This is a genomic window from Brevundimonas sp. TWP1-3 (assembly GCF_049896085.1).
Classification (GTDB): domain Bacteria; phylum Pseudomonadota; class Alphaproteobacteria; order Caulobacterales; family Caulobacteraceae; genus Brevundimonas.
The window spans coordinates 1392088-1504365 of the sequence record NZ_JAFCTP010000001.1 but is presented as its reverse complement, the minus strand read 5'-3'; the positions used below and the strand labels follow the sequence as shown (position 1 = coordinate 1504365).

Sequence of the window (112278 nt, the reverse complement as noted above, 5' to 3'; positions counted from 1 at the left end):
TACGACATCGCCGCCTGGCCCGCGTTGCAGGCCCGGCTCGCCGCCCTGTTCGCGACCCGCGACCGTGACGATTGGAGCGCCCATTTCGCCGGGACCGAAGCCTGCGTCACGCCGGTCCTCAGCCTGGCCGAGGCGCCCGACCATCCGCATAATCAGGCCAGGGCGACATTCCAGGATGGTCTGCCGCGACCGGCGCCCCTGTTCGACGGCAAGGCGGCGGAGCCCGGTCCCAAGTCTGCGCTGACGCTGGACCAGATGGTCACAAAATGGTCCCATCGCGCGGGATGACCAGAGCAGTTTTCCGCGCTATGGGAACGGCTTAGCGCTGGGGGCGTTGCAGGGGATAAGCCCCGGGGACTTTCATGACACGCTCGACTTTCGTTCTGGCCGCCGCCGTATTGAGCGTGTTTGCGCTCTCGGCCTGCGACGACCGTCCGTCGAGAAATGACGACAATTACGTCGAGGCGCCGGTCGAGGCGGCTCCCCCTCCGGTCGAGGAAGAGACGCCGCCGCCGCCGCCCGAGGTGCAGGACCCGACCCCCACGCCCCCGCCGTCCAGCAGCCTTCCGCCTGATGAACGCACGTCGGAACAGACGGTCCAACCCGAGAGCGAGACCCTGTTCTACTAAAGAGCAGGTTTGCCGGGGGGCGTAGTTTTGACGAGAGATCGAGTTTGACGTTCAGGCCTAACCTGCTGGTCGCGACCCTTGCGGCCTTTTCGGCCTGCGCTCATGCGGCGGCGGCGGATCCCCGCGCCCAGATCCGGGGCGACATGGACGCAGAGCTGCGCCGGGCGCTGGAACGCGCCGTGGGCGAGGTCGATGGTGCGCCGGCCAGCCGGTTCGAGGCCCGTCGTCGGGCGGAAAGCGCCGTGACCTCGGCGACCGCCCTGTTGCGGTCCGAGGCCTACTACCAGCCGATCGTGGAAGACATCGTCGAGGGCGAAGAGACGCCGGTCGCCATCGTCTCGGTCCAGCCAGGTCGGCGCTTTTTGCTGACCGATCCGACCATCCAGTGGGTCGATCCCGCGCCCGAGGCCGAGGCGGCGGATAAGGCCAGGACGGCCATCGCCCTGAAGGCCGGCGAGCCCGGTCGGGCGGCGGATGTCATCTCGGGCGAGGGGCGGCTGGTGGCGACCCTGGTGCGTGACGGTTACGCCGACGCCAAGGCCAATCCGCGCCGGGTGGTGGTGGATCACGCCGCCTTCACCGTCGCGCCGGAATACCGGATCGCCTCGGGCGCGCTGGTGCGGCTGGACGGCGTGCAGCTGTCGACGCGCGGCCGGACCAATCCCGAGTGGGTCGCCGGCCTGGCGCCGTGGAAAGAGGGCGACCGCTACGACCCCGACCAGGTCGCCGAACTGGAGCGCCGGCTGCTGGACACCGGCGTCTATGACGGCATCGGCGTGGCCCTGTCGCCGCTGGACCAGGTGACCCCGGAGGGCCTGCGTCCTGTGATCGTCAGCCTTCAGGACCGGCCGCGCCGCGTGCTGGAGGCGGGCGCCACCTGGTCCACGGCCGAAGGCGCCGGGGTGGACGTGATCCAGACCCGCTACAACCGCTTCGGACGGGCCGACACCCTGCGGCTGGAAGCGCGACTGGCGGACATCGACAGCCGGATAGGCGCGGACCTGTCCCTGCCCCACTGGCGCCGGCCCGGCCTGACGCTGAAGCTGGGCGCGGCGGTGGTGAACGAAGACACCGACGCCTATGTGCGCACCGCCCTGGTCCTCTATGCCGACCTGCAGCAGCGGATCGGAAAGACCTCGTATTTCAACTACGGCATCGGACTGGATGCAGGTCAGTACAGCGAGACCCGCTACGACTTCACCACCCTGCCCCCGCAGCGCGTCGACTTCGACCGCAACCTGGCGATCGTCACCGCGCGGACCAGCGCCTATATTGACCAGTCCAACGATCCGCTGAACCCGACCAAGGGCTGGCGCGTCAATCTGGCGGTGCAGCCGACGGCGGTGACCGGCGACAGCAACATCCTGTTCCTGCGCACCGAGACGCAAGGGACGGCCTATTTCCCCGTGGCCGGCGACCGCACCATTCTGGCCGGACGCATGAAGATCGGATCCATCGTCGGGGGCAGCGAGCTGAACGTGCCGTCGGATCGCCTGTTCTATTCCGGCGGCGGCGGGTCGGTGCGGGGCTATTCCTATCAGGGCGTCAATCCGCAACTGCCGGACGGGACGCCGCGCGGGGGGCTGTCGCTGTTCGAGACCTCATTCGAAGTGCGTCAGTCGATCGGCCAGAGCTTCCAGGCCGTCGCCTTCGTGGACGCCGGTTCGGTGGGCTTCCAGGAGACGCCGAACCTGACCAACATGCGTTACGGCGCTGGCGTCGGCGTGCGCTACATGCTGCCGTTCGGGCCGATCCGGGCGGACGTGGCCGTGCCGTTGAACACGAGTGAAGGCGACTCGGCCTTCCAGATCTACATCAGCATCGGGCAGGCGTTTTGACCGACACACCGCCTGAAGCCCCATTGCCCGAAACCACGCCGCAAGAGACGACGCCGACCAAGGCCGCGCGGCCCACTAAGGCGCGGCGCGGATGGCTGAAACGCATCGCGCTGATTACCGGCGCGGTCATCGCGGGTCTGCTGGTGCTGGTCGCCGCCGCCCTGGTGGGCGGGCGTTACTACATCGCCTCGGACGGCGGCCGGGAGATGGTTCTGCAGCGGCTGCAGGACCTGAAAATCAGCCGCTATGGCCGGCTGAAGGTCTATGGGCTGAAGGGCGATCTGCTGAGCGATTTCACCATCGACCGCGTCACCCTGGCCGACAGTCAGGGCGTCTGGCTGGAGGTGAACAACCTCAGCATGGACTGGTCGTATCTGGCGCTGGTAGGCCGAAGCTTCCACGCCAACGACATCAAGGCCGAGACCGTTCGCGTCCTGCGCCGGCCCGTGGTCGAGCCTCCCAGCGGCGAGCCGCCCAGCCCGCAGCCGATCTCGGTTCGGATCGACAAGTTCTCGGCCAATATCGAACTGATGGAGGGCTTCTCCAAGGAGTACGGCCGCTGGAGCCTGTCGGGCGACGCCAGCCTGCCGCGCACCGGGGCCAAGAGCGCCACCGTCAACGCCGACAGCCTGAACCGGCCGGGCGACTATCTGCGCCTGGCCGCGACCTTTGGCGGCAAGCTGGAAGACACGCGCCTGAACCTGCGCGCCAACGAGGTGCAGGGCGGGCCGCTGGCCGGCGCCCTGGGCTATTCGCCTGATCAGCCGTTCTCGGCCGTCGCTGTGCTGAACGCCGATGTCGTCAACGCCCGCGTCCAGACCGGGCAGTTCGTCCCCCTGATCATCCAGGGGCATTTCGGCGACAAGGGATCGCGCGCCTCGGGCTTCGCCGATTTCAGCGGCTCGGACCTGCTTGAGCCGTTCGTCACCCGTGTCGGCCGCACGGCCCGTTTCGGCTTCGCCATGGTCCCGACGCCGGACAAGGCCAGCCAGGGCGTGGCGTGGAAGCTGATCTCCGACAACGTCCAGTCCGAGGCGCGCGGCCTGATCCGAAACTCTGACCGCAGTTCCCCGGACGGGATTACCCTGAACATCCAGACGGCTTCGCTGAGCCGACTGGTCGGGTCCGATGTCGCCGGGCCGGCCGCCTATTCCGGCCTGTTCAAGGGCGACGCCGAGACCTGGAGCCTGAACGGTCAGGCCACGCTGCTGAACGCCAATGTCGCCAGCTATCGCGCGACCCGCATCGCCGGGCCGCTGAACGTCGCGGTCAAGAACGGCCGCATGGACTTCGACGGCGACATCCGCGCGAACGGAGGTTCGGGCGAAGGCATCATCGGCGGCCTGCTGGGTTCGACGCCGCGCGTGCAGATGCAGGCCGCGCGGATGAAGGACGGCGCCATACTGCTGGAGAAGGTCGATCTGCAGGGCCAGGGTCTGAGCCTGAACGGCTCGGGCTCGCGCAACCTGCTGGGCGGGATGAGCTTCCGCGGGAACGCGCAACTGACCGACGCCTCGCGAGTCCTGCCCGAGGCGCGTGGCGCCTTCGGCGGGCCGATCCGCGCGTCGTCGGCGCGGACGGGTGCGCCTTGGGTGCTGAACTTCGACGGGCGGGGGCGAAACCTGACCGTCGGCATGTCCGAGCTGGATCGCCTCCTAGGCAAGACGCCCCGTTTGCAACTGGCCGGCAGGCTGAACGGCGGGCGGATCGAGGTCGAGCGCGGCGAACTGACCGGCGCGGCCGGTCGTGCGGGCGCCAAGGGCATCATCGAGACGGCGGGCAATCTGAGACTGGCGCTGGACTGGAACGCGCGCGGGCCGTTCGCGGCCGGGCCGGTCGAGATCGGCGGCGACATGAACGGACGCGGCGCCCTGACCGGCACCCTGTCCCAGCCACGCGTCGACCTCACCGCCGGCTTTCAGCAGATCACGGCCGGCGCCCTGACGCTGAACAACGCAGACCTGACGCTGAGCTTCCGCAAGGGCGCGGATGCGTCCGACGGCCGGATCATGGTCGTCAGCGGCTCGAACTATGGTCCCGCACGCGCCTCGGGCAACTTCTTCCTGGGCGGCAAGCAGATCCGCCTAACGGATCTGGACGTGGACGCGGGCGGCGTGACGGCCAAAGGCGCCGTCGCCCTGTCGGACAATATCCCGTCCAGCGCGGACCTGACGTTCACGGCGCGCGCCGGGGCCTTCCTGGCCTCAGGCGAGGCCAACGGCCGTGTGCGGCTGACGGACGGCGGCGGATCGGACAGCGCCATCCTGGACGTCAACGGGCGCAACGTCCGCCTAGCGGGCCAGAGCTGGATCATCCGCACCCTGGATCTGGACGGACGCGGCACGCTGAACAACCTGCCCTTCACCCTGGCGCTGGACGTGGGCGGGCCGACGCCGGCCCAGTTCAACGGCGCGGGCGTCTATTCGCGCCAGAACGAGACGCACGGCCTGACGCTGCGTGGCGGCGGTCGGGTGCGCGAGGTGGCTTTCACAACCCGCAGCCCGGCCTCGATCACCCTGAACGGCGCGAACCGCACGGCCCATCTGGACCTGGGCGTCGGCGGCGGCGTCTTGCTGGCCGACCTGCGCCAGGACGCCCGCACCGTCGCGGTCCAGGCCGATTTGACGCAGGTGGACCTGGGGTCGATCTCGCCCGAACTGCGCGGCAGCGTGACGGGCCAGGTGGCCCTGCGCGGCGCTGGAAGCGACCTGTCGGGAACGGCCAACATCGCCCTGCAAAACGTGCGCAGCATCGATGCGCCGCGGGGCCTGGCGGTGGACGGACGGGTGGACGCCACCCTGTCCGGCGACCGGCTGACCATCAAGGCGACGGCGGTCGACGAGGGCGCGGTTCAGGCCTCCGCCGACGTCGTCCTGCCCGTCGAGGCCTCGGCGGCGCCGCTACGCCTGGCCATCGCCCGGACCCGCGAGATGTCGGGCCGGGTGTCGATCAACGGTCAGATCCAGCCGATCTGGGACCTGTTCCTGGGCGGCGAACGCAGCCTGGCGGGTCAGGTCAACGGTCAGGCGACCCTGGCCGGCACCCTGAACGCGCCGCGCCTGAACGGTCGGTTCGACCTGAGCCAGGGTTCCTATCGCGAGAACGCCGTCGGCCTGGTGTTGAGTGACATGACCCTGCGGACCCAGTTCGACGACACCACCGCATTGATCGAGACCTTCACGGCCAACGACGGCTCGGGCGGCACGGTCTCGGGCCAGGGCCGCGTCGGCCTGCGCCAGGGATCGGGATCGAACGCGCAGCTGACGCTGACCCGTTTCCGCGTCATCGACAACGACATCGCCGAGGCGCGCGCCTCGGGTCCGATCACCATCGTTCGGGGTGCGGACGGCAATATCCAGCTGGGCGGCCGGATCGACATCGACGAGGCCAATATCCAGCCGGAACTGCCCGGCGCCACCGGCATCGTCGGGATGGACGTGGTCGAGATCAACCGGCCCGGCGGCGACCCGGAAGAGACCGAGCAGACGGCGCGCGGCCCGCAGATCGGCATGGACATCGCCCTGCGCTCGACCGGCGGCAAGGTGCGGGTCAACGGGCGCGGTCTGAACGTGGTGCTGGACGTCAATGCGCGAGTGCGCGGCACCATCGCCAATCCGCAACTGACGGGTTCGGCCAATGTGGTGCGCGGCGACTATGAGTTCGCGGGCAAGCGGTTCGTGTTCGACGATACCGGCCGGGTCACCCTGTCCACCGATCCGAAACAGATCCGGCTGAACCTGGCGGCGACGCGAGAGGATGCGGCCCTGACCGCCTCGATCAATGTCACCGGCACGGCGGCCGAGCCGAAGATCGCCCTGACCTCGACCCCCTCCCTGCCCCAGGACGAAATCCTGTCGCAGGTGCTGTTCGGGCGGTCGGCGTCGCAGCTGTCGGCCTTCGAGGCGGCGCAGCTGGCGGCAGGCGTTGCGGCCCTGGCGGGCGGCGGCGGGTTCGACGTGATCGGCAACCTGCGCGAACTGGCGGGTCTGGACCGGCTGTCCTTCGGCGGCGACGCCTCGGCGGTCACCGTTGCGGGCGGGCGATACATCACCGACGACGTCTATCTGGAGGTCATCGGCGGCGGCGAGAGCGGCGCGGCGGTCAAGGTCGAGTGGCAGCCCCGGCGCAACATCGCCGTCAGCTCGCAGTTCGGCGGCCAGGGCGACACCAGCCTGTCGATCCGCTGGCGCCATGAAAGCCGCGAGGCCGGAGACCGTCGTCCGAACCGAGGCCGTCGCACCCGTTAGGTTGCTGCGGCGGTCGGGAGGCCCATACCTATTCTCCGCTCATCCCGGCGAAAGCCGGGACCCAGAGCTTTGGGCGAGAGTTGCCTGAGATCAAGGCACGATGGTCATCCGACGCACCTGCGATGCGAAAGAACTGGGTCCCGGCTTTCGCCGGGATGAGCGGGAGAAAGGGTTCAACTGGAGCCGGCTAAAGAACCTCCAGCACCCACTTCGGCGGACGGCCGATGACGGCGACCTTGTCGGTCTCGACGATGAGGCATTCGATCAGAATCGGCTGGGCGATGGCGGCGGCCAGTAGGGTTTCATCGTCGGCTCCAGGCCCTGCTCGCGCAGCAGCGCCAGGGCGTTGCGCGACGTGCCGCATTTCGGATTGTGGAAGATGACGACGGTCGTTTAGGGCTCGTTCCTGAGGCGGTGCAGCAGCATCGCGCCCTGCAGGGACGCCACATAGATGACGGTCGAGACCGCGGCCGCCGGCCAGGTGGTCAACAGGATCCACAACGGCAACTCGGGGGCCGGCATCGACCCCAGCAACCGCATGCCCAGATTGGCCACCAGACTGTAGGCCATCAGGGCCAGCATGATGATCGGGATCGCGCGCGTCATCATCCGCCACTGAACCGCAGCCAAGGCCCCGTATAGGATCACGGAAAAGATCGCACCGAAGCCGATGGCGTAGGGCCAGATCACCTTCATGAACTCGCGTTGCGTCGCAACCTCGTCGGACGACAGACCCATGCGGGCGTATTCGGCGCTCATCGCCGTGTCGAACCAGCCGGACGTGAACATCCACCAGGTGGGAAGCAGACCGACGATCAGGGCGATGCCCAGGCCGATCACCATGGACCGCGCGGACCGTTGAGCCTCGGCCATGCCGCGCGGCAAGATCAGCGGGTTCATGGCCCGAAGCCATAGATCGATCATCGTGCGTGTCATGTCGCCTCCCTGTTCGGGCGGAAACTAGCGGTGATCGGCGACGACTTACAGACCCCCACCTTCACCTTTGCAGTCGGGGCGTCTAGGGTCCGGCCGATGCGGATTCTGACCTCTGACCAGGCCGTCCTCGACCACGTCGCCGCGCGACGCGAGGCCATCATCGGGCGCACCATCGACTGGGCGAACATCAACTCCGGCAGCCGCAACGCAGCCGGACTGAACGCCGTGCTGGAAGCGCTGGAAGCAGCGGCGAAGGCTCTGCCCGTCACAGTCGAACGCATCCCGACGCAAGGTTCGACCAGCGTCGGCGACGACGGTTCGGTGCGCACCGAGGCCCATGCCGACGCCCTGAAGATCACAGCCCGGCCCGATGCGCCGATCCAGGTCGTGCTGACCGGCCATTACGACACGGTCTTTCCCGCCGAGAGCCGGTTCCAGACCGTGACGACGCGGGCGGACGGCGCCCTGAACGGTCCCGGCGTGGCGGACATGAAGGGCGGGATCAGCGTGCTGCTGGCCGCGCTGGAAGCGTTCGAGACCCACCCCGACCGGCACGGCGTCGGCTGGACCGTGCTGCTGAGCCCCGACGAGGAGATCGGTTCGCCCGCCTCGGCTCCCCTGCTGGCCGAACTGGGCGCACGGGGGCATGTCGGCCTGACCTATGAGCCGGCCTTGGCGGACGGGACGCTGGCGGGGGCGCGCAAGGGCAGCGGCAACTATCATCTGATCGTGACGGGTCGCGCGGCCCACGCCGGTCGCGCCTTCGAAGAGGGCCGCAATGCGGTCGCCGGCGCCGCCATCATCGCCGCCGCCCTGCATGAGCTGAACGGCCAGAGGGACGGCGTCACCGTAAACGTGGCCAAGATTTCCGGCGGGGGCGCGCTGAACGTCGTCGCCGACAACGCCGTGGTGCGCTTCAACGTGCGCGTCCCGGACAAGGCCGCCGCCGACTGGATCGACGCCTCGGTCCGCGTCATCGCCGCTGCGCCGCCGTTCGACGGCCTTACGCTGGATCTCCACGGCGGCTTCACCCGCGCGCCCAAGCCAATGGACGCGGCCCAGACCGCCCTGTTCGAGGCGGTGAAGGAAGCCGGCGCCCTGCTGGGGCAACCTATCGCGTGGAAGCCGTCGGGCGGAGTGTGCGAGGGCAACAACCTGCACGCCGCCGGCCTGCCCAATATCGACACCCTGGGTGTCCGGGGCGGCGACATCCATTCGGATCAGGAGTTCGCCTGGCCCGACAGCTTCGTCGAACGCGCCCAGCTGAGCGCGCTGATCCTGTGCAAGATCGCGTCGGGCGAGATCGACGCGGCCAAACTGAAATCCCTGCGGATGGAAACTCTCTAGAATGCTCGTCGTCCGTCCTGCCGGCCCTGCCGATCTCGATCACCTGCTGGAGCTGGCCATCCTGTCCGGCCCCGGCTTCACCAGCCTGCCCGAGGATCCCGACGCCCTGTCCAACCGGCTGGAACTGAGCCAGGCCAGTTTCCGGGGCGAGGTCACGCCGCAGGAGGCCTGGTACACGCTGATGCTGGAAGACGGCGACACCGGCGACATCGACGGGGTCGGATCGGTCAAGGCGACGGTGGGGCTGAAGCGGCCGTTCTTCTCGTTCCGGGTGGTCCACAATACGGCGTCGTCGCCGTCTCTGGGCGTCAAGCTGGATCATCAGACCCTCGTGCTGGTCAACGAATGCACCGGCTGGACCGAGGTCGGTTCGCTATTCCTGAAGGCGGATCGACGCAAGGGCGGCGCGGGCCGTCTGCTGAGCCAGTCGCGCTACATGCTGATCGGCGCCCAGCCCGAGCTGTTCGCCGAGAATGTGCTGGCCGAGTTGCGCGGGGTCTTCACGCCCGACGGCGCCTGTCCGTTCTGGGACCATGTGGCGCACAAATTCTTCCCGATGGAGTTCGATCACGCCGACCGGATGAGCGGATCGACCGACAAACAGTTCATCCTGGACCTGGCGCCGCGCCACCCGATCTATACCGAGCTGCTGCCCGAACCGGCGCGCGCGGTGATCGGCAAGGTGCATCCGCAAGGGGTGCCGGCGATGGCCCTGCTGGAAAGCGAGGGCTTCCGGCCCAATGGTCTGGTAGATATCTTCGATGCCGGTCCCACCGTGTCGTGCGGGCGCGACAACATCCGCACCGTGCGCGATGCGCGCCGTCTGACGGTCGAGATCACCGACCGGGTCGAGGCCGAACTGCCGGCCCTGATCTCGACCGACAGCATCGCCGCCTTCCGCGCCGTGCGGGCCAAGGCGGACATCCACGGCGACACGGTTCGCATCGGCGCCGAGACCGCTGCGGCCTTGAAGGTGGGCGCCGGCGCCGGCGTGCGGGTGAAATCGTGATGAGCGGACTGGAATAGAGCCATGACCATTTTCAACTCCACCGACCCCGCCACCGAAGCCGTGAACTGGGAAGGCGAAGCCGCCAGCCCCGTTCAGGTCCACGCCGCCGTGGACGCCGCCCGCGCCGCCTTCCCCGACTGGGCCGACCGTCCGCGTCAAGACCGGATCGACGCGGTCAAACGCTATCAGGCCGTGCTGAAGGACCGCGCGGCCCAGATCGCCGAGGCCATCGCCCGCGAGACCGGCAAACCGCTTTGGGAGACCAAGACCGAAGCGGCCGCCATGTTCGGCAAGGTCGACATCTCGATCCGCGCCTATGACGAACGCACCGGCGAACGCACCAGCGACACCGCCTTCGGCCGTGCGACCCTGCGTCACCGGCCGCACGGCGTGGCGGCGGTGCTTGGCCCGTTCAACTTCCCCGGCCACCTGCCCAACGGCCATATCGTCCCGGCCCTGCTGGCCGGCGACACCGTCGTGTTCAAGCCGTCCGAGGAGACGCCCCTGGTCGGTCAGGTCATGGCCGAGGCCTTCGCCGCCGCCGACCTGCCGACCGGCGTGGTCAATGTGGTCCAGGGCGGACGCGAGACCGGCGCGGCCCTGCTGGACGCCGGGATCGACGCCCTGATGTTCACCGGCTCGGGGGCAGCCGGCGCGCATTTTCGCAAGAAGTTCGCCGATGACCCGCACGTCATACTGGCGCTGGAGCTGGGCGGTAATAATCCTCTGGTCGTCTGGGATGCCGCGGACGCTGAGGCGGTGGCGGGTATCGCCGTGCAGTCGGCCTTCATCACCACCGGCCAGCGCTGCTCGTGCGCCCGTCGCCTGATCGTGCCGGAGGGAGCGCAGGGCGACGCCATCATCGAGGCCGTCGCCGCCCTGTCCGACCGGCTGGTGTTCGGCCCGTGGGACAGCGATCCCGAACCCTATGCCGGACCGCTGATCTCGGCCCGCGCGGCGGAGGCGGCGCTGAAGGCTTTGCAGGAACGGATTGACAGCGGGGCCAAGGTCATCCGCGCCTCGGGGCCCGTCGCCAACCTGCCGGGCGCCTTCGTCAAGCCGGCCATCATCGACGTGACCGGGATCGACGTGCCGGACGAAGAGATGTTCGCCCCCTTCCTGTCGGTGACCCGCGTCCCGACCTTCGACGCCGCGATCCAGGCCGCAAACGCCACCCGCTACGGCCTGTCCGCCGGTCTGGTCAGCGACGATCCAGCCAACTGGGACCACTTCATCCGCCGCATCCGTGCGGGCGTGGTCAACTTCAACCGCCCCACCACCGGCGCCGCCGGCGACATGCCTTTCGGCGGCCTGGGCGCCAGCGGCAATCACCGGCCCAGCGCCTACTACGCCGCGGACTATTGCGCTTATCCGGTGGCGAGTTTCGAGGCGGATGCGGTCGCGAACATCGAGGGCGAGATCAAAGGGTTGAGGGCGTGAGCGGGCGGCCTAAATCTCCCTCCCCTTTATGGGGAGGGGTGATCGCGCAGCGATCGGGGTGGGGCCCGAAAGGGCGTGAGCGAGATCTTCGTACTGCCCCACCCCGGCTCCGCTGCCGCGTCGCCGCCCCTCCCCATGAAGGGGAGGGAGAATCTTGGTGAGCGCCGTCGAAGCCAACGCCGACGGCCTGATCGGCCCGACGCACTCGTACGCCGGTCTGTCGCCCGGCAACCTGGCCTCCAGCCTGAACAAGGGCGAGGCGTCGAACCCGCGCGCGGCGGTGCTGCAGGGGCTCGACAAGATGAAGACCCTGGCGGACCTGGGTCTGCCCCAGTTCGTCCTGCCGCCGCACGAGCGGCCGAACATCCCCTTCCTGCGGACGCTGGGGTTCACGGGATCGGACTCCCAGGTGCTGGAGCGGGCGTGGAAGGATGCGCCGTCCTTCGCCGCCGCCGCCTGTTCGGCCTCGCCCATGTGGGCCGCCAACGCCGCGACAGTGACGCCCAGCGCGGACGCGGCCGACGGCCGGGTGCATTTCACGCCAGCCAATCTTATCACCAATCTGCACCGGTCGCTGGAGCATCGGCAGACGAAGCGGGCGCTGGACGCCCTGTTCCCAGATCCCGAGCGGTTCGCGGTTCACGACGCCCTGCCCTCGGTCGCGCATTTAGCCGACGAGGGCGCGGCCAACCATGTGCGGCTATGCGCCGAACATGGCGCGGCGGGCGTCAATCTGCTGGTCTGGGGGCGAGAGGCGTTCGAGCCTTGGGACGGTCCCTACCCCGCCCGCCAGACGCGCGAGGCGTCGCAGGCCGTGGGACGTCGCCACGGGGCGAGCGGCGTTGTTCTCGCCCAACAGTCTAAGGCGGCCATCGCCGGCGGGACCTTCCACAACGACGTAGTCTGCGTAGGGGCGCTGGAGACCCTGTTCTTCCACGACCTGGCGTTCGAGGACACGGGTGGAACCCAGGACTCGATCCGCCGCGCGGCCGAAGGCCTGTTCGACCCAATCTTCGTCGAGGTCTCGTCCGCCGACCTGCCCCTGGCCGACGCCATCAGCTCCTATCTGTTCAACTCCATGCTGATGCAGATTCCGGGCGAGGATCGTCTGACCCTGATCTGTCCGACCGAGACCCGCGACAACCCACGCAGCCATGCGGTCGCGCAGGGTCTGGCTGCCTCCAACGGCCCCATCGGCCAGGTGCGTTACGTCGATGTGCGCCAGTCGATGCGCAACGGCGGCGGGCCGGCGTGTCTGCGTCTACGGGTCGTGCTGAACGCGGCGGAGCTGGCGGCGACGAATCCGGCGATGCGGCTAACCGACGCCCTGCACGCCCGGCTCAAGACCTGGGGCGAGCGCTGGTATCGCGACGAACTGCGTCCCGCCGATCTGGCGGACCCAACTCTGCTGGACGAGAGCCGGGGCGCGCTGGATGAACTAACGGCGATCCTGCACCTGGGCGAGGACTTCTATCCTTTCCAGCGCTGACTATGTTCGTCTCGGCCCGGCGAGCCATTTCGTTTCCCGTCGTTCGCGGCGCGAGGAGGTAACGGCCCTCCGCCGGACCAATCAGGCCGCGAAACGCCCGCCGCGCTGTGCGTAGGCCTGGGTGCCGCGCGTAAAGACATGATCGGACGGCAGGACGGTCTCGATCGGCAGATCGGCTTGGCCCTTCAGCGCCGCATAGACAGGGCCGAAGTCCTTCAGCGTCTCGTCCTTCAGGGCTTCCAGACTGTCGATGACGAAATAGACCTGCTGGAAGTCGTCGATCCGGTAGAGGGTGCGCATCACCCGCTCCAGATCGAAGCCCAGACGGTTGGGCGACGGGTCGTCCAGGGCGAACACGCTCTCGGTCGCCGAGGAGACGATGCCGGCGCCATAGATGCGCAGGCCGTCGGTGTCCTGCATCAGGCCGAACTCCACCGTGTACCAATACAGACGCGCCAGGTTGGGCAGCATGCCCAAACCGGCGGCGCGTTGGCCGCCCTTGCCATAGGCCTCCATATAGGCGGCGAAATCGGGGTCGGTCAGCATCGGCACATGGCCGAAGACGTCGTGGAAGATGTCGGGCTCCTGGAGATAGTCCAGTTGGTCCGGCTTACGGATGAACTGGCCCGAGACGAAGCGGCGGTTGGCCAGGTGGTCGAAGAAGACCTCGTCCGGCACAAGGCCCGGCACGCAGACCACGGTCCATCCAGTGAGAGCCTGAAGCTTGGGATTGATCACGTCGAAGTCGGGAATGCCGCCGGCGTTCAGGTCCAGAGCGTCGAGGCCGCGCAGAAAGGCGTCGCAGGCCCGGCCAGGCAGGATCTTCATCTGGCGGGCGTACAGGGTGTCCCAGGTCTGGTGCTCGACCTCGGTATAGGCGGCCCAGTTCTGCGGAATCGTCCAGTCGGGGGCCGCCCCCTCGGGCGGCTGTTCGAAGACGTGTTCGAAGTCGGACATGGAGCGCTCCTCTTTTGCCGACAGTCTAGCCCGGAGCCGCCGCGCCTTCCAACCGCCAGTCCAAAAGTCAGTGCAGTTGTTCGTCCAGAGGCGCATGGTGGCCAAGGCCGTCGGTGGTGAACCAGCGTTCGGCATCGTCGGGCAGCAGGACGGATCGACCGTCTTCCAGCACGGCTTCGGCCGCATAGGCGACGAAACCGCCGTCGTCGCCCAGGGCATAGACGCGGTAGAAGGGCTGATCGGCGGCGACCAGGCCGGTCTCTCCAGCCGGGCCGTCATAGGCGTGATCCACGTCCATCACCACGCCGCGAAAGGCGTCGTCGCGGTGGCGGACGATCTGGCCGATGGCGAAGCGGGCTGTGTGAACCTGGGTCATCGGTCCTGATACGACCCGACGCATGACCCGAACGCCTGCCGGTCTGTTCATCTTCCTGACAGAATGGCTTGGCGCGGACGATCTTCGCGGGTTAGGCTAATCGGGACGGGCGCCGTTTTGGACCGCCCACATCGGAATGACGACCCATGCCGGAGACCCACGGCGCGCCCCGACGGCGCGACGAGCGGTCCCAGCCTTCCCGTTCGCGGGATGCGTCGGGTCGGGATGCGCCGCTGTATGGCGCGCTCGATCTGGGGACCAACAATTGTCGGCTGCTGATCGCGCGGCCGTCGCGCGAAGGCTTTCGCGTCGTCGACAGCTTCAGCCGCATCGTGCGGCTGGGCGAAGGTCTGTCACGGACGGGCCTGCTCGACCCCCGCGCCATGGACCGGGCCTATGACGCCCTGGCCCTGTGCGCCGAGCGGATCGTCAGGAAGGGCGTAGACTCGGCCCGCCTGAGCGCCGTCGCCACCCAGGCCTGTCGTGCGGCCGAGAACGGGGCCGAATTCATCGACCGGGTGCGCAAGGGAACGGGTCTGCGACTACGGATCATCGATCCGTCGGAAGAGGCGCAGTTGGCGGTCGAGGGGTGTCTGAACCTGATCGATCCCAAGGCCGAGGCGGTGCTGGTCATCGATGTCGGCGGCGGCTCGACCGAGATGTCGTGGCTGAGGCGCGAAGGCGTGGAATGGACCACCACAGCCTGGATGTCGGCGCCGGTCGGGGTGGTGACCCTGGCCGAGCGGCACCCGGAACCCCCGAACTCGGGCGAGGCCTGGTACGAGGCCATAGTGGCGGACATGGGCGCGGCCATTGCGGCCGGCGGCATCGTCGATGAACCGATGCTGGAGCTGTTTCGCCAGGACCGGGCCCATCTGGTCGGCACCTCGGGCGCGATCACCAGTCTGGCCGGCATCCACCTGAACCTGCCCCGCTATAACCGCGACCGGGTCGACGGGTTGTGGATGACGCGCGGAGAATGCGAGGCGGCGGCGGATCGGCTGAAGGCCCTAGGGCCAGACGGGCGGGCGCGCGAGGCCTGCATCGGTCCCGACCGGGCGGACCTGGTGCTGGCGGGGGCAGCCATTCTGGAGGCGGTTCAGCGGGCCTGGCCGTCCGAGCGGGTGCGGGTCGCGGATCGTGGCCTGCGCGAAGGCCTGCTGCTGCAGCGGATGCGCGAGGATAAAAAGCCGACGAAGAGCCGCAGGCGTCGGCGCGGTCGGGGTAGAGGGCCGGCGCCCGCCGCCTGATCAGGCCGCAGGCGTGATCCGCACCGGCAGTTCGATGTCGCACACCGAGAAGTCCGCGCCACGCGCCTGACGCGCCTGCTGCACCAGGGTCTGGAAGGTGGCGGAGTTGGTGTTCAGCACCGACGCCGTGGGGCGCTCTGGGGCGGGCAGGTCCGAGGCGACACGGACGCGGGTCATCTGGTCCGGTTCCTGGACCAGGCCGTCGGGCGTGCCGCTGGCCTTCAGAGCGCGCACCACGTCCAGACCGGACACGACGCGGCCCCAGACGGTGTAGCGCTTGTCCAGCGCCGGATAAGCCTGACGCATCAGAAAGAACTGGCTGTTGGCGGTGTCGTTGCCCTCGTCGCGCGCCATGCCGGCGACGCCGGGGCAATACAGGGCCCAGCCGTGGACCTTGTTGTCGCCGGTGCCCGACATCAGGGCGTCGGGCTGGGTCTGGACGGGAATGGAGTCGATGAAGCCGACCAGGGCGCCGACGGGGGCCGCGACAGGTGTGAAGGCCATATCCGCCCCGCGGCGGAAGGTGAACTCGCCTTTCAGATCGGGATACCAGCTCTGCCCTTCGCCGGTGCCCAGCGGGTCGCCGGTCTGGGCCATGAACCAGTCGATCACCCGATGCCAGACCAGATTGTCGTAGAAGCCGCGCGAGGCCAGCAGCCTGATCCGTTCAACATGGGCCGGGGCGATCTGGGGCGCCAGTTCGACCAGGACCTGCCCCTTGTTGGTGTCGATCACCAACAGGTTCTCGGGAGCGACCGTGCGCCACTCGGCTGGAGGCGGCGGCGGCGCAGGCACGGCGGTCGCGTCCTGGGCCAGGGCGGCCCCGGCCGTCGCGGTCAGCACCGCTGCCGCGATCATCAGACTACGCATCGTCATCGTCCCCTCCCCGTCGTCTTGAAAACGTCAGCCGCCGACGACCTCGGCCACCGGTTGAACGTCACAGATGCTGAAGCCGTTACCGCGCGCAGCGCGTGTGGCGGCGATCCGTTCGGCGAAGGCGGCGCTGCTTGCGTTCAGAACGCGCACCGTTGGACGGCTGGCCTCCGGCATGGCCGAGGCCATGCGGACCTGGGTCATGGTGTCGGGGTCGGTGACCTTGCCGTCCTCGGCGTCCGAGCCCTTCTTCAGCTTGCCGACCACATCCAGGCCGGAAACGACGCGACCGAAGGCGGTGTAGACGCCGTCCAGCTGGTCGCGCGCGCCCATCATCAGGAAGAACTGGCTGTTGGCGCTGTCGGGCGCGCCCGAGCGGGCCATGCCCAGCACGCCGGGGCAGAACAGGCCGTGGGCGTCGACCTTGAAGTCGGCGGTGACCATCATCTGGGCGTCGGGCTGGGTCTGGACCGGCAGATCGCTGACCAGGCCGCGCACGCCGGGGCCGACGCTGGGCACGGCGACGAAGCCGGCGTCACGACCGCGCCGAAAGCTGAACTCGGCCTTCAGGTCAGGAAGCTCGCTGCCGCCTTCGCCGGTGCCTTGCGGGTCGCCGGTTTGCGCCATGAATTCAGGAATGACGCGGTGGAACTTCAAGCCATCATAGAAGCCTTGGTTGGCCAGGGTGCGGATGCGTTCGGCATGGTTGGGCGCCGCGACCGGAACCAGCTCGACCAGAACGCGGCCCTTGGACGTGTCGATGACCAGCAGGTTTTCCGGCGCGATGGTGCGCCAGTCGGAGGCCGCTGGCGTGGTCTGAGCCACAGCCGGGGCCGAAACCTGGGCCTGGGCCGCGCCGCTCGCCAGGAGGGCGGCGGCGGCCGCGATGATCGCCTTACGCATAGTCTATCAAATCCCGTTCTTGACCTTGGCCCGCACGCGCTCGGCGATGGCGGGGCTGACGAAACTGTCGATCGCGCCGTCCAGCCGGGCGATCTCCTTGACCAGACGCGAGGCGATCGCCTGATGACGCGGATCGGCCATCAGGAATACCGTCTCGATGTCCTGATTGAGGCGCTGGTTCATCGCCGTCATCTGGAACTCGTATTCGAAGTCGGCGACGGCCCGCAGGCCCCGGATGATGACGTTGGCGTCCAACTCTTCGGCGAAATGCATCAGCAGAGTGGAGAAGGGCTGGACCACGATGTCGCCGCCGAAGCCGGCGACCTCGGCCTTGAGCATCTCGACGCGCTCGGCGGTGGAGAACAGCGGCCCCTTTTCGTCGTTCTGAGCCACGCCGATGACCAGCCGGTCCACCAGCTTCAGCGCGCGCTTGATGATGTCGGTATGCCCGTTCGTCACCGGGTCGAAGGTGCCCGGATAAAGCCCGATGCGCATGCGTGTCTCCCCAGCCTGTCGCGTGCCGTTGCGGTCGTTTAGCAGGTGCGAAATCAGCGGCCTAGCCGGCTGACGCCATCGTCATCGTCGCGGGCGTCATCGCTGCGGATCGCGATGACCTGCGGCGGCTGGGCGGACCAGGCGGCCTCGATCCGGGCCAGCAAAGCCGGATCGTTGGCGAAGGCGACATCATCAATCGCGGTGATGGGGCAGACGGGCGTGGCGCTGTTGCACAGGAAGGCGGCGTCGAAGGAGCCGATTTCAGAAATGGAGACCGGGCGGTTGTCCGAGGCCAAGCCAGCCTCGGCCAGACCGCGCTGGATCACCGCCTGGGTCACGCCGGCCAGCATCGGCGCTTGGGGCCAGACGATGCGGTCGCCCAGGACGAAACCGACGTTCCACAGCGTGCCTTCGGACACCCGCCCCTGCCCGTCCACAAACAGTGCGTCGTCGAAACCGGCGCCCCGCGCGGCGCGGCGCACGCGGATCAGGCCGAAGGTGGCGAGGTGTTTCAGATGCGGGGCTTCGCGTTCGTAGGAGACGGCGGTGACGCGCACGCTGCTCGCCAGCGGCGGCGGAGGCGGTGAGACGACGGTCATCACCTTGAGGCGACCGACGAAGGACGGGTTTCGATGGCCGATCTCGGGCGAGAACAGGCTGACGCGCAGCCAGCAGGCGTCGCGGCCGGCAACGGCGAGGGCCATCAGGCGGCGAAACTCGGTCTCGCCGGGGCTCTCGCAGAACAGTTCGACGGCGGCCTGGTCCAGACGTGCAAGGTGGAGGTCGAGGCCGCGCACGGCGCCGTTCTCTACGCGGAAGGAGGTGTAGGCGCCGTAGTTGACCAAGGCCTGGTGGGCGAGGTCTTCAGGCGATGCGGGGTGGCCGTCGATCAGGATGTCCAACCAAAACCTCCGCAATATTCCTTCCTTCTCAAAGAGGGAGAAGGTGGCCCGGAGGGCCGGATGAGGGGTTACGGTGTCGATCGCGTCGTACAGCGTAACCCCTCACCCTTTCGCGCTTGCCGATCGCTACGCTCTCGGGCGCTCAAGCCCTCTCCCGATGGGAGAGGGTCTTGGTTTTAGACTTCGGTCTCGCCGCCCTCGTCTGCGACATCGACATCATCCGACCCGCCGCTATCCGGCAGGCGTTCGACCGAGACGACCTTTTCGTCCTTGCCGGTGCGGAAGATGGTGACGCCTTGGCTGGAGCGGCCGACGATGCGGACCTGGTCGATGCGGGTACGGATCATCTGACCGCCCGAGGTGACCAGCAGCAGGTCGTCGGTTTCCTCGACCGGGAAGGCCGCCGCCAGGCGCGTGCCTGCGCGACCGCCTAGGCCGTGAGCCGTCAGGCCCTGGCCGCCGCGACCCGTGCGGCGGTACTCGTAGGCCGAGGACCGCTTGCCAAAGCCGGTCTCTGTGACCGTCAGGATGAACTGTTCGGCGGCGCCCAGTTGGGCGATGCGTTCGACGGTCAGAGCCGCATCCGCGACATCGTCTTCAGCCTCGGCCGGAGCCGCGACATCCTCTTCCGCGTCCGCGCCGGCCAGGGCCTTGCGCATGGCGTTGGCGTGTTTGACGTAGGCGGAACGTTCCTCCGGCGTCGCATCGACCCGGCCCAGGATGGCCATGGAGATGACCTCGTCGCCGTCTTGCAGGCGAACGCCCCGGACGCCGGTCGAATCCCGCCCCTTGAACACCCGCACATCGTCGGCCTTGAACCGGATCGCGCGGCCCAGGGCCGTTGTCAGCAAGATGTCGTCGTCGGCGGTGCACAGGCCGACGCCGACCATGCGGTCGTCGCCTTCCAGCTTCATGGCGATCTTGCCGGCGCGGTTGACGGTGGCGAAGTCCGACAGCTTGTTACGGCGCACGTCGCCCGCCTGGGTGGCGAACATGATGTCGTAGTCGCCCCAGGTCGTTTCGTCCTCGGGCAGGGGCAGGACGTTCATGATGCTGTCGCCCGGCTCGATGGGCAGCAGGTTGACGAAGGCCTTGCCGCGCGAGGTTGGATTGCCCAGCGGCAGGCGCCAGGTCTTCAGCTTGTAGGCCTTGCCGTTGGTGGCGAAGAACAGGACCGGGGTGTGCGTCGAGGCGCTGAACACGCCGGTGATGGCGTCCTCGTCCTTCATCGTCATCCCGGACTTGCCCTTGCCGCCGCGATGCTGGGTCCGATAGGCGTTCAGGGCGACGCGCTTGACGTAGCCGCCGTGGGTGACGGTGACGACCATGTCCTCGCGCGGGATCAGGTCCTCGTCCTCCATCTCGCCGTCGCCTTCCCCGATCAGGGTGCGACGCGGCACGGCGAACTGATCCTTCACCGCGATCAGGTCGTCGCGGATGATGGCCAGGACGTTCTTGCGGTCCGACAAGATGGTCAGGTGGCCCTGAATCGTATCGGCCAGGCCGCGCGCCTCGCCGAAGATGTCGTCACGGCCAAGGCCAGTCAGGCGCGACAGGGTCAGGGCCAGGATGGCGCGGGCCTGTTCGTCGGTCAGTTGCAGGCTGTCGCCGTTGATGACGACGCTGCGCGGGTCGGCGATCAGTTCGACCAGGGCCATCATGTCGCCCACGGGCCAGGCCTTGCCCTGCAGCCGCTCGCGCGCCTCGGTCGGATCGGCCGAGGAGCGGATGATGTGGATCACCTCGTCGATATTGGCGACGGCGACGGCGAGACCGACCAGGACGTGGCCGCGATCACGCGCCTTGTTCAGCTCGAACTTGACGCGGCGAACGACGACTTCCTCGCGGAATTCGAGGAAGATTTGCAGCAGGTCGCGCAGGCCCATCTGCTCGGGCCGGCCGTGGTTCAGCGCCAGCATGTTGACGCCGAACGAGCTCTGCATGGCGGTGTAGCGCCACAACTGGTTCAGGATCACGTCACCGGACGCGTCGCGCTTCAGCTCGATGACGATCCGCATGCCCTGGCGGTCGGATTCGTCACGGACGTCGGAGATGCCTTCCAGACGCTTCTCACGCACCATTTCGGCGATGCGTTCGATCAGGGTCTGTTTGTTGACCTGGAACGGCAGTTCCGTGACGATAATGGCCTCGCGATCCTTGCGGATCTCCTCGACCGAGGCGCGGCCGCGCACGACCACCGAGCCGCGACCGTCACGCAGCGCATTGCGCGGGGCGGTGCGGCCCATGATCTCGCCGCCCGTCGGGAAGTCAGGACCGGGGACGATGTCCAGCAGGGCGTCGTCGGAAATGTTGGGGTCGTCCAGCAGGGCCAGGGCCGCATCCACGACCTCGCCCAGATTATGCGGCGGGATATTGGTCGCCATGCCGACGGCGATGCCGCCCGCGCCATTGACCAGCAGGTTCGGGATCCGCGCCGGCAGGACGACAGGCTCCAGCTCCTTCTCGTCGTAGTTCGGCTGGAAATCGACGGTGTCCTTGTCGATATCGGCCATCAGGGCGACGGCGGCCGGGGCCATACGGGCCTCGGTATAACGCATCGAGGCGGGCATATCGCCGTCGACCGAGCCGAAGTTGCCCTGGCCATCGACCAGCATCAGACCCATCGAGAAGGGCTGGGCCATCCGCACCAAGGCCATATAGACCGAGGCGTCGCCGTGGGGGTGGAACCGGCCCAGCACGTCGCCGACGACGCGGGCGCATTTCGAATAGCTGCGCTCGGGCGTCATGTTCAGGTCGTGCATCGAATACAGGATGCGACGGTGAACCGGTTTGAGGCCGTCCCGGGCGTCAGGAAGCGCGCGCGAAACGATCACGCTCATGGCGTAGTCGAGGTACGAACGCTTCAGTTCGTCCTCGATCGTGATCGTGGAAATATCGGAGCCGCCGCCTCCCGGAACTATGGGGGTCGCGGCGTTTTCGTGGCTGTCGTCGGTCAATGAAGCGTGGCTTTATGCGGCCGGAATCGGAACGTGATCCGCTGTGACGATTTCTAGCATTCCAGGGGCTCGGTGGCAAAGCGACGTCGCCGTGAAAGCCCGTCTCTGAAAGGACTTTTCACATGCGCGCCTACACTCTCGCCGCCGCCCTCATGATCGCCTCTCCGCTGGCACTGACCACGGCCTGCGCCGCGACCGGAAACGCCCCGCAAACCCACGTCGAACGTGCGCCCGTCGGGGCGACGGGACAGGCGGTCCTGATCAACGCCTCGGGCGCCAATATCGGCCGCGTCGACCTGCGCCAAGGGCCGACCGGCCTGGTGATCAAGGTCGAGGCCTCGGGCCTGACGCCCGGCTGGCACGGCATCCACATCCATGCGACCGGCGAATGCGCCGCGCCCTTCACCTCGTCCGGCGCCCACATCAACCACGGTGAACCGAAAGCTCCGCACGGTCTGCTGAACGCGGCGGGTCCGGACGACGGCGACCTGCCCAACATCTGGGCCGGCGCCGACGGCAAGGTGAACGCCGAACTGTTCACCCCGCGCGCCCGCATCTCTTCGGAAGGCCCCGGCCAATGGCTGTGGGACGCCGACGGCTCGGCCATTATCATCCACGCCAATCCCGACGACCATTCGACCCAGCCCATCGGCGGCGCGGGCGACCGGGTGGCCTGCGCGGCGCTCAGCGCAAGCTGAGCCTTCCCTAAATATTGAGGATGGCCCGCTGGACCCTGTTCAGCGGGCTTCTTTTTGCGCCAGCAGGCGACGGATCAACTCGGTCTGCTCTTCCTGGCGCGCAGTCAGGTGCTCGACCTTTTCCAGCAGGGCCATGATCTCGATCTCGGCCTTCAGGTTGACCTGATAGTCATTGCCGGCGTCCAGGCGGTCCTTCTGCGCCTGGCGTTTCTGGCTCATCATGATGATCGGCGCCTGGGCGGCGGCGATCATCGACAGCATCAGGTTCAGGAAGATGAAGGGATAGGGGTCGAAGGCGTCGCGCCTGAGAACCAGATTCAGCACCGTCCACACCACCAGGAACAGGCCGAACGCGATCAGGAAGGTCCAGGAGCCGCCGAACGTGGCCACCCTGTCCGCCAGCCGCTCGCCGAAGGTCTGGCGGTCGTCGAAGGTCTCGTTGATGTCCTCGGAGATCGGCCGACGTTCGGCCGTGCTGCGAACGACGCTGGCGGCGTTGGCGGGCAGTTCGTGCGTCGCCTTGCCCAGCCAGCGGCGAGAGACGTGGTCGGCGTCGAGGGGGGCGTGAGGCATGGCGGTCTCCTGAATCGCGCTCAGGAACAGATCAAGCCTTGGCGGCGCCTGCGCGCAAGCCCCGTTCGGCCAGGGCGACCAGCGCCACCCCGCCCATGGCGATGGCCGAACCGGTCAGGATCTGAGGCGTCAGGATGTCGCCCATGAAGCCCCAGCCGATCAGCATCGACACCACCGGCGTCACCAGCAGATAGGGCGTCACCCGCCCGGCCTCGCGCCGCTGCACCAGCCAGAACAGTAGGGTGGTGGCCAGCACCGACGACACGATCCCGGCCCAAAGCAACGTGGCCCAGACCATGGGCGTCGCAGTCTTCACCGCCTCCCACTGCCCATGCTCGAACACGGCCGAGCCGAAAGCCATGACGGGAAAGGCGCCGAGCGCCAGCAGGCCCTGCATCTTCAACGGCGGAATGGAGGTGGTGCGGCGCGCCACGACCGTCGTCACACCCCAGGCCGCGCCCGCCGCGATGGCGACCAGAATGGCCTTCCAGTCCTGCAAGGCATGGGCATCCAGCGTCATCCACGCCACGCCGACGAAGGCGACGCCCATGCCGACCAAGGCCGCCTTGGACAGCCGCTCGCCCAGGATCAGGAAGGCGAACAGGGTGGTGAAGGGGATCCACAGCTGGTTGGCCACGGTCACCGGGCTGACGTCGGTCGCCAGCCAGTAGGCGGTGTAGGCCAGTCCATACTGGATCGGCCCGCCGACGATGACGATCAGCATCAGGCTCTTCCAGTCGGGGAAGGGCGGCCGGACGAAGGCGATCAGACAGGCGCTGGCGATGCCGAACCGGATGGCCCCGACCAGCAGCGGCGACAGGTGTTCGGTCGCCAGCTTGGCCCCGGCGTTGTTCACCCCCCACACGATGATGATCGCCACGATGGCGGCAATCTCCAGCCCGGTCAGGGCGTGGGGCTTGGGTGGCAGTGGCGCGGGTGCGGGCCCAACTTCAGGATTGGCGTCGGTCATAACAGCCCTATGCCACGGCTTTGGACGCGCGTCGGGTCACATTGGATGACCCCAGGTTTCGGGATCATAACTCCGGCTTGGCCACCATCAGCCAGTAGATGGCCAGGACGCCGGCGAAGGCGGGCCAGCCCAAGGCGAACCACCAGCGGAAAAGGCGATGATAGGCGGGCGGCAAGTCAGTCCCCTGCCCTACCGCCTGTTCGGCCAGCTTCATCATCCGGTACTGGATCCACACGACCGGCAGCCAGCAGACGCCGATCAGGACATATAGGCCATAGGCGGCCAACAGCCACGAACTGGTCAGGGACCAACCCTGCAGATGGATCAGGCCCAGGCCGCTGATCGGCTGAATCACGACAGCCGTGGCGGTGAAGACGAAATCGGCCAGAACGACGATGCGACCGACCTCGGCGATGGTCCTGGCATCCTTCGTCGCGTGAGCGCGCAGCATGAAGAAGGCGATGCCCGCGCCGGTCCCGAACAGCACGGCGCCGGACAGGATGTGGATGATCTTCATCAGGATATACAGGCTCATCGGCGCGCGTCCGTGGCGGCCACGAACAGGCACAGGGCCATCATCGGCAGCACCTTGAGCCAGGGCCCAAGCGGGTCGATCCAAAAGTGCGACAGGCTGAGCGTGCCGGCGATCAGATAGCCGACGGTGGCCAGGCACATGAAGATCGCCACCCGCGCCGTCCACGGCCGCACGAACAGCATCAGCCCCAGCATCACGTCCAGCAGCGCGCCCCACCAGGCGATGGGTCCGGCCATGCGGCCATAACCGCCTTCATGAAGGATGGCGACGGCGCGGTCCCAGCCGGGTCCAAAGCTGATCAGGCCGGTGATCAGCCAGAACAGGCCCAGGGTCAGGATGGAGACCGGCCGCACGAACCACAAACGGGCATGCCAGACGTCCTGAACCGAGGCCGGGGTCTCGGCAAGAAACTGCGTAAAGCCGCGCGACGGAACGCCCAGCGCCTGGGCCCAGCCGCTGTCGCGACCGGACACGTCATGGTCCATTTGTTTGATCGCGGTCGCGCGGATCGGCGAGGACCAACCCAATCGACCAAGCAGATCACCGATCGCCAGCGCAGGCGAGGCCAGGGCGCGCGGCAAGCGAATGACAGGCGCGGGCGTCAGTCCCATCCAGCCGCGATACAGACGCAGCGTCTCGACCATGGTCACCGGCTCTGGTCCCGGCATGTCGAACGACTGGCGCGACGGGGCGCCCGGTTTCAGCGCCGCAACGACGGCGGCGGACAGGTCGCCCAGCGGGATCGGGCGGAAAATCTGGTCGCCGCCCACCACCGGACTGAACAGCGGAAAGGCCGCCAGCGCGCGGATCAGGCCCGTGCCGCCGAACGCCGCGCGGTCCACCACCAGCGACGGCCGCAGGATCAGCCAGTCCAGGCCGCTGGCCTCGATCATCCGTTCGGTCTGGGCCTTCGTGCGGGCGTAGTCGGTACCGGCGTCATCGTCCGCCCCGACGGCGGAAATATGAACCAGTCGTCGCATGCCCGCCGCCTCGCAGGCCGCGATCAGGGCGCGCGGGCCATCGACATGGGCGGCGCGTGTGCTGTCGCCCGCGCCGTTCTGGAGCACGCCGACGCAGTTCACCACCGCATCGACGCCGGCCAGGAGCGGCGCCCAAGCCTCGACGGTCGTCAGCTTGGAGAAGTCGGCAACGACCCAATCGAAAGTCGGTGCGCGAAGGGCCGGTTCGGCGATGCGTCGGGCGGCGGCGCGCACGGACCAGCCCGCAGACGACAGAGCCGCCGCGACGTGCGAGCCGATGAAGCCGTTGGCGCCCAGCACCAGAACGCGTTCGCTCATCCCAACACCCGGTCCGTCAGATCGACCCCTTGCGGAGGCGTGGCGCACCAAGTCGCACCGGGAAACCGGCGGCGACGGCGCGCGATGAAATCATAGAGGGTGTCGCGAATGATCCTCGGCACGATCCGCCCGAGGACCGCCAGACGATAAGGCGGCGGCAGCAGGGCCGCGATGCCCAGGACGCCGTCGGACCTCTGTCGCGCCACGCCCTTCTGAATCAACAGCATCGTATAGGGATCGTCGGCATCGACGCCGTAGTGAACCAGCAGCGCCCGCCCCAGCGGCGACTGCGTCGAAGCCAGTCGGATGCGCCCGGCCCGGTCGTGCTTCAGGATCTTGCGCGCCGAGCCCGAGCAGAGCGCGCAGTCGCCGTCGAACAGAACCAGGGGCCGGTCGTCCGGGAAGGCCGGAACGGCGGGATCCTCACGATAGCTGTAAGGCCCCCGCCCCATGGTTGGTTCGGATCGGCCTTAGAACGGAATGTCGTCGTTCAGGTCGTAGCTTTCCTTGGGACCGCTGGGCTTGTTGGCGCCGCCCGTGGAGAAGCCCGAAGAATAGTCGTCGTCGCCGCGACCACTGCCGCCGCCGCCGGCATAACCGCCGCCTTGCGATCCGCCTTCCGAACGACCGCCCAGCATGGTCAGTTCACCCTTGAAGCGGCTGACCACGATCTCGGTCGAATATTTCTCGACGCCCTGCTGGTCGGTCCATTTGCGGGTCTGGAGCGCGCCCTCGATGTAAACGGTCGAGCCCTTCTTCACATAGTTCTCGACCACCTTGACGATGTTGTCGTTGAAGATGACGACCCGGTGCCACTCGGTCTTTTCCTTGCGCTCGCCCGAGGACTTGTCGCGCCAGGTTTCCGAGGTCGCGATCGACAGATTGGCGATGCGGTCGCCGTTCGGCATGGACCGGATTTCGGGATCGCGGCCCAGATTGCCGACCAGAATGACCTTGTTGACGCTGCCCGCCATGAAAACTTCCTTCTCGTGTGAGGCGGCGACTGCATCGCCCGCCCCGTCAATTCAGTCCGATGTCTGACCGGGGCGACGCCTTATCGCCAGCCGCTTTCGACATCGCACCCGCCAAACCGGTGGATTAACGAAATGTTCCACCTTTGTTCACGTCACGCAAGCTCTACTTCGCGGCGGGGTCCGCTGCGATGGCGATCGGGCGGCCCGTCTCGTCGCGCTGGATGGCGCCGGGAATGGCCAGGCGGCCATCGCCGGTGCGGGCCATGGCGAAGAAGCGGCTGCCGTTCAGGCTCTTGCCGATCTTGACCCCCTCACGGTCGATGAAGATGAACCGACCCTGATAGGCGCCCGCGATCTCCTGGTTCGAGCCGCCCATGCGCAGGAAGCGCAGACGCATCTCCTCCAGACGCGCGGCGCACAGTTCGAGCTGAGGCTGGTCGTCGGCGATCTTTTGCAGGCGAGGCGGCGCATTGTCCGGCGTCGCCACGAAATAGCAGGCGCCATCGACGAACTCGTATTTCGGTTCGTTGGAGCAGGCGCCCAGCAGGGCTGTTCCAGCGACGGCGGCGAGAACGACAAGGCGCATCAGTTCATCCCAGGAAATTGGCAGTTGCGGTCCTGCTCGGCCAGGGTCCGGAAACGGGAATTGTCCCCCGACTGTTCCACCCGGCGCGGCACCAGGCGCAGCGTCGTATCGCCCCAGCGGCCATATTGGGCGTCGCCCGGCCCGACGCAGGTTCCGGCGTACAGCGCCTGGACACAGGCGTTCAGGCTCATGTTCGAAGACAGGGTGCGCCAGTCGGAACCGCTGTGACGCAGGCAGGGGCTGCCATTGGCGACGGGCGTAGGTCGCGGCGCGGGGCTCTGCTCGACATAGGCGGGCGGCGCCGTCTCGGCCATCTCGACGGCCGGCAGCTCGGGCGGCGGAGCGAAGGCGGCGGTGGGGGCGGCGGCCAGGGCGCCGGTCGCGTCCAGACCCACGTCCAGAGCGTCGGTCGCCAAACCATTACGCTGAGCACAAACGGCCAGGGTCGCCATGCCCACGAACTGACCATCGACGAAGCAGCGCAGCTCGCGCGTCGGCTCCAGCGAAGGCGCGTCGGCCAGGTTGACTACCAGCCCGCCCTTGGACGCGGGCGAGGCCTCCGGCGTCCTGTCGCCGCCGCCGGTGAAGATCAGGGCCAGCACGACGGCGGCGATGATCACCAGACCAGCGCCGACCACGATGATGACGCGGTTGTCTTTCGGGAGGGCCATGAAGGGGCTTTCGCGGATGAGGAGGTCAATAACTCCGACCGGGCGCCGGGCGTCAACCGGCAAGCGCCGCGCAACGCCCATGCAGATGATATTCCAAAGGGGCAAAACCCGAAGGATGGTGCAACCCTGCGAGACGATTGACGCCGCTGAAGGCGATAGCCAAGCTTCACCTCGTGACCCCGACCGCCCCGCCCTTTTCGTCGCCAAGCTTTCTGTCCGCCGTGACGCCGGAGAAACGCACCTGGCGCGCCTTCGCCACAGCCGGCGCGTTCATCGCGGCCATGATCTTGGTCGCCGTGGCGCTAGGATTGGCGAACCTGGCAATGCCGGGTTTCCGCGACGCATTCGAACTCTCCGAAGTCGCGCAAACGTCAAACCGACTTATCGAAGAGATGCGTGTGATGGGCGCGTTGGCGGTGATTCTCGGCATCACCGCCGCCTTGGCTCTGTGGTTCGCCAGCCTGATCCATCATCGGCCAGCCGTCAGCTTCCTATGGCCGGATCGCAAGCCTTCGATCCGACTGCTTCTGCTTGGCGCGGCGGTGTCGGCCCCGATCACGGCGATCATCCTGTTCGGCTATGGCTGGCTACAGGGGGAACCGCTGCTGTTCCCGGTTCTGGATGATCGGTATCCACTGATGCATCGCGTCTCTTACGCCTTGGCGGCAGTCGCCGCGCTGTTCGTGGCGGCGCTGGCGGAAGAGGTGCTGTTTCGAAGCCTGGTGCTACAGGCGACGGCCGCCTTCACGCGCCGAACCCTCGTGATCTGCGCGATCAACGGCGTGCTGTTCGCTGCCTTTCATCTTTATGCCGACCCGGTGGTGTTCGCCAGTCTGGCCATCGCGGGCGCGCTCTGGGCCTGGGTTACGCTGGAGCTGGGCGGCATCGAGTTCGCGACCGGAGCTCATGTGGCCCACAATCTCTGCGTCGTTCTTCTGGCGGAACCGTTCACTCTGGGCTGGGATACCGCGCCGACGGCAGCGCCGATGATCTTGGCGTTCGACCTGTTCATGGTGCTGGCCGTGGCAGTGGCGGTGAAGACGATGAAAGCCAGCAGAACGACAGCCCTGGCCTAGATCAGGCCAGCAGACGGCTCAGCGCAGCCTGATAATTGGCCAGTTGAGTCTGCTGATAGGCGGTCGAGGAGCCGTTGCCGGTCTGGATGTTGGTGATGCCGCCGGTCGATGGCGCCAGCGAGCGATAGGACGATCGCACCGCCGTCATCGCCTGGGCCAGCGATTCGATCGCCGCCTTGATGGAGGCCGGGTCGTTGAGGCTCAGCTTGTTCGACAGGTTCAACCCATAGGTCTTCGTCGCGTCCTTGTCCGGCGTGACCGGGCCGACGAAGCCGGTCGCAAGGCCCAGCGCGCCAAGCGCATCCTTGCCGACGGCCCCCGAAGAGATGATGGCGCCGTCCTTGTTCGCGGCCGTCTTGATTTCCAGACGCTGGACGATGGGTTTGGCCTTGAGGTCGGTGATGACCTTGGCTTCCAGCTGGCGGCCCGAGGCGGCGTTGATCTTCTTGGCCAGGCTCTCCAGCGTGTCCTTGGCGTCGATGGTCACGGTGACCGCGCGGCCGCCGGCGGCGGGAGTGATCGAGAACTGATCCCCGACCCGGGCCGAGGTGGCGACGGTCAGCAGCTTGGAATCCGCCTGCATGATCTGCCCTTGCGGCAGGCCCAGCCGGTCCAGCACGCTGGCGCCGCCGGAGGCGATGCTGAGGCTGGTCGGCATGGCCTGGTCGCCGTCGGCGCGCCAGGTCCGGTTGGATTGGACCGCCCCGGTGGCCAGATCGATCTGGGCCAAGTAGCCCGAAGTGGGGTCGTCCTTGCCCGCCCCCTCGGCCCGGTTCGTGCCGGTGATCCAGACCTTGCCGTCCTTGATGGCGACATCGGCGGCGGTGTCCGCGCCTGCCCCGCCGAAATAGGTCAGGCGGTCGTCGCCCGAGGCCTGAAGATCATCGGACAGGGTGGCGATGAAGACGTCGCTGCCGCCCGCATGGGCGTTCGTCACTGCGGCGATGTCCAGGGCCGCGTTTTCGGTATGGCCGGTGACCACGACCTTGCCGTTCTCGACCGAAATACCCGCGATGGCGCCGCTGGCGTAGCCGAGGTCGCGGCTGGAGGCCAGCGTCGGCACGCCGGCTGCGTCCAGAGTGAAGCGGCGCACGACCGCCTTCCCGTTCTCGACACCCGCCGTATAGAGGTCGTTGCCCGACACCGTCATGGCCTGGACGGAATCGTCGCCGGCGCTGCCGAACTGAATCGTAGAGACATTCACGCCGACGTCCGGACCGTTGATCTTGATCGGCTTTTCCTGGAAGGCCTGAAGATAGGAATCCCAGCCGCCCAGAGCCGCATTGCCCGGCATGGCCGATTTCGAGCGCCCGGCGACATAGACCATGCCGTCTGCGCCGAAGCGCACCTCGGTCGCCTCATCGGCCGCCTTGGCGCCGCGACGCTGGGTCCACAGCTCCTTGCCCGAACTGTCGAACACGGAAACGAAACTGTCTGCGACGGCGGCGTTATCGCCGCTCTTGCCTGGCTCCAGCGCGCCGGTCACGGATCCGGCCAGAGCCACGCGGCCGTCGTCGTCGATGGCGATGGAGAAGCCGTTGGCGCTGGACGCGGCGCCCAGCAGCTTGGTCTGCATCAGATTGCCGCCGGATTCGTATTTCATCAGGGCGACGTCACGAACGCCCTTGATCGGCTGGTCGCCCTCGCCGGCCGTCAGCTCGGCGACGACCCAGACCGAGCCGTCGGGCGCGACGGCGCTGGCCTTAACGGCGGCGACGCCCTCAGGCAGGTCGGTGTGCCCCACCCTGCCCTCGACCCAGAACGGATCGTCCACGCCCTGCTGCGCGGCCGGCGCGGCGCCGCCGTCGGCCTGGAATTTCAGCAACTGACCGGCCGTGCCGGTCTTGCCGACGCCCTGGGTCACATAGACGGCGTCGGAGGTGTCAACGGCCTGGAAGCTGATTGCCTCGCCCGTTCCGCCGTTGACCTTCAGCGCCCACTGATCCGGCCCGGCCGGCAGGGTGATGGTCTTGGTTCCGCTCTTGATCGTCTTGGGTTCGGCAGGGATCATCTGGACGCCCATCCGCGTCGCGACGCCTGCGGCTTCCAGCTTGCCGTTCATATAGGCGACGACATTGCCCATCGATCGATCGGTCGCGCCCATCTCGGACAGGTCCATCTCGACCGCCTGGGTTCCCGCCGCGGTCTTGACCGTCATTGAGAACTTCACGTCGCCCTCGAACGCCTTGACCGTCGAGGTCGCGGCGCCGTCATGCAGGGGTGCGGTGAGGAAGCTGGTCGGCGCGCGTTCCAGCGCATAGGTGCTCTTGACCGAGGTCTGGGCCACGCCCTGAACCAGCCGCATATCCTCAAAGCTGGCGGTGCTCAGATAGGTGGACATCTCGGCCATGCCCTCGCCGAACCGCTTGGACAGCAGGGCCGCTTCGGACGCGGCGAGACCCTTGACGCCGGCCCGGTCGGCCAGCGCGCTGAGACTGTTGAGGCCCTGATACAGGGCGAACATCTTGCGATAATCGCTGGAGGCGCCGGCCATATCCAGGCTGACGTTGCCCTCGTCAATCAGCCGACGGCCGGCCAGGGCCGCACGGACCATGTCGCTGGCTTTTGGCGGGGTCGCGGTGGAAGACCAGGGCGCGGTGGGTTGGGTCTTCTTGGTCTTCGCAGCCGTGCTCGTGCCGATCAGCGACGACGACGTGTCCGCCGTCACCCCGTAAAGACCCAGCAGATAGCTGTTGTTGATCATTCAGACGGCTCCGATCCTATCGTGCGCCTGCGCCCGATAACGAACCGTTAAGCTGTCGAATCAGCCCTTGAACAGCGACAGGATGACCTGCGGCGCTTGGTTGGCGATCGACAGGGCCTGGACGCCCAGTTGCTGCTGGACCTGCAAAGCCTGAAGGCGCGCGCTTTCCTTGGCCAAATCGGCGTCCACCAGATTGCCGATGCCGGCCTCCAGCGCGTCGGACAGCTTGCCGACATAGGTGGTGTGGCGTTCGATCTGCTTGGACTGGGCGCCCAGTTCGGCCAGGCGCGCCGTACTGGTAGAAATGGCCGCATTGATCCGCGTCAGGGCATTGTCGGCGTTCGCCTTGGTCAGCAGGTCCGGCGCCGCCGCGACTGGGGCGGTGGTCGCTGCGAGGCCCAGGCCCGTCAGCGTCATGTCCTGGCGGTCCAGGGTGATGGTCTCGGCGCCGTCGGCGCTGGCCAGGAAGTTGATGCCGACGGTCGCCGTGCCGTCCAGAATGTTCGAGCCGTCGAAGATCGCATTGTCCGCGAACGACTGGATCGACTTCAGCAGCGACTGGAACTCGTCATTGTAGGAGGTCCGCATCGCCAGGGTGGCGCTTTCGTCCGACGCGGCGGTCGCCTTGCCCTTCAGCTCGATCAGCAGGTCCGAGATCTGTTCGCCTGCGGCCAGCGTCACGTCGGCGATAGAGGTGGCGCGGTTCAGGCTGGTGGTCACCGCTTCCAGCGAGCCGCGATCCGCGCGCTGCCCCTGTGCGACGGCCCAGACGGCGGCGTTGTCTCGGGCGCCCTGAACCTTCAGTCCCGTATTCACCCGACTCTGCGTCGACGCCAACTGGTCGTTGGTGCGGTTCAGATTCTGCAGGGCGATCATCGCCGAGGTGTTGGTGTGGATGCTGGTGGTCATGGCTTCAAGCCCCCGGACGTTCTGTTGGGTACAGGATTAACCATGAGTCGTAATCACATGGTTAACGGCATAGAAACCATGATTGCACCGCACGGCAAGCCGGCGGCGCTGGGCATTCGTGAACGACGACGGCCGATCAGACGGCGGTGTCGACCAATCTTCCTCCGCGATAGGTCGGGTCGCTGCTCAGCGTTTCGACATCCTCGCGCGGCAACTGCCGAACCACCTCGCCCGTCACGCGGTCAAGAACCTTGTATACAAAGCGGTTATCACCCAGCGACTCGATGGTCAGCCGGTAACGGCTGGCGTCATTGTTGTCGTTTCGAGGTGTCGGCGGCGGAGGCGACGGCTTGGCGGTGATTGCGGCGTCGGGGATCGGCGGAGGTACGCTTACTGATCTCGCAACATTGTCTGTCATGGCTCCATGCGCGGGTCGGCCCGCGCCCTCTAGAGAAGCAAACGATCAGCCGGAGCGGTCGTGAGACCGCTCCGGCTGATCGTCTTAGCGGAACAGGCCCAGCAGGATCGAGCTGCCCTGGTTGGCGATCGACAGCGCCTGCACACCCAGCTGTTGCTTGGTTTGCAGAGCCGTCAACTTGGCGCTTTCCTTGGCCAGATCGGCGTCCACCAGATTGCCCACGCCGGCTTCAAGAGCGTCCTGAAGCTTGTTGACGAAGGTGATCTGGCGACCCAGCGACTTGGACTGGGTGCCCAGCGTGGCCAGGGCGCCGGTGACGGTGCCGATGGCCGTATCAACCGCCGCCGTGGTGGCGGCGCCGGCGGCGAGGTTGCCGGCTGTCAGAGTGGACAAGCTGGCCAGCGGCGTCGTCAGGCTGTTGACGCTGTCGAACGAGGCGCCGGTGATCGCCGAGGCGATTTCCGTGCCCAGGGCGTTGAAGTCGGCAAGATAGGCCGTCTGCGCCGAACCGGTCGACGAGGCGATGCTGACGGACAGCGACTTCATCTCTTCCAGGGCGGAGGTGATGGTGTCGCCGGCGGCCAGGGCCACGTCGGTGATCGACTGGGTGCGTTGCAGGCCGGCGCGAACGGCGTCCTGCGAGGCGGCGGTGGCGCGTTGCGACGTTGCGATCGCGAAGATCGCTCCGTTGTCCTTCGCCGACGACACCTTCATCCCGGTGCTGATCCGGTTTTGGGTCGTTTCCAGCTGTTGGCTGGTCTTGTTCAGGCTCTGCAGAGCGACTGCGGCGCCGTAGTTCGTGTTGATGCTGGTAGCCATTTTGGCGTTCCTTTTTCACTTCGTGAGATCCGCCGCCATTTTGGCGACGGGAGCATTTTGCTCGGGGTTCAAGGCCATGACCCCGCCGCCGAGGCGGCGAGGTCGCCGGGCCTTAGCGGAACAGGCTCAGCAGGATCGAGCTGCCCTGATTGGCGATCGACAGCGCCTGCACACCCAGCTGTTGCTTGGTTTGCAGTGCGGTCAGTTTGGCGCTTTCCTTGGCTAGGTCTGCATCGACCAGGTTGCCGACGCCGGCCTCCATGGCGTCCTGCAGCTTGTTGACGAAGGTGATCTGGCGACCCAGCGACTTGGACTGGGTGCCCAGCGTGGCCAGGGTGCTGGTCGTCGCCGCGATGGCGGCGTCGACGTTCGCCGTCGTGGCGTTGGCAGCGGTGATGCTGCCGGTGTTCACGGCAGTGATCGCCGCATTCGCGCCCAAGGCCGTCAGGCTATTGGCGCTGTCGAACGTGGCGCCGGTGATCGCGGTGCCGATTTCCGTGCCCAGAGCATTGTAGTCGGCCAGATAGGCCGTCTGCGCCGCGCCGGTCGACGAGGCGATGTTGACTGCAAGCGACTTCATCTCTTCCAGAGCGGAGGTGATGGTGTCGCCGGCGGCCAGGGCCACGTCGGTGATCGACTGGGTACGTTGCAGGCCGGCGCGAACGGCGTCCTGCGAGGCGGCGGTGGCGCGTTGCGACGTTGCGATCGCGAAGATCGCTCCGTTGTCCTTCGCCGACGACACCTTCATCCCGGTGCTGATCCGGTTTTGAGTCGTGTCCAGCTGTTGGCTGGTCTTGTTCAGGCTCTGCAGAGCGACTGCGGCGCCGTAGTTCGTGTTGATGCTGGGCATTTCTAGCCCTCCTTTTTTCACTTCGTGAGATCCGTTGGCGTTTTGCCGACGGGAGCGTTTTGCTCGGGTTCAAGGCCACGACCCCGCCGCCTAGGCGGCGAGGTCTCCGGGCCTTAGCGGAAGAGGCTCAGCAGGATCGAGCTGCCTTGGTTGGCGATCGACAGCGCCTGCACGCCCAGCTGTTGCTTGGTTTGCAGGGCGGTCAGCTTGGCGCTTTCCTTGGCCAGATCGGCGTCCACCAGATTGCCCACGCCGGCTTCCATCGAATCCTGAAGCTTGTTGACGAAGGTGATCTGACGACCGACCGACTTGGACTGGGTGCCCAGGGTGGCCAGAGCGGTGGTCACGCCCGCGATCGCCAGATCCACGTTCGCGGTGGTGTAGTCGGCGACGTCGGGCGTCGCCGCCGTGAACATCGCCAACTGCGTGTTGGCGCTGACGGCCGTAGCCGTGCCCAGGCGATAGGTGCCCGAACCCGTCTGAAGGTCGGTCGTCGCGCCCGCCGCCGTGTTCAACAGGTTGATCCCGTCGAAGGTGGCGCCGGCCAGCGCACTGCTGATTTCCTTGCCCAGGGCAGTGAAGTCGGCCTCATAAGCCGTTTTCGCCGAACCCGTGGATGAGGCGATGTTCACCGAAAGCGACTTCATCTCTTCCAGAGCGGAAGTGATGGTGTCGCCGGCGGCCAGGGCCACATCGACGATGGACTGACCGCGTTGCAGCGAGCTGCGAACCGCATCTTGCGAGGCGGCGTTGGCGCGCTGTTGCGTGGCGATGGCGAAGATCGCGCCATTGTCCTTGGCCGAGGAGACCTTCATGCCGGTGCTGATGCGGTTTTGGGTCGTCTCCAGCTGTTGGCTGGTCTTGTTCAGGCTCTGCAGGGCGACTGCAGCGCCGTAGTTCGTGTTGATGCTGGGCATTTCTAGCCCTCCTTTTCACTTCGTGAGATCCCAGGCGTTTTGCCGGGGTGAGCATTTTGCTCAGGTCCGGCCGCCGGAAACCGACGACCGATGGATGCGGCTTTGGCCCGACCGCCGGAGCGGTCGGGCCGTCGGCCTTAGCGGAACAGGCTCAGCAGGATGGAGCTGCCCTGATTGGCGATCGACAGCGCCTGCACACCCAGCTGTTGCTTGGTTTGCAGTGCGGTCAGTTTGGCGCTTTCCTTGGCTAGGTCTGCATCGACCAGGTTGCCGACGCCGGCCTCCATGGCGTCCTGCAGCTTGTTGACGAAGGTGATCTGGCGACCCAGCGACTTGGACTGGGTGCCCAGCGTGGCCAGCGAAGAGGTCACCGTGCTGATGGCCGTATCGACGGCAGCCGTGGTGGCTGCGGCGCGAGCGACCGAGCCGCCGGTCAGACCGGTGACGGCCGCAACGCCGAGGGGGGTCGTCAGGCTGTTGGCGCCGTCGAACGTGGCGCCGGAGACCGCCGAGGCGATTTCCGTACCAAGGGCGTTGAAGTCTTTCAGATAGGCGATTTCCGCGTCCGAACCGGCGACCGAGGATTGGATGCTGACGGCAAGAGACTTCATCTCCTCAAGCGCCGTCGTAATGGTGTCGCCGGCGGCCAGGGCCACGTCGGTGATCGATTGGTTGCGTTGCAGTGTGTTGCGCGTGGCGTCTTGCGAGGCGGCATTCGCACGCTGCTGGGTGGCGATGGCGAAGATCGCGCCATTGTCCTTGGCCGACGACACCTTCATCCCGGTGCTGATGCGGTTTTGGGTCGTTTCCAGCTGTTGGCTGGTCTTGTTCAGGCTCTGCAGGGCTACTGCGGCACCGTAGTTCGTATTGATGCTAGCCATTTTGGCTGTTCCTTTTTCACTTCAGTGATTTCCAACGGCATTTTGCCGCGGGGAGCTTTTTGCTCAGTAGGTAAGAAGCAATTGCCGGGCCATTTTTGCCGTTCGCAATTTGTCATAAGTAACTGTTTTTATTTGTTTACCTTTGATTTACCCTCCTTCCGACCAGGCAACTGCTGCCGGGTCAGCCCGCGCACCAGGCAAGTTTTGCCGAGTGTGCGACGAGTTCAGTCTGCGCCGGCGGTGCGTCACCGCGCGGCAAAAGGCGAAATGTTCAGCCCTGAGAGCTTAGCTGCGGAACAGGCTCAGCAGGATCGAGCTGCCTTGGTTGGCGATCGACAGCGCCTGCACGCCCAGCTGCTGCTTGGTTTGCAGAGCCGTCAGCTTGGCGCTTTCCTTGGCCAGGTCGGCATCGACCAGGTTGCCGATGCCGGCCTCAGTCGAGTCTTGCAGCTTGTTGAGGAAGGTCATCTGACGCCCGACCGACTTGGACTGGGTGCCGATGGTCGCCAGGTCGGCGGTGATCGTGGCAATGGCGGTGTCGACGATGGCGGTCGTGGCGCCGGCGCGGACAGCGGTGCCGGCCGAGACAGCCACTACGGAGGCGGCGGCAGCCTTATCGACCGTGCCGAAGCCGATCTGATAGGTCCCGCCGCTGACATTGGTGGTGATGGTCGTCGCGGTGGTGGTGTTCCACAGGTTGACGCCGTCGAAGCTCGCGCCCTTCAAGGCCGCATCGATTTCCTTACCCAAGGCATTGAAATCGGTCAGATAAGAGGTTTCAGCGGCGGAGCCGGCGACCGAGGACTGAATGCTGACAGCCAGCGATTTCATTTCTTCCAGGGCGGCGGTGATGGTGTCGCCGGCGGCCAGGGCCACATCGACGATCGACTGTCCGCGCTGAAGGGAGTTCCGGACCGCATCCATGGCGCTCATGTTGGCGCGCTGGGTTGTCGCAATGGCGTAGATCGCGCCGTTGTCCTTGGCCGAGCCCACTTTCAGGCCCGTGCTGACACGGTTTTGCGTGCGCTCCAACATGGCGTTGGTCGCATTCAGGTTTTGCAGGGCGACAGCTGCGCCGTAGTTCGTATTGATGCTCGTAGCCATTTTGGCTTCCTGTTCACTTCGTGTGATGTCCGGCGCCATTTTAGCGCCAGGAGCGTTTTGCTCGGTCTCTAGGAGAGCAAGGGCGGGGCCAGTTCGAAACGGCGCGCCCGTTCGACGCCTTCATTGATTTCATTGAAGTTATCTCGCTGTTCAGCGAGGCGACCCGGCAAGCTTTCACCTCGCGCGGCAGAAGTTGCCGAGTCGTTTTTGCTGGGTGTCAGTCTACGGACCGTTTGGTCCCGGCTTGAACGTCCTGCATCGCTCGCTCAGCCAGCAGGGTCTCGACCGCCAGCAGCCGCGCGCCGTCGCAAGCGACGATCTGGGCGCCGCGCAGCACATAGGCGGCATCCAGATCGCCCGCCGTTGGCTCAGCCGGCAAGGTCGCCAGGGCGCACGGCCGTCGCGCCGCCTCTGGCAACGTCAACCGCGCCGGCGCAACCGTCGAGATCGGGGGCGAGCCGGCACAGCTCGCGGTCATGGCTGCGCAGGCGATCAGCGCGGCGGTGTTCCAAGGGATGGTCGGCGTCATCGGCGCTCCTGGCCTGTGCGACGGCGGTCGCGGTCGCCCGTTCCACCGCCGTCGTCCTGAGTTGATAGTGATCGACGCGCACGGCCTGAGCCGCCGTGCCTGCGGTCTCGATGCGCCTGGCGTCGGCTTGCGCCTGGGCGGCTGCGGCGGCGTCTCGCGCCTGAGACTGAGCGGCCGCCAAACGTTTCTGTTGCAGGTCCAGCGGGTCCCAGCGAAATCCGAGGCCGCCCAGCAGAACGGCCCCTGCCCCTAACACCGCCACGCCTGCCGCCAGCCAGCCCCACGGCGTCAGCGCGCGCAGAAGCCCACTCATGGAAAGGCCTTTCGATCCAGTTCGAAATGCGGACCGTCGCGTAGCGTCTTCCAGTCCCCGCCCCAGATCAGGGGCGTCTTCAGATCGGCGGCGGCCGCCTTGAACGCCTGGGCGATCCGGCCATACAGCGGCCAGTCCCAGCGCAACCGACCCTCGACCAGGGCGGCGACATCGACCGCGTGACCCGTCAAATGGCGCGAGCGCAGCGTGCGGCTGGCCCCGGCCTTGACGAGCGCCGCCTGACGCGTCGCCGTACGCAGGCCCTCCGTGATCATGAAATCGACCGGAGATCGCAGGATCGCCGCCTCGACCACCGCCGTCAGCGCCGGATGGACGCCGACAAGCCGCGTCCGCGACCGGCTGGAAAGCCGAAAGCTCATGGCCGGCCTCCCATCATCTTCAGCCGGGCGTTTGCAAGAAGGGCGACCAGTTGTTGGGCGGTGGGCGCCACCAGATAGAGGACCAGGATCAGGGCCAGCAGTCCCATCAGCCCATCCGTCATCTTGGGCAGCATCTCTGGCGGCATCCGCCCGACCGTCCGCATCAGCAGCACCCACAGCCCCGCGCTGACGGCGAAGGCGTAGAGCCGGCGAAACAGCCAGCGCCCTTCCGCCAGCGGCTCTATCGTCGGTCGGGTCATTGTTCGTCCTCCTTGTCATAGGTTTCCACGACGCAGCGCCCGTCCCAGCCGGACTGGGCGCGCCATTCGCCGTCGCTGAGGCTGTCGGGCGCTTCCCACGCCTCGGCCTCCAGCACTTCGACCGGCTCGGCCGGGTGTCGCCGCCGGCTCATCCGACGGCCGTGATGCGAACCGCGCCAGCCGCGCCTGCGCCGCCCGAGCCGGCGACGGTCAGACCCGCGCCGCCGCCCCCTCCGCCTGCGCCGAAAATCGCCCCCGCACCGCCGGGACTTCCGGCGCCGCTCGCCGATGCGGTCCCGCCGCCGCCGCCTCCACCGGCCAACGACAGATGGGGCATGGCGGCGATCGAACCCGCCGCACCTGCCGCCCCGCCAGCGGCCAGACGTCCGCACCAGCCGCCGGCCCCGCCCGGTCCTCCATCGTGCGCGACATCGGAAGCACTCAGCCCGCCGCCAGCGCCGCCGCCGCCGGATCCATCGGGACAGACGGTCTCGCCGCCGTTCGCTGCTGTGGTCGTGATCGATGAGCCGCCGCCGGGGTTGGCGACGCGCAGACCCAGGCCGCCGGCGCCGCCCAAGCCCGCGCTGGCGCTACCTGTCGCTCCGCCGACGCCGCCCGAGGCGCGCAACAGAACGTCGCCGCCCGTCGCGATGCGGCTCTCGCCTCCCGCAGCATCCCCAACGCCGCCCGCGCCGACGGTGATCGTCAATGCATCTTCGAGATCGTCAGTGGACCAGCAGCCTTGCGTCAGGCCGCCCGCGCCGCCGCCCCCGCCGCCGAAACGCGCAATCCCGGCCGGACCGGCCAGCCCAGCGCCACCCCCTCCCCCGCCGCCGACGCAGGCGACTTCGAGCCAGCGCGCCCAGGGCGGCGCGACATAGTCGCCGTCGCTGGTGAACAGGGTCGTCTCGCGCCTGACGGCGCCTTGATCAAAGGCGATGCGGCCGGTGGCGCGGTCCACGCGAAACACGATGCGCCAAGCCCCGTCGTCATCGCAGACCTTGAGGCCCAGATCGTCCTCGCCGATCAGGCCCAGTTCGGCGCGGGCGGCATATCCGCTCTGGAACAGCAGCGACAGCACATCGCCTGCCGCTTCCTTGTTCAGCGTCAGACGCAGGTCGCCGTCACCGCCCTGCTCCACGCCGCGCGCGGTGAACAGGGCGGCGTTGATCTTGGCGGACAGGGGATTGGCGTCATCGGCGGTCGTGCCCAGGCCCAGCCGCGCCAGGCCTTGGGCCTCGCCCAACCGTTCGCCGAGCGCGACCCAGCCCGCGTCGGTCCGCACCAGAACGGCTAGCTCGTCCAGCACCACGGCGATCAGGCCATTGGGGGTCGGCACGACGGTCCAGCCGCCCGCCTCGAACCGCACCAGGTTTCCGCTTGCTCGCCCGGCCCAGGCGGCCCCCTCCGCATCGTCCGGCAGGATATAGAGGTCGCCATCGGTCGGCGCGGGCGGCTGAACCGCCGTGGTTCGGCTGACTACTGCCGTTTGCAGCAGGGCGTCGAGCCGGGTCAGGGCCGTGTTCAGGGTCACGTGCTTCTGCATCTGTCCCGCCGCCAGATAAGGCAGGGCCAGACGCGCACTGAAGTCGTCGCTCATTCTTCTCTCCGTTGTCGTTGGAGATCAGTCTGGGCGCGGCCCTACCTCAGGCCGGAAGATGGTCGATGCCGCCGATCAGACCCTTGATTTCATGCAATTTCGTTTCGGCGAATGCGATGGCTAGGGCCGCTCAGCCCGCGCATCTCAATCGTGAAGATAGACGATCCGCTTCAGCGTCTGGTCGTTTTGCACCCGCGCCTCGTGCATCTCGTGGTCGCCGCTGGCGCGCGCATTGGCCTCGGTATCCTCGACCCAGTGGGTGCTTTCGATGTGCTTCTGCAGCGCCCGCGCCGCCATCAGCTGGCCGGGGAAAAAGGTGTCCACGATGTCGCCCGCGAGGGGCACCGTGCCGGTCGCCGTGTCGATGGCCATATAGGCCCCCATCCGCGCCAGTGTCGCCGGCGTCGCCTTGGCCCGCACAGCCTGAAGCATCAGCCAGCCCCCGGTTCCGACCGTATAGACCGTGCCGACCACCGGCACCCAGGTCAGCATGGCGTCCAGCCCCAGGCCGAACGGGCCGATGCCGATCACCCGGTCGGACAGCTTCTTTACGCCCTCGACATTGGACCAGATGTTCTCGATATCCCGGATCGACCGTCTGGCCATGTCGCCCTCCAAAGCGTCGCCTTAACGCGGCGCGACGCTTCCCGTTCAATCCGAGAGATACGTCTTCGATGACCCTGATCAAGCTGGCGGCGAATGTGACGGCAAGCGCCCTGTTGCTGGGGCTGGCGGCGTTCGGCGTGGCGGCCCTCAGCGGCATAGGACATCGCTGGGTCGACATCCTGGCCCAGTTCACGTCGCCGGTGCTGCTGGCCGCCGTCGGCGTGACCCTGATCTGTTTGATCCTGCGACTGTGGCCGGCCTCGATCGTCGGCGGGGTGGCGTGCCTGGTGCTGGCCGTTGCGGTCTGGCCCCAGTGGACGCCGAAGAAGGGCGTCCCTGTTCCGGACCAACCTATCGTGCGCGTCTATTCCGCCAATCTGTGGGTGTTCAACACCGACGTCGCGGCGATGCGCCGTTCGATCGAGGCGGCCGACGCCGACATCCTGGTGCTGGTCGAGATGGGTCAGGCGCCGGCATCGCGGCTAGATGCGCTGCTGCCGGACTATCCTCACCGCGTCCTGATCGGCCAGGCCCGCCCCGGCGACCATGCGCGGTCGATCATCGCCTCGCGCTATCCGATCCTGCAACGCCTGCCCGACCGGGCCGACGGCCTCAGCGCCGTGGGCGCGACCGTCCAGACGCCCATCGGCCCGATCAACGTCTTCGGCGTCCACCTGACCCGGCCCTGGCCCTACCAGTATCAGTGGGGCCAGATCAGCCAGGTCATGGCCCTGACCGAGCGTCGCAAGGCCGCGCCGGATCATCCGGTCATCGCCGCCGGCGATTTCAACAGCGTCTCGACCGCCCGTATCGGTCGCCAGATCCAGGCGGACATGGGGCTGATCCCCGCGCCCGGTTGGCCCGCGACCTGGCCCAGCCAGGCCCCGGCCTTCGCCGGCATCACCATCGATCAGGTCTATCGCTCCCCCGACCTGGCCCTGATCACGCGACACCTGGGCCAGCCGACGGGGTCCGACCATCGTCCGGTCGTCACCGAGTTCACCCGCGCGCAGTCGCCGCGATAAGCGCCTTCAACCGCGCCTCGTGCTCGTCGGTCGGAAAGTCGTCGGCGACCCAGCCGTCCTCGAACGCCTTGATCAGCCGACCCGTCTCAGGCCCTGCGGCGAGGCCCAAGCGCGCCAGATCGCGCCCGCCGACCGGCATCTTCGGCGGCGTCCAATCGGCGGCCAGCGAACGCAGCCGCGCGCCGTCGCCCTCGCCTGCCGCCTCGGCGCGCATCAGCCGATCCTCGAACGCCCTGCGTCCCAGCCGATAGATGGCCGCCCGCGCCTCGGCGTCGCTCATGCGCGGCGACACAGCTGGGCCGTCCCCCACGGCTGTCGCCAGTCGGTCCCGCACCGCGTTCGACAGGCGTAGAGCGCTCGCGATCCCGACCACGGCCGCCACATCTGCGGGCAGCAAAGCCGACAGCCTCATGACCGGATCGTCGGTCAGAGCGCACATCGCCTCGAACAGCGGCAAGGGCTGCACCTGCGGCAGCACCTGGGCCAGCACGCCCGTCTCGGCCATCGCCCGCACCGCGGCACGCGGATCGCGCGCCGCCAGCAGTTTCAGCAGTTCCTTGGACACCCGTTCGGCCGACAGCTGCGCCATGCCCGCCTTCAACGCCGCACAGGCCGCCAGCCCGACTGCGTCCGGCGCGCCCCGCCCGTACCAGGCGTAGAACCGGAAGAAGCGCAGGATGCGCAGATAGTCCTCGCGGATGCGCGTCTCCGCCTCGCCGACGAAGACGACCCGCCCCGCCGCAGCGTCGTCCAGCCCGCCGCCTGTCGGGTCGAACACCGTCCCGGCCGCATCGGCATAGAGGGCGTTCAGGCGGAAATCCCGCCGCGCCGCATCCTCGGCCCAGTCCTCGGTGAAGGCCACGACAGCGCGGCGTCCGTCCGTCTCGACATCCCGGCGCAGGGTCGTGATCTCATAGGGTCGCCGTTCCGACACCCCCGTCACCGTACCGTGCTCCACCCCGGTCGGCACGGCCTTCAGCCCGGCCGCCTTCAGCGCGGCAATAGTCTCTTGCGGTCTCAGCCTTGTGGCGATGTCAATGTCGTCGACCGACTGGCCCAGCAGGCTGTTGCGCACGCAGCCGCCGACGAACCGCGCGCAGCCTGGACTGCCCGCCGCCTCCAGCGCCGCCATCACCGCCCGCGTCGCCTGGCTTTCCAGCCACGGCTGTCCCGCCATCGAGACGCTCATGCGGCGTCCTCGTCCGCCGCTGCGTCGGGCGCGGCCTCATCGCCGTAAAGCCGGACGTGCAAAGCCTTCAGGATTCCCGCCGTTACGCCCCAGATGTAGCGTTCGCCCCAGGGCATGGCCCAGAACCAGCGCCGCAGCCCCTCGTCCATGTCGTAGAAGTCGCGCCTGTGGTTGGCGGCGTCCATCAGGAAGTCCCAAGGCGTCTCGAACACCTCAGCCACCTCGTCCGGCGAGGGCGTCGTGACCGGCGCCTCGCGCAACCAGCCTATCACCGGCGTCACCAGGAACCCCGTTCCCGTCTCATAGGCGTCGGACAGGCCCAGCACCTCGACCGCAGCCGGGTTCAGCGCCACCTCCTCGTCCGCCTCGCGCAGGGCCGCCTGGACGGCGTTCTCGCCGGGATCCAGCCGTCCGCCCGGAAAGGCGATCTGGCCCGTGTGCCGCGCCAAGGTGTCCGCCCGCCGCGTCAGCAGAACCGTCGCCCCCTCGGGCCGCGCCACGATCGGGATCAGCACCGCCGCCGGCCGAAGCTCCTTGGCCGTTCGCGCCGCCTGGGGGTTCAGATCGAAGTCCGACCGCGCCGCAACCAGTTCCGGCCGCCAGGTCTCGACCGGCGCCAGCCGTTCGACCAGCCGGTTTCTCAGCGTCTCCAGGCTCACGTCACAGCGCCCAGCGAAAACGCCTGGCCGCCTGACCGCACCACCAGCCGCCCATCGACCTCCTCGGCCATCTCGACCAGTTCGTAGAAGACCGGGCGTGCGATCCGCGCCCACAGGTCTCGCCGCACATGGATGCGCGGCGCCGGTTCGCCCGTCGTCGGATCGGTCTCGACCACGATGGGATCGCCCTCGCTCGCCCTCACCTCGTCCCCGACATCGGTCGTGAACACTAGGTCGTCGCCAAGACGCGTTATCGCAACGGCCCGGAACGGCAGATCCTCGACCTGGATCTTCAGCTTCTCGACCGGCGTGACCAAATGATAGCCGTCCGGGTCTTTGCGCAACACGGTCGAGAACAGCCGCACCAGTTCCTTGCGGCCGATGGGCGAGCCTTCATGCATCCAGACGCCGTCGGCGCGGATGACGATGTCGATCTCGCCGCAATGTTCGGGATGCCACAGGTGAACCGGCGGCAGCCCTTTGCCGGGCGCCTGTTTCGCCGCCTCGGCGACGGCGTTCAGTCCTGACTTGGGATCATTCATCCCTCTGACTTAAGCCCCGCAAAGCGTGCGGGAAAGGTCAGCCGATACGAACCGGTCCCAAAACCTGATCGACGCCCGTCGCCAGCCACAGGACGCGGCGGCGATCCACCGGACCCGGCAGGTTCGCCTCGGGCGCGCCGACGAAACCGAACTTCTTGAAATAGGCGGCGTCGCCGACCAGAAGCACCCCACCGACATCCAGCGTCCGCGCCTGGTCCAGACAGGCCTGCACCAGCTCAGCGCCCAGGCCGTCGCTGCGTCGCCCGGCATCCACCGCGATCGGCCCCAGGAACATGGCGGGAGTGTCTCCGATTGTCACCGGCCACAGCCGCACCGAACCGATCACCCGTCCATCCAGCCGCACGACAAAGCCCATGGCGGCCTGGGAGCCTTCGCGCAGCCGCTCGGCCGTCTTGGCGAACCGCCCCGGCCCGAAGGCGGCCATGACCAGGGCCTCCACGCCTTCGGCATCGGCCGGGGTCTCGGCTTCGATCCGGCTCAGGGCCGCAGGTATGGCGAGGGCGTGCGACATCGGCGCTCCAACAAGCGCGGGCACCTAGAAGCAAAGCTGCGCCAAATCAAGGCGCGCTGCGATGACCGTCATCCGGCCTTGGAAAAGTCCGGCGCGCGTTTTTGCGTGAAGGCCATGAAGGCCTCCATGGCTTCGGGGCTCTTCATCTGCGAGCCGAAGGCCTCGCCCTCGCGCTGCATCAGGGCCCACAGACCTTCCGCGTCACGCATCAGCCGCTTGGTCTTGCGAATGGAGTTGGGCGCGCGGGCCGCCACCCTGGCGGCCAGGTCCGCCGCCGTCGCCTCGACCTGATCGGCCGGGACCGCGCGGTTGGCGATGCCCCACGCCAGGGCCGAGCGACCGTCCAGCGGCTCGCCCAGGGCGAACAGTTCGAAGGCCCGCTGATGACCGATCACGGCCGGCAGCAGAAGGCTGGACGCCGCCTCGGGCGCCAGGGCCAGGTTGACGAAGGGCACGGACAACAGCGCGTCCTCGGCCACCACCACCAGGTCGCAGTGCAGCAGCATGGTCAGGCCGATCCCGACCGCCCGTCCCTTCACCGCCGCCACGGCCGGCTTGTCCAGGTCCGCCAACGCCTTCAGGAAGCGGAACACCGGCATCTCGCCCGGTCCCGCGCCCTGCGATCCCAGGGCGATGAAGTCCTGAATATCGTTGCCGGCCGAAAAGCTGTCGCCCTCGGCGCGCAGCAGCAGCACTCGCACCGCATCGTCGGTCCGCGCCCGCTCGGTCGCCTCGGCCAGGGCCGAATACATGGCCTGAGTGATGGCGTTCTTCTTGTCGGCCCGGTCCAGCGTGACGCTCAGGACGCCGTCGATCAGTTCGCTGCGGATATGTTGGCTCACGTCGTTTCCTCGTCCTGTTCGACGGCGGTCCACCAATCGACGCCGTTCTCGTCTCGCGTCCGCGTCGCGCGGCCGCGTCTCTCCAGATAGTTCAGATGCGCCTGGGCCTCGCCCGTGGCCATGCCCAGCACCCCGTCCCCGACCGCCCGACCGAACACGGCCGGGAAGCCGTCGATGACCCTAGACGGTTGACGCAACGTCCGCTCAAGCCGTTTCAGCGCCACTTCATGCCCGCGCTTCAAGGCGTCGAGCCGCGCATGAACGCCATAGAAGGGCTCGCCATGCGCCGGCAGGACGAAAAGCCCCTCCGGCAGCAGATCGCGCAGCCTGGCCAGCGAGTCCATCCAGTCGCCCAGCGGATCGGCGTCCGGCTCCGTCGACCAGACCGAGACGTTCGACGATATGCGCGGCAGGATCTGATCGCCGGCAATGAAGACGTCGTCCGAGCGTCGCCACAGGCAGACATGTTCGGGGCTGTGGCCCGATCCGACCACCACGGTCCAGTCGTCGCCGTCGATGCTCAGGGCGTCGCCGTCCGACAGCCGGCGGTAGCTGCGCGGCATCGGACTCACTCCCTTCGCGAACCCGCCATAGTCCGCGCGCCAGCGTTCGATCTGGACCTCGTCCCACCCCGCCGCACGATAGAAGACCTCGCCGTCGGCCGGCGCATCGCCCGCCTGCTCGGCCATCAGCATCCGACCGGTGATGTATTCGATCTGCGACATCAGCAGGGGAGCGCCCATCCGTTCGCACAGCCAGCCGGCCAGGCCGATATGGTCGGGGTGCATATGGGTGCAGATCAGCCGCGTCACCGGCCGCCCCTCCAAGGGCCCCGCCAGCGCCGTTTCCCAGGCGGCGATGGAGCCGCGCGTGTTCAATCCGGTGTCGATCACGACCCAGCCCTCGGCGTCGCGGATCGCATAGACGTTCACATGATCCAACTGGAACGGCAGGGCGAACCGTAGCCACAACACCCCGCGCGCAACCTCGATCGCCTCGCCAGGCTCCGGCACGGTTTCGAAAGGATAGGTCAGGCCCCTTGCGTCCTTCGCCGCCGTCGTTCGCGTGCTGCCGTCGGCCAAGTCAGTCTCCAATCGAAACGCGCAGACACTAGCCTCAGTCCGGCCTCAGCGTCCACACTCGCCTTGACCGCGCTCGAATACAGCGCCACGAAGTGATCATGCATTCAGAACGCCAAGGTGTTTCCATGAAGTCCCGTCTCGTCGCCGCTGCTGCGGCGCTCCTGTTCAGCGCCTTTGCAGTCGCTCCTGCTACCGCACAAGATCCGAACAACATGGGGACCGGCAATGGCCCCGCAGGTTCGCGAAACGGCATCGATGCGCCCAGTGAACGAGTGATGCCATCGCGCACTCAGCGCCCCAGCAACAACCAGCCGCGTCGGGAACGCCAGCCCGCACCCCCGACGCCCGAGCAAATTCTGGCGTCTGCGCAGGAACAGGCCACCCTGGCCAACACGAACTGTCAGGTCAGCGAAGCCAAGCTGCTGGGACAGACTGCAGAGAAAACCTCCGTTTATGAGGTCGCCTGCGCCACCGGTCCGGGATTCATCCTTGAATCAAAGACGCCGCCGACCGTGACCAGCTGTATTTCTCTCGCCTATTCTGCGCGCGTCGCGCGCGAACGTGATCCTGCCGCAGATGTCGGTCTGCAGTGCACGATCACCGCAAATACGGACACGGACAAGTTTCTGCGCGAGTACGCCCAGCAAGCGGGCGTCCCCTGCGCAGTTGATCAAACCAAGGTTCTCGGCCAGTCGAACGGCGGCGTTGTCGTTTACGAAATCGGTTGCTCCGACGGTCCGGGATTCTGGATCAAGCAAGAAGCAGGCGCTTGGAACAAGACTCCGTGCATTCAGGTGCTGGCGGAGAACGGCACCTGCGAATTCACCACCCCGGCGGAGAACGCAGCCTATGTGAAGACTCTTTTGGCTGGTTCGGAAGCGGCATCCTGCAATGTCACCGAAGCCCGCCTGATGGGCCAGAACGCCAACGGCACATTTTATGAAGCCAAGTGCGACGGCGCAGACGGGGTGATCGCCCGCTTGAACGCCGAAAACGCCGTCCAGCAAATCTATCCCTGCGCCACGGCCCAGCGAATCGGCGGCGGCTGCAAGCTGACGACGGCTCCGGCCGCTGCGGCTGCGCCGGCCGGCGGTCGCCCGTAAGCGAAGCCACAGACTGAGCGAAGGGCCGTCGGAGCGATCCGGCGGCCCTTTTGTTTTGCGCGGCCTCTTTTCCGAAACCGTGACGCGCCCTACCGTCGCCGTCATGCGCATCGCCACCTGGAACGTGAACTCCGTCAACGCCCGCCTGCCCACCGTGCTGGCGTGGCTGGAGCAGGCCGCCCCCGACGTCGCCTGTTTTCAGGAGATCAAATGCGTGGACGAGAAGTTCCCGCGCGAGGCCTTCGAGAGCCTGGGCTACAATGTCGAGACCCACGGTCAGAAGAGCTACAACGGCGTCGCCCTGCTGTCGAAATACCCGCTGTCCGACATCCGGCGCGGTCTGCCCGGCGACGACGCGGACGAACAGGCCCGCTATATCGAGGCTCTGGTCGAGGCGCCCCGGCCCATCCGCGTCGGGGCCATCTATTTGCCCAACGGCAATCCGATCGGGACCGAAAAGTTCGCCTATAAACTGGCCTGGTTCGAGCGTCTGAACCGCCACGCCCGCGACCTGCTGGCGTTCGAAGAGCCGCTGGCCCTGTGCGGCGACTATAACGTCATCCCGGAAGCCGAGGACGCCAAGAACCCCGCTGCCTGGACCGACGACGCCCTGTTCCAGCCCCAGAGCCGCCAGGCCTTCCGCGCGCTGAAGAACCTGGGCCTGGCGGACGCGCATGAGATCGGCGGCGAACCGTCGGGAACCTACACCTTCTGGGACTATCAGGCCGGCGCCTGGCAGCGCGATCACGGCATCCGCATCGACTTCGCCCTGCTGTCGCCCCAGGCGGCCGACCGGTTCCGGGGCATTGAAACGCATCGCGACGCCCGCGACATGGACAAGCCCAGCGACCACGTCCCCGTCGTGGTCGATCTCGATCTCGCCAGAGACGGGGAGGCCTGACGCCCATGGCCGACGCCTTGCGGGTGGTTCTGTTGATCGCCCTGGCGGCGGCCCTGCTGACGACGCTGGCCCTGGCCCTGTCGTGGTGGATGGAGCCGCCGCGTCGCCTGCACCGCGCCATGCTCAAGACCCTGGGCGCCGCGCCCGAGGTCGAGGCCCTGTCGCCGGGCGAGGGCCGCGCCTGCGCGCTCAACTTCGACATCGAACAGGTGGTCGTGCTGTGGGCCAACGGCGCCCACGGCCTGGTCTATGCTTTCGACGAGGTCGATGGCGGCGAGATCATCGTCGACGGCCATGTCGTCGCCCGCGTCCGTCGGGGCGAGGCGCGCAAGTCGCTGGACGTCCTGGTCCCCGACGCCGAACAGGTGGTGCTGCGCCTGATGTTCGCCGACGCCCGTCATCCCGAGTTCGAACTGGCCCTGTGGGACGCCGCCCTGCCCGCCCAGACCGGCTCGCCCGGCGAGGCTCTGCGTCTCGGGCGGCGCTGGCTGTCGCACCTTGAAGCCCTGCTGAAGGGCTGAGTTGCGACAGGGCCTTTCGGTCGCCGCGATGGGGCGCTAGAAGCCCCGCTCATTCCTGAAGACACGCCTTTATCAAGGAGGCCGCCTTGGCCCGCCTTTTCGACGCCTATATCGTCGCCGACTGGACCGCAGCCGAAACCAAGAAGCTCGGCGACACCTCGCTTTGGATCGGCGTGGCCAAGCGCGACGTGCGGTTCCGCCTCTATACCGAGACGCACAATGTCGCGACCCGCGCCGAGGGCGAGGCCCTGCTGGCGTCCATCCTGGCGGACCACAGGAAGCGCGGAGACCGGGTGCTGGTCGGGCTGGACTTCAACTTCGGCTATCCCGTCGGCACGGCCGCGCGGCTGAAGCTTGACGGAACCCCGTGGCAGGCGATGTGGAAGTTCATCGCCTCGAACGTCGTGGACAAGGCCGACAACACCAACAACCGCTATCAGGTCGCGGCCAAGATGAACCGACTGATGACGGATGAGGCCTGGCCGCTGTGGGGCGCCCCGGCCAAACAGGCCCAACGCTGGCTGACCACGACCAAGCCTCCGGTTGGATCGTGCGCCGACATCCCCGAGTTCCGCGCCACCGAGAACGCCGCCCGCAAGGGCCGGCTTCAGCCCAAGAGCGTGTGGCAGATGCACGGCGCCGGCGCCGTGGGCGGCCAGACCCTGGTCGGGATCCCGGCCGTGCGGCGGCTGCTGGAAAGCCTCGGCCCGTCCGGCGCCGTATGGCCCTTCGGCACCGGCTGGCGCGAACTGACGCCCGACGACGTCGAGCCCCTGTCCGCACTGGTCGTCGAGGTCTGGCCCTCGATGCATGAGACCAAGCCGAACGAGGGTGAGTTCAAGGACCAGGCCCAGGTCCGCTCGACCGCCGAGGCCCTGGCTCACATGGACGAGGCCGGTGATCTGGCCAAGGCCTTCGGCCCGCCCAAGGACGCGACGCCCGAGCTGATCGCACAGGTCGAGCAGGAAGAAGGCTGGATCCTGGGCGTCTGAATCAGGCGGCGGCCTGCACACCCTGCATCGCGTCGGAGACGGCGCGAATCAGGGCCTCCGCCGCCACCGGCTTGGACACCGCGCCGCAGAAGCCCTGGGCCAGCAGCTCCGCCTCCATCCCCTCGCCGGCGTCCGCCGTATAGGCCAGGATCGGGGTCAGGCGGTTGGGGCCAGAACCTCCGCGAATCCGGTTCAGGGCCTCGCCCCCGCCCATCTTCGGCATCCGCAGATCCATCAGGATCACGTCAAAGACCGCGCATTCGGCGCGCTCGACCGCGTCGGCGCCGTCCACCGCATGCTCGACCGTCGCGCCCATGCCGCTCAGGAAGGCGCGGGCCAGTTCACGATTGGCGGGATGGTCGTCGGCGACCAGCACGCGCAGACCCCCGACATCTGCGCCGCTCATCGGCCGGGCGCCGACCGCGACCTCTTCTTCTGCAGCGGGCGCCGGGATTTCGAACCAGAAGACGCTGCCCTTCCCCTCGACGCTGTCGGCGCCGATGGCGCCGTTCATGGCTTCCACCAAGCCCTTGCAGATGGCCAGGCCCAGGCCGGTGCCGCCGTGCGAGCGCGTCTGCGATCCGTCCACCTGGGAGAAGCGGCGGAACAGTTGGTCCAGCTTGTCGGCGGCGATGCCGTCGCCCGTGTCATGCACCGCGACGTGCAGCCGTTCGTCGGCGGCGCTCCAGCGCACGGCCAAGCGCACGCCGCCCCGGCTGGTGAACTTCACCGCATTGCCAATGAGGTTCAGCAGGATCTGGCGCAAACGGTCGGGGTCGGCGACGATCGAAGATCGATCCGTGGTCAGTTCAAGCTCCAGATCCAGATCCTTGGCGCCGGCCTGGGGCGTGAACAGTTCCAGGGTCGAACGCGCCAGGGTCTCGATATCGGTCGCCTCGGGTCGAATGGCGACCTGCCCGGCCTCTAGCTTTGAAAAGTCCAGGATGTCGTTGACCGTGCACAACAGGGCGCGGCCTGCATTGTCGACCCGGCCGACATAGTTGCGCACCAGGTCCGGCAACGGCTGTTCCAGCGTCAGGCCGGTGAAGCCGATGATGCTGGTCAGGGGCGTGCGCAGCTCGTGGCTCATATTGGCCAGGAACTCGGCCTTCACGGCGGCGGAGGCTTCGGCCTCGGCGCGGGCCTGTTCCAGTTGCACCTCCAGCGCCTTGCGGCGCGAGATGTCGCGGATGACGACCACGGTCTCGACCGGTCGGCCGGTCTTGTCGCGCACCAACTGCATCCGGGTCTCGCACCATACCGGGTGGCCGTCACGGTACAGAAGACGGTTCTCCAGGGTCGCCGAACCTCGACCGCGCGCCATCTGGGCGAAGGTCTCGGCCAGACGAATACGGTCGTCGGGATGAACGAAGGATTCGGCCGTCCGTCCCGCCATCTCGTGCGGCTTCCAACCCAGCAATCGCTCGACGGCCGGGGAGATATAGTTGGAATGCCCATCCAGTTGAATGCGAGCGATGACGTCGGCGGCGTTGTCGGCCAACAGCTTGAACTGATTGTGGCTGCGCGCCAGCGCGTCCATGGCCGCGCGCTGGTCGGTCACATCCTGAAACACGCCGAACATGGCCAAAGGCTTGCCGTCCGGCGAGAACTCTGCGGCGCCCTTGCTGACAACTTGGCGAACGGCGCCGTCATTGCGGCGGATGCACATATCCAGCTCGAACGGGCCCTCCCCCTGCAGCGTTTGCTGCCATTTTTCTTCCAGCAATGCGCGTTCGGCTTCGGGATAGAAGGCTGTCGCCGTCTCGAAATCGGGCGAGAAAGTCTCGGGTGAGACATCGTGAATCTTGTAGACCTGGTCCGACCAGAAGATAGCCGGATCGGCCACGTCCACGCGCCAGTGTCCGACGCCGGACAAGGCCTCGATCATGCTCAGCATATGCTGCTGCTCGCCGCGCTGACGTTCGGCGCGCGCGCGTTCCAGTTCCGCCACCACCAACCGCGCCAGGCCGCGTAACCGATCAAGCGTCGCATCATCCGGTCGCGGTCGGACCCGAGTATCGATAACGCACAGCGTGCCGTAGTTTGCCCCATCCGATCCCGTCAGCAGGGCGCCGACGTAGAAGCGGACGTGTGGCTCGCCCGTCACGAACGGGTTGTGCGCGAAGCGAACATCCTGCGTCGCATCCTCGACCACCATCACTTCGTTGGCAGGCAGATCGAGCGCGTAGGTGCAGAAGGATACATCGCGAGGTGTCGAGCAGCCGTCCATGCCGATGTTGGCCTTGAACCACTGAATATCCTCGTCCAGCAGCGTCACCAAGGCGATGGGACAGTCCAGAAGATGCGCCGCCAGATTCGCGGCCGCTTCAGTCGCCGCATCGCCCTCTGCACCCACAGCATGCAACGAGCGAACACTGGAGAGACGCTGGCTTTCGTTCATCGACGCGGCACCCGGATACTGACTAGGCCCGAAAATGCGCGAACTTGCCTACTTTAACGTTACCTAACGGTAGGTAAGTTTCCTGATTTCAGCCTATCAAGGCCCGCGCCGCCGCGCGCGCCTCGTCGGTGATCTCGGCGCCGGACAGCATGCGCGCGATCTCTTCCTGACGGCGCTGGTCGTCCAGGGTGACGACCGTGGTGGTCGTCAGGCCGTCGCGGTCGGCCTTCATCACCTTCCAGTGGGCGTGACCGCGCGACGCCACCTGGGGGCTGTGGGTCACCACCAGCACCTGGGCGCCGTTCGACAGGCGTTTCAGGCGCGAGCCGACGGCCTCGGCCACGGCCCCGCCCACGCCCTGGTCCACTTCGTCGAAGATCATCACCGGCTGGCGCATGTCTTCGCGGCTGGCCAGGGCGGCCTTCATCGCCAAGGCGAAGCGGGCCAGTTCGCCGCCTGAAGCGATGGCGTCCAGCGGGCCGAAGTCGGTTCCGGCGTTGGTGGCGATCTGGAAGCGGACGGTCTCGACCCCGTCGGGGCCGCGCCGGCCCTCGATCGGCTCCAGCGCCACGCGGAAACGCGCCCGCTCCAGCTTCAGCGGACCCAGTTCGCCCATGACGGCGGCGGTCAGACGGTCGGCGGCGGCCTCGCGCGCCGAGGTCAGGAAGGTGGCGGCCAGATCGTAGGATTCGGCGGCCTCGGAGGCCTCACGCCCCGCATTGGTCAGGGCTTCTTCGCCGTCCTCGATCAAGCGAAGCTGCTCGCGTAGACGGATGCGAAGGCTCGGCAAGGCATCGACCGTGGTGTTCAGCTTGCGGGCGGCGGCGCGCAGGGCGAACAGCCGCTCCTCGGCCTTGTCCAGTCGCCCCGGCTCGTAATCGAAGGCCCCAGCGGCGGCGTCCACGGCGGCGACGGCCTCCGCCGCCTCGACCATGGTGCGGTCGATGGCGTCGACGGCGGCAGACAGTTTCAGGATGACGGGGTGATCCCCCTCGGCCCCCGCCTGCCCCGCTCGCTGCCGCGCATGCTCGACGGCGCGCAAGGCCGCGCCCAGCTTCTGGCTCAGCTTGTCGCCGCCCAGTTGGGTGCGGGCGTCGGCCAGGTCGGCGATGGCTTTTTCGGCGGCGCCCAGCAGGGCCCGCTCGCCCGCCAGCTCCGTCTCCTCGTCGGCGCGCGGATCCAGCGCGTCCAGTTCGGACAGGTTGAGCGTGATCTCCTCGACGCGCGCGGCGGCGTCGGCCGCCTGCGCCTTGAGCTCCGCCAGCTTCGCCTCGGCGGCCTTCAGCTTGGTCGAGGCCGCCGCGACCGCCAGCAGTTGCGGCTGCAAGCCGCCATAGGCGTCCAGCGAGCCGCGATGGGTGCGCCAATCCAGCAGGCCGACCGTCTCGTGCTGTCCATGCACCTCGACCAGGGCCGCGCCGATCTCGCGCAGGGCCGTGACTCCGGCGGGCTGGTCGTTGACATAGGCCCGGCTGCGACCGTCGGCGCCCAGCACCCGTCGCAGGATCAACTCCTCGCCCGCCTGAACCTCAAAGCCCCGGTCGGCAATCAGGGCCAGAAGATCGGGATCGTCGGGTGCGGAGAAGACGGCGGTGGCGACGGCCTGTTTCGCGCCATGCCTGACCAGGCCGGCATCGCCCCGCCCGCCCAGCGCCAGGCCCAGCGCGTCCAGAATGATCGACTTGCCGGCCCCGGTCTCGCCGGTCAGCACGGTCAAGCCGCTCTCGACTTCGAGATCGAGCGCATCCACCAGGACGACATCGCGAATTGAAAGGGCGGTCAGCATCGGTTCAGGCGCCGGAACGAATCATGACCGACAGAATCCCGATACCGGCCGCATTGCACAAGCCGTTGCGTGATCAGCCCGGAATGATCCGTTGCAGCCAGCTCTCGCGCTTGCCTTCCGGGGCCTTCTCCGGCGTCTGGCCATTCTCGGTCAGAAGGGCGTAGGCCTCGGCGTACCAGGGGCTGCCGGGGAAGTTGTAGCCCAGAACGGCGCCGTTGCGGGTCGCCTCTTCCTTCAGGCCCAGCTGCAGGTTCACCTCGACCAGGCGATACAGGGCCTCAGGCGTGTGCGAGGTGCGCTGGAAATCAGGGTTGGCGATGACTGACTTGTAGCGGTTCACCGCCGCCAGCGGCTGGTTGGCGCGCTGATAGTAGCGGCCGATGTTCATTTCCTTGCCAGCCAGCTGGTCGTTGACCATGTCGATCTTGACCGCGGCGTCCGAGGCATAGGGCGTGCCCGGATAGCGGCGCGATACGTCTTTCAGACCCGCCAGGGCGGCGGTGGCGTAACCCTGATCGCGTCCCACGTCCGTGATCTGCTCGAAGTTGCAGACCGCCTTCATGTAGAAGGCATAGGACGCCGACGGATTGCCGGGGAACAGGGCGATGAAACGATCGGCCGCCGCGATGGCGTCGGCATAGGCGTTGTTCTGATAGTAGGCGTAGACCTGCATCAGGATCGCGCGGCGCGCCCAGTCCGAATAGGGGTGCTGGCGTTCGACTTCCTGGAAATAGTCGACGGCGTCGGACCAGCGGCGCTGCTGCAAGCGCTCATAGCCGGTGTTGTACAGAGCCTCGACCGGACGTTCTTCATAGGCAAGGCGCGGGCGATCTCTGCCGGCGCAGCCTGAAATCGTCACTGCGGCGATCGCCGCGGCCATCAGCACCATGCCGGAACGGAACTTAGAAGCGGACAAGGACGACCCCATGACGTGTGAAGAAAGGCCTGAAAGCCGTTCCCCCGGAAACCAACGCGGCGACCTCTAGCACCCGCAACCGAGCCGCGCCATGCCGAGTAAATCTCAGCGTATGACTTGCCCTGCCCGGCTCCACTGGTAAAGAGCGCGCCAACCGACCGCCGTTCATGGGGGGCGGATGACGGCGAAAGGATGACCGGCCGATGAAGCTGCTCTCAGGCAACTCCAACCGCGCACTGTCCCAGGCGATCGCCGACCACCTGGATGCGCCGCTCACCAAGGCCCAGGTCAAGCGGTTCGCCGACAACGAAGTCTTCGCCATCATCGAGGAAAACGTGCGCGGCGAGGATGTCTTCATCCTGCAGTCGACCTCCTATCCGGCCAACGACAACCTGATGGAGCTGCTGATCATCACCGACGCCCTGGTGCGAGCGTCGGCGCGGCGGATCACGGCCGTCATCCCCTATTTCGGCTATGCGCGTCAGGATCGTAAGACCGGCGGCCGCACGCCGATCTCGGCCAAACTGGTCGCCAATCTGATCACCCGCGCCGGCGCCGACCGCGTCCTGACGATGGATCTGCACGCCGGCCAGATCCAGGGCTTCTTCGACATTCCGACCGACAACCTGGTGGCCACGCCCGTATTGGCGCAGGACATCAGGGATAAGTACGCCCGCGGCGACGACCTGATGATCGTCTCGCCCGACGTCGGCGGCGTGGTGCGCGCCCGCTCGCTGGCCAGCCGCCTGGACGCCGACCTGGCCATCGTCGACAAGCGCCGACCAAAGGCGGGCGAGAGCGAGGTCATGAACATCATCGGCGACGTTCAGGGCCGCCGCTGCATTCTGTTCGACGACATCGTCGATTCGGGCGGCACCCTGGTCAACGCCGCCAAGGCCCTGATCGACCAGGGCGCGACCGAGGTCTCGGCCTACATCAGCCACGGCGTCCTGTCCGGCCCGGCCGTCCAGCGGATCACCGACGGCCCGCTGAAGGAGCTGGTGATCACCAACTCCATCGAGCAACCCCACGAAGTTTTGAACTGCCCGAAAATCCGAACGGTTTCCGTGGCTCCGCTAGTTGGTGAAGCTATCCGACGGATCGCGAACGAGGAATCGGTTTCGAAGCTGTTCGATTAACCTTCGGATAACCATAGGGACCGCCTTATAAGCGCCAACAGTGTTGGCGCTTTGTGCGCGCGTGATCGCCTGAGGAAGTCTTCATGAAATCGGCCCCCCTGAGCCGCGGCCTCTCCGCCGCCGCCCTCGCCGTCGCCGTCCTGCTCGCCAGTTGCGAGAGCGGACCGTCGAAGGCTGAGCTGGAAGCCCAGCGCCTTGCAGCCGAACTGGCCGCCCGCAAACCGGCGCCCGTGTCGCTGAACCAGGGCGTGGCGGACGCCGCATCCATCTACGTCGCCTTCCTGCGCGAAGCGCAAACGATTCAGCCTGGCGGGTTCCCCGACCCGGAATCGATCCAGGTCGCCCTGCGCAAGGGTTCAGCCTATGACGCCGACCAGCTGTCGCGCGGCCTGATCGCCTATGGCGCCATCATCGCCCTGCAGTCGCCCGAGTTCGTCGCCGGCGTGCAGCAGTTCTCAGTCGATCCGGCCCAGCGTCAGCAGATGGTCGCCCAAATCGTCGCCGACCCGGCCTACGCCGCCTCACTGCCGGGCGCCGACGCCGCCGCAGGCCTGATCTCCGCGACCATCGGCAAGGATGCGATCGCCATGCGCGCCATCGCCGAGGCCATCGAGCAGGACGCCTACACCATTCAGGGCCGCAGCGATCCGCGCCGCCGCTGGGCCGTTGTGCCGATCCCGAACCGCGAAATCCGGCTGGAAAGCGCCAAGACCCTGTCCGCCGTGACGATGCTGCCGTCCGCCCAGGAAGCCAGCCAGTTGTTCGCCGCCGCCAACAGCGGCACGGGCCTGGGCCTGGCGGCGTCGCGCAAGGGCCCGCCCTATACGCCCGCCGTCGTTCGCTCGCTGGCCATCGCGGCCCTCGGTGCCCTCGGCGCAGGCGGCGACGAGGCGCGCGTCAACACCGAGGCCCTGACGCGCGAACCGAACAGTGAGTTCTGCATGGACATGTCCAAGCTGATGCTGTTCCAATGCCTGGCCGCCTCGCGCCCCAGCTATGAGGACATCTTCTGCCTGGGCCGTCACGTCACCCGCGACCTGGCCACCTGCACGACCGAGGCGACCCAGATCACCACCATCGTCGTCGGCGATCCGCAGGAAACCGGAGCCGCCCCGGCGCGCACCCCCATCTCCGTCACCGTGCCGCAAGCGACGCCTGTCCCGACATCGGCGGCAGCGGCAACCACCCAGTCGCTGAACACGACGCCGACCGGCCCGCGCTAAACAGCGTCCACAACGACACAAGGCCCGCTCCGATCGCTCGGGGCGGGCCTTTTTCTTTGGGCGAACGGCCTATTCGTAACCGTGCGCCGCCTCATTGATTACCTGAGACGGCATGGACGAGAAGTCCACGGCGACCGGCGTCGCAGTCTTGGCCTGATAGGTCCGCAGCACGTGCGTCATGCGACGGCGTACCTCTCGCTCGGCCTCGGTGCCGGTGTCGAGCGCCAGGGGCGCCAGGCAGAAGTCGATGATGGCTTCGGTTCGGGTCAGCGGTTCCATTTGGGCGGTTCCTTTTCGGGTTAAGCCGCGTGAGTGAACTGGGCGGTCTCGGTCGAGTCCTTCAGCGCAGTCGTCGAAGACGTGCCGTTGGAGATGACCGTGGCGACCTGATCGAAATAGCCGGTGCCGACTTCGCGCTGGTGGCGCGTGGCGGTGTAGCCGATGGCCTCGTTGGCGAACTCGCGCTGCTGCAGCTCCGAATAGGCCGCCATGCCGCGATCGCGATAACCGTCCGCCAGCTCGAACATCGAATTGTTCAGGCTGTGGAAGCCCGCCAGGGTCACGAACTGGAACTTGTAGCCCATGGCCCCCAGCTCGCGCTGGAACTTGGCGATGGTGGCGTCATCCAGCTTGGCCTTCCAGTTGAAGGACGGCGAACAGTTGTAGGCCATCAGCTTGCCTGGATGCTTTTTCTGCACGGCTTCCGCGAACTTCTTCGCGTCGTCCAGATCCGGATGCGAGGTCTCCCACCACAACAGGTCGGCGATGTTGGCGTAGGACAGGCCGCGCGCGATGCAGTGGTCCAGCCCCGTGCCTTCCTTCAGACGGAAGAAGCCCTCAGGCGTGCGGTTGTCGCGGTCGATGAAGGGTTGGTCCCGCTCGTCGATGTCCGAAGTGATCAGCTGGGCGCTTTCGGCGTCGGTGCGGGCGACCGTGATGGTCGGCGTGCCCATGACGTCGGCGGCCAGACGCGCGGCGACCAGATTGCGCTCATGCGCCTGAGTCGGGATCAGGACCTTGCCGCCCAGGTGGCCGCACTTCTTCTCCGACGCCAGCTGGTCCTCGAAGTGGACGCCGGCGGCGCCCGCCTCGATGAATGCCTTCATGATCTCGAAGCTGTTCAGCGGACCGCCGAAGCCGGCTTCGGCGTCGGCGACGATGGGCACGAACCAGTCGCGCTTGGCGCCGCCCTCGGCGTGCTCGATCTGGTCGGCGCGTTGGAGGGTGCGGTTGATACGGCGGCACAGCTCCGGCGCGGCGTTGGCCGGGTACAGCGACTGATCCGGATACATGGCACCGGCCGTATTGGCGTCGGCGGCGACCTGCCAGCCCGACAGATAGATGGCCTTCAGCCCCGCGCGGACCATCTGCATGGCCTGGTTGCCGGTGACGGCGCCCAGGGCGTTGATGAAGGGCTCGTCGTTCAGCAGCTGCCACAGGCGGTTGGCGCCGCGTTCGGCCAGGGTATGGGTGACCGGCACCGAGCCGCGCAGGCGCAGGACGTCCTCCGGCGTATAGGGGCGCTCGATGCCGTCGAAACGGCCGGCGGGCGAAGGAACCAGATCGGCGAAGGTGGTCATGGTCGAACTCGGTCTCTGAAGGGCGCGGCCGTAGCCGCCGTCTCGGAGACAAGAACACGTTGAAGTCACGAATGACACAGAATCCCCCGACTCATTGATGTCACTTTGTCAGATCATTACTTTGCATCGTCGGTCATCTTGTGACATTCTGCGGCTATGAACGCCTCCGCTGATCGCAAGCTGTTCCTCGGCGCCCGGCTGAAGCGGCTAAGGCGCGACCTGGCTCTGACCCAGACGGCCATGGCGGCCGACCTGGGGGTTTCCCCCAGCTATCTCAACCACATAGAGCGCAACCAACGGCCTGTTTCGGCCCAGCTGCTGCTGCGTCTGGCCGACACCTATGACGTCGATCTGCGCAGCCTGAACCAGGGCGGCGCGGCCGATGAGGCGCGGCTGACCGAGATACTGGCCGACCCTCTGTTCAAGGGCCTGTCCGCCCCACGCCACGAACTGGTGCAGTTGCTGGAGGAGGCGCCGGGCGTCGCCGACGCCATGCTGCGCCTGTATCAGGCCTTTGACGACGGCCGCACCCGGGCCCGCGCCGCCGCCGAGAACGGCGAGGGCCTGGTCGAGACCAGTCCCGCCGAATGGGTGCGCGAATATATCCAGTCGCGCGGCAACCACTTCCCCGAACTTGACCAGATGGGCGAGGCCCTGGCCGACGCCCTGGCGGCCGAAGCGCCGGCCCACGCCGACGGCTTTGAACCCGCCGCGCGTCACCGGCTGGCGGCCAAACACGACCTAGGGGTCCGCACCCTGCCGGCCGAGGTCATGGTGGAATGGACCCGCCGCTACGACCTTCACCGTCGCCGTCTGCTGCTGTCCGAGACACTGGGACCGTCCTCGCGCGCCTTCGCCATCGCCTATCAGTTGGCCCTGGTCGAGCACGGCATGGCCCTGCACGATATGGTTCAGGCCGCGAACGCCCCCGACGACGCGACGCGATCCTTGCTGAAGGTCGCCCTGACCAACACCCTCGCCGCCGCGACCCTGATGCCCTACGCCGCCTTTCAGCGCACGGCCGAGGAGACGGGCTACGACCTAGCCCGGCTCCAGGCCCGGTTCGGCGTCAGCTACGAACAGGCCGCCCACCGCCTGACCACCCTGTCACGCCCCACGGCGCGCGGCGTGCCCTTCTTCCTGATGCGGGTCGATCAGGCGGGCAACATCTCCAAACGCTATGCGGCCGGCGCCTTTCCGTTTTCGCGGTTCGGCGGCGCCTGCCCGCGCTGGCGGCTGCACTCGGCCTTCCGCACCCCCGGCCGGATCATTACCCAGATCATCGAGACACCAGACGGCGGCCGCTGGTTCACCTTCGCCCGCACGGTCGAACGCCAGGGCCACGACGGCTATGGCGAGACCCACGACCTGGCCGTCGGCCTGGGCTGCGAACTGCGCCACGCCCACCGCCTGGCCTATGCCCACGGCCTGGACTTGGAACGGCCCGACGTCACCCCCATCGGCCCGGCCTGCCGCCTGTGCCACCGCCACCCTTGTGCCGAGCGCGCCGCCGCCCCCATCGACCGCCCGCTGGCCGTCGACGACTGGTCGAAGTCGGTCAGCCCCTATCCGTTCGCGGCGACCTGAGACCTACCGCCGCTGATCGGCCGTGCGGTCGCGGATGGCGTTGAACTCGGCGGTCGGCTTCCAAGCCGGCCAGCCTTCGCTGTCGGCCACCGTCAGGCCCAAGCGATACAGCAGATCCAGGTTCTGCAGCACGGCCGTGAAGTCGTAGTCGGCGCGCCATTCGTCGGTCAGCTTGTGATAGTACCGCTCCATCTGCCCCTCGTAATAGGGCTTGCCCGCGTCGATCCCGCCCTCGACGAAATCGCGTCCCGTCCAAGGCATCAGGGCCGGCACCCCACCGGCCGCGAAGTTGAAGTGGTCCGAGCGGTAGTAGAATCCTTCCTCAGGATAGCCGTCGCCCGTAACCACTCTTCCCTGCACGGCCGCGAACCGGCCCAGGATGTCCTCCAGCTCCGACTTGCCGACCCCAAACACCGCCACGTCCCGCGTCGCAGGCGTGAAAGGCAGCATGTCGATATTGATGTCCGCCGCCGTCTTCGCCAGCGGATAGACCGGGTCGGCGGCATAGGCTTCGGACCCCAACAGCCCCTGCTCCTCGGCCGTGACGTGCAGGAAGACCACGGTGCGTTTCGGCGCCGGCCCCGCCTTGAACGCCCGCGCCATTTCGATCAGGCCCGCCGTGCCCGACGCATTGTCCCAGGCGCCGTTGAAGATGTCGTCCCCCTCGGCGTTCGGCGTCTTCGCCTTTCCGACGTGGTCCCAGTGGGCGGAGTAGAAGACATATTCGTCCGGCCGTTCCGTGCCGGGGATCTTGGCCAGCAGATTGTTGGAGTGGATGACCTCGGTCGTCTCGGCGATGTCCACGCTGAGCCGCGCGCCCATATCGACTGCACCGCCCAGCGCCGCCGTCTTGCCGCGCTCAGCCATGCCCATGAAGGCCTCGCCGCCAATAGCGGTTGCGGTGGCCATGTTGATCGCGCCGGTAAAGCGGGCGTCCTCCGCGCCCTTGACCGTCATCTGCGGCCGGGTCGCCCCGCCCACGGCGCGCCGCCAGCGACCGTCCTGATCCTGAAGCGTGATGACCCCGACGGCGCCGCGCCTCAGCGCCTCCTGCGTCTTGTGCGTGGTGGAGCCGTAGAAGTTCGGGTCCGCCCCCATGACGCTCGGCTGGCCGCGCAGGACGACCACGACCTTGCCGGTCAGGTCCGCGTCGCCATAGTCGTCCCAGGTCGGGGCCGAAATACCATAACCGGCGAACACCAGCGGCGCGCCCTCGATCTTCACCATCGGGTCAGCCGGCCCGGCGCGCAGGGTGATGTCGGTTCCCGAGACCAGCGGGTGCGTCGCGCCGTCCGCCCCGGTCCAGGACGCCATAGGCGCCCGCCCAGGGGTAAATCGCACCAGGTCCACCGGCTGCAGCCACGATCCGTCGCGGCCGCCGGGCTCCAGCCCCATCGCCTCATACTGGGCTTGCAGATAAGCCAGGGTCAGACGCTCGCCGACCAGACCGGGGAACCGGCCCTCCATCTCGTCCGACGCCAGATATTTGATGTGGTCCGACAGGCGCTGGGCGCTGAACTGGGGCGTCGCGGCCGATGCGACGGCGAAGGCGTCCAGCCGAGCCGACGGTGCAGAAACCGGTGCGTTCGCACAGGCGGCAAGGGCAAGCGCCGCAAAGGCGACGATGGATGAGCGGCGAAGGATCATGAAGCGTACTCGACAGGGACAACGACGAAGGGGCGGAGACACATCCCCGCCCCTTCTTTTGATTTCTAAGACTTAGCGACGTTCCGACGCGGTGGTCGCACGCGCCGGCGCGAACTCCGACCCCGGCTTCCATTCCGGCCAGTCGCGGCCGTTCGCCAGGGCGCGGCCGACATCATAGAAGACCGTCAGATCCTCGATCATGCCGCTGTAGTCCCAGTCCGGCGACCATTCGTCCGCCGCCTGGTGATAGCGTTTGGCGCCATACTCCGCACGCGCCGCCTCGCGCTCGGTGATCGGCGCATCGCGGAACTCGCCCCGGCTGCCGGCATAGGCCATCGGCACGCCGCGCTTGGCCAGGGGGAAGTGGTCCGAGCGATAATAGGTGCCGGCCGCGTTCTCATAGTCGGGGACCAGGCTGCGGCCCTGCGGCTGGATCGCCGCCGCCAGGCGCTCGTCGAAGTCCGACTGGCCATAGCCGGTGACGCCCAGGCCGGTGACGCGGCCATAGACGTTCATCGAATCCATGTTGAACCCGCCCACGGTCTTGGCCAGCGGATAGACCGGATTGACGGCGTAGTATTCCGAACCCAGCAGGCCGCTTTCCTCGGCGGTGAAGCTGATGATCACGATGGACCGTTCGGTGCGTGGCGCACCGCCGAACATCCGAGCCAGCTCCAACAGGCCCGCCGTGCCCGAGGCGTTATCGACGGCGCCGTTGAAGATGCGATCGCCCGTCGCGTCCGGCTCGCCCATGCCGATGTGGTCCCAGTGGGCGGTATACAGCACCGTCTCGTCGGGATGAGTCGTGCCCGGCCGGCGGGCGATGATATTGTGGCTGGTGACCTGATTGGTCGCCACGTCGAACTCGGTCGAGAAGCCGGCTCCGGGCAAGGCCACGGGCTGGAAGTCGCGGCTGCGCGCCTGGACCTTCAGCGCCTCGAAATCGAGGCCGGCGCGGCGGAACAGGTCGACCGCCACGTCGCGCTGAATCCAGCCTTCCATCGACACTCGCTCGGCCGCCGCATTCTGGCGCAGGATGTCGAACTGCGGCACGCCCCAAGAGTTGGCCACCGTCTGCCAGCCATAGGAGGCCGGGGCCGTCTCGTGCACGATCAGCACACCCGCCGCACCGTGCTTGGCCGCCTCTTCGTATTTGTAGGTCCAGCGGCCGTAATAGGTCATGGCCTTGCCGCCGAAGGTGTTCAGCGCCGGCTCTTCGAAATCGGCGTCATTGACCAGCACGACCAGGATCTTGCCGCGCAGATCCTGGTCCTTAAAGTCGTTCCAGTTCCGCTCGGGCGCATTGATGCCGTAGCCGACGAAGACCAGCGGCGCGTCCTTCAGGCTGACATGCTCGGCCGGGCGGCGGGTCGAGATGGCGACCTCGCGCCCCTGGGTCATCGGCAAGGACCAGTCGCCCAGCTTCAACGAGGCCTGGACGTTGGACTGGACGAAGCGGTTCAGCACGACGTCCTGCGTCCACTGACCGTTCGGCCCGCCTGGCTCGAACCCGGCGGCGGCATAGCCCTCGCTCAGATAGCGCACGACCTTCTCTTCGGCCGGGGTGGCGATGCCGCGTCCCTCATAGCTGTCGTCCGACAGGGTCTTGATGTCCTGCGAAATCCGCGCGGCGTCGAAGACGGGAACGGTATGGACGGCGCCGGGATTGGGCGCGGTCGCGCAGGCGGACAGGGCGACGCCGGCCAAAAGCACAGCCGCGAACGAAGAGACAAGACGCATGAACAGTGGCCCCACAGCCGTAGATGATGACCGACCCTAGGCGGCGAAACCCACCGTGTCGATTCCGTGTCCTGGACCATTCGTCGCAAACGAAAAAGCCCGCCGAAGCGAACTTCGACGGGCTCAAGATTTCGGGCTGGCGACGTTCCCTTAGTGGGCGACGCCCTTCCAGATCCGGCGATAGCTGGCGTAGGTCAGGCCCGCGAAGATCAGCAGGAAGATCATCACGCCGAACCCGGCCTGCTTGCGCTCGACCATCTTGGGCTCCGACGTCCAGGCGATGAAGGCCGCCACGTCTTTGGAATACTGGTCCACCGTCTGGGGCGAGCCGTCGTCATAGGTGACTTGGCCGTTTTGCAGCGGCGCGGGCATGGCGATGAAGCCGCCAGGCGGGACGTCCTTATGGTCGCCCGTCCAGAACGGGGTCAGGTCGCCAGCCATATAGGGGTTGTAGTGCTGGCCATCGCGGATTTGCAGCCCCGCCGGTGCGGCCCGGTAGCCCGACAGCAGCGAGTAGATATAGTTGGCGCCGTCGTGACGGGCCTTAGCCATGACCGACAGGTCGGGCGGCGCGGCGCCGCCGTTGCCCGCCGCCGCCGCCGTGGCGTTCGGATAGGGAACGCGGAACTTGTCGGCCGGGGTGGCGTCCCGCAGAATCGGCTCGCCGGTTTCGCTGTCGATATCCGGCACCTGATTCTCGGCGGCCAGAGCCTTGACCACCGGGTTGTCGTTCGGGTTCGGATATTTCGGATTCCAGAACGGACCATGACGGTCGCCCAGGTTCCGATAGTGCATCAGGTTCATGCCGTGGCAGGCGGCGCAGACCTCGTGATAGACCTTGTAGCCGCGTTGCAGCTGGCCCTGGTCATAGGTGCCGAACGGCCCCTCGAAGCTGAAACCGCCCGAGCGCGGGTGAGCGGCGGCGCCGGCCGCCATGGCGGGGGCGGCGGCGCTGATCAGCCCCAGCGCAACGGCCGCCGAGGCGAGGATCGTCTTGATCGACACGGTCTTCATTCCAATCGTCATGCCCCTCAGCCCTTCTGCTCGACGGCGTCCGCGCCGGTCAGGACCGGTTCGGAGATCGTCGCCGGGATCGGCAGCGGCTGCTCCTTCAATCCGACCAGCGGCATGATGATCAGGAAGAAGGCGAAGTAGTAGAGGGTGAACACCCGCGTCAGCCACAGATAGGAGTTCAGGTCGCCGTCGATCAGGGTGAAGGTCTTGAACGACCCGATCACCGGCGCGTCGGGCAACTGACCGCCGCACCAGCCCAGACCCACGCCCACCACCAGGAAGATGATGAAGAAGGTCCGCATCGTCGGGCGGTAGCGCATCGAGCGCACCTTGGACGTATCCAGCCAGGGCAGGACGAACAGCACGCCGATGGCGCCGAACATCGCCACCACGCCGCCGAACTTGTCCGGGACGGCGCGCAGGATCGCGTAGAAGGGCAGCATGTACCACTCGGGCACGATGTGCGCCGGCGTCTGCAGCGGGTTGGCCGGGATGTAGTTGTCGGCGTGGCCCAGGGCGTTCGGCTGATAGAAGACGAAGATGGCGAACAGGATCAGGAACAGGATGATCGCAAAGCCGTCCTTGACCGTGAAATACGGGTGGAAGGGCAGCATGTCCTTCTTTGCGCGATCCTTGGGGATCAGGATGCCGACCGGGTTGTTCTGACCGGCCGCGTGCAGCGCCCAAAGGTGCAGCACGACGCAGCCCAGAATGGCGAACGGCAGCAGATAGTGCAGCGAGAAGAAGCGGTTCAGCGTCGCATTGTCGATCGCCGGTCCGCCACGCAGCCAGATCAGGATCGGCTCGCCCAGCACGGGGATGGCGCCGATCAGATTGGTGATGACCTCCGCGCCCCAGAACGACATCTGGCCCCACGGCAGCACGTAACCCAGGAAGGCGGTGGCGATCATCAGGAAGAAGATCACGCAGCCGATGATCCAGATCATCTCGCGCGGCGCCTTGTAGGAGCCGTAGTACAGCCCCCGCAGCATGTGCAGATAGACGGCGATGAAGAACATCGACGCGCCGTTGGCGTGGACATAGCGGATCAGCCAGCCGCCGTTGACGTCGCGCATGATGCGCTCGACCGAGGCGAAGGCCAGGTCCACGTTCGGCGTGTAGTGCATGGCCAGAACGATGCCGGTGACGATCTGCGTCATCAGGCACAGGGCCAGGATGCCGCCGAAGGTCCACCAGTAGTTCAGGTTCCGCGGCGTCGGCAGGGACATGTAGTCCGCGCCGAAACGGATGATCGGTAGCCGGGTGTCCAGCCACTTCTCGACGCCCGTTTTCGGGACGTAGGTGCTCTCGTGATCGCTCATGATCCCCCCTTGGTCCTCAACCGATCTTGACGCGGGTGTCGGACGTATATTCGTAATCCGGCACAACCAGGTTCAGGGGCGCAGGCCCCTTTCGAATGCGACCGGACGCATCGTAGTGCGAGCCGTGGCAGGGGCAGAACCAGCCGCCGTAGTCGCCTGCGTTGAACGTGGGCACGCAGCCCAGGTGCGTGCACGAACCGACGACAACCAGATAGGGCTCGTGACCGGCCTTGGTGCGTTCCGCGTCGGTCTGCGGGGGACTGCCGACGGCGCCCTCCGACTGGACCTTCTGAATTTCGGCCGGCGTGCGATAGCGCACGAACACCGGCTTGCCCTGCCATTTGATCACGACCTGCTGGCCCTGCTGAACCTTGGTCAGGTCGAACTCGATCGAGGCCAGGGCCAGGGTGTCGGCCGCCGGGTTCATCTGATTGATCAGCGGCCAGGCGATCATCGCGCCTGCGCCGACCGCCGCAGCGCCCGCCGCGATGTGAATGAAGTCCCGACGATTGGGATCACCGCCCTCTGGGCTGTGAGTGTCTTCCGTATGCACGACCGATTCGGCCACGTTTCCACCTCTCGAACGCCGCGGAAGAAGCCCAAAAGCTTCTCCCAGCCACGGCACGAACCAACAAAAGACGCCGGAAATCCCCGACGGCCCGAGACTTGCGCCGTTTGGGCGCAAGCTGCTGACGTTTCTTGCGAAACGCTCGCAAACAGACCGCGACAAACCCCCTCGCCGCGCGTATGTCAGGCCTTAGAATGCGTCTCGCCCTTTTTCAACCTGACATTCCTCAGAACGTCGGAGCCTGCATCCGATTGTCGGCCTGTTTCGGCGTCGATCTGCACGTGATCGAGCCGACCGGCTTTCGTTTCGACGACCGCGCCATGAAGCGCGCGGCCCTTGATTACGGCCCCCTGTCGCACATGACCCGCCACGCCGACTGGGAGGCTTTCCAGGCGGATCGCCCCGCCGGGCGGCTGGTGCTGTTCACCACGCGCGGCGCCACGCCCCTGCCCGACTTCGTCTTCCAGCCTGACGACGTGCTTCTGTTCGGCAAGGAGAGCGCGGGCGCCCCCGACTATGTCCACGCCACCGCCGACGCCCGCGTCGTCGTGCCGCTGCGCCCCCAGGCCCGCTCGCTGAACCTGTCCGTCACTGCCGGCATCGCCCTGTGGGAAGGCCTACGCCAGACGGGCGGGATCGGTCAGTCTTGAACCGCTGGCTCCAGCCGCGCCATCGACGGGCGTTCGCCGGCCTTTGACGCCGCCACGGCCTCGACCGATCGCATGACCCGCAGCAGGTTCTCGCCGGCGATCTTGCGGATGTCCGCCTCGGTCCAGCCGGCCTGCATCAGGGCCGCCAGGATGCGCGGATAGGCGTCCACCCCGCCCATGTCTTCGGGCAGGCTGCCGATGCCGTCGAAGTCGGCGCCCAGCCCCACATGGTCGATGCCCGCCACCTCGCGCACATGCTGAATATGCGCCACGACGTCGGCCAGGGTCGCCTGAGGCGTCGGATTGGCGGTGGTCCAGGCCGTCAGCCCGGCCTCCATCGCGCCGGGATCGCCGGGGTTCAGGGTCTTGAGCCGCGCCTCCTCGCCGGCCCTGGCGCCGTTCCAGGCCCGCACCGCCTCGGACACGAAGCCCGGCGCCAGGTTGATCATCACGATCCCGCCGTCCTGCGGCATCATCTGCAGCACCCGATCCGGCACATTGCGCGGATGGTCCGTCACCGCCCGCGCCGACGAGTGGGAAAAGATCACCGGCGCATCCGAGACCCGCATGGAGTCCAACATCGTCTCCTCGGACACGTGGCTCAGGTCCACCATCATGCCCAGCCGGTTCATCTCCTTGACCACCTCTTCGCCGAACGGGCTCAAGCCGCCCCACTTCGGCGCGTCCGTCGCGCTGTCGGCCCAGGTCGTGGTCTTTGAGTGGGTCAGGGTCATGTAGCGGGCGCCGGCCCGATAGAATTCGCGCAACAGGGCCAGCGAATCGTTGATCGAATAACCGCCCTCCATCCCGATCAGGCTGGCGATCCGGCCAGACGCGAACACGGCGTCCACCTCGTCGGCGGTCTCGGCCAGGCCGAAGGTCTCGGGATGGGCGGCGATGATCCGCCTGGCCGTGTCGATCTGTTCGAAGGTCTCTTCGACCGCCTCGCGCGGTGTGAGGCTGGCGGGCACATAGACCGACCAGAACTGACCGCCGACGCCCCCGGCCCGCAGTCTTGCGATGTCGGTATGCAGCTTGGTGGACGCCGCCAGATTCTTGGTCAGATCAACGGCGTAGACGTCGTTTCCAAATTGCTGTCGCAGGGCCCACGGCAGGTCGTTGTGCCCGTCGATCAGCGGTGTCGTCTTCAGTATGCCCAGCACCCGCGCCTCGTCCGCATCCTGAGCGTGGGCCGCTCCCGCCAAGGCAAGGGCGGCGACAGTGACGAAGAGAAGACGACGGATCATGGGCGGGCTTCCTGAAAACGGCAGGCGATCATTAGCGCCTGCGATTCCCTCTATGACAACCTGTCCGGATGACGCCGCCGCCGCGACGTGGTTCAAGCGCGCCATGAGCGACGCCGTCTTCTCCGATCCGCTCGACCTGAAGAAGGTCGAGACCCGCGCCTGGTTCGAACATCTGCGCGACCGAATCCACGCTGCCTTCGAGGCGTTGGAAGACTCAGCGCCTGCCGACCTGCTTCCCGGCGAACCCGGCCGGTTCGTCCGCACGGCCTGGGACCGCGCGGAAGGCGGCGGTGGCGTCATGGGGATGATGCACGGCCGTCTGTTTGAAAAGGTCGGCGTCCACGTCTCGACCGTGCACGGCTCTTTCCCCGCCGACTACGCCAAAAACGTGCCCGGCGCTGACGTCGATCCGCGCTTCTTCGCCACGGGGATCAGCCTGATCTGCCACCCGGTCAGTCCGCGCGTGCCGGCGGTGCATATGAACACCCGCTTCATCGCCACGACCAAGAGTTGGTTCGGCGGCGGCGGCGACCTGACGCCGGTGCTGATGGCGGATCGTCGCCAGGACCACCCCGACACCATCGCCTTCCACGCCGCCATGCAGGCCGCCTGCGACGCCTACGACCCGACCTGGCACGCCAAATACAAGGCCTGGTGCGACGAGTATTTCTACCTGCCTCATCGCAAGGAGCCGCGCGGCACCGGCGGCGTCTTCTACGATCACCATGACACCGGCGACTACGACCGCGACTTCGCCTTCACCCGCGACATCGGCCTGGCCTTCCTGGATGTCTATCCCCGCATCGTCGCCGCCCGCATGGCCGAGCCCTGGACGGCGCAAGAGCGCGAGGAACAGCTGATCCGCCGCGGCCGCTACGTCGAGTTCAACCTGCTCTACGACCGCGGCACCATGTTCGGCCTGAAAACCGGCGGCAACGTCGACTCGATCCTGTCGTCCATGCCGCCGACGGTGAAGTGGCCCTAACTCATCGCCTCCACGAACACGTCTCCTGCCCGGCTGCGATACCGCTCCCTGTGCCTCAATAACCGGAACGGCCGCTCGGGCAGGGTGAAGGGCGCGGTCACCAGTCGCCCGGCCGCCACGGACGCGTAGGCCACGCTTTCCGACAGAGCCGTGGCCCCCGCCCCTGCCTCGGCCGCCGCCAGTACGGCCTCGTTCGACGGCAAGGTCATCGATACCGACAGGGTCGCGGGATCGCCCCCCATATCCCGCACCGCCGCCTCCAGCGTCGAACGCGTGCCCGAACCGACCTCGCGCAGCACCCACGGCTGGCCCGCCAGATCCTTCGCATCCAGCCGCCGCCGATTCGCCCAGGGATGGTCGGGCGTCACCAGCACCGCCAGCCGGTCCGAACCCACCTGGACCTGCGACAGGGCCGGCTCGTCCACCGCCCCCTCGACCAGGCCGATCTCGGCGGCGCCGCTCAGCACGGCTTGGGCCGCCTCGCGCGTATTGCCGATCTCGACCGCCAGTTCGACGCCAGGATAGGCCTTGTGGAAATCCACCAGCCGGCGCGGCAGCCAATAGCTGGCGATGGTCTGGCTGGCGAACACCGCCAGCCGCCCGCGCCGCAGGGCGCTCATGTCCGCCAGAGCGGCCTCCGCCGCCGCCGCACGCGCCAGCACGGCCTTCGCTTCGGGCAGGAAGGCCCGGCCCGTTTCGTTCAAGACAACGCCGCGCCCGACCCGGTCGAACAGCCGCACGTCATGCTCGGCCTCCAGCGCCGCCAGGGCGTTCGACACCGCCGACTGAGTCAGGTTCAGCGCCCGCGCCGCCGCCGTCACATGATCGCGCTCGGCCACGGCGACGAAGATGCGCAGGCGTTCCAGGGTCACGATTGATCTCCAAATCGGATTGAAATGACCATAACTATCCGTTGGACCGCCGTCGAGAGCGGGCGCATTGCCCGCACATGAAGTCCGCCACCTTGCCCGCGCCCGCCAATACGCCCAGCCTGGCGTCGGCGACGGCGTTCGGGCGCGCGATCCGGCCCGGCGTCATGCTGTGTCTGCTGGTGACCCTGGCCGCCATCGGCCTGACCAGCATAGAGCGCGACGTCATCGGCAATGTCTGGCTGGAGCCTCTGGTTCTGGCCATTCTGCTGGGCGCCGCCGTCCGCACCGCCTGGACGCCGGATATGCGGTTCAAGGCCGGCATCGACTTCTCGGCCAAGACCCTGCTGGAGGTGGCGGTGGTCCTGCTGGGCGCCTCCGTCAGCGCCGCAACCCTGTCGTCGCTGGGCGTATCTTTCGTCGTCGGAATCCTACTTTTGGTCGTCGTCGGAATCGTCTTCGGTTTCGGCGTCGGCCGGGCCCTGGGATTGAACCCGCGCATGGCCCTGCTGATCGCCTGCGGCAACGCCATTTGCGGCAACTCCGCCATCGCCGCTGTGGCGCCCGTTATTGATGCCGATGGCGAGGAGGTCGCCGCCTCCATCGCCTTCACCGCCGTGCTGGGCGTGGTCGTGGTTTTGGCGCTGCCCTTGCTGGGCGGCCTCATCCATCTGAACGGCCTCCAGTACGGCGCCCTGGCCGGTCTGACCGTCTACGCTGTGCCGCAAGTCCTGGCCGCCGCCGCCCCGTTCGGCGCCGTCGCGACGCAGACCGGCACGGTGGTCAAGCTGGTGCGCGTGCTGATGCTGGGTCCGGTGATTCTGGCCCTGTCGCTGATCTTCCGCGACCGCGCACCCACAGCGTCCAAACCCGGCCTGCATCGCCTGCTGCCGTGGTTCATCATCGGCTTCCTGGTCATGATCGCCCTGCGCTCGTTTGATCTGATACCGCAGAACGCCCTCCCGCCGATGGCCGCCGCCTCAGGCCTGCTGACCATCGTCGCCATGGCCGCCCTGGGGCTGCAGACCGACATCCGCGCGGTCGCCCGCGCCGGCGGCCGAGTCGTCGCCGCCGTCATCCTGTCGCTGGGCGCCCTGGTGTTGCTGGCGCTGGTGCTGATCCGGTTGCTGGGCCTTTAGATCCCGCTGCCGTAATCCTCGACCGGCGGCGGCGTCAGAAGCAGGAAGGCGCGAATCCAGGCCGTCAGCACGGCCCGATCATTGGGTCGCTTCAGACTGTCGATCGCCTCGTCCGCCACGGGGTGCGGAATGCGCGTCCCCCGCCGTCCCTCGATCAGGGCCGCCGCATAGTCCGGCTGGAACTCGGGGTGGCACTGGAAGGAGATCGCGTCCTCTCCCCAGGCCAGACCGGCATAGGGTGTAAACCCGCTGGAGGCGATCACCCGCGCGTCGTCCGAAATCGCCGTCACCTGATCCTGATGCGACACGGGAATGGCGATCGTGCGCGCACGCGGATGCATCCAGGGCTCGTCGACCCGCACGTCGTAGCGATGCAGCCCCACGCCCCAGCCCTTGTCGGACTTCTCGACCGCCCCGCCGAAGGCATGGGCCAGCGCCTGATGCCCGAAACAGATGCCGACCAGACGCGTCCGCCCCCGCGCCGCCCTCAGCCAACTCACCAACTGAGGAATCCACGGCAGGTCGTCATAGACCCCCGCCGCAGACCCCGTGACGATAGCCCCCTGGAACGCCGACGGATCGTCCGGCAAATGCCCCGACTGCACGTCGAACCGCGTGGTCGCCACGCCCTCGCCCAGCAGCGCCCGGAACCGCGCGGGATAGTCGTCGTAGTCGTCCTTCAGATGCTCTGGCGGGTGGCCGGTTTCCAGAATGGCGATGCGCGTCATGCGACCAACCTAATGGCTGCGGTCAGAAGGTCCAGACCTCGGCCCGCCCGCCGGCCTCGCCCAAGGCGCCCGCGACCCAGCCGCAGACTTCGCTCGCCGCGACCTCGGCGCCCTTTGGCGGATTGACCACCACCAGGGCGCAGCCGTTCATCTTCATCGGATTGGTCAGGGGCCTCAGCCGCGCCTCGGCGACCAGGGTCGGTACAGCCTTGCCTTGCAGGCGCCGGATGAAGCCGTCGAAGGTCTCCAGATCCTTCAGCGGGGTCCAGATCGCCACCGTCGCCGTCGGGTCGCGCTTCACCACCGCGATCGCGGTCTCGGCCGAGCGGACGTAGTCGTCGGGCTTTTCGAACGGAGGGTCGATCAGCATCAGCGGCCCGCGCACCTTCGCTGCCTCCGCGACCACCTCTGCATAGCCGTCGCCCTCGCGCGCCTGAGCGTTCGTGCGTCCAGCCAACGCCTCTGCCAGCATGTCCCGAACCGGCGGGTTGAGCTCGAACCCGACATAGCGCCCGCCGTCCTTCAGGGCGTCAGCGATCAACAGGGGCGAGCCCGGATAGTACCGCACACCGCCGTCAGGATTGATCGCCGCCACCTCGGCCGCCAGAGCATCCATCAGCGGCGTCCGCCCCTCGGCGCTCATCAGCCGCGCCACTCCCGCCTCAGCCTCCCTGGACCGCGTCCCGTCCCCCGAAAGGTCGTACAGCCCCGCCCCCGCATGGGTGTCGAACACCGTCAGCGGACCCGTTTCCTGACGCGCCTTCACCAGCCACAGCACCAAGGCGTGTTTGAGCAAGTCGGCGAAGTTTCCGGCATGAAAGCTGTGGCGATAGTTCATGCCGCCTCGTCTCCCGCCTGGCCCGCGCGGTCAAGCGGAACTCGTGCACCAGACGCGGCGTTCGGCCTAAGTCCTTGTACGGAAAGATGCGATGGCCGCCAAACCCACCCTCACCGACGCCCAACGTATGCCGCCCAAGGGCGTCGCGACCCAGGCCAGGCGCGGCCTTGATCTGCGTGAAAAGCATGGCCGGGGCGGGACGGAGGTTGGCGTTCGTCGCGCCCATCAGCTGGCGGATCAGGAGCCGGTGTCGGACAAGGATATCAAGGACATCTATAGCTATTTCGCCCGCCACACGGTGGACAAGCAGGCTGAGAGATGGGGTAGCCGCAAGGAGCCTTCGGCGGGCTACATTGCGTGGCTGCTGTGGGGCGGAGACCCGGCCGAGCGCTGGATCAAACGGCTGCATGACCGCCTCGAAAAGGCGAACGGGTGATGGCCGACGGATCGCACGCTTTCGACATCGCCGCCGAAGTCCCAAAGGGCCTCAGCTATTGCAGCGACGAGTTCGCGGGCCTGACCCGCCGCCGCGCCGGCAAGGGTTGGTCCTACAAAGACGCCAAGGGCAAGACGATCACCGACGCCAAGGTCGTGGCCCGCATCCGCGCCCTGGCCATTCCGCCCGCCTGGACCGACGTCTGGATTTGCCCCAAGGCGCACGGCCATATCCAGGCCACCGGCCGCGATGTGAAGGGCCGCAAACAGTACCGCTATCACAACGACTGGAGCACGGCCCGGTCCGAAAACAAGTTCGACAAACTGCCCGCCTTCTCCCGCGCCCTGCCGAAACTGCGCGACAAGGTCGAGCACGATCTGAGCCTACGCGGCGTCTGTCGCGACAAGGTGCTGGCCACCGCCGTGCGCCTGTTGGAGATCACCCTGATCCGCGTCGGCAACTCCATCTACGCCAAGCAGAACCGCAGCTATGGCCTGACCACCCTGCACAAGCGCCATCTGGACGTGGACGGTTCGGCCCTGACGTTCGAGTTTCGCGGCAAGAGCGGCAAGGACCACAGCGTCAGCGTCAAGGACCGTCGTCTGGCCCGCGTCGTGCGCGAGCTGGAGGGATTGCCCGGCCAGCAACTGTTCAAATACCGCACGGCGGACGGCGAACTGTGCCCTGTCGATTCCGACGACGTGAACGCCTACATCCGCGAGGCGATGGGCGAGCAGTTCTCGGCCAAGGACTTCCGCACCTGGGCCGGCACTGTCTCCGCGGCGCGCGCCTTGCGAGACACCGAAGCCCCGACCTCGCCCACAGACGCCAAGCGAAAGATCACCGTCTGCGTCAAAGCGGTCGCCGGCCTGCTGGGCAACACCCCAACCGTCTGCCGCGCCTCCTATGTCCACCCCAAGGTCTTCGCCCTGTTCGAAAGCGGCGAAATCGCCAAAGCCTTGCCCGGCTCGGACACCAAGGGTTTCGAAAAGGCGTTGATCAAACAATTGCTGGCCGTGTGATCAACGCCTTCGTTCTCAGGCCGCCTTGTCCCAATCCAGCACCACCTTGCCCGACTGCCCCGACTTCATGGCCTCGAAGCCTTCGCGGTAGTCGGCATAGCCCAGGCGGTGGGTGATCAGCGGGCTGAGGTCCAGACCGGCTTTCAGCAGGCCCAGCATCTTGCGCCAGGTGGTGAACATCTCGCGGCCATAGACGCCCTTGATCGTCAGGGCCTTCAGGATGATGGCGCCCCAGTCGGTCTCCATCGGCTTTGAGGGAATGCCCAGCATGGCCATGCCGCCGCCCATGATCAGGGTGTCGACGCACTGTTTGAAGGCGATCGGCGAGCCCGACATCTCCAGCGCCACGTCGAAGCCGACCTTCAGGCCCAGCTCCTTCATGACGTCGTGGATGTCTTCCTTGGTCGTGTTCACGGTGCGGACGCCCGGCGCCACCTTCTGCGCCAGCTCCAGCCGGAAGTCGTTGATGTCGGTCAGGACGACGGTGCGTGCGCCCGCGTGGCGGGCCACGGCGGCGGCCATCATGCCGATGGGGCCGGCGCCGGTGACGAGGACGTCTTCGCCCAGCAGGTCGAACTGCTGCGCCGTGTGCACCGCATTGCCGAACGGGTCCAGGATCGAGCCGATCTCATAGGGGACGTCGTCGGGTAGTTCGATCACGTTGAAGGCCGGGGCCACCACAAACTCGGCGAAAGCGCCCTGGCGGTTGACGCCGATGCCGCGCGTCTTGGGGTCCAGGTGGAAATGACCGGCGCGCGCCGCTTCGGAGTTCAGGTCGATGACATGGCCCTCGGCCGAGACGCGCTGGCCGATCTTCAGCGGGCGATCCACGTCCTTGCCGATGGCGACGATCTCGCCGGCGAACTCGTGGCCGGTGATCATCGGGGTCGGGACGTTCTTCTGGGACCACTCGTCCCAGTTCCAGATGTGGATGTCGGTCCCGCAGACAGCGGTGCGATGCACCCGGATCAGTACATCCTCCGGTCCCGCCTCGGGGATCGGGGCGTCGATCAGTTCCAGGCCGATGCCGGGTGCGGTCTTGGCCAGGGCTTTCATCGTGTCGGTCATAGTCTCAATTCCCTGAAATCGTCACCGTCGGGCTTGTCCCGAGGGCCTACGGCTGAGGCCCCACGCCTCCTCGCCGACTGTTCTTGTGTCACTGAGCCGAGCCATCGCGTGACTGAACGATGGGCCCTCGGGACAAGGCCCGAGGGTGACGGAAGAAAGGGGCTAGATGACGCCCAACTCCCGGCCCGCCTGCGTGAACGCCGCCACCGTCCGGTCGATCTGCTCGAACGAATGCGCCGCCGACATCTGGGTGCGGATACGGGCCTGACCGCGCGGCACGACCGGGAAACTAAACCCGATCACATAAACGCCCAGCTTTAGCGCCCTCGCGGCGAAATCCTGCGCCAGCTTGGCGTCGCCCAGCATGACCGGAATGATCGGATGTTCGCCGTCCAGCAGGGTGAAGCCCGCATCGGCCATAGCGTTGCGATAGCGGTGGGCGTTGGCCGACAGGCGGGTGCGCAGCGCGTCGCCTTCGGACCCTTGGGCGATGCGGATGGCCTCAAGGCTGGAGCCGCACACCGCCGGCGCCAGGGCGTTGGAGAACAGATAGGGCCGCGCCCGCTGTTTCAGCAGTTCGACCACCGACTTCCTGGCGCAGATGAAGCCGCCCATGGCGCCGCCCAAGGCCTTGCCGAAGGTGCCGGTGACGAAGTCCACCTCGACCCCGTGGTGGGCGAAGGAGCCCTTGCCTTGCGGACCCAAGAAGCCGGTGGCGTGGCAGTCGTCGACCATGATCAGGGCGTCGTATTTGTCGGCCAGCGCCCGGATCTCATCCAGCTTGGCGATATAGCCGTCCATCGAGAAGGCGCCGTCGGTGGCGATGATGATGTCGCGGGCGCCGGCCGCGCGGGCCTCCTTCAGCCGCATCTCCAGCTCGTCCATGTCGGAGTTGGCGAAGCGATAGCGTTTGGCCTTGCACAGCCGCACCCCGTCGATGATCGAGGCGTGGTTCAGGCTGTCCGACACGATGGCGTCGTTCTCGCCCAGCAGGGGTTCAAACAGGCCGCCGTTGGCGTCGAAGGCGGCGGCGAACAGGATAGCGTCCTCGAAGCCGAGATAGGCGGCGATGGCCGCTTCCAGTTCCTTGTGGATCTCCAGCGTGCCGCAGATGAAGCGCACGGACGCAGTGCCGGCACCCCACTTCTCTTGCGCCGCCATCCCGGCCTGGGTGACGCGCTCGTCGCCCGCCAGGCCCAGATAGTTGTTGGCGCAGAAGTTCATCACGTCGCGGCCCGCGACCTGGATCAGCGGTCCCTGGCGTGAGGCGATGATGCGTTCGGGCTTGGTCAGGCCCTGGGCGTCGATCTCGGTCAGTTCGCCGGCGACGCGGTCATAGAATGTCTGAGTCATGGCCGCGACCTACGCCGATTTCCGATCCGTTTCCACCCGCATCAGGTCGCAGGTTCGGGGTCCGCTTCGGTCCGGATCGGGCTGACGCGGATCTTGCCGCCGCAAGGCTGGAACTCGAACGGCAGGCTGATCGCGGCGGTATCGCCCGGCGCGGTCACACGAAGGGTCGCCACGCTGGGGCAAGACTTCTGCATCGTCTCGTCCGGGACCACATTCCAGGCCGTTTCGAAATAGGCCTTGGCCTGAGGCGCGACTTCGACCGGCGTCGGCGCTTGGCCTTGACGGAAATAGCTGCCGGGGCTCTGGTCGGCGCGGATCGAGGTCACGGGGCGGCTGCGCGCATCCAGCAAGGTCACGCCCGGATAGCCGGTCAGGCTGCAGGCCTGTGTCCCGACGTTCTGAAGACTGAAGTTGCGAACCCGATTGCCCGCGCCTGCGTCGCCGCCCTCCGCCGCCAGCTTCAGTTGCGGCCCCTTGCAGGGCATTGAGGCGGGCAGAACTCCGCCCGGCGCAGGCGTCGGGGTCTGACCGGGGGTGGGGAGCGGTCCGGGCGTCGCCTCAGCGCCGGGGATCGGACGCGAGCAGCGCTCCAGCACCGCCACGCCGGTCGTGCCGTCCGGACCGAGGCGGCTGAGCGTGCCGCTTTCCTGACCGTCGCGGGTCGCGGTCCACCATTCCACGCCGGTGCCAAGATATCGGGCGCCGCTGGCGGCCTGGACCGAGCGCAGGGCGTAGGTCTGCTGCTTGTAGGCCAGTTGCGCGGTGTCGCTGTCGACATACTGGACCTGAAGCGTCGCGCCGCTTTCGCAGGCGTAACCGACCGACGGCGCATTGGACGCCGGCGCCGCCTGCGGTTCGACCGGGGCGGTCGGTTGCTCCGGCTGCGGCTGCTGACAGGCGGAGACGCCGGTCAGGGCGGCGATGGCGACGAAAGCGGTCAGGCGGCGCATCATGGTCAAGTCTTTCCCGTTCGATCAACCCAACGGTCAAGCTGGCGAAAGGCTCCGCCGGCCGCCCTCAGTGGTCGCCTTTCGGCGTCTCCATCAGCTCGATCAGCACCCCGCCCATGTCGCGCGGATGCAGGAAGACGACCGGCGTCCCATGCGCCCCGATGCGCGGTTCGCCCGTGCCCAGGATGGTCACCCCCTTGGCCCGCATCTCGGCGATGGCGGCGTGGATGTCGGCGACCTCGAAACAGACGTGATGCTGGCCGCCCTTGGGGTTCTTGGCCAGGAAACCGACGATGGGGCTGGTCTCGTCATAGGGTTCGATCAGCTCGATCTGGGCCGTGGGCGTGTCGATGAAACAGACCTTCACCCCTTGCGCGGGCAGGTCGAACGGCTCGCCGATCTTCGTCGCGCCCAGAATGTCCCGATACAGTTTGATCGAGTCCGCGATGGAGGGCGTGGCGACCCCCACATGGTTCAGGGTGCCGATCATGACTTGTCCTTTGCAGGCGCAGGCTGAGCGTAGCCCAGCCGCTGGTTCAGCTTTTCGATCAGGTCCACCGCCGTGTCGGCGATGGCCGAGCCGGGCAGATAGACGGCGGCCGCGCCCATATCGAGCAGGGGCTGGACGTCCGACGGCGGGATCACGCCCCCGACCACGATCATGATGTCGGGCCGGCCCAGCTTCTCCAGCTCGGCTTTCAGTTCCGGCACCAGCGTCAGATGCCCCGCAGCCAAAGACGAAGCGCCCACCGCATGGACCCCCTTGTCCACCGCATCCTTGGCCGCCTCGGCCGGAGTCTGGAACAGGGCGCCGGCGGTGACGTCGAAGCCCAGGTCGCCGTATCCGGTGGCCACCACCTTCTGGCCCCGGTCGTGCCCGTCCTGCCCAAGTTTGGCGATCAGGATGCGCGGCGGCCCGCCGTCGTTCTCGACGAAGGTCGCCACCATCTCGCGGGCGCGGGCGAAGCGGGGATCGGCGCCCGCCTCCTTGGCATAGACGCCCGATACGGTCTGAACCGTCGCCACATGCCGCCCGAAGGCGGCCTCCAGCGCGTCCGAAATCTCCCCCACCGTCGCCTTGGCCCGCGCGGCCTGCACCGCCAGCTCCAACAGATTGGCGCTCCCGCGCGCGCCGTTCGTCAGCGCCTCCAGCGCCGCATCGGTCGCCGCCTGATCTCGCTCGGCCCGCAGCCGTTTCAGCTTGTCGATCTGGGCCGCCAGCACCGCCGCATTATCGACCTTCAGCATCGGAATATCGTCGACGACGGGGTTCAGATATTTGTTCACCCCGACCACCGTCTGCTGGCCGGTGTCGATCCGGGCCTGGGTCTTGGCGGCGGATTCCTCGATCCTCAGCTTGGGAATCCCGGCCTCGATGGCCTTGGCCATGCCGCCCAGGGCCTCGACCTCGGCCATATGGGCGCGGGCCCGTTCGGCCAGTTCGTGGGTCAGCCGCTCGACATAGAAACTGCCGCCCCAGGGGTCGATGACGCGGGTCAGCCCCGTCTCCGACTGCAACAGGATCTGCGTATTCCGCGCGATCCGGGCCGAGAAGTCGGTAGGCAGGGCCAGGGCCTCGTCCAGCGCATTGGTGTGCAGGCTCTGCGTCTGGCCGCCCGCCGCCGCCATGGCCTCGACCATGGTGCGGGGCACATTGTTGAACACGTCCTGCGCCGCCAGGCTCCAGCCCGAGGTCTGGCAGTGAGCGCGCAGGCTCAGCGATTTCGGATCGACCCCGCCCTCTTTCCGCACCGCCTCGGCCCACAGCAGGCGGCCCGCCCGCATCTTGGCCATCTCCATGAAATAGTTCATGCCGATGGCCCAGAAGAAGCTCAGCCGCGGCGCGAACCGGTCGATCGGCATCCCCGCCGCGACGCCCGCGCGCAGATATTCGATCCCGTCCGCCAAGGTGTAGGCCAGCTCGATATCCGCCGAGGCCCCCGCCTCCTGCATGTGATAGCCGCTGATCGAGATCGAGTTGAACTTCGGCGTCTCCTGCGCCGTCCAGGCGAAGATGTCGGCGATGATCCGCATCGAGGGCTCGGGCGGATAGATGTAGGTGTTCCGAACCATGAACTCCTTCAGAATATCGTTCTGAATGGTCCCGGTCAGGGCCGCGTGGGGCACCCCCTGTTCTTCCGCCGCCACGACATACAGGGCCAGGATCGGCAGCACCGCCCCGTTCATCGTCATCGACACCGACATCTGGTCCAGCGGGATTCCGTCGAACAGGGTGCGCATGTCATAGATGCTGTCGATCGCCACGCCCGCCATGCCGACGTCGCCCTTCACCCGCGGGTGGTCGCTGTCATAGCCCCGGTGCGTCGCCAGATCGAAGGCGATGGACAGGCCCTTCTGACCCGCCGCCAGATTCCGGCGATAGAAGGCGTTCGATTCCTCGGCGGTCGAGAAACCGGCGTACTGGCGGATCGTCCAGGGATTGCCCGCATACATGGTCGGATAGGGCCCGCGCACGAAGGGCGCGAACCCCGGCAGGCCGTGCGGGTGATCCAGCGCGTCCGTGCTGTCGGGACCATAGGCGGTCTCGACCGTCAGCCCCTCGGGCGTCAGCCACGGATCCCGCGTCGGCCCCTGTCCGGTCGGGTCGAGGGTCAAGGCGATCTTGCTGAAGTCAGGGAAGCTCCCAAAAGCGCTCATTGAGCCGCCTCCTCGAAGGCCGCGGCGAAGCGGATCGGCGTCAGGGGTTCGCACACCCGGTCGACCGGCGACGCCCCCGCCTCACCGCCCGCCTCGACGGGGGCCGGCCGCACGTCCGCGTCCACATATTTCGTCACGCCGATGATCTGGGCCGCGCCGTTTGTCAGAGCCGCCTCACGCAGGGCGCGGGCGCGGGCGATGCGGGGCTGGATCACCGACCCCTTCAGGGCCTCGACCAGACCACCCTCGGCCTCGATCATCTGGAACTCGGCCCAGCCGGCCTCGGCCAGATCCCGCGTGCGGGCGTCCAGATACCAGCTCCCCGCCGCCGGATCGTCGACCCGGCCCAGATTGGCCTCCTCCATCAGCACCAGCTGGGTGTTCCTCGCCTGCCGCCTGGCGAAGGCGTCGGACCGACCTGTCGCGTGGGTGAAGCCGTCCAGCACCACCACGTCCGCGCCCCCCACGGCGCCCGCAAACCCCGCCGCCGTCAGCCGCAGCAGATTGGGCCAGGGATCGCGCGCCGCCAACATCCGCCGCGACGACCGCGCCTCGATCACCGCAGGCGTCTCCACCCCAAAGGCCCTCGTCAGCCCGGCCCAGATCAGCCGCATGGCCCGCACCTTGGCCAGGGCGTCGAAATATTCCGCATCGACCGACAGGCCGACGACCGTCCCGCGCAAGGCCGCCTCGACCGACATCCCCGCGTCCACGGCCGCCTTCGCATGGGCCACCACGCTGGCGGCCGCAAAGGCCAGCTCCTGCGCCGCCGATCCGCCGGCCTCGTGCGCCACGCGCCCGCTGGCCATGAAGAAGCTCGCGTCCGGATAGGCGCCCGCATGACGCGCCGCCGTATTGGCCGCCAGGCTCAGATGCTCTTCCACCGAACGCGGCGCCCCGCCCGCCTCGGCGAAGGCCGAGACCGGGTCCATATGAAACCGCAGCTGGGCGCGCGGCGAGCCCTTGGCCACGACCGCCAGGGCGTTGGCCGCATCCGGCCCGTCGATCCCGGCGTCCAGCGCGACCGGCGCCAGCTCCAGCGCCACCCCTTCCAGCGCCCGCCCCAGAGGCCCAGAGTCCTCCAGCACCCCGCCCCTCAGCACCACCGACGCAGCGCCGTTCTCCAGATCGGTCAGGACAGCCTCATTGACCGCCTCGGCGTCGTCCCCCTCGACCAGGGTCCGCAGATCCCAGGCCCGGCCTTCGGAGTCGGACGGACGCGGGGCGAAGATGGGTTGAACGCCGGTCGCCCCGGCGTACAGGGGCCGCGTCACCAGCTGGTCCGCGTCGAGCGACATCAACGACTCGATCGGCCGGTCCTTCAGCGCCTTCTGGGCGGCGTCACGCCATTCGAGGGGCGTGGGGATGGGGAAGCTCATGCGGCGCCCCCCGCCCCCACTCCCGTCATCCTCGGGCTTGACCCGAGGACCGGGCGTAGGGCGAGACCTGCGTTCGACGGCTTCGCCTGTGTGGCGGACCATCCGATCCTCGGGTCAAGCCCGAGGATGACGGAGGGGGGAGCGAAAACGAGAGGGGGCGACGAAAACATCACCCGAACTCCACCAGCACGTCATCCGCCGCCACCGGATCCCCGTCCTTGGCCCCCACCGCCTTCACCACCCCGTCCCGCTCCGCCTTCAGGATGTTCTGCATCTTCATGGCCTCGATGATCGCCACCGTCTCGCCGGTCTTGACCTCCTGGCCCACCACGACGGGGATGGACACCACCAGCCCCGGCATCGGCGACAGCACCAGTTTCGACGTATCCGCCACCGCCTTCTCCGGCAGGCGCGCATACAGTTCGGCGACATGCGGCCGCAGCACCCGCACCCGCGCCCGGACCGCGCGGTGGCGGATGTCGAAGCCGTCCGCGACGCGTTTGACCTCGGCGGTGAAGGGCTCGCCGTCCAGCTCGGCCTTGAACTGGGCCAGGCCGGGCCGCCAGTCGATGTCCGACAGGCGGATGTCGCCCCCGCCCGTCAGGGTCAGGATCATCTCCTCGTCCTCGTCATAGGACAGGCCGACGCCGTGCGGCGTCTTGTCGATCATCACGATCCAGTCGGTGCGGTCCGACGGGTCGCCGTCTTGTTCGGCGATGACCTCGTGCATGGCCAGGGCGGCGGCGATCAGGATCCGCTCCTGCTCGACCGTCGGGCGCAGGCCGTTAAAGCCGTCCGGGAATTCGTCCTTGATATAGCTGGTCGACAGTTCGCCCGACTTGAACCGGTCCTGGTCCATCACCGCCGCCAGGAAGGGCACATTATGCCCCAGGCCCGACAGGTGGGTGTCCTCAAGCGCCCGGGCCATGCCCGTCACCGCGGCCTCGCGCGTTTCGCCCCAAGCGCACAGTTTGGCGATCATGGGGTCGTAAAACATGCTGATCTCGTCGCCCTCGCGGACGCCGGAATCGTTCCTGACCGTATAATCCCCCTGATCGCCCTCTTCCGGCTGCTCATAGCGAACCAGCCGCCCGATGGACGGCAGGAAGCCGCGATACGGATCCTCGGCGTAGATGCGGCTCTCGATGGCCCAGCCGTTGATCGACAGGTCCTTCTGTTCGAACGCCAGCGCCTCGCCCCAGGCCGAACGGATCATCTGTTCGACCAGATCGACGCCGGTGATCAGCTCCGTCACCGGATGCTCGACCTGCAACCGGGTGTTCATCTCCAGGAAGTAGAAGCTCTTGTCCTGACCGGCCACGAACTCGACCGTGCCGGCGCTGTCATAGTTGACGGCCTGGGCCAGGGCGACGGCCTGGGCCCCCATGGCGGCGCGGGTGGCCTCGTCCAGCAGGGGCGACGGCGCCTCCTCGATGACCTTCTGGTTGCGGCGCTGGATCGAGCATTCGCGCTCGAACAGGTGGACCACATGGCCGTGCTTGTCGCCCAGAACCTGGATCTCGATGTGGCGCGGATCGATGATGAACTTTTCCAGGAAGACCCGGTCGTCGCCGAAGGCGTTCAGCGCCTCGGCCTTCACCGCCGCAAACCCCTCGGCCATGTCAGCGTCCGAATGGGCCACGCGGATGCCCTTGCCGCCGCCGCCGGCGCTCGCCTTGATCATGATCGGATAGCCGATCTCGTTAGCGATCTTGACCGCCTCCTCCGGCGTCTCGATCAGCCCCATATGGCCCGGCACGGTCGAGACCCCCGCCTCGGCCGCCAGCTTCTTGGAGCTGATCTTGTCGCCCATGGCCTCGATGGCCTCGGGGTTCGGCCCGATGAAGGCGATCCCCTCGTCCCTCAGCCTCCGCGCGAACCCGGCGTTCTCGCTCAGGAACCCAAAGCCCGGATGCACGGCCTGCGCCCCCGTCTGGCGCACCGCCTCGACGATCTTGTCCGCCAGCAGATACGACTGCGCCGCCGGCGCCGGCCCGATCAGCACCGCCTCATCGGCCATCTCGACCGCCAGCGACCCGGCGTCGGCCTCCGAATAGACCTGCACGGTCTTGATGCCCATGCGGCGGCAGGTCTTGATGATCCGAACCGCGATCTCGCCCCGGTTGGCGATGAGGATTTTGGAGAACATTCAGGCGCCCTTTACGTCGGCGGTGGCGTGCATATCTCGGATTTTTGACAGACCCTTGGAGCATCGATCACGAATATCGACCAAGGCATCCTGCAGTTCAGAAACTGCTTGTGGTTCACCAAAAAAGAGAAGGGTGTTGGTGGCAGCGTCGTATCCAAGCGGCACAGCAGACATGTATTCGGCCATACCCTCGTCATGTTGGACAAGTTCGACCGCTATGAAGGGCGTTCCGTCTTCTTGAATGCGAGCGTCGATGCGTTCGTCGAGATGTTCGACGTGATCGCGCCACGCACGCTGCCCCAGCGTATGGGAAGCCGTATCCGCCTCAAAACCGGTAAGCTCCCTTAGTTCTTCAGCGCGGGAATTTGCGACAACCTTTGCCTCTTTGGATCGAGCCGAAGGCCAGAATACGCGTGAAACACCCGCTGCGCTCTGAAGGCCCAGTTTAAGAGCATCAAGAACAGTTTGATTCTCTAACCTTTCAACGCCTTCTGCGACAACTTCGACCCGGCCTGCTAACTCGCCTGCACGATTAAAGTGCCCCAAAGCTTTTGCCGCTTCAGTGAGCGCATAGATCAAAAAAAGCTCGCTTCGACCCACGCGTGTCATAGCGGAATATTATCGTGCTTCTTCCAGGGGTTCTCCTGGACCTTGTTCTTCAGCGTCCGCAGCGCCTTCACCAGCCGCCGCCGCGTCCCGTGCGGCATGATGACGTCGTCGATATAGCCCAGGCCCGCCGCCACGAACGGATTGGCGAACCGGTCCTTGTACTCCGCCTCGCGCGCCGCCAGGGCCGCCGGATCGCCGGCCTCCTTGCGGAAGATGATTTCGACCGCCCCCTTGGCGCCCATGACCGCGATCTCGGCGGTGGGCCAGGCGTAGTTGACGTCGCCGCGCAGGTGTTTCGAACTCATCACATCATAGGCGCCGCCATAGGCCTTGCGGGTAATGAGCGTCAGTTTGGGCACCGTCGCCTCGGCGTATGCGAACAGCAGCTTGGCCCCGTGTTTGATCAGGGCGCCATACTCCTGCTTGGTCCCCGGCATGAAGCCCGGCACGTCCACCAGGGTCACCAGCGCAATGTCGAAGGCGTCGCAGAAGCGCACGAACCGCGCGGCCTTGCGGCTTGAATCGATGTCCAGCACCCCCGCCAGCACCTGGGGCTGGTTGGCGACGATCCCGACCGTCTGGCCGTCCAGCCGGCCGAAGCCGCAGATGATGTTCTTGGCGAAGTCGGCCCCGATCTCGAAGAAGTCGGCCTCGTCGACAACCTTCAGGATCAGCTCCTTCATGTCATAGGGCTGGTTCGGATTGGCCGGGATCAGGGTGTCCAGGCTCGGCTCGTCCCGTTCGGGCTCGTCATAGCTTTCGCGCACCGGCGGCTTTTCGCGGTTCGACAGGGGCAGGAAGCCGATCAGCCGGCGCACCTCCGACAGGGCCTCCAGATCATTCTCGAACGCGCCGTCCGCCACGCCCGACTTGCCGGCGTGGACCCGCGCCCCGCCCAGGTCCTCGTGGCTGACGACCTCGTTGGTGACGGTCTTCACCACGTCGGGGCCGGTCACGTACATGTAGCTCGTGTCCTTCACCATGAAGATGAAGTCGGTGATGGCCGGCGAATAGACGTCGCCCCCCGCGCATGGCCCCATGATCACGCTGATCTGGGGAATGACGCCGCTGGCCAGGGTGTTCTGCAGGAAGATGTCGGCATAACCGGCCAGGCTCTCGACCCCCTCCTGGATCCGCGCCCCGCCGGCGTCGAACAGGCCGATGATCGGCGCGCCGGTGGTCAGGGCCATCTTCTGCAGCTTGACGATCTTGGCCGCATGGGCGCCCGACAGGCTCCCGCCGAACACCGTGAAATCCTTGGAGAAGACATAGACCAGCCGCCCGCCGATGGTCCCGCGCCCCGTCACCACGCCGTCGCCGGGGATGCGCTGGTCCTGCATGCCAAAGTCGTGGCTGCGGTGCTCGACGAACATGTCCGTCTCCTCGAAGGAGCCCTCGTCCAGCAGAACGTCGATGCGTTCGCGCGCCGTCAGCTTGCCCTTGGCGTGCTGGGCGGCGATACGCTTTTCCCCGCCGCCCAGTTTGGCGGCGGCGCGACGGCGCTCCAGTTCTTCAAGGATGGCTTGAGTCATGATCGGTTTCGGCCTTGTGTTCGAACGGCAAGGCGTGGCGCCTTCATCGCAAAATGGCAAACGCAACTTTGCAAAAGGTGCGGAACTGCGCGGACTTGCAAAGGCGGCGACGATGAACTGCAAACTTGCGAATGGCTGAGAAGCTTTTCCTGGGCGCCAAGCTGCGCAAGCTGCGCGAGGCGCGCGGCTGGACGCTGGAGGCCTGCGCCGAACGTCTGGGCCTGTCGCCCTCCTATCTGTCGCAGATCGAGACCAATCAGCGCCCGGCCACCGCCCGGGTCCTGATCGCCCTGACCCGCGCCTTCCATATCGACGCCAGCCTGTTCGATCTGGAGGGCGACGCCCGCCTGATCGCCGACCTGCGCGAGGCCACCACCGACATCGCCGGCCCGGTCAGCGGCGGGGCCGAGCCCCCGACGGCGGCCGAGCTGAAACAGGCCGTCGCCAACACCCCACGCCTGGCCCACCAGTTCCTGGCCCTGCACCAGGCCTTCCGCCAACTGGACGAGCGGGTGAAGGCGCTGGACGACACCCTGGGCCGGGACGAACTGGGCGCCCGCGTCGCCCTGCTGCCCTATGAGGAGGTCCGCGACTTCTTCCACTACCGCGACAACTACGTCGACAGCCTGGACACGGCGGCCGAGGCCCTGGCCGCGGCGGTCCCCCAAGACGGCCCGATCGAACGGGCGCTGGAGACCCTGCTGGCCGACCGGCACGGCGTCCGCACCGTCTATGTGGCGGGCCAGGAGGCCCTGCGCCGCTACGACCCCGCCAGCCGGATCCTGAGCCTGGACGCCTGGCAGCCGGGGGCGACCCGGTCCTTCCAGCTGGCCCACCAGCTGGCCCTGCTGTCCTTCCGCGACCTCATCGAGGCCGAGCTGGACCAGGCCGCCTTCCGCACCCAGGCCGCGCGCGACGTGGCCCGTGTCGGCCTGGCCAACTACGCCGCCGGCGCGCTTCTGCTGCCCTACCGCGCCTTCCTGGAGGCGGCGCGGGCGGAAAAGCACGACATCGACCGCCTGCGCACCCGCTTCCAGGTCAGTTTCGAACAGGTCTGCCACCGACTGTCGACCCTGCAACGGCCCGGCTGGCGCGGCGTGCCCTTCTATTTCGCCCGCGTGGACATGGCCGGAAACATCACCAAACGGCACAGCGCGACCCGCTTCCAGTTCGCCCGCTTCGGCGGCGCCTGCCCTCTGTGGAACGTCCACGAAGCCTTCGCCACGCCCGACCGAATCGGTGTGCAGTTGGCCGAGATGCCCGACGGCTCGCGCTACATCTCCATCGCCCGCAGCGTGTCCAAGCCCAGCGGCTCCTACCTGGCCAACGACCGCCGCTACGCCCTGTCGCTCGGGTGCGAGGTCGAGCACGCCGGATCCCTGGTCTACGCCGCCGGCCTGGACCTGAACGGCCCCGCCGCCCGGATCGGCGTCAGCTGTCGCATCTGCGAGCGCACCGACTGCACCCAGCGCGCCTTCCCGCCCCTGGACCGCGCCCTGCACGTGCCCGAGAACGAGCGCGGCGTGGTGCCCTATGTGCTGGATGGCCCGCGCTTCGACCGCCCCTAAAGCCGTCAGGCCTCGCGCCGCGACAAGCCGTCGCCACGGACGCGCAGGACTTGACACCGGTTACCAGCCTCCTCTTCCTGATCGCACAAGCGCGCAAGGCGCGGGAGGAACGACCGATGAAGCACGCCCTTTTCGCCATCGCCGCAGCCGCCGTGCTGGGCGCCTGTTCACCCCCGCAGGAAGACAAGGCCGACGCCGCGCCGACGGCCCTGCCGCCCGGCCCCGAAACCCAGATCTCCGACGTGTCGCCTGCCGATCTGCCGCCTGCGCTTGGGGCGCTGATCCAGCAGACCGTGCCGGGCATGACCGTCGCCGAGGTCGAACGAAAGGAACGCGAGGGCCGCGTCTATTATGACGTCGAGGGCGTCCGGCCGGACGGGTCCGAGGTCGAACTGGACATCCAGCAGACCGGCGACCGGTTCGAGGTGGTGGAAATCCAGCGCGACGTCGCCTTCGCCCACATGCCCCAGGCCGTCCAGACCACCGCCCGCGCCGCGACCGGCGCCTTCGCCCCCGAACGCATCATCGAAAGCCGTCAGATGGACGGCAGCGTGATCTACGAACTGTTCGCCGTCGGCCAGCCTGCCGAACCCGCCATGGAAGTCCGCGTCAGAGATGGTAAGGCGGAGGTCCTCACGGAACGCTGGCCGCACTGACATGACCTCACATCCTCCCATCGGCGTCGCCGTCGTCGGCTACGGCCTGGCGGGCCAAACCTTTCACGCGCCGTTGATCCAGGCCACGCTGGGCCTGCGCTTGGCGGCTGTGGTCTCATCGCGCCCTGACGCGGTTCACGCCGACCTGCCCGATGTCGAGGTCCTACCCAATCTGGACGCGGCGCTCGCCCGCGACGACATCCGCCTGATCGTCGTCGCCACCCCCGACGCCCTGCACGCCGAACAGTCGATCGCCGCGCTGAAGGCCGGCAAGTCGGTGGTGGTGGACAAGCCCTTTGCGGTGACGCTCGCCGATGCCGAGGCGGTCGCCGCCGTCGCGGCCGCGTCGCCCGGCGTGTTCAGCGTCTTCCAGAACCGCCGCTGGGACGCCGACTTCCTGACCCTGCGCCGCCTGATCGCAGAGGGCGAGCTGGGCGAAATCGCCGTGTTCGAAAGCCACTACGACCGCTTCCGCCCGATCTTCACCGACCGCTGGAAGGACCAGCGCGACGGCGGCGTCTGGGCCGACCTGGGCCCGCACCTGATCGACCAGGCGGTGCAGCTGTTCGGCCCGCCGTTGGGCGTCTATGCCGACCTGCAGGCCCAGCGTCAGGGCGCGACCGCCATCGACTACGCCCACGTCCTGCTGCGGTACGACCGGCTGCGGGTCATCCTGAACATGAGCCACCTCGCCCCCGAGGCCAGCCTCCGCTACGTCGTCCACGGCACGGGAGGCAGCTTCATCAAGCACGGCCTCGACGCCCAGGAGGGGCAGTCCAAGGCGGGCCTGAGTCCAGGCGACACCGACTGGGGTCTCGATCCCTCGCCCGGCGTCCTGACGAAACAGATCGATGGCGAGATCGTCGCCACCACCCCGACGCCCGAACGCGGCGACTATCCCGCCTTCTACGCCGCCATGCGCGACGCGATCCTGGGCAAGGGCCCGCCGCCGGTGACGGCGGATCAAGCCCTGACGGTCATGCGGATCATCGACGCCGGCCGACGCAGCGCGGCCGAGCGTCGCGAGATCGCCCTCTAGCTCTTTTTGCGGCCCTTCGACGCCGCCGCCGGCGCATGGGCCAGCCGCAGCAGATTGGCCGCACCCGGCGCCCCGAACGGCGTGCCGGCCAGGATCAGGATACGCTGGCCCGGCTCGGCCAGGCCGTATTTGACCGCGCTGTTGACGGCATCGTCGGTGACGGCCTCCAGCGAATCCGGCTGTTCGCCCAGGCGCGGTTCCAGTCCCCACACCAGGGCCAGGCGACGCGCCGTATTGGGATTGGGCGTCAAGACCAGGATCGGCTTCAACGGCCGTTCCCGCGCCATCCGCCTCGCCGTGCCGCCCAGGGTCGTGAACACCACCAGACAGCCGGTCGAGGGCGCGCTGGTCGCCATGCCCGCCGCTCCGACCAGGGCGTCCACGTCATGTTCGTCCATGCCGGCGTGCTCGGCGCCCATCAGGCTGGGCCACATCGGATCGCGTTCGACGCGCTCGATGATCCGGCTCATCATGCCGACGGATTCCAGGGGATAGTCGCCCGAGGCCGTCTCGGCCGACAGCATCAGGGCGTCCGCGCCTTCGTACACAGCGTTGGCCACATCGGTCGCCTCGGCGCGCGTGGGAGCTGGCGCGCTGGTCATGGATTCCAGCATCTGGGTGGCCACGATCACCGGCACGCCGCGATTGCGGGCGGCGCGCACGATCTGCTTTTGCGCCACCGGCACATCTTCTGGATCCAGTTCGACGCCCAGGTCGCCGCGCGCCACCATGACCCCGTCGCAATAATCGAGAATGGCCTCTAGATCGGCCAGGGCCGCCGGCTTCTCGATCTTGGCCAGGCAAGCGGCCTGACCGTTCACGATCCGCTTCAGCTCGGCCATGTCCTCGGGCTTCTGGACAAAGCTCAGGGCCACCCAGTCCACGCCCATTCGCAGGGCGAAGGCCAGGTCCTCGCGGTCCTTGGGCGTCAGGGCCGACACCGGGATCACGGCCTCGGGCACGGCGACGCCCTTGCGGTCCGAGAGTTTCGAGCCGCTCTCCACTGTCACATCCGCCCAGTCGTCGGCGCGCTCGCCAACCCGCAGCCGCACCCGACCGTCATCCAGCAGCAGCAGCATGCCGGTACGCAGGGCCTTGAAGATTTCCGGGTGCGGCATCTGCACCCGCGTCTCGTCGCCCGGCGTGGGGTCCAGGTCGAAGCGCATGGTGTGGCCCGGCTTGACCGAAATCTCGACGTTCTTGAACCGGCCCAGCCGCAGCTTGGGCCCCTGCAGATCGGCCAGCACACCCAACGGGCGCTGCAAGGCCGCCTCGGCGCCGCGCACGGCCTTCAGGGCGGCGGCGTGATCCTCATGCGACCCGTGGCTGAAGTTCAGGCGGAACACGTCCACCCCGGCCTGGGCCAGGGCCTTGACCATGCCGGGCGCACGGCTTGCGGGCCCCAGGGTCGCGACGATGCGGGCGCGGCGGGCTCTGTTCATGGACGTTTCCTGTTGGCTCTGATCGCCATCCGTTTGGACGGCTTGGGCGCTTTAGCCCCTTCTGCCAACGAAACCTTTTCCACGTAAGGCCGCAGCCCCGCCGGGAAACACGAGTTTACGACCCCGAAACAGGAGTTTATCGCGCCGTCCGCATATCAGGCCGCCTGAGGTTCGCCGATCAGCGCCTGAACCGGAATACGCCATTCGCGAGACAACTTACGGATCTGCGTCACGGACAGGGCGCGTCGGCGGTTCAGCACTTCGGACGCGCGCGACCGTGACCCCAGCACTTCCGACAGATCAGACTGGCTCAGCCCCTGCCGTTCCATCGCAAAACGGATCGCCTCGACCGGATCGTCGGCAGGCATGGGGAAGTGGTCTTCCTCGTATTTCGCCAACAGCAGTCCTAGAAGTTCGAACCGATCACCGGCCTCGCTGCCCGGTTCGGGCTCGTCGTCGAAATAGGCTTCATAGGCCGCCTTAGCCGCCTGATAGTCGGCCTCGTCGCGAAGAATATGGATGTGCATGGTCATCTGCTCCTCGGCCTAGACGGTTTCCACGTCGATGCGATCATACTCGGCGTGCGTGCCGACGAACTTCACCGGCACCTGTTTGAAGGTGTAGGAAATTCGCACCACCACCCGATACTTGTTCCCGCCGACATCGAAGATCACCCGATTGTCGCCGACGAAATCAGCGGAACGAAAATCGTCCCTCACATCCTGCGGAGACCGCCAGTCTGCGGCCCTCACATGGTTGTACCAGTTCGTCAGCGGCCCCTTGGCCGGCGGATGACGGGTCCAGAAGGCCTGGAGTGTCTTCCGGGCGACGACGTTCATAATGCCTTATATAGCGCGATCCCGTTTTGGGAACAAGCCATCACTTGGTCGGGCAGGAAGCCACCGCGAACCCGTTCAGGTCTATGCAACGTCCTTCGACCACTGGCGTCGGAACACCGATGACATGGGCCAGGGTCGGGGCGATATCGACTGTGCGGATGGGCAGGAACCGCTCTTCGCCCTGCGCGCCGGGCCACCAGAAGATGATCGGAACGCGACGGTCGTATTCCCACGGCGTGCCGTGACCGGCCAGGGTCGAGCCGACACGGCCGCCGGCCGTTGTGTTCTGGGCCCAGGCGAACTGGATGTCGGGCGAGCGCTCGGCCACAGTGGACAGGCGCATCCGTTCGCGCACCGTCATCATCTCGGGCTGGCGGCTGTCGGGCAGAGGTTCGGCCAGCAGCCGGTCTCGCGTCTCGGCGAAGGCCACGTCCGGCAGGGCGCGCAACATTTCGACCGCCGCCTCGGCGACCTGGGTGCGCAACGGATCGGGCAGCGACCTGTGCTCGGCGTCGGCGACCATCCAGCCGCTGCCGCCGGATTGCAGCGGATCGGCGTCCAGGTTGAAGCGCGCCTTCAGGGCCGCATTCACGCCCTTGATCGCATCCATGTCGGCCCGATGCGCCTGAGGATAGCCGTGGTCATGCAGGCGCTCGACGAAGTCCGACCCACCATGATCGGCCGTCAGCACCACCAGGGCGCCGCCCGGAACCTGGGCCAGCTTGTCCAGGAATGCGCCCATCGCCGCGTCCAGCCGGTGCATCTGCTCGCACATCTCCGGCCCCTGTGTGCCGTACATATGGCCGATCCGGTCCGTCGCCGACAGGCTGACGCCCAGCATGTCGGTGGTCGCGCCCTGCCCCAGCTTCTGGCTGTCCAGCAGATATTCCGCCGCCTTCAGCGTCTGCTCGTCCAGCAGCGGCGAGGTGTCGAACTTCAGCCCCGCCGGCGGCAGCACGGAATGGAAGGTCTGGCCGCGAATGGTCCAGTCGCCCGCCAGCGCCCGGCACTGTTCGTTCTGATAGTCCCAGGCCACAGGCGTCGCCGCCGCCCAGGCGGTGAACTGGGTGTTGAAGGCCGCGACGGGGGCCAGCCTGTCCTGCGCCGTCTGCCCCGGCTCGACATAGGTCGTCAGGCCGAAGCCCTCGGTGAACCAGAAGGCCTGGCCCTGATGACCGGCTAAGTTGATCGCGCCGCGGTCCTTGCCCGACACCGCCATGACCTTGCTGTCGGGACTGACGGCCTTCAGCCAGTCGCCCAAAGTCGTGACCCCCAGCTGATCCGGCCCCACCGGCCCGTTGTCGGTGTCGTCGCGACCGTGCGCCAGATGGTTCTGGGGCGCGGACAGGCAATAGACCTCCTTGCCGGTCTTGCCGTCGATCCAGTCGTTGGCCGGAATGCCCGTCTCGACCGGATGCATGCCCGTCAGAATGGTCGAGTGGCCGGGACAGGTCTCGGTCAAGCCGTGGGTCTGATAGCCGTTGATCGACACCAGTCCCTGGTCCGCCAGACGACGAAGACCGCCGGTGTAGCGGCTGCGATACTGGTTGAAGAGGTTGGCGCTGAACTGGTCCACCACGATGGTGACGATCAGCTTCGGCGGCGTCAGCGCGGAGACTGCGGCCTGCGGGGCGACCTGCCGGACCGGCGCCTCGGCGACGGAGGCGCAGGCGCCGCCCGCCATGGACAGGGCGACCAGAAACGCGGCGGCGGCGTGACGCGACAGGGACATGAACAACTCCAACAACAGGCGACCGGCCTCTAGCCGCCGCCGATGGCGCCCGCGTGACAGGGCGCCGTCGCTCCTAGTGCGATTCCCTGGACCGCAGCCTTGCGACCTGATGCAGGACCAACACCACCAACCCGCCGACGATCAGTCCGATCACGGCCGAGGCCACGGCGGTCGTCAGCCAGGTCATCACCCCCGCCAGCGGCCCAAATATTTCGCCGACGGCATGCGACAGATGCTCGACCGGCACGGCCGGCCAGTGCAGACCCAGCGTATGAGTCCCGTGGACCAGAATGCCCCCGCCGACCCACAGCATGGCGGCGGTGCCGATGACCGACAGGGCGCTCATCACCACCGGCATGCCCTTGACCAGGCCGCGACCCAGGGCGCGCACGCCGCCGTTTGGCCGCTGGGCCAGATGCAGGCCGATGTCGTCCATCTTCACGATCAGACCGACCGCGCCATAGACGACGACCGTCATGGCGATCCCGACCACGGCCAGCACGGCCGCCTGGGTCAGGATCGGCTGGGCCGCCACATCGGCGAGGGCGATGGCCATGATCTCGCCCGACAGGATCAGGTCGGTCCGCACCGCCCCCGCCACCGTGGTCTTCTCCAGGGCCGCCGCATCGCCTACGACCGGCGCCGCGTCCTCGTGCCCGCCGTGGCCCAGGGCCTCCAGCAGCTTCTCCGCCCCCTCGAAACACAAATAAGTCCCGCCGCACATCAGGATCGGCGTGATGGCCCAGGGCGCGAAGGCGCTCAGCAACAGGGCCGCCGGCAGGATGAAGATCAGCTTGTTGCGGAACGACCCCAGGGCGATCTTGCCGATGATCGGCAGCTCGCGGCTGGGCGACAGACCCATGACATAGCGCGGCGTCACCGCCGCATCGTCCACCACCACCCCGGCCGCCTTGGTCGAGGCCTTGCCCGCCGCCGCGCCGACGTCATCCAGCGACGCCGCCGCCAGCTTGGCGATGCCCGCGACATCGTCGAGCAGCGCGATCAATCCGGACGGCATGGCTCAGTCTTCCCGGCTGGGCGGCACATTGACGCCCTGCGATTTCAGATAGGCCTTGATGTTGCGGGCGGCCTGGCGGATGCGCTGCTCGTTCTCGACCATGGCGATGCGGACGAAGCCCTCGCCGTTCTCGCCATAACCGACGCCCGCTGCGACCGCGACCTTGGCGTGGGTCAGCAGTTGCTTCGAGAACTCCAGACTGCCCAGGTGCGCCAGCGCCGGCGGCAGCGGCGCCCAGGCGAACATGGACGCGGCGGGTTTGGGGATGTCCCAGCCCGCACGGCCGAAGCTCTCGACCAGCACGTCTCGGCGGCGGTGATAGAGCTGGCGGTTCTTCTCGACAATGTCCTGCGGTCCGTTCAGCGCCGCGCAGGCCGCCGCCTGGATGGGGGTGAAGGCGCCGTAGTCGAGATAGGACTTCACCCGCGTCATGGCCGCGATCAGCTTCTTGTTGCCGACCGCGAACCCCATGCGCCAGCCGGCCATGCTGTAGGTCTTCGACAGCGAGGTGAACTCGATCGCCACGTCCTTGGCGCCCGGCACCTGAAGGATCGAGACCGTCGGCTTGCCGTCGTAATAGAGCTCGGAATAGGCCAGGTCGCTGATGATCCACAGGTCGTTGGCCTTGGCGAAGGCCACGACACGTTCGTAGAAGGCCAGGTCCACCGTCTCGGCCGTCGGGTTCGACGGATAGTTCATCACCAGGATCTTGGGCCGGGGCACTGTGAAGGCCATGGCCCGCTCCAGCGCCTCGAAATATTTCTCGTCGGGCGTGGTCGGCACGCTGCGGATCGCGGCGCCGGCGATGATGAAGCCGAAGGTGTGGATCGGATAGGACGGATTGGGCGCCAGGATCACGTCGCCCGGCTCGGTGATGGCGGTGGCCAGGCTGGCCAGCCCCTCCTTGGAGCCCATGGTGACGATCACCTCGGTCTCGGGGTCCAGATCGACGCCGAAGCGGCGGCCATAGTAGTTGGCCTGGGCGCGACGCAGGCCGGGAATGCCTCGCGAGGCCGAATAGCCGTGCGCGTCGGGCTTGCGCGCCACCTCGATCAGCTTGTCGATCACATGCTGGGGCGGCGGCAGGTCGGGGTTGCCCATCCCCAGGTCGATCACGTCCTCGCCCGCCGCACGGGCCGCCGCGCGCATCGCATTGGTCTCGGCGATGACATAGGGCGGCAACCGCTTCATGCGGTAGAATTCTTCGGACATGACAGGCTCGTCGTTGTGGTCTTCGGCCGGGGGTCGGCCGTCTCTAGCGATTAGCGCGCCTGCGGCTCCACGCAACAGCGTTGAAGGTCATTTTCACCCGCTGGACGGACGAAATCTGCGCCCCGCGCAAAAACGCGGTCGGAAAAGGCGTGCCCGGCGCGATCAATAGCTCACGCGCAAACCAACGCTGACCGTGCGCGGCGGGCCGTAACCGGCGACGCCCGTCCCCGTTTCGGACACCCCGACATCGGTGTCGAACAGATTGTCCGCCGCCACCCACAGGGTCGTGCGCGGGTTCAGCGCCCACTCTCCCCGGGCGTCCAACGTGACGGCGGCGTCCAGAACGCGGCTGTTCAGGTCGTCGTCGAACCGGCTGGACTCGTAGCGCGCCGCCAGGGCCAAGGTCAGACGATCCATCGCCTGCCAGTCCAGCCCGGCGGTCGCGCTCCACTCCGGCGCCTGGGCGGGACGCAGGCCGGTCAGTTGCGCGGCGGCCGATCCGCCGTCGATCTCGGCGTCGGTCCAGGACATGGCCGCGTTCAGCGACACCGCCGATGACAGGTCCACGGCGCCGTTCAGCTCCACGCCCCAGGCGTCGATGGTCCCCGCGTTCTGGCGCTGGCGCAGAACCCCGCCCGCCGGCACGAAGCCGGCGCGGGGGAAGGTGGCGGGTCCGGTCCCGATCGTCACATTGACGATGGCGTCCTCGATCTGGTTCCAGAACACCGTGCCGCCCCAGCGCACGCCGTCGCGGTCGAACGCCAGCCCGGTCTCGACGCCCTTCAGCGTCTCGGGCGCCAGGGCGGCGTTGGCCTCGGTGATGTCGTTGCCGACGCGGAACGGCCGGTGCAGTTCGTTCAGCGTCGCCGGTCTGAAGCCGGAATAGGCCGCCGCCCGCGCCGCATAGCCGCCGCCCAGATCACGCCGCACGGCCAGGCGCGCGCTGACCACCTCGCCCGACCCATCCGGGTCGTTTTCATTCAGCAGAACAGCCCCGGTCACCAGCGTGTATTCATTGCGGAACCCGCCCTTATTCTCCCACTGATCCACCCGCAGGCCGCCCGCGACCAGCCAGTCGGCCGCCGTCCACGACGCATCGACATAGGCGCCGGCCACCGCCGTCTCGCCACCCGCGCGACGGCCTCTGGCGAAGCCCGCGCCCGTGGGATTGCTGAACAGCTCGTTGGTCTCGCCGTCGTTGAAGCGCGCATCCGCGCCCACTTCCCACTCAAGGCGACCGCCTACGAACTCCGCCATGCGACGGCGCAGGGCGGCGTTCAGCCCCCATCCCGTTGCGGGCGTCTTGTACTGGTCGTTGGCCGGCGTGGTCGTCGCCCGGTCGGCCGACACCGAGGCCGAACTGTTGGCCAGGTTGCTGTCGATCCGCCACGCCTGCAGCCGCCAGCCATAGCCGTCGGCCGTCGGCGCCTGAGCAGCCGTGGCGCTGAGGCTGTGGCCGCTGGCGTTGGCGCGGGTTCCGGCCAGGCCTGATCCGCGATCCTCTTCCCAGGTCGCCGCCCGCACCGACAGGTTCGCGTGCCCCAAGGTCGTATCGACCCGCAGAGCCGCGCTGCGACTGTCGAGGTCTAGGGGCGTATCAGCGGCCCCCGCCGCCGATCCTCGCACGGGCACATAGCCGTCGCTAACCTCACGCAGACCGCTCAGCGTCACCGCCAGAGGCCCCAGGCGCGTGGAGGCCGACCCCGCCGCACGCAGGCCTCCACGTTCGGCGGCGGACACGTCCAACACGCCACCCAGACCCTCGTTGTCTGGCCCACGTTCGCGCAGCGTGATCGTGCCGGTCAGTGCGCCCGCCCCATACGGCCCCGACCCCGCCCCTCGAATCACGTCCAGGCTCTCCAGCGATTCCGGCGTGGCCTGGGACCAGATGACCCAGCCGCCGAACGGGTCGTTCAGCGGCACGCCGTCCAGCAGCACCAGCGTCCGCCCCGCCCCCGACGGCGCGATGGCCCTCAGCGATATGCCCTGTGTCGTCGGATTGGCCGCCGCACTGGTCGTGCGTCGAAACAGCGAAACCGCCGGCACGGACCGCAGCGCCTCGTCCAGGCGCATGGATCGCGACAGCACCGCCTGATCGATGCGCACGACCGAAAACGCCGCATCGGCCGCCGCAGGCGGCAGGCGGGCGGCGGTCACCACAATCTCGGGCAAGGCGACGGGCGCGATGACGGGGGGAGGAACGTCCTGGATCATGCGCCGTCACTAGGGGCTGGCGCGGCGCCGTCAAAGCTTGGCCTTGCAATAAAGCCAGGCAAAATCGCCGAGCTGGCGATTGGCAGATCACCCGCCGCTCGATAACACCCGTATGGGGCAATCGAAGGGGAAGCGCGTGGGTCTGGGAACGGTCGTAAGGGCGCTGATCTTCGGCAAGGACGCCGATCGCAAGCGACGATCCGCCAAGGCCGCCCGCATCCGCAGCCTGCCGGACCGGCGCGTGATGGCCGACAGCTATGTGCCCGCCCTGGCGGCCGACGGCGGCCGCATCCTGTGGGTCGGTTGCCGCGAATATACGCTGGACGACTATGCCGCTCTGGAAGCCCACGGCGGCGAGGTCTGGACGACCGACATCGACGCGGCGGCCGAACGCTGGGGCCGCGAGGGCCGCCACCGCACCGGCGATGTCTGCGAGGCGGATCGGTTCTTCTCCGACATGACCTTCGACGCCATCGTCTGCAACGGCGTGCTGGGCTACGGCGTCGACAGTCCCGAGCAGCAGCGAAAGGCGCTAGAGGCTCTGGCGGCCATCCTGCGTCCCGGCGGGCGGCTTCTGCTGGGCTGGAATACTGACAAGATTGACGATCCGGTCGCCGCCGGCCTGACCGAGGCGGACTTCGAGCCGACGCCTCTGGGCGATCAGCCGACGCGCGTTCGGTTCGACGCGGTGACCCACGTCTACGACAGCCTCGTCCGTAAGGCTTAGGCGCCTATCCCTGCAGTCTGGGCTGCGACCCCTGTCGCGGCAGGAACCACGACCAGCGGGCCTTCGCCGCCGAACGGTTCGACAGAGACCGGTCGGACAAGGCCTCGCGTAGCGCATCCAGTTCGGCGGCGCGGGCGACGGGGGAATGCACCCGCTCCACGAAATCCTGACCACTGCGCGCCAGAGCCAGGCGTTCCGCCGGATTTTCGACCAGCCGGTTCATCGCCGCCGTCAGGGGCGCGGCGTCCTCGACCTCGACATAGACCGCGTGCTCACCGCTCGCTTCCCGCAGCCCCCCTCGCCCCGACGAGATCAAGGCCGCGCCCGCCGCATGGGCCTCCAGCGCCGCCAGCCCCAGGGCCTCGCGAACACGCGACGGCGTCACGGCGATGGCTGCTCGACGCGTCACGGCCCTGACCTCGGTCAGGGACGCCGACTTGTGGATCTCGACGCGGTCGCCGAACCGGTCCAGCGCACGAACCAGCGGCTCCGCCCAGTCCTGATGTTTCTCCCAATCGCCCAGCATCAACGCGCCGCGCCAGTCGGGATGACGATCCAGCGTCTCGCCCAAGGCCGTGCAGAACAGGTCCAGCCCCTTGTCCCGCATGGCGCGACCGGAGAAGAGGATCAGGTTTTCGCGGATCTCCGGCGACGCACGCCAGGCCTCGACCGCGATGGGGTTGCACACCGACGAGACCCGCCCGGCCAGACGCGGATAGTCCGCCGCGAACTCCTGGCCCGCCGCCTGGCTGACGAACACCAGCCGGTCGAATCGCACCAGTCTGCGGCTGTAGCGGAAGGCCTCAATGGGATTTTTCGCCGGCTTGATGCGGGTGTGGCGATACAGGACGTGGGTCGCGCCCGGGAACTGGCGCGCCAGTTCAGACGCGGCCTTCAGCTGCTGATGATATTCGACGATGTCCGGCGACAGCGCCTTGAGGATGGCCGCCACCGCTTCGTTGCGCGCCTTGCGGCCCAGCCCGGCCGGCACCGTCAGCATGTTCAGGTCCGCGCACGGCGCCGCGCCCGCATCGCAGATCAGGGTGACCGAACGATTCAACCGGCTGTGCGCCGACAGGGTGCGAACCACCGTCTCCATCGAGTTGGCCTTGTCCGGGCAATAGGTGCAGCCTCGCGGCAGAACGACGGCGATACGCATGGTCTAGCCTTCCTTGCGAACGCAAGCGGTCGCGAAAATCTGGGGGTGAACGACAGCGCCTGTCGCCCGCCGGCCGCGCGGGCCGTTGAGGCCCAACAGGCGGCGCGCCTTGAACCCGGCCTTCAGCCAAGGCTCCGCCGGCGACTGTCGAATGCCCTTCACGTCGATGAAGGTGACGTCGCCATGCCCCGACAAGGTGTGGAAACCATCGGCGAACCCTTCGATCAGGTCGCCCGCCTCGAACCGCTTCACGACCGAGGCCGAAAAGGTTTCCGGCGTCAGGGCGTCGATCCGCAACAGATTGATCGCCGCGCCATAGGTCTCTGCGCAGTCCTGAACCGGCAGATGCAGGGCGCCGCCGTAGACGAAGGCCGAACCGCCCGGCCGCGAGGTCTGAAAGCCGCTGATCACCGGATTTCCGGAATGCGCCGTCCAGGGTCCGCTCAGGCTGTCGGCCCAGGCGACATGCAGTTCGCGCATGGCCCGATCGTCGGGTCCCGGCAAGGCGTGGAACATCCACCACCGGCCGTCGTGCTTCACCACCGTCGCGTCGATCGCCGCCGCATCGCCGACGCGCGCGACCGCTTCCCACTGATCCGGGAAACGCACGCAACGATAAAGGATCAGCCCGCCGCTCTTGTAGCCCTCGGGCAGCATGTAGAGTTCGCCGCCGTCTTCGATCAAAGTCGGATAGGACAGGTGCCAGGGCTCGGTCAGCGCGACGCCCAGGCCCACAAGTCGGTCGTCGGCGTCGTACTGGCGATAATGAATCTCGCCGCGACGCACGTGATAGTCGAACGCCTCGACGAAGACGGTCAGCACCCCATCGCGCGTGATCCCGAACGGGTCCGCCACATAGGCTTGCGGCCCGCAGTCCGGCAGCCACGTCACCTCGTCCGCATACGGGGCATGGTCAACGAAACTGCTTAAGGGACGGCGGATGAAGCCCGAGCGCCAGATATCGAACATGACGAAGCCCTAGCCGACCGAAAAGGCCGGGGCCGTCGTGCCGTCGTATCCTGCAAACGCGCGCATCTGGATCCTGCCCGTCGCCGTGACACGGCGCCTTCATGACAGGGACGCCGCCGACCGGCCCTTGCCTCAGAAAAATCGTCACGGCATGGAGGGTCATGGCCTGCCTTGGCCGAACGAGAGGATTTCGCCCGTTTGACCGCGCCCGTCGCGCATCCCTTGGTCGCCGCCTATCTGGAGCAGCGCGAAGACCTGGCCAGGTTTTGCCGGGCGCGGCTGGGCGGTGCGTCGGGCGATGTCGACGACGTGCTGCAGGACGTCTACCTCAAGGTCTCGGCGCTGGATCCCGACCCGCCGCCCGACAACCCGCGCGCCTTCCTTTTCCGCCTGACCTCCAATCTGCTGATGGACCGCTGGCGTTCCAGCCAGCGGGCGGCCAACCGCGACACACAGTGGCGACAGATCAATCACGAGGTGGGCGCGGCGGAAGATCTGGACGCCAGCCCCTCCGCCGAGGCGGTCGTGGCGGGCCGCGAGCGGCTGGCCCGGCTGGTCGCCGCGCTCGACACCCTGCCGCCTAAGACCCAGACTGTCTTTCGCCTGCACAAGTTCGACGGCGTCAGCTACGCCGACATCGCCGCCCAACTGGGCGTTTCGCGCAGTTCCGTCGAGAAACACATGATGGACGCCCTGCGCGTTCTGGCTCGAAAGGTTCAGCCATGACCGCCGGCGATCCGCGACCTTGCCAGGCTTATTGTGGAGGCGCCCCCCTGTCGGCGGCGTCAGTCTATCAGGAGGTCCGTCACGCGACGGGCGTCCGGGCTGGGATGGCATGAGCGCAGAGACCGACATCGAGGAGAAGGCGCTGCACTGGTTCGTCACCCTGCGTGACGAGAAGGCGCCCGAATCCGCCTGGCTCGATTTCCAGTCCTGGCTGGAGGCCTCGCCCGACCATGCGCGCGCCTATGACGCTGCCGAACGGCTCTGGATCGATCTGGATGCAGCGGATACGGCGGCGATCAGCGCACCGCCCGTCATAGACCTGTCGGCCGCCCGCGAACGCCGCGCCCGCCGTCGCTCGCCATGGCTGGGCGCAGGCCTCGGCATCGCCGCCAGCGTGACGCTCGCGGTCGGCCTGTGGCTGTGGATGACGCCGGACGGCCAGACCTACGCCACCACAGACGCCCCGCTTTCAGTCGCCCTGGAGGACGGCTCGCACGTCTATCTGAACCGCCACTCCCGGCTAGACGTCCGCTTCGACGACGACAGGCGATCGGTGTCGCTTGCCGAGGGCGAGGCGGCCTTCGACATCGCCCACGACCCGGCCCATCCCTTCGTGGTCGCGGCCGGCGATCGTCAGGTCCAGGTGCTGGGCACCGCCTTCAACGTGTTGAACCACGGCGACAATTTCGCCGTGGCGGTTCAGCGTGGCGTCGTCGCCGTGACGCCGGCCAACGCGCTGCAGCCCGTGCGCCTGACCGCCGGCCAGACCCTGGAACAAAGGGGTCGTGCGACGCCGCGCATGAGCAGCGTCTCGCCGGATCGCGCCTCCGCCTGGCGCAGCGGCGTGCTGGTCTATCGCGACCGCCCGCTGAGCGATGTGGCCGACGATCTTTCGCGTTATCTAGACAAGCCCGTCGTGCTATCGACGCCCACACAGGCGCTGCGTTTCACCGGCGCCCTGCGTGTAGGCGACGAGGCCGTGATGTTGCAGCAGCTCCAGGATTTCGCACCCGTTCGCGTCGAGGCCTCGACGTCCGAAGTCCGCATAAGCGCGCGTGGCGCCCGCTGAGGCCAGGCGGCCTCCAAACTCCGGCCATTACCGGTCACGCGCCGCCGCCCTGATACCCAGCCTTGGGCTGCTTTTGACGACGGCCCTGTCGGCGCCGGCGCAGGCGGCTGAACCGCGAACGCTGGATTTCTACGTCCCCCGCCAATCCGTCGATGGCGCCCTGCTCGACCTTGCGCTTCAGGCGCGCGTGTCGCTCGGCGGCAGTCTGAGCGCCTGCGCTGGAACCAGCCCGGCGATCCAGGGGCGTATGTCGCTGGATGCGGCCTTGATCCGCATCCTGGCGGCATCGGGATGTCGCCATGTCATCCGGGCCGACGGCGCGGTGATCATCAGCCGTGCGCCGTCCCGCGCCTCGTCGCCCCCGGCTTTGCCGCCAATGCGAAGCCAAGCGCCTCGCGTCGCGCCGACCGAAGACGTGGCCCAGGTCAGCGAAGTCATCGTCACCGCCCCCCGCCGGCCGGAGTTGATCCAGGACTCGTCGTCAGCCATGACCGCCGTCGCCTCCGAACGGATCGGCAGATCGGGCGTCACGGGCATGCAGGGGCTGGACAGCCTGGTGTCCGGCATGACGGTGACCAACCTCGGTCCCGGCCGAAACAAGATTCTGCTGCGCGGCATCTCCGACGGCGTCTTCACCGGCCTGACCCAATCGACCGTCGGCCTGTACCTGGACTTGACCCCGGTCACCTACAGCGCGCCCGACCCGGACCTGAAACTGATCGACATCGACCGGGTCGAGGTGCTGCGCGGCCCGCAGGGAACGCTGTATGGGACCGGCCCCATCGGCGGTGTCGTCCGCATCGTCACGCGCGCGCCCGAGTTCGGTCAGGAAGAGCTGTCCGTCGCCCTCACCCGCTCCCACACCAGGGGCGGGGGCGCGAACTCCGACTATTCGCTGATCGCCAACCTGCCACTGGCGGGGGATCGCGCGGCGATCCGCGCGGCCATCTATGGCGAGACCTACAGCGGCTATATCAACGACGTCGAACTGAATCTGCGTCGGGTCAACGACGGCACACGGCGCGGCGGACGGGTGTCGGCGGCGCTGGAGATCGCCCCCGGCTGGACCGCGAGGGCGGGCGTCGTCCACCAGTCGATCGCGACCGAGGACACCCACTACGTATATCGCGGCCTGGGTCCGCTGCGGCGTGCGAACCTGGTGCGCGAACCTCATCAGAACCGCTTCGATCAGGCTTCGTTGACGCTGGAAGGCCGGGGCGCCTGGGGCCGACTGAACGCCTCGGTGGCGGTAGTCGAACATGGCTTCAACAGCCGATACGACGCCTCCAGCGCCCTGCGTCGCTTCGGCTCGCTCTGGCGGGTCGGTGCCCTGGACGAGAACAAGGACATCCAACTGCTCGTCGCCGAGGCCAACTTCGCTTCGCCCGACGTCGGCCGGTGGCGCTGGCTGGCCGGCGGCCTGGTGTCGTCCAGCACCACCCGCACCAATCCCGTCCTGTCCGCCCTGCGTCCCGAGCCGCTGGCGATCTATTCCGAGACGCGCCGTGACGGCCTGGACGAAGCCGCCGTCTATGGCGAGGCGTCGGTGGACCTGTCGCAAAAACTGACCTTGACCGCCGGCGCACGCTATTACGCCCTAGACTACGAGACGACCTCCGACGTGCGCCAAGGTTCGCGGACACGCCCCTTCGACGGACGAGGTATGTCCTCCGGCCTGACACCAAAGATCGCTCTGGCTTGGCAGCCCAGCGAACGTCTGAACCTTTCGGCCCAGATCAGCCAGGGTCACCGTGCCGGGGGCTTCAACACCGCAGGCGTCATCGGACAGGACTTCAGCGGACTGGCGGATTCGCCGGCCCGCGAATACCAGCCGGACTCGCTGTGGAACCTGGAGTTCGGCGCCAAATACCGTTCGCCCGATGGACGCGCCCGGGTGCGTGCCGCGGTCTATGCGGCGCGCTGGCGCGATGTGCAGAGCGATCAGTTTTTGCCGAGCGGACTGGCCTATGTCGTCAACGTCGGCGACGGCGCCGATCTGGGGTTCGAGATCGAGGCGAACTGGAAACCGACGGAGACGCTGGAACTGTTCGCCAACGGCCTGGTCGCCGACCCCCGCATCACCGACCCCAGCGATCAGTTCGATTCCCGGCGCGGCGCCGGTCTGCCCGGCGTGCCCAAGACTTCGGCCAACCTGGGCTTCACCTGGCGTCGGCCGCTGGGGGATCGCCTGCACCTGCTCGCCGACGGCGGCCTGTCCTACGTCGGCTCATCGCGCCTGACCTTCGACGGGCGCCAACAGCACCGCATGGGCGACTATGGCACGGGCCGTTTCGCCCTGGGCGTGGAGGCCTCGCCTTGGATCGCAACCCTGTTCATCGACAATCTGTTCGATACCGAGGCCAATACCTTCGCCTACAGCGACCCCTTCCGCCTGCCCGACGCCCAGGCGGTCACCCCCCTGCGGCCCCGCACCATTGGCCTGACGTTGAGGTGGGCGCCGCATTAGTCGCTCGTCAGGGCCGCACCATGCGCGCGGTGCGACCGACGCCTCGGTGATCTGTTGATTGTTGACAAGCGCAAGGGTCACGAGCCTGATTGCGCATGGTGTTTCACAAAGGTCTCATGGCGGTTGTCGGACTTGTCACGTTCGGCCTGCCCTTCAATGCGTTCGGCCAGTCGCCGTCACGCGACAGCCAAAGCCTCGATCAGGCCTATGCCATCGTCGATTTCCAGACCCCGCGCTCGGGTCGCGAGATCGGGCAATCCCTGCAACGACATCTGCAAGGCCAAGGTCTCCGTGTCGTCTTCCGCGAATACCCCATCAGACCTATTCCCCGCACACCCGGTCGGTTCACCCTCGTCGATCCAACAGCGCGCAGCGATTTCGGGCTGGAGGGGCCGACGACCCGAGCGCCCGCCGGCTGGCTGAGCCCGGTGCGAACGATCGTCTGCAACGGCGCAAGCTGGCGCGCGGACGTCATCCAGCGCCTTCGCCCCTCGATCGAGCAGCGTTACACGCTTTGCCTTTTCCCCTATCGCGACGGTCGGGTCCAAGGGCATCACCTGGACATCTACGCCACAACCATCCTTCAAGCCGATCCGAATGCGGCCGTCGAACCTCTAGTCGGGGTCGAAACACCCGAAGGCTTCATGCAAGGCGCCGTTCAGGCGGTCGAGCGGCTGACGCGGAAACAGGGCGTTTGGGTCGAACATCGCAAATCAAACCGCGACCGCCCCTTCACACAGGGTGACGACGCCCTTTCCGCCGAGACACACTGACGCAAACGCAATCGCGCCCCCGATCGCAAGATCGGGGGCGCGAAGGGATGGCTCAGGTTCGGATCAGAACTTGACGCTGAACCGCCCAAAGATGCGGTTGTCGCGATACTCGTCCTTGTAAAGGCCGGTGTAGCCCATCTCGAAGGCGGTGCGCTCGGTCGCCTGGATGTTGAAGGCCAGACCGCCCGAGATCACGTCGTCACCGGGATTGGCTCCGTCGATCAGGAAGCGCGGACCGTCTGCGAAGGCGGCGTCGAACACCGGCCCGTCACCGTTCAGGTCGTGGGTATAGGCCAGGTGCGTCACAGCGGACAGGCGCGGCCGCCCCTCGCCGCCCGCGAGGGCGGTGCGGGTGCGGAAGCCGGCGGTCAGAAGATCGGCCTTCTGCGTCACCTTGCCCGACAGGGCGGCGTCGCCGCCCGTTTCTACGACGTTGGCGTCGTATTCGACGTGGCTGTAGGCGCCGTAGGGTTCGAAGACCGTGCCGCCGACCGCGCGGCTCCACGCCACCTCGCCATAGGCCTGCCAGACGTTGCCGTCATAGTCGCCGACCAGAGCGTTGCTGAAGGCGTTCAACTGAGCCGTGCGATCCGTGCGAACGTCGGCGTTCGCCCACGACCCGCCGACGCGGATCTGGAAGTCGCCGACGCCCGCGCCGCCATAGACGCCGATCTGCTCGCTGTTGACCCGACCCGTCGAACGCAGACGCAGCGAGCGCAGCTCCGAGCGGGTCTCGCCCAGCGCCACGCCGATGTGCATCTCGTTCGACAGCGCCTTTTCAGCCCCGACCAGATAGCCCGATCCCTCGCTACGGAACCCGGCGAGACCATCGTGGGCCGAGCCGCGACCATTGCCATAGACGCCGCTGCCCCAGACCGAGACACCGTTGCCCGCGTAAGTCGCGGCGCCGCCCTGGCCACGACCGCGATCGGACATGGCCTCGCGAATAGAACGGGTGTCCGACACGGCCAGACCGCCCAGCGAGGCATGAACTTCGCCGGTCAGGCTGCCTAGGGCGCCCTGCACAGCCGGCACGCTGGCGTCCAGAAGGGCGTTCTCCAGCGAAAGGTCGCGGGTTCCGGTCGAGGTGTTGTTGATCATGACGTCCAGCGCGCCGCCGACAGAGGCCCGGTTCGGATTGCCGCCCAGCGACGTCACGGTCACGTCGTTGCGCCGCACCGTCAGCACCACTCCATTCGTCGAATAGGTCAGCACCGGCGCCAGGAAGGCCAGATCGCTCTGCGCCCCGCTGAACGTGCCCGTCACCGCCCCGGTCGAGTTGATGATGTTCATCCGCGTGCGCAGGTTCCACTCGCCGTTGTCGGCCTTCAGTATGACCTGCCCGCCGTCGATGCGGGTCGTGCCGCCCACGTTCAGCCGCGAATAGGCCGCGCCGTTCACGCTGGACCGGATCCACAGGAAGGAGCCGGGCTTGAAGTTCAGATTGCCGGCGACCGTCAGGGTCCCGAACGGATTGACGCCGTCGCCGGGCGAAACCACCCCGCCGCTTTCCGCCGTCAGGTTCGCCAACCGGCCGGTGCCGCCGATCATGCCGACGCCGCCGACCGTGGCGTTGGAGCGCAGCAGACTGCCGTTTACGGTCAGCAGGCCGCCCTCGACCCGCGTCGGGCCGCTATAGTCATTGGCGCCGGACAGGATCAGTTGGCCGCCGCCCTTCTTCACCAGACCGCCGATATCGTTGCCGAAGTTCGCTCGGACTTCAGCCGAGTAACGATCACGCGCATCGCCGATATTGTTGCTCCAGATATCCACCGTGCCCACCGCAACGGTGACGTCGCGCGTGTCGCGCAGGGCGGTCGGTCCGCGCAGCGCCACATCCATCTGCGGCGCGCCCCAACCGGAGCGCAGATCGACGCCGGGCGTATCCAGATCCCTTGAACTCGACACCAGAATGTCAGAGACCAGGGCCGTGGAATATTCCGGGAAGTTCTCCATCAGCAGGGCCGCAAAGCCCGAGATGTTCGGCGCCGCCATCGAGGTGCCGGTATAGGCCGCGTAACCTGCGCCGGTATAGTTGATGTACTGGTTCAGTATGCGCTGAAGCTCGTCGTTGGCGTACTGCAGCACCGCGCCCGAGAAGGCCGGCGTCAGGAGCGCCATATTGTTGGTCGAGGTCAGAAGCCCCGCCAAGACGGATGTGAAGCTGTCCGGATCACCGAGTCGCGCACCCGAAACCAGAGTGATGGCGGCCGCCTGACGTCCGACTTCGCGGCGCCACGCGTCCTCATTATAGGTGGGTCCACCGGCGGCGCGGGCGTTCAGATAAGCGTTCAGAACGCCGATGAACTGGTTCACCGACGCGGTCTGCAGGGCCGATACCGTGGTCGCCGAATACAGGCCCGCATAGTTGGCGCGGGGATACAGGGCCAGGATGCCAGCCCGGTCCATCGTATAGGCAGGAACGGACGACACGACCGCAGACCCCGGTCCGGCGACACACCACGTCGCCGTTTGTCCGCAGAAGCTGGTCGAGGGATCGGCGGCGGTGAAGCTGGAATAGTTGGCGACCGACAGCCAGTTGGAGCGCAGGCGCGGGTCGGACAGCGGCGCCGCCGCGTCAATGCTGGCGTGGACCCCAAAGCCGTTGCCGGCCGAGAAGACGACCAGCACGTCCTTGTCCAGCACCGGCTTGTAGTAGTCGCCGTAGTTGCGATTGAACGACGCCAACACCGTAGGCAGCGAAGCGTTGAACGGCAGGGTCGTCGAACTGCCCCAGCTGTTGTTGATGATCCGCACCTGGCCGGTATTGGCCAGATCGACGATGTTCTGGTTCTGGGTGGCGACGATCTTGCCGTCGATGATCGCGTCCTTGTACCAAAGGAAGTCCCCCGCCGCGAAGTTGGCGGTTGCGGCATAGAGCTTGGCGCCAAAGGCGTTGCCGAACATCGGTTGACCCGCGACGCGGTCGCCGGCGATGGTGCCTGCGACGTGGGTGCCGTGGCCCTCCCACCGTCGACGCGGATTGATCATCCCGTCGTTGCCATATCCGGCGACGGCCTCCGTGCGCAGCCCCGTCACCTTGCCGGCCGATCCAAACAGCGGGTGAGCCATGTAGACGCCCGCGTCATTGACGCCGACGGTCTGTCCCCGCCCGGTCAGACCCATGGCGTAGGCGTGCTCCAGGCCCAGGAAGGCTTTGGAATAGTCCACTGCGAATTGCGTGTTCGTGCGCCAGGACGTTATCGCAGTCTGATAGTTGGTCGTCCGCGTTCCATTGGCCATGTAGAAGCCGCCGGCCGGAGGCGTAGGCGCGGGTGCGGTTTGCGCCGTCGCAGCCGACGCCGTCCCCAGCATGATCGCAACGCCCGCCGTTGCGGCCAAGAGACCGCTTTTGAAATTGAAAGCCACGATATTCCCCCTGCGGCTTTTCGCCGACATTTGGTTGCGACCCTACGGCGCAACTTAGACTTACAATTCGGACGTGTTCTGCACTCTCGTCAACCACATTCCCGCCACAAAACACTCCGGAGGGCCGTTTTTTTGGGGGTGATGCATCAATCCCCACAGCCTCGATCAGCAGAGCGATCTCCGCCCGCATCCGGCGCTAGGCCCTTCCACTTCATTGTCGAGTTCGCGCCGGGGCGTTAAGGGGCGCATGCCGCCAGCGACCTTTACCCGCCATCAGCTGACCTTGAGGTTCGACGACTGCTGCCTCGACTTCGGTAGGGACGGGCCGGACGACTTTCGCCTGTCGGACCTGACGACCGTCAGCATCCGGATCAGCACGACGATCCGGCCCTCCAGCGCGGCGCGCGAGACGGCCGGCCGTCAGTGAAGCGAAGGTCCTCGCTTGGAAGTCGAAGTCGAGAACCTGTTCGACGCCGACCCGAAGCTCCCCTCGGCGACGGCCGTCCGGCGCCCGGCTACGATCGAAACGCGCAAGCCCTCTTGGGCCGAATAGTGCGTGTCAGCGGCAGCCTCCGCTTTTGAGGAACCCCGCCTTAGCGTTCTCGATCAGCATCCATCATTGATCCCCGGAGTGGATGGCCACCGGGCCGCAAGCACGGGCAAGACGATCAGGGTCAGCAGCGTGGCCGCAGTCAGCCCGCCGATGACCACGGTGGCCAGCGGCTTTTGCACCTCGGCCCCCGCGCCTGCGGCAAACGCCATGGGCACGAAGCCCAGCACTGCGACCAGGGCGGTCGTCAGCACGGCGCGCAGGCGGCTGACGGCGCCTTGAAGCGCGGCCTCGACCGGCGGATCGCCCTCGGTCAGTCGCTGTCGGATGGCCTGCATCAGAACCAGGCCGTTCAGGGTGGCCACGCCCGACACGGCGATGAAGCCGACCGCCGCGCTGATAGACAGCGGCATGCCGCGCAGCGCCAGCGCGAGGGCGCCGCCGACCAGGGCCAGCGGGACGCCGGCGAACACCAGGGCCGCGTCCTTCCATGATTGCAGCGCCAGCACGAGCAGCAGGCCGATGGTCAGGAAGACGATGGGCACAATCAGGGCCAAGCGGGCCGAGGCCCGCTGAAGGTTCTCGAACTGGCCGCCCCAGTCGATCCAGCCGGACGGCGGCGGCTGGACCTGTTCGGCGACCTTGCCTTGAGCCTCGGCGACGAAGCCGCCCAGGTCGCGGCCGCGGACGTTGGCCTGGACGATCATGCGGCGCTTGCCGTCAGCGCGGCTGATCTGGTTCGGCCCCTCGGCCACGTCGAAGCGGGCGACCGAGGACAGGGGCACGGTCGGGGCGCCGGCCTGGGCGTTCTCGGGCATGACCGGCAGCTGCTCCATGACGGTGGGATCGGCGCGCAGGGCGTCGTCCAGCCGCACCACCACATCGAACCGCCGGTCGCCTTCGCTGATCTGACCGGCGGCGCGACCGGCGAAGGCGATGGCCAGGGCGTCGGCCGCGTCGGACGCATGGACGCCCTGGGCCGCCGCCACAGTGCGATCGACGCTGGCGGTGATGGTCGGCTGGCCTGAGACCTGTTCGACCCGCACGTCCGCGGCGCCTTCTATCCCGTTCAGGACGACGGCGACCTGCTGCGCCGTGCGGTCCATGGCGGCGAAATCGTCACCATAGATCATGACCGCCACGTCCGACCGGACCCCGGCGATCAGCTCGTTGAACCGCATCTCGATGGGCTGGGTGAACTCGTAGTTGTTGCCCAACAGGGTCGATAGTCGCACCTCCATGTCCGCCACCAGATCGGCCTTTGCCAAGCCCGGCTCGGGCCATTCGCTGCGGTCCTTCAGGATGACGAAGGTGTCCGAGATCGACGGCGGCATGGGGTCCGACGCAACCTCGGCCGTGCCGGTGCGGGTGAAGACCCGCTCGACCTGCGGCATGGCCTTCAGCGTCCGCTCGACCTGGAACTGCATCGCCTGGCTCTGTTCCAATGAGGTCGAGGGCACGCGCAGGGCCTGGACCAGCACGTCGCCCTCGTCCAGTTGCGGCACGA

106 protein-coding genes (2 of these 106 cut by a window edge) are annotated in these 112278 nt (G+C 67.4%); 34 read left to right on the top strand and 72 right to left on the bottom strand.

What is annotated here, in order from left to right; translation table 11 throughout:
* From ACP693_RS07515 to ACP693_RS07500, 4 genes are all read left to right on the top strand, one after another.
* Positions 1-288, top strand: partial view of a CaiB/BaiF CoA transferase family protein gene (locus ACP693_RS07515; RefSeq protein ID WP_426017744.1) — the final stretch only. 795 nt of this gene lie to the left of the window's left edge; 288 of the gene's 1083 nt are visible here — the last part of the coding sequence; its start codon lies beyond the left edge, outside the window; it ends in the stop codon at positions 286-288.
* Positions 289-362: 74 nt separating this feature from the next.
* A complete protein-coding gene (locus ACP693_RS07510; protein WP_426017746.1) occupies positions 363-629 on the top strand; it encodes a hypothetical protein in 267 nt (88 codons plus the stop codon).
* 44 nt (positions 630-673) lie between these two features.
* Entirely contained in the window at positions 674-2467 is a 1794-nt protein-coding gene (locus tag ACP693_RS07505; RefSeq protein ID WP_426017747.1) for an autotransporter assembly complex protein TamA, read from the top strand.
* 23 nt (positions 2468-2490) lie between these two features.
* Entirely contained in the window at positions 2491-6714 is a 4224-nt protein-coding gene (locus tag ACP693_RS07500) for a translocation/assembly module TamB domain-containing protein (RefSeq protein WP_426029310.1), read from the top strand.
* Between the two features lie 187 nt (positions 6715-6901).
* Here ACP693_RS07500 and ACP693_RS07495 read toward each other — a convergent pair whose 3' ends face one another.
* On the bottom strand, positions 6902-7078 hold the full coding sequence (locus tag ACP693_RS07495) for a hypothetical protein (RefSeq protein ID WP_426017752.1): 177 nt from the start codon (positions 7076-7078) through the stop codon (positions 6902-6904).
* Between the two features lie 29 nt (positions 7079-7107).
* A complete protein-coding gene (locus tag ACP693_RS07490) occupies positions 7108-7650 on the bottom strand; it encodes a hypothetical protein (protein WP_426017753.1) in 543 nt (180 codons plus the stop codon).
* A 96-nt stretch (positions 7651-7746) separates the two neighbouring features.
* Here ACP693_RS07490 and ACP693_RS07485 point away from each other — a divergent pair, with 96 nt between their 5' ends.
* The 4 genes from ACP693_RS07485 (at position 7747) to astB (ending at position 12935) form a co-directional block, all read left to right on the top strand.
* Entirely contained in the window at positions 7747-8997 is a 1251-nt protein-coding gene (locus ACP693_RS07485) for a hydrolase (protein WP_426017755.1), read from the top strand.
* Position 8998: 1 nt separating this feature from the next.
* Entirely contained in the window at positions 8999-10006 is a 1008-nt protein-coding gene (locus tag ACP693_RS07480) for an arginine N-succinyltransferase (RefSeq protein WP_426017757.1), read from the top strand.
* Positions 10007-10027: 21 nt separating this feature from the next.
* Positions 10028-11446, top strand: coding sequence for a succinylglutamate-semialdehyde dehydrogenase (astD, locus tag ACP693_RS07475; RefSeq protein WP_426017759.1), 1419 nt, complete (start codon positions 10028-10030; stop codon positions 11444-11446).
* A 154-nt stretch (positions 11447-11600) separates the two neighbouring features.
* Positions 11601-12935, top strand: coding sequence for an N-succinylarginine dihydrolase (astB, locus tag ACP693_RS07470; RefSeq protein ID WP_426017760.1), 1335 nt, complete (start codon positions 11601-11603; stop codon positions 12933-12935).
* Positions 12936-13016: 81 nt separating this feature from the next.
* Here astB and phhA read toward each other — a convergent pair whose 3' ends face one another.
* Complete coding sequence (gene phhA, locus ACP693_RS07465; RefSeq protein ID WP_426017762.1) at positions 13017-13892, bottom strand: phenylalanine 4-monooxygenase; 876 nt, start codon at positions 13890-13892, stop codon at positions 13017-13019.
* A gap of 67 nt (positions 13893-13959) precedes the next feature.
* On the bottom strand, positions 13960-14268 hold the full coding sequence (hspQ, locus tag ACP693_RS07460) for a heat shock protein HspQ (RefSeq protein WP_426017763.1): 309 nt from the start codon (positions 14266-14268) through the stop codon (positions 13960-13962).
* A 146-nt stretch (positions 14269-14414) separates the two neighbouring features.
* Between hspQ and ACP693_RS07455 the strand changes: the two genes are divergently transcribed.
* Positions 14415-15518 carry a Ppx/GppA phosphatase family protein gene (locus ACP693_RS07455; RefSeq protein ID WP_426017765.1) on the top strand — a complete coding sequence of 368 codons (1104 nt, stop codon included), beginning with the start codon at positions 14415-14417 and terminating at the stop codon, positions 15516-15518.
* Here ACP693_RS07455 and ACP693_RS07450 read toward each other — a convergent pair whose 3' ends face one another.
* The 5 genes from ACP693_RS07450 to gyrA form a co-directional block, all read right to left on the bottom strand.
* A complete protein-coding gene (locus ACP693_RS07450) occupies positions 15519-16388 on the bottom strand; it encodes a peptidylprolyl isomerase (RefSeq protein WP_426019605.1) in 870 nt (289 codons plus the stop codon).
* Positions 16389-16421: 33 nt separating this feature from the next.
* Positions 16422-17294 (bottom strand): peptidylprolyl isomerase, encoded by an 873-nt coding sequence (locus ACP693_RS07445; protein ID WP_426017767.1) that lies wholly within the window; start codon positions 17292-17294, stop codon positions 16422-16424.
* Positions 17295-17300: 6 nt separating this feature from the next.
* Complete coding sequence (gene coaD, locus ACP693_RS07440; protein WP_426017769.1) at positions 17301-17789, bottom strand: pantetheine-phosphate adenylyltransferase; 489 nt, start codon at positions 17787-17789, stop codon at positions 17301-17303.
* 53 nt (positions 17790-17842) lie between these two features.
* Entirely contained in the window at positions 17843-18691 is an 849-nt protein-coding gene (locus ACP693_RS07435; RefSeq protein ID WP_426017771.1) for an aminotransferase class IV, read from the bottom strand.
* Positions 18692-18867: 176 nt separating this feature from the next.
* The gene (gene gyrA, locus ACP693_RS07430; RefSeq protein WP_426017773.1) at positions 18868-21648 is read right to left on the bottom strand and encodes a DNA gyrase subunit A; all 2781 of its coding nucleotides are present in this window, start codon (positions 21646-21648) and stop codon (positions 18868-18870) included.
* A gap of 122 nt (positions 21649-21770) precedes the next feature.
* On the opposite strand from gyrA, the gene ACP693_RS07425 reads away from it, so the two are divergent.
* Positions 21771-22346: a superoxide dismutase family protein gene (locus ACP693_RS07425; RefSeq protein ID WP_409719184.1), complete on the top strand. Its 576-nt coding sequence runs from the start codon at positions 21771-21773 to the stop codon at positions 22344-22346.
* Between the two features lie 39 nt (positions 22347-22385).
* Here the strand turns inward: ACP693_RS07425 and ACP693_RS07420 are convergent, their stop codons facing one another.
* From ACP693_RS07420 to ACP693_RS07385, 8 genes are all read right to left on the bottom strand, one after another.
* The gene (locus tag ACP693_RS07420; RefSeq protein WP_426017775.1) at positions 22386-22919 is read right to left on the bottom strand and encodes a DUF1003 domain-containing protein; all 534 of its coding nucleotides are present in this window, start codon (positions 22917-22919) and stop codon (positions 22386-22388) included.
* Between the two features lie 31 nt (positions 22920-22950).
* Positions 22951-23889, bottom strand: coding sequence for a DMT family transporter (locus ACP693_RS07415; RefSeq protein WP_426017777.1), 939 nt, complete (start codon positions 23887-23889; stop codon positions 22951-22953).
* A gap of 64 nt (positions 23890-23953) precedes the next feature.
* Positions 23954-24424 carry a DUF2269 family protein gene (locus tag ACP693_RS07410; protein ID WP_426017778.1) on the bottom strand — a complete coding sequence of 157 codons (471 nt, stop codon included), beginning with the start codon at positions 24422-24424 and terminating at the stop codon, positions 23954-23956.
* Positions 24421-25722, bottom strand: coding sequence for an SDR family oxidoreductase (locus ACP693_RS07405; protein WP_426017779.1), 1302 nt, complete (start codon positions 25720-25722; stop codon positions 24421-24423). Before ACP693_RS07405 ends, ACP693_RS07410 begins: the two co-directional genes overlap by 4 nt.
* Positions 25719-26174 carry a thiol-disulfide oxidoreductase DCC family protein gene (locus tag ACP693_RS07400; protein ID WP_426017781.1) on the bottom strand — a complete coding sequence of 152 codons (456 nt, stop codon included), beginning with the start codon at positions 26172-26174 and terminating at the stop codon, positions 25719-25721. Before ACP693_RS07400 ends, ACP693_RS07405 begins: the two co-directional genes overlap by 4 nt.
* 18 nt (positions 26175-26192) lie before the next feature.
* Positions 26193-26696, bottom strand: a complete 504-nt coding sequence (ssb, locus tag ACP693_RS07395) for a single-stranded DNA-binding protein (RefSeq protein WP_426017782.1) — start codon at positions 26694-26696, stop codon at positions 26193-26195.
* Positions 26697-26859: 163 nt separating this feature from the next.
* Entirely contained in the window at positions 26860-27282 is a 423-nt protein-coding gene (locus ACP693_RS07390) for a hypothetical protein (RefSeq protein ID WP_426017784.1), read from the bottom strand.
* Positions 27282-27953: a hypothetical protein gene (locus tag ACP693_RS07385; RefSeq protein ID WP_135193207.1), complete on the bottom strand. Its 672-nt coding sequence runs from the start codon at positions 27951-27953 to the stop codon at positions 27282-27284. The genes ACP693_RS07390 and ACP693_RS07385 overlap by 1 nt, the downstream gene beginning before the upstream one ends.
* A 137-nt stretch (positions 27954-28090) precedes the next feature.
* On the opposite strand from ACP693_RS07385, the gene ACP693_RS07380 reads away from it, so the two are divergent.
* The gene (locus ACP693_RS07380; RefSeq protein WP_426017786.1) at positions 28091-29029 is read left to right on the top strand and encodes a CPBP family intramembrane glutamic endopeptidase; all 939 of its coding nucleotides are present in this window, start codon (positions 28091-28093) and stop codon (positions 29027-29029) included.
* A gap of 1 nt (position 29030) precedes the next feature.
* Here the strand turns inward: ACP693_RS07380 and ACP693_RS07375 are convergent, their stop codons facing one another.
* The 15 genes from ACP693_RS07375 to ACP693_RS07305 all read right to left on the bottom strand — a co-directional run bounded on the left by ACP693_RS07375 (position 29031) and on the right by ACP693_RS07305 (position 41319).
* Positions 29031-31733, bottom strand: a complete 2703-nt coding sequence (locus ACP693_RS07375; RefSeq protein WP_426017788.1) for a transcriptional regulator — start codon at positions 31731-31733, stop codon at positions 29031-29033.
* Between the two features lie 60 nt (positions 31734-31793).
* Entirely contained in the window at positions 31794-32642 is an 849-nt protein-coding gene (locus ACP693_RS07370) for a flagellin (RefSeq protein WP_426017790.1), read from the bottom strand.
* A 136-nt stretch (positions 32643-32778) separates the two neighbouring features.
* The gene (locus ACP693_RS07365) at positions 32779-33060 is read right to left on the bottom strand and encodes a flagellar protein FlaG (RefSeq protein ID WP_426017792.1); all 282 of its coding nucleotides are present in this window, start codon (positions 33058-33060) and stop codon (positions 32779-32781) included.
* A gap of 84 nt (positions 33061-33144) precedes the next feature.
* Positions 33145-33879 carry a flagellin gene (locus ACP693_RS07360; RefSeq protein WP_425982825.1) on the bottom strand — a complete coding sequence of 245 codons (735 nt, stop codon included), beginning with the start codon at positions 33877-33879 and terminating at the stop codon, positions 33145-33147.
* Between the two features lie 112 nt (positions 33880-33991).
* Entirely contained in the window at positions 33992-34729 is a 738-nt protein-coding gene (locus tag ACP693_RS07355; RefSeq protein ID WP_409719212.1) for a flagellin, read from the bottom strand.
* 113 nt (positions 34730-34842) lie between these two features.
* Complete coding sequence (locus ACP693_RS07350) at positions 34843-35646, bottom strand: flagellin (RefSeq protein ID WP_425982821.1); 804 nt, start codon at positions 35644-35646, stop codon at positions 34843-34845.
* Between the two features lie 137 nt (positions 35647-35783).
* On the bottom strand, positions 35784-36527 hold the full coding sequence (locus ACP693_RS07345) for a flagellin (protein ID WP_409719216.1): 744 nt from the start codon (positions 36525-36527) through the stop codon (positions 35784-35786).
* Between the two features lie 285 nt (positions 36528-36812).
* A complete protein-coding gene (locus tag ACP693_RS07340) occupies positions 36813-37631 on the bottom strand; it encodes a flagellin (protein WP_426019606.1) in 819 nt (272 codons plus the stop codon).
* Between the two features lie 217 nt (positions 37632-37848).
* Positions 37849-38010: a hypothetical protein gene (locus ACP693_RS07335; protein ID WP_426017793.1), complete on the bottom strand. Its 162-nt coding sequence runs from the start codon at positions 38008-38010 to the stop codon at positions 37849-37851.
* Entirely contained in the window at positions 38000-38473 is a 474-nt protein-coding gene (locus ACP693_RS07330; RefSeq protein WP_426017794.1) for a hypothetical protein, read from the bottom strand. Before ACP693_RS07330 ends, ACP693_RS07335 begins: the two co-directional genes overlap by 11 nt.
* The gene (locus ACP693_RS07325; RefSeq protein ID WP_426017796.1) at positions 38470-38853 is read right to left on the bottom strand and encodes a M15 family metallopeptidase; all 384 of its coding nucleotides are present in this window, start codon (positions 38851-38853) and stop codon (positions 38470-38472) included. The genes ACP693_RS07330 and ACP693_RS07325 overlap by 4 nt, the downstream gene beginning before the upstream one ends.
* Positions 38850-39113, bottom strand: a complete 264-nt coding sequence (locus tag ACP693_RS07320; protein ID WP_426017798.1) for a hypothetical protein — start codon at positions 39111-39113, stop codon at positions 38850-38852. Before ACP693_RS07320 ends, ACP693_RS07325 begins: the two co-directional genes overlap by 4 nt.
* On the bottom strand, positions 39110-39265 hold the full coding sequence (locus tag ACP693_RS07315) for a hypothetical protein (protein WP_159850412.1): 156 nt from the start codon (positions 39263-39265) through the stop codon (positions 39110-39112). The genes ACP693_RS07320 and ACP693_RS07315 overlap by 4 nt, the downstream gene beginning before the upstream one ends.
* A complete protein-coding gene (locus ACP693_RS07310; protein WP_426017800.1) occupies positions 39262-40713 on the bottom strand; it encodes a DUF2793 domain-containing protein in 1452 nt (483 codons plus the stop codon). The genes ACP693_RS07315 and ACP693_RS07310 overlap by 4 nt, the downstream gene beginning before the upstream one ends.
* Before the next feature lie 144 nt (positions 40714-40857).
* Complete coding sequence (locus tag ACP693_RS07305; protein ID WP_135193220.1) at positions 40858-41319, bottom strand: DUF4112 domain-containing protein; 462 nt, start codon at positions 41317-41319, stop codon at positions 40858-40860.
* Between the two features lie 68 nt (positions 41320-41387).
* On the opposite strand from ACP693_RS07305, the gene ACP693_RS07300 reads away from it, so the two are divergent.
* The gene (locus ACP693_RS07300; protein WP_426017802.1) at positions 41388-42344 is read left to right on the top strand and encodes an endonuclease/exonuclease/phosphatase family protein; all 957 of its coding nucleotides are present in this window, start codon (positions 41388-41390) and stop codon (positions 42342-42344) included.
* On the opposite strand, the gene ACP693_RS07295 is transcribed toward ACP693_RS07300, so the two are convergent.
* The 6 genes from ACP693_RS07295 to ACP693_RS07270 all read right to left on the bottom strand — a co-directional run bounded on the left by ACP693_RS07295 (position 42319) and on the right by ACP693_RS07270 (position 47190).
* Complete coding sequence (locus ACP693_RS07295; RefSeq protein WP_426017804.1) at positions 42319-43533, bottom strand: CCA tRNA nucleotidyltransferase; 1215 nt, start codon at positions 43531-43533, stop codon at positions 42319-42321. The genes ACP693_RS07300 and ACP693_RS07295 overlap by 26 nt on opposite strands.
* Complete coding sequence (locus tag ACP693_RS07290; RefSeq protein WP_426017806.1) at positions 43530-44192, bottom strand: CoA pyrophosphatase; 663 nt, start codon at positions 44190-44192, stop codon at positions 43530-43532. The genes ACP693_RS07295 and ACP693_RS07290 overlap by 4 nt, the downstream gene beginning before the upstream one ends.
* On the bottom strand, positions 44189-44734 hold the full coding sequence (locus ACP693_RS07285) for a DUF1285 domain-containing protein (RefSeq protein ID WP_426017808.1): 546 nt from the start codon (positions 44732-44734) through the stop codon (positions 44189-44191). The genes ACP693_RS07290 and ACP693_RS07285 overlap by 4 nt, the downstream gene beginning before the upstream one ends.
* A gap of 37 nt (positions 44735-44771) precedes the next feature.
* Positions 44772-45266, bottom strand: coding sequence for a GNAT family N-acetyltransferase (locus ACP693_RS07280; protein ID WP_426017809.1), 495 nt, complete (start codon positions 45264-45266; stop codon positions 44772-44774).
* 68 nt (positions 45267-45334) lie between these two features.
* Positions 45335-46108 carry an enoyl-CoA hydratase gene (locus tag ACP693_RS07275; protein ID WP_426017810.1) on the bottom strand — a complete coding sequence of 258 codons (774 nt, stop codon included), beginning with the start codon at positions 46106-46108 and terminating at the stop codon, positions 45335-45337.
* The gene (locus tag ACP693_RS07270) at positions 46105-47190 is read right to left on the bottom strand and encodes an MBL fold metallo-hydrolase (protein WP_426017812.1); all 1086 of its coding nucleotides are present in this window, start codon (positions 47188-47190) and stop codon (positions 46105-46107) included. Before ACP693_RS07270 ends, ACP693_RS07275 begins: the two co-directional genes overlap by 4 nt.
* A gap of 125 nt (positions 47191-47315) precedes the next feature.
* On the opposite strand from ACP693_RS07270, the gene ACP693_RS07265 reads away from it, so the two are divergent.
* From ACP693_RS07265 to ACP693_RS07250, 4 genes are all read left to right on the top strand, one after another.
* Positions 47316-48293 carry a hypothetical protein gene (locus tag ACP693_RS07265; protein WP_426017814.1) on the top strand — a complete coding sequence of 326 codons (978 nt, stop codon included), beginning with the start codon at positions 47316-47318 and terminating at the stop codon, positions 48291-48293.
* A gap of 103 nt (positions 48294-48396) precedes the next feature.
* The gene (gene xth / locus ACP693_RS07260; RefSeq protein ID WP_426019608.1) at positions 48397-49194 is read left to right on the top strand and encodes an exodeoxyribonuclease III; all 798 of its coding nucleotides are present in this window, start codon (positions 48397-48399) and stop codon (positions 49192-49194) included.
* Positions 49195-49199: 5 nt separating this feature from the next.
* Positions 49200-49715, top strand: coding sequence for a hypothetical protein (locus ACP693_RS07255; RefSeq protein WP_426017816.1), 516 nt, complete (start codon positions 49200-49202; stop codon positions 49713-49715).
* Between the two features lie 86 nt (positions 49716-49801).
* Positions 49802-50707: a cobalamin biosynthesis protein CbiG gene (locus ACP693_RS07250; RefSeq protein ID WP_426017817.1), complete on the top strand. Its 906-nt coding sequence runs from the start codon at positions 49802-49804 to the stop codon at positions 50705-50707.
* 1 nt (position 50708) lies between these two features.
* On the opposite strand, the gene ACP693_RS07245 is transcribed toward ACP693_RS07250, so the two are convergent.
* The 3 genes from ACP693_RS07245 to ACP693_RS07235 all read right to left on the bottom strand — a co-directional run bounded on the left by ACP693_RS07245 (position 50709) and on the right by ACP693_RS07235 (position 55822).
* On the bottom strand, positions 50709-53108 hold the full coding sequence (locus tag ACP693_RS07245; RefSeq protein WP_426017819.1) for a PAS domain-containing protein: 2400 nt from the start codon (positions 53106-53108) through the stop codon (positions 50709-50711).
* Positions 53109-53196: 88 nt separating this feature from the next.
* Entirely contained in the window at positions 53197-54894 is a 1698-nt protein-coding gene (gene recN, locus ACP693_RS07240) for a DNA repair protein RecN (protein ID WP_426017821.1), read from the bottom strand.
* 73 nt (positions 54895-54967) lie between these two features.
* Complete coding sequence (locus ACP693_RS07235) at positions 54968-55822, bottom strand: outer membrane protein assembly factor BamD (protein ID WP_426017823.1); 855 nt, start codon at positions 55820-55822, stop codon at positions 54968-54970.
* 191 nt (positions 55823-56013) lie between these two features.
* Here ACP693_RS07235 and ACP693_RS07230 point away from each other — a divergent pair, with 191 nt between their 5' ends.
* Both ACP693_RS07230 and ACP693_RS07225 read left to right on the top strand, forming a co-directional pair.
* Positions 56014-56949 (top strand): ribose-phosphate pyrophosphokinase, encoded by a 936-nt coding sequence (locus ACP693_RS07230; protein ID WP_426017825.1) that lies wholly within the window; start codon positions 56014-56016, stop codon positions 56947-56949.
* 83 nt (positions 56950-57032) lie between these two features.
* A complete protein-coding gene (locus ACP693_RS07225; RefSeq protein ID WP_426017827.1) occupies positions 57033-58172 on the top strand; it encodes a hypothetical protein in 1140 nt (379 codons plus the stop codon).
* Positions 58173-58241: 69 nt separating this feature from the next.
* Here the strand turns inward: ACP693_RS07225 and ACP693_RS07220 are convergent, their stop codons facing one another.
* Both ACP693_RS07220 and aceA read right to left on the bottom strand, forming a co-directional pair.
* Positions 58242-58451, bottom strand: a complete 210-nt coding sequence (locus tag ACP693_RS07220; RefSeq protein WP_066550777.1) for a hypothetical protein — start codon at positions 58449-58451, stop codon at positions 58242-58244.
* A gap of 20 nt (positions 58452-58471) precedes the next feature.
* A complete protein-coding gene (aceA, locus tag ACP693_RS07215; RefSeq protein ID WP_426017829.1) occupies positions 58472-59752 on the bottom strand; it encodes an isocitrate lyase in 1281 nt (426 codons plus the stop codon).
* Positions 59753-59908: 156 nt separating this feature from the next.
* Between aceA and ACP693_RS07210 the strand changes: the two genes are divergently transcribed.
* Entirely contained in the window at positions 59909-61339 is a 1431-nt protein-coding gene (locus ACP693_RS07210) for a helix-turn-helix domain-containing protein (RefSeq protein ID WP_426017831.1), read from the top strand.
* A gap of 3 nt (positions 61340-61342) precedes the next feature.
* Here ACP693_RS07210 and ACP693_RS07205 read toward each other — a convergent pair whose 3' ends face one another.
* The 5 genes from ACP693_RS07205 to petA all read right to left on the bottom strand — a co-directional run bounded on the left by ACP693_RS07205 (position 61343) and on the right by petA (position 67630).
* Positions 61343-62986 carry a M28 family peptidase gene (locus ACP693_RS07205; protein ID WP_426017833.1) on the bottom strand — a complete coding sequence of 548 codons (1644 nt, stop codon included), beginning with the start codon at positions 62984-62986 and terminating at the stop codon, positions 61343-61345.
* A 72-nt stretch (positions 62987-63058) separates the two neighbouring features.
* Positions 63059-64726: a M28 family metallopeptidase gene (locus ACP693_RS07200; protein WP_426017835.1), complete on the bottom strand. Its 1668-nt coding sequence runs from the start codon at positions 64724-64726 to the stop codon at positions 63059-63061.
* Between the two features lie 150 nt (positions 64727-64876).
* Entirely contained in the window at positions 64877-65752 is an 876-nt protein-coding gene (locus ACP693_RS07195; RefSeq protein WP_426017837.1) for a cytochrome c1, read from the bottom strand.
* A gap of 5 nt (positions 65753-65757) precedes the next feature.
* Positions 65758-67062 (bottom strand): cytochrome b, encoded by a 1305-nt coding sequence (locus tag ACP693_RS07190; RefSeq protein WP_426017839.1) that lies wholly within the window; start codon positions 67060-67062, stop codon positions 65758-65760.
* A 16-nt stretch (positions 67063-67078) separates the two neighbouring features.
* On the bottom strand, positions 67079-67630 hold the full coding sequence (petA, locus tag ACP693_RS07185) for a ubiquinol-cytochrome c reductase iron-sulfur subunit (RefSeq protein ID WP_409719274.1): 552 nt from the start codon (positions 67628-67630) through the stop codon (positions 67079-67081).
* Positions 67631-67824: 194 nt separating this feature from the next.
* On the opposite strand from petA, the gene ACP693_RS07180 reads away from it, so the two are divergent.
* The gene (locus tag ACP693_RS07180) at positions 67825-68280 is read left to right on the top strand and encodes a tRNA (cytidine(34)-2'-O)-methyltransferase (RefSeq protein ID WP_426017841.1); all 456 of its coding nucleotides are present in this window, start codon (positions 67825-67827) and stop codon (positions 68278-68280) included.
* On the opposite strand, the gene ACP693_RS07175 is transcribed toward ACP693_RS07180, so the two are convergent.
* Positions 68271-69527, bottom strand: a complete 1257-nt coding sequence (locus tag ACP693_RS07175) for a dipeptidase (RefSeq protein ID WP_426017843.1) — start codon at positions 69525-69527, stop codon at positions 68271-68273. The two genes, ACP693_RS07180 and ACP693_RS07175, sit on opposite strands and share 10 nt — an antisense overlap.
* 103 nt (positions 69528-69630) lie before the next feature.
* On the opposite strand from ACP693_RS07175, the gene hemF reads away from it, so the two are divergent.
* On the top strand, positions 69631-70512 hold the full coding sequence (hemF, locus tag ACP693_RS07170; protein ID WP_426019610.1) for an oxygen-dependent coproporphyrinogen oxidase: 882 nt from the start codon (positions 69631-69633) through the stop codon (positions 70510-70512).
* On the opposite strand, the gene ACP693_RS07165 is transcribed toward hemF, so the two are convergent.
* A complete protein-coding gene (locus ACP693_RS07165; RefSeq protein ID WP_426017845.1) occupies positions 70509-71384 on the bottom strand; it encodes a LysR family transcriptional regulator in 876 nt (291 codons plus the stop codon). The two genes, hemF and ACP693_RS07165, sit on opposite strands and share 4 nt — an antisense overlap.
* A gap of 77 nt (positions 71385-71461) precedes the next feature.
* Here ACP693_RS07165 and ACP693_RS07160 point away from each other — a divergent pair, with 77 nt between their 5' ends.
* Positions 71462-72520, top strand: a complete 1059-nt coding sequence (locus tag ACP693_RS07160; protein WP_426017847.1) for a YeiH family protein — start codon at positions 71462-71464, stop codon at positions 72518-72520.
* Here the strand turns inward: ACP693_RS07160 and ACP693_RS07155 are convergent.
* Both ACP693_RS07155 and rlmJ read right to left on the bottom strand, forming a co-directional pair.
* Complete coding sequence (locus tag ACP693_RS07155; RefSeq protein ID WP_425982767.1) at positions 72517-73248, bottom strand: glutamine amidotransferase-related protein; 732 nt, start codon at positions 73246-73248, stop codon at positions 72517-72519. The two genes, ACP693_RS07160 and ACP693_RS07155, sit on opposite strands and share 4 nt — an antisense overlap.
* Positions 73249-73270: 22 nt before the next feature.
* The gene (rlmJ, locus tag ACP693_RS07150) at positions 73271-74086 is read right to left on the bottom strand and encodes a 23S rRNA (adenine(2030)-N(6))-methyltransferase RlmJ (RefSeq protein ID WP_426017849.1); all 816 of its coding nucleotides are present in this window, start codon (positions 74084-74086) and stop codon (positions 73271-73273) included.
* 91 nt (positions 74087-74177) lie between these two features.
* Between rlmJ and ACP693_RS07145 the strand changes: the two genes are divergently transcribed.
* Both ACP693_RS07145 and ACP693_RS07140 read left to right on the top strand, forming a co-directional pair.
* A complete protein-coding gene (locus tag ACP693_RS07145) occupies positions 74178-74522 on the top strand; it encodes a hypothetical protein (RefSeq protein ID WP_426017851.1) in 345 nt (114 codons plus the stop codon).
* Positions 74522-75544: a DNA topoisomerase IB gene (locus ACP693_RS07140; protein WP_426017853.1), complete on the top strand. Its 1023-nt coding sequence runs from the start codon at positions 74522-74524 to the stop codon at positions 75542-75544. Before ACP693_RS07145 ends, ACP693_RS07140 begins: the two co-directional genes overlap by 1 nt.
* Positions 75545-75559: 15 nt before the next feature.
* On the opposite strand, the gene tdh is transcribed toward ACP693_RS07140, so the two are convergent.
* From tdh to ACP693_RS07095, 9 genes are all read right to left on the bottom strand, one after another.
* Positions 75560-76612 (bottom strand): L-threonine 3-dehydrogenase, encoded by a 1053-nt coding sequence (gene tdh, locus ACP693_RS07135; protein ID WP_135193249.1) that lies wholly within the window; start codon positions 76610-76612, stop codon positions 75560-75562.
* A 162-nt stretch (positions 76613-76774) separates the two neighbouring features.
* The gene (locus tag ACP693_RS07130; protein ID WP_426017855.1) at positions 76775-77965 is read right to left on the bottom strand and encodes a glycine C-acetyltransferase; all 1191 of its coding nucleotides are present in this window, start codon (positions 77963-77965) and stop codon (positions 76775-76777) included.
* A gap of 41 nt (positions 77966-78006) precedes the next feature.
* Entirely contained in the window at positions 78007-78918 is a 912-nt protein-coding gene (locus tag ACP693_RS07125) for a DUF4232 domain-containing protein (RefSeq protein ID WP_426017857.1), read from the bottom strand.
* 64 nt (positions 78919-78982) lie between these two features.
* On the bottom strand, positions 78983-79405 hold the full coding sequence (mce, locus tag ACP693_RS07120; RefSeq protein WP_426017859.1) for a methylmalonyl-CoA epimerase: 423 nt from the start codon (positions 79403-79405) through the stop codon (positions 78983-78985).
* A complete protein-coding gene (gene scpA / locus ACP693_RS07115; RefSeq protein ID WP_426017861.1) occupies positions 79402-81573 on the bottom strand; it encodes a methylmalonyl-CoA mutase in 2172 nt (723 codons plus the stop codon). Before scpA ends, mce begins: the two co-directional genes overlap by 4 nt.
* Positions 81570-82952: a methylmalonyl-CoA mutase family protein gene (locus tag ACP693_RS07110; protein ID WP_426017863.1), complete on the bottom strand. Its 1383-nt coding sequence runs from the start codon at positions 82950-82952 to the stop codon at positions 81570-81572. Before ACP693_RS07110 ends, scpA begins: the two co-directional genes overlap by 4 nt.
* Positions 82953-83121: 169 nt before the next feature.
* A complete protein-coding gene (locus tag ACP693_RS07105; protein ID WP_426017865.1) occupies positions 83122-85101 on the bottom strand; it encodes an acetyl-CoA carboxylase biotin carboxylase subunit in 1980 nt (659 codons plus the stop codon).
* Positions 85102-85680, bottom strand: a complete 579-nt coding sequence (locus tag ACP693_RS07100) for a hypothetical protein (protein ID WP_426017867.1) — start codon at positions 85678-85680, stop codon at positions 85102-85104. It lies immediately after the preceding gene.
* Between the two features lie 26 nt (positions 85681-85706).
* Positions 85707-87242, bottom strand: a complete 1536-nt coding sequence (locus ACP693_RS07095; protein WP_154726650.1) for an acyl-CoA carboxylase subunit beta — start codon at positions 87240-87242, stop codon at positions 85707-85709.
* On the opposite strand from ACP693_RS07095, the gene ACP693_RS07090 reads away from it, so the two are divergent.
* From ACP693_RS07090 to ACP693_RS07075, 4 genes are all read left to right on the top strand, one after another.
* A complete protein-coding gene (locus ACP693_RS07090; RefSeq protein WP_426017870.1) occupies positions 87241-87381 on the top strand; it encodes a hypothetical protein in 141 nt (46 codons plus the stop codon). The genes ACP693_RS07095 and ACP693_RS07090 overlap by 2 nt on opposite strands.
* The gene (locus ACP693_RS07085) at positions 87374-88810 is read left to right on the top strand and encodes a helix-turn-helix domain-containing protein (protein WP_426017872.1); all 1437 of its coding nucleotides are present in this window, start codon (positions 87374-87376) and stop codon (positions 88808-88810) included. Before ACP693_RS07090 ends, ACP693_RS07085 begins: the two co-directional genes overlap by 8 nt.
* Before the next feature lie 116 nt (positions 88811-88926).
* Entirely contained in the window at positions 88927-89466 is a 540-nt protein-coding gene (locus ACP693_RS07080) for a PepSY domain-containing protein (protein WP_426017873.1), read from the top strand.
* Between the two features lies 1 nt (position 89467).
* Complete coding sequence (locus tag ACP693_RS07075; protein ID WP_426017875.1) at positions 89468-90505, top strand: oxidoreductase; 1038 nt, start codon at positions 89468-89470, stop codon at positions 90503-90505.
* Here the strand turns inward: ACP693_RS07075 and pyk are convergent.
* The 7 genes from pyk to ACP693_RS07040 form a co-directional block, all read right to left on the bottom strand.
* Complete coding sequence (gene pyk / locus ACP693_RS07070) at positions 90502-91947, bottom strand: pyruvate kinase (RefSeq protein WP_426017877.1); 1446 nt, start codon at positions 91945-91947, stop codon at positions 90502-90504. The genes ACP693_RS07075 and pyk overlap by 4 nt on opposite strands.
* Before the next feature lie 155 nt (positions 91948-92102).
* On the bottom strand, positions 92103-92480 hold the full coding sequence (locus tag ACP693_RS07065; RefSeq protein ID WP_426017879.1) for a helix-turn-helix domain-containing protein: 378 nt from the start codon (positions 92478-92480) through the stop codon (positions 92103-92105).
* A 12-nt stretch (positions 92481-92492) separates the two neighbouring features.
* Positions 92493-92786 (bottom strand): type II toxin-antitoxin system HigB family toxin, encoded by a 294-nt coding sequence (locus tag ACP693_RS07060; protein WP_426017881.1) that lies wholly within the window; start codon positions 92784-92786, stop codon positions 92493-92495.
* Between the two features lie 40 nt (positions 92787-92826).
* A complete protein-coding gene (locus ACP693_RS07055) occupies positions 92827-94518 on the bottom strand; it encodes an alkaline phosphatase family protein (protein WP_426017883.1) in 1692 nt (563 codons plus the stop codon).
* A 73-nt stretch (positions 94519-94591) separates the two neighbouring features.
* Complete coding sequence (locus ACP693_RS07050; RefSeq protein WP_426017885.1) at positions 94592-95536, bottom strand: DUF808 domain-containing protein; 945 nt, start codon at positions 95534-95536, stop codon at positions 94592-94594.
* A gap of 3 nt (positions 95537-95539) precedes the next feature.
* Positions 95540-96748 (bottom strand): LL-diaminopimelate aminotransferase, encoded by a 1209-nt coding sequence (locus ACP693_RS07045; RefSeq protein WP_426017886.1) that lies wholly within the window; start codon positions 96746-96748, stop codon positions 95540-95542.
* A 162-nt stretch (positions 96749-96910) separates the two neighbouring features.
* The gene (locus ACP693_RS07040) at positions 96911-98962 is read right to left on the bottom strand and encodes a TonB-dependent receptor (RefSeq protein WP_426017888.1); all 2052 of its coding nucleotides are present in this window, start codon (positions 98960-98962) and stop codon (positions 96911-96913) included.
* 136 nt (positions 98963-99098) lie between these two features.
* On the opposite strand from ACP693_RS07040, the gene ACP693_RS07035 reads away from it, so the two are divergent.
* Positions 99099-99689 (top strand): class I SAM-dependent methyltransferase, encoded by a 591-nt coding sequence (locus ACP693_RS07035; RefSeq protein ID WP_426017890.1) that lies wholly within the window; start codon positions 99099-99101, stop codon positions 99687-99689.
* 4 nt (positions 99690-99693) lie between these two features.
* Here ACP693_RS07035 and ACP693_RS07030 read toward each other — a convergent pair whose 3' ends face one another.
* Positions 99694-100848 (bottom strand): glycosyltransferase family 4 protein, encoded by a 1155-nt coding sequence (locus tag ACP693_RS07030; RefSeq protein WP_426017892.1) that lies wholly within the window; start codon positions 100846-100848, stop codon positions 99694-99696.
* A gap of 3 nt (positions 100849-100851) precedes the next feature.
* Positions 100852-101817 (bottom strand): glucosamine inositolphosphorylceramide transferase family protein, encoded by a 966-nt coding sequence (locus ACP693_RS07025; protein WP_426017894.1) that lies wholly within the window; start codon positions 101815-101817, stop codon positions 100852-100854.
* Between the two features lie 198 nt (positions 101818-102015).
* On the opposite strand from ACP693_RS07025, the gene ACP693_RS07020 reads away from it, so the two are divergent.
* From ACP693_RS07020 to ACP693_RS07005, 4 genes are all read left to right on the top strand, one after another.
* A complete protein-coding gene (locus ACP693_RS07020; protein WP_426017897.1) occupies positions 102016-102543 on the top strand; it encodes an RNA polymerase sigma factor in 528 nt (175 codons plus the stop codon).
* Between the two features lie 109 nt (positions 102544-102652).
* Complete coding sequence (locus ACP693_RS07015) at positions 102653-103612, top strand: FecR family protein (RefSeq protein ID WP_426017899.1); 960 nt, start codon at positions 102653-102655, stop codon at positions 103610-103612.
* Between the two features lie 73 nt (positions 103613-103685).
* Positions 103686-106079 (top strand): TonB-dependent receptor domain-containing protein, encoded by a 2394-nt coding sequence (locus tag ACP693_RS07010; protein WP_426017901.1) that lies wholly within the window; start codon positions 103686-103688, stop codon positions 106077-106079.
* A gap of 95 nt (positions 106080-106174) precedes the next feature.
* Positions 106175-106852 (top strand): hypothetical protein, encoded by a 678-nt coding sequence (locus tag ACP693_RS07005; RefSeq protein WP_426017903.1) that lies wholly within the window; start codon positions 106175-106177, stop codon positions 106850-106852.
* Positions 106853-106915: 63 nt separating this feature from the next.
* On the opposite strand, the gene ACP693_RS07000 is transcribed toward ACP693_RS07005, so the two are convergent.
* Positions 106916-110221 carry a S8 family serine peptidase gene (locus ACP693_RS07000; RefSeq protein ID WP_426017905.1) on the bottom strand — a complete coding sequence of 1102 codons (3306 nt, stop codon included), beginning with the start codon at positions 110219-110221 and terminating at the stop codon, positions 106916-106918.
* 247 nt (positions 110222-110468) lie between these two features.
* Here ACP693_RS07000 and ACP693_RS06995 point away from each other — a divergent pair, with 247 nt between their 5' ends.
* Positions 110469-110648, top strand: a complete 180-nt coding sequence (locus ACP693_RS06995) for a hypothetical protein (protein WP_426017907.1) — start codon at positions 110469-110471, stop codon at positions 110646-110648.
* 179 nt (positions 110649-110827) lie between these two features.
* Here ACP693_RS06995 and ACP693_RS06990 read toward each other — a convergent pair whose 3' ends face one another.
* A protein-coding gene (locus ACP693_RS06990) for an efflux RND transporter permease subunit (protein WP_426017909.1) crosses the window boundary here: on the bottom strand, positions 110828-112278 show its 3' portion. 1723 nt of this gene lie beyond the right edge of the window; the window shows 1451 of its 3174 coding nt (coding positions 1724-3174); the start codon falls outside the window, past its right edge; its stop codon occupies positions 110828-110830.

Excerpts from the sequence above, each read along its gene's own strand:
- ACP693_RS07110 (WP_426017863.1), bottom strand. The coding sequence starts at position 82,952 with ATGAGCTTCCCCATCCCCACGCCCCTCGAATGGCGTGACGCCGCCCAG.
- ACP693_RS07195 (WP_426017837.1), bottom strand. The coding sequence starts at position 65,752 with ATGACGATTGGAATGAAGACCGTGTCGATCAAGACGATCCTCGCCTCG.
- ACP693_RS07340 (WP_426019606.1), bottom strand. The coding sequence starts at position 37,631 with ATGGCTACGAGCATCAATACGAACTACGGCGCAGCTGTCGCCCTGCAA.
- ACP693_RS07030 (WP_426017892.1), bottom strand. The coding sequence starts at position 100,848 with ATGCGTATCGCCGTCGTTCTGCCGCGAGGCTGCACCTATTGCCCGGAC.
- ACP693_RS07400 (WP_426017781.1), bottom strand. The coding sequence starts at position 26,174 with ATGGGGCGGGGGCCTTACAGCTATCGTGAGGATCCCGCCGTTCCGGCC.
- ACP693_RS07495 (WP_426017752.1), bottom strand. The coding sequence starts at position 7,078 with ATGCGGCACGTCGCGCAACGCCCTGGCGCTGCTGCGCGAGCAGGGCCT.
- ACP693_RS07140 (WP_426017853.1), top strand. The coding sequence starts at position 74,522 with ATGGCCGACGGATCGCACGCTTTCGACATCGCCGCCGAAGTCCCAAAG.
- ACP693_RS07075 (WP_426017875.1), top strand. The coding sequence starts at position 89,468 with ATGACCTCACATCCTCCCATCGGCGTCGCCGTCGTCGGCTACGGCCTG.
- ACP693_RS07060 (WP_426017881.1), bottom strand. The coding sequence starts at position 92,786 with ATGAACGTCGTCGCCCGGAAGACACTCCAGGCCTTCTGGACCCGTCAT.
- ACP693_RS07090 (WP_426017870.1), top strand. The coding sequence starts at position 87,241 with ATGATCGGTTTCGGCCTTGTGTTCGAACGGCAAGGCGTGGCGCCTTCA.
- ACP693_RS07490 (WP_426017753.1), bottom strand. The coding sequence starts at position 7,650 with ATGACACGCACGATGATCGATCTATGGCTTCGGGCCATGAACCCGCTG.
- ACP693_RS07285 (WP_426017808.1), bottom strand. The coding sequence starts at position 44,734 with ATGAATGATCCCAAGTCAGGACTGAACGCCGTCGCCGAGGCGGCGAAA.
- mce (WP_426017859.1), bottom strand. The coding sequence starts at position 79,405 with ATGATCGGCACCCTGAACCATGTGGGGGTCGCCACGCCCTCCATCGCG.
- ACP693_RS07330 (WP_426017794.1), bottom strand. The coding sequence starts at position 38,473 with ATGAGTGGGCTTCTGCGCGCGCTGACGCCGTGGGGCTGGCTGGCGGCA.
- ACP693_RS07385 (WP_135193207.1), bottom strand. The coding sequence starts at position 27,953 with ATGGCCCTCCCGAAAGACAACCGCGTCATCATCGTGGTCGGCGCTGGT.
- ACP693_RS07105 (WP_426017865.1), bottom strand. The coding sequence starts at position 85,101 with ATGTTCTCCAAAATCCTCATCGCCAACCGGGGCGAGATCGCGGTTCGG.
- ACP693_RS07205 (WP_426017833.1), bottom strand. The coding sequence starts at position 62,986 with ATGATCCTTCGCCGCTCATCCATCGTCGCCTTTGCGGCGCTTGCCCTT.
- ACP693_RS07230 (WP_426017825.1), top strand. The coding sequence starts at position 56,014 with ATGAAGCTGCTCTCAGGCAACTCCAACCGCGCACTGTCCCAGGCGATC.
- ACP693_RS07450 (WP_426019605.1), bottom strand. The coding sequence starts at position 16,388 with ATGCGTAGTCTGATGATCGCGGCAGCGGTGCTGACCGCGACGGCCGGG.
- ACP693_RS07370 (WP_426017790.1), bottom strand. The coding sequence starts at position 32,642 with ATGACCACCAGCATCCACACCAACACCTCGGCGATGATCGCCCTGCAG.
- xth (WP_426019608.1), top strand. The coding sequence starts at position 48,397 with ATGCGCATCGCCACCTGGAACGTGAACTCCGTCAACGCCCGCCTGCCC.
- ACP693_RS07155 (WP_425982767.1), bottom strand. The coding sequence starts at position 73,248 with ATGACGCGCATCGCCATTCTGGAAACCGGCCACCCGCCAGAGCATCTG.
- ssb (WP_426017782.1), bottom strand. The coding sequence starts at position 26,696 with ATGGCGGGCAGCGTCAACAAGGTCATTCTGGTCGGCAATCTGGGCCGC.
- ACP693_RS07295 (WP_426017804.1), bottom strand. The coding sequence starts at position 43,533 with ATGAGCGTCTCGATGGCGGGACAGCCGTGGCTGGAAAGCCAGGCGACG.
- ACP693_RS07200 (WP_426017835.1), bottom strand. The coding sequence starts at position 64,726 with ATGCGTCTTGTCTCTTCGTTCGCGGCTGTGCTTTTGGCCGGCGTCGCC.
- ACP693_RS07425 (WP_409719184.1), top strand. The coding sequence starts at position 21,771 with ATGCGCGCCTACACTCTCGCCGCCGCCCTCATGATCGCCTCTCCGCTG.
- ACP693_RS07390 (WP_426017784.1), bottom strand. The coding sequence starts at position 27,282 with ATGCGCCTTGTCGTTCTCGCCGCCGTCGCTGGAACAGCCCTGCTGGGC.
- ACP693_RS07085 (WP_426017872.1), top strand. The coding sequence starts at position 87,374 with ATGGCTGAGAAGCTTTTCCTGGGCGCCAAGCTGCGCAAGCTGCGCGAG.
- ACP693_RS07455 (WP_426017765.1), top strand. The coding sequence starts at position 14,415 with ATGCCGGAGACCCACGGCGCGCCCCGACGGCGCGACGAGCGGTCCCAG.
- ACP693_RS07210 (WP_426017831.1), top strand. The coding sequence starts at position 59,909 with ATGAACGCCTCCGCTGATCGCAAGCTGTTCCTCGGCGCCCGGCTGAAG.
- ACP693_RS07255 (WP_426017816.1), top strand. The coding sequence starts at position 49,200 with ATGGCCGACGCCTTGCGGGTGGTTCTGTTGATCGCCCTGGCGGCGGCC.
- ACP693_RS07095 (WP_154726650.1), bottom strand. The coding sequence starts at position 87,242 with ATGACTCAAGCCATCCTTGAAGAACTGGAGCGCCGTCGCGCCGCCGCC.
- ACP693_RS07375 (WP_426017788.1), bottom strand. The coding sequence starts at position 31,733 with ATGATCAACAACAGCTATCTGCTGGGTCTTTACGGGGTGACGGCGGAC.
- ACP693_RS07300 (WP_426017802.1), top strand. The coding sequence starts at position 41,388 with ATGACCCTGATCAAGCTGGCGGCGAATGTGACGGCAAGCGCCCTGTTG.
- ACP693_RS07180 (WP_426017841.1), top strand. The coding sequence starts at position 67,825 with ATGCGTCTCGCCCTTTTTCAACCTGACATTCCTCAGAACGTCGGAGCC.
- ACP693_RS07310 (WP_426017800.1), bottom strand. The coding sequence starts at position 40,713 with ATGAGCGACGACTTCAGTGCGCGTCTGGCCCTGCCTTATCTGGCGGCG.
- scpA (WP_426017861.1), bottom strand. The coding sequence starts at position 81,573 with ATGAGCGCTTTTGGGAGCTTCCCTGACTTCAGCAAGATCGCCTTGACC.
- ACP693_RS07225 (WP_426017827.1), top strand. The coding sequence starts at position 57,033 with ATGAAATCGGCCCCCCTGAGCCGCGGCCTCTCCGCCGCCGCCCTCGCC.
- astD (WP_426017759.1), top strand. The coding sequence starts at position 10,028 with ATGACCATTTTCAACTCCACCGACCCCGCCACCGAAGCCGTGAACTGG.
- tdh (WP_135193249.1), bottom strand. The coding sequence starts at position 76,612 with ATGACCGACACGATGAAAGCCCTGGCCAAGACCGCACCCGGCATCGGC.
- ACP693_RS06995 (WP_426017907.1), top strand. The coding sequence starts at position 110,469 with ATGCCGCCAGCGACCTTTACCCGCCATCAGCTGACCTTGAGGTTCGAC.
- ACP693_RS07415 (WP_426017777.1), bottom strand. The coding sequence starts at position 23,889 with ATGACCGACGCCAATCCTGAAGTTGGGCCCGCACCCGCGCCACTGCCA.
- coaD (WP_426017769.1), bottom strand. The coding sequence starts at position 17,789 with ATGCGCATCGGGCTTTATCCGGGCACCTTCGACCCGGTGACGAACGGG.
- ACP693_RS07050 (WP_426017885.1), bottom strand. The coding sequence starts at position 95,536 with ATGCCGTCCGGATTGATCGCGCTGCTCGACGATGTCGCGGGCATCGCC.
- ACP693_RS07040 (WP_426017888.1), bottom strand. The coding sequence starts at position 98,962 with ATGATCCAGGACGTTCCTCCCCCCGTCATCGCGCCCGTCGCCTTGCCC.
- ACP693_RS07235 (WP_426017823.1), bottom strand. The coding sequence starts at position 55,822 with ATGGGGTCGTCCTTGTCCGCTTCTAAGTTCCGTTCCGGCATGGTGCTG.
- ACP693_RS07125 (WP_426017857.1), bottom strand. The coding sequence starts at position 78,918 with ATGATGCGCCGCCTGACCGCTTTCGTCGCCATCGCCGCCCTGACCGGC.
- ACP693_RS07350 (WP_425982821.1), bottom strand. The coding sequence starts at position 35,646 with ATGCCCAGCATCAACACGAACTACGGCGCTGCAGTCGCCCTGCAGAGC.
- ACP693_RS07045 (WP_426017886.1), bottom strand. The coding sequence starts at position 96,748 with ATGTCCGAAGAATTCTACCGCATGAAGCGGTTGCCGCCCTATGTCATC.
- pyk (WP_426017877.1), bottom strand. The coding sequence starts at position 91,947 with ATGAACAGAGCCCGCCGCGCCCGCATCGTCGCGACCCTGGGGCCCGCA.
- ACP693_RS07190 (WP_426017839.1), bottom strand. The coding sequence starts at position 67,062 with ATGAGCGATCACGAGAGCACCTACGTCCCGAAAACGGGCGTCGAGAAG.
- ACP693_RS07245 (WP_426017819.1), bottom strand. The coding sequence starts at position 53,108 with ATGAACGAAAGCCAGCGTCTCTCCAGTGTTCGCTCGTTGCATGCTGTG.
- ACP693_RS07175 (WP_426017843.1), bottom strand. The coding sequence starts at position 69,527 with ATGATCCGTCGTCTTCTCTTCGTCACTGTCGCCGCCCTTGCCTTGGCG.
- ACP693_RS07355 (WP_409719212.1), bottom strand. The coding sequence starts at position 34,729 with ATGCCCAGCATCAACACGAACTACGGCGCCGCAGTCGCTCTGCAGAGC.
- hemF (WP_426019610.1), top strand. The coding sequence starts at position 69,631 with ATGAGCGACGCCGTCTTCTCCGATCCGCTCGACCTGAAGAAGGTCGAG.
- ACP693_RS07480 (WP_426017757.1), top strand. The coding sequence starts at position 8,999 with ATGCTCGTCGTCCGTCCTGCCGGCCCTGCCGATCTCGATCACCTGCTG.
- ACP693_RS07365 (WP_426017792.1), bottom strand. The coding sequence starts at position 33,060 with ATGACAGACAATGTTGCGAGATCAGTAAGCGTACCTCCGCCGATCCCC.
- ACP693_RS07145 (WP_426017851.1), top strand. The coding sequence starts at position 74,178 with ATGGCCGCCAAACCCACCCTCACCGACGCCCAACGTATGCCGCCCAAG.
- ACP693_RS07320 (WP_426017798.1), bottom strand. The coding sequence starts at position 39,113 with ATGACCCGACCGACGATAGAGCCGCTGGCGGAAGGGCGCTGGCTGTTT.
- ACP693_RS07015 (WP_426017899.1), top strand. The coding sequence starts at position 102,653 with ATGAGCGCAGAGACCGACATCGAGGAGAAGGCGCTGCACTGGTTCGTC.
- ACP693_RS07080 (WP_426017873.1), top strand. The coding sequence starts at position 88,927 with ATGAAGCACGCCCTTTTCGCCATCGCCGCAGCCGCCGTGCTGGGCGCC.
- ACP693_RS07360 (WP_425982825.1), bottom strand. The coding sequence starts at position 33,879 with ATGGCTACCAGCATCAACACGAACTACGGCGCCGCAGTCGCTCTGCAG.
- ACP693_RS07405 (WP_426017779.1), bottom strand. The coding sequence starts at position 25,722 with ATGAGCGAACGCGTTCTGGTGCTGGGCGCCAACGGCTTCATCGGCTCG.
- ACP693_RS07065 (WP_426017879.1), bottom strand. The coding sequence starts at position 92,480 with ATGACCATGCACATCCATATTCTTCGCGACGAGGCCGACTATCAGGCG.
- recN (WP_426017821.1), bottom strand. The coding sequence starts at position 54,894 with ATGCTGACCGCCCTTTCAATTCGCGATGTCGTCCTGGTGGATGCGCTC.
- ACP693_RS07510 (WP_426017746.1), top strand. The coding sequence starts at position 363 with ATGACACGCTCGACTTTCGTTCTGGCCGCCGCCGTATTGAGCGTGTTT.
- phhA (WP_426017762.1), bottom strand. The coding sequence starts at position 13,892 with ATGTCCGACTTCGAACACGTCTTCGAACAGCCGCCCGAGGGGGCGGCC.
- ACP693_RS07130 (WP_426017855.1), bottom strand. The coding sequence starts at position 77,965 with ATGACTCAGACATTCTATGACCGCGTCGCCGGCGAACTGACCGAGATC.
- ACP693_RS07160 (WP_426017847.1), top strand. The coding sequence starts at position 71,462 with ATGAAGTCCGCCACCTTGCCCGCGCCCGCCAATACGCCCAGCCTGGCG.
- ACP693_RS07055 (WP_426017883.1), bottom strand. The coding sequence starts at position 94,518 with ATGTCCCTGTCGCGTCACGCCGCCGCCGCGTTTCTGGTCGCCCTGTCC.
- ACP693_RS07485 (WP_426017755.1), top strand. The coding sequence starts at position 7,747 with ATGCGGATTCTGACCTCTGACCAGGCCGTCCTCGACCACGTCGCCGCG.
- ACP693_RS07345 (WP_409719216.1), bottom strand. The coding sequence starts at position 36,527 with ATGGCTAGCATCAATACGAACTACGGTGCCGCAGTAGCCCTGCAGAGC.
- ACP693_RS07445 (WP_426017767.1), bottom strand. The coding sequence starts at position 17,294 with ATGCGTAAGGCGATCATCGCGGCCGCCGCCGCCCTCCTGGCGAGCGGC.
- ACP693_RS07420 (WP_426017775.1), bottom strand. The coding sequence starts at position 22,919 with ATGCCTCACGCCCCCCTCGACGCCGACCACGTCTCTCGCCGCTGGCTG.
- ACP693_RS07005 (WP_426017903.1), top strand. The coding sequence starts at position 106,175 with ATGGTGTTTCACAAAGGTCTCATGGCGGTTGTCGGACTTGTCACGTTC.
- ACP693_RS07325 (WP_426017796.1), bottom strand. The coding sequence starts at position 38,853 with ATGAGCTTTCGGCTTTCCAGCCGGTCGCGGACGCGGCTTGTCGGCGTC.
- ACP693_RS07025 (WP_426017894.1), bottom strand. The coding sequence starts at position 101,817 with ATGTTCGATATCTGGCGCTCGGGCTTCATCCGCCGTCCCTTAAGCAGT.
- ACP693_RS07220 (WP_066550777.1), bottom strand. The coding sequence starts at position 58,451 with ATGGAACCGCTGACCCGAACCGAAGCCATCATCGACTTCTGCCTGGCG.
- ACP693_RS07305 (WP_135193220.1), bottom strand. The coding sequence starts at position 41,319 with ATGGCCAGACGGTCGATCCGGGATATCGAGAACATCTGGTCCAATGTC.
- ACP693_RS07265 (WP_426017814.1), top strand. The coding sequence starts at position 47,316 with ATGAAGTCCCGTCTCGTCGCCGCTGCTGCGGCGCTCCTGTTCAGCGCC.
- ACP693_RS07315 (WP_159850412.1), bottom strand. The coding sequence starts at position 39,265 with ATGAGCCGGCGGCGACACCCGGCCGAGCCGGTCGAAGTGCTGGAGGCC.
- aceA (WP_426017829.1), bottom strand. The coding sequence starts at position 59,752 with ATGACCACCTTCGCCGATCTGGTTCCTTCGCCCGCCGGCCGTTTCGAC.
- ACP693_RS07410 (WP_426017778.1), bottom strand. The coding sequence starts at position 24,424 with ATGAGCCTGTATATCCTGATGAAGATCATCCACATCCTGTCCGGCGCC.
- rlmJ (WP_426017849.1), bottom strand. The coding sequence starts at position 74,086 with ATGAACTATCGCCACAGCTTTCATGCCGGAAACTTCGCCGACTTGCTC.
- ACP693_RS07280 (WP_426017809.1), bottom strand. The coding sequence starts at position 45,266 with ATGTCGCACGCCCTCGCCATACCTGCGGCCCTGAGCCGGATCGAAGCC.
- hspQ (WP_426017763.1), bottom strand. The coding sequence starts at position 14,268 with ATGACCCAGGTTCACACAGCCCGCTTCGCCATCGGCCAGATCGTCCGC.